This is a genomic window from Pseudomonas sp. AFG_SD02_1510_Pfu_092, from assembly GCF_003331055.1.
Taxonomy (GTDB): Bacteria; Pseudomonadota; Gammaproteobacteria; order Pseudomonadales; family Pseudomonadaceae; genus Aquipseudomonas.
On sequence record NZ_PUQD01000014.1, the window covers coordinates 1 to 91596 of the forward strand.

At 64.9% G+C, this 91596-nt stretch carries 77 protein-coding genes, 3 pseudogenes and 1 riboswitch; of the genes and pseudogenes, 51 read left to right on the forward strand and 29 right to left on the reverse strand.

Translation table 11 applies throughout. The annotated features are described in order from the left end of the window. The 3 genes and pseudogenes from C6A77_RS08870 to C6A77_RS08880 form a co-directional block, all read left to right on the forward strand. Positions 1–1149: pseudogene (locus tag C6A77_RS08870) on the forward strand (hypothetical protein); the annotation flags it as partial. Then, positions 1136–1954, forward strand: coding sequence for a DUF6708 domain-containing protein (locus C6A77_RS25955; protein WP_241507402.1), 819 nt, complete (start codon positions 1136–1138; stop codon positions 1952–1954). The pseudogene C6A77_RS08870 and the gene C6A77_RS25955, both read left to right, overlap by 14 nt. Next, a complete protein-coding gene (locus tag C6A77_RS08880; protein WP_114169119.1) occupies positions 1951–2208 on the forward strand; it encodes a PAAR domain-containing protein in 258 nt (85 codons plus the stop codon). The genes C6A77_RS25955 and C6A77_RS08880 overlap by 4 nt, the downstream gene beginning before the upstream one ends. A 19-nt stretch (positions 2209–2227) precedes the next feature. Here C6A77_RS08880 and C6A77_RS08885 read toward each other — a convergent pair whose 3' ends face one another. Continuing rightward, positions 2228–3076: a TIGR03915 family putative DNA repair protein gene (locus tag C6A77_RS08885; protein WP_114169120.1), complete on the reverse strand. Its 849-nt coding sequence runs from the start codon at positions 3074–3076 to the stop codon at positions 2228–2230. After that, on the reverse strand, positions 3067–4287 hold the full coding sequence (locus C6A77_RS08890) for a putative DNA modification/repair radical SAM protein (protein ID WP_114169121.1): 1221 nt from the start codon (positions 4285–4287) through the stop codon (positions 3067–3069). The genes C6A77_RS08885 and C6A77_RS08890 overlap by 10 nt, the downstream gene beginning before the upstream one ends. A gap of 164 nt (positions 4288–4451) precedes the next feature. Here C6A77_RS08890 and mqo point away from each other — a divergent pair, with 164 nt between their 5' ends. Further along, on the forward strand, positions 4452–6017 hold the full coding sequence (gene mqo, locus C6A77_RS08895; RefSeq protein ID WP_114169122.1) for a malate dehydrogenase (quinone): 1566 nt from the start codon (positions 4452–4454) through the stop codon (positions 6015–6017). Here the strand turns inward: mqo and C6A77_RS08900 are convergent. Together C6A77_RS08900 and C6A77_RS08905 are read right to left on the reverse strand one after the other, a co-directional pair. Beyond that, the gene (locus C6A77_RS08900) at positions 6014–7399 is read right to left on the reverse strand and encodes a UDP-glucose/GDP-mannose dehydrogenase family protein (protein ID WP_241507403.1); all 1386 of its coding nucleotides are present in this window, start codon (positions 7397–7399) and stop codon (positions 6014–6016) included. The two genes, mqo and C6A77_RS08900, sit on opposite strands and share 4 nt — an antisense overlap. A gap of 48 nt (positions 7400–7447) precedes the next feature. Next, positions 7448–8383, reverse strand: coding sequence for a LysR family transcriptional regulator (locus C6A77_RS08905; protein WP_114169123.1), 936 nt, complete (start codon positions 8381–8383; stop codon positions 7448–7450). A gap of 99 nt (positions 8384–8482) precedes the next feature. Between C6A77_RS08905 and C6A77_RS08910 the strand changes: the two genes are divergently transcribed. Further along, complete coding sequence (locus C6A77_RS08910; protein ID WP_114169124.1) at positions 8483–9328, forward strand: type 1 glutamine amidotransferase domain-containing protein; 846 nt, start codon at positions 8483–8485, stop codon at positions 9326–9328. Between the two features lie 155 nt (positions 9329–9483). Here the strand turns inward: C6A77_RS08910 and C6A77_RS08915 are convergent, their stop codons facing one another. The 5 genes from C6A77_RS08915 to yghU form a co-directional block, all read right to left on the reverse strand. Next, complete coding sequence (locus tag C6A77_RS08915; protein ID WP_114169125.1) at positions 9484–10728, reverse strand: saccharopine dehydrogenase family protein; 1245 nt, start codon at positions 10726–10728, stop codon at positions 9484–9486. A 31-nt stretch (positions 10729–10759) separates the two neighbouring features. Then, entirely contained in the window at positions 10760–11857 is a 1098-nt protein-coding gene (gene nspC / locus C6A77_RS08920; protein WP_114169126.1) for a carboxynorspermidine decarboxylase, read from the reverse strand. A gap of 366 nt (positions 11858–12223) precedes the next feature. Then, a complete protein-coding gene (locus tag C6A77_RS08925; RefSeq protein WP_114169127.1) occupies positions 12224–13141 on the reverse strand; it encodes a pyridoxal-phosphate dependent enzyme in 918 nt (305 codons plus the stop codon). A gap of 155 nt (positions 13142–13296) precedes the next feature. Then, positions 13297–15000: an amidase gene (locus tag C6A77_RS08930; RefSeq protein WP_114169128.1), complete on the reverse strand. Its 1704-nt coding sequence runs from the start codon at positions 14998–15000 to the stop codon at positions 13297–13299. 139 nt (positions 15001–15139) lie between these two features. Further along, positions 15140–15979: a glutathione-dependent disulfide-bond oxidoreductase gene (yghU, locus tag C6A77_RS08935; RefSeq protein WP_114169129.1), complete on the reverse strand. Its 840-nt coding sequence runs from the start codon at positions 15977–15979 to the stop codon at positions 15140–15142. A gap of 200 nt (positions 15980–16179) precedes the next feature. Between yghU and C6A77_RS08940 the strand changes: the two genes are divergently transcribed. Beyond that, positions 16180–17211, forward strand: a complete 1032-nt coding sequence (locus C6A77_RS08940) for a dienelactone hydrolase (RefSeq protein WP_114169130.1) — start codon at positions 16180–16182, stop codon at positions 17209–17211. 343 nt (positions 17212–17554) lie between these two features. On the opposite strand, the gene C6A77_RS08950 is transcribed toward C6A77_RS08940, so the two are convergent. From C6A77_RS08950 to C6A77_RS08960, 3 genes are all read right to left on the reverse strand, one after another. Continuing rightward, positions 17555–19141, reverse strand: coding sequence for an ABC-F family ATPase (locus C6A77_RS08950; protein ID WP_114169132.1), 1587 nt, complete (start codon positions 19139–19141; stop codon positions 17555–17557). Between the two features lie 239 nt (positions 19142–19380). Continuing rightward, a complete protein-coding gene (locus tag C6A77_RS08955; protein WP_346330247.1) occupies positions 19381–20520 on the reverse strand; it encodes a HAMP domain-containing sensor histidine kinase in 1140 nt (379 codons plus the stop codon). A 157-nt stretch (positions 20521–20677) separates the two neighbouring features. Continuing rightward, the gene (locus C6A77_RS08960; RefSeq protein WP_114169134.1) at positions 20678–22042 is read right to left on the reverse strand and encodes an HD domain-containing phosphohydrolase; all 1365 of its coding nucleotides are present in this window, start codon (positions 22040–22042) and stop codon (positions 20678–20680) included. A 124-nt stretch (positions 22043–22166) separates the two neighbouring features. Between C6A77_RS08960 and C6A77_RS08965 the strand changes: the two genes are divergently transcribed. The 3 genes from C6A77_RS08965 to C6A77_RS08975 all read left to right on the forward strand — a co-directional run bounded on the left by C6A77_RS08965 (position 22167) and on the right by C6A77_RS08975 (position 25746). Beyond that, the gene (locus C6A77_RS08965; RefSeq protein ID WP_114169135.1) at positions 22167–23171 is read left to right on the forward strand and encodes a cytochrome c peroxidase; all 1005 of its coding nucleotides are present in this window, start codon (positions 22167–22169) and stop codon (positions 23169–23171) included. Continuing rightward, a complete protein-coding gene (locus C6A77_RS08970; protein ID WP_114169136.1) occupies positions 23168–24979 on the forward strand; it encodes a DAHL domain-containing protein in 1812 nt (603 codons plus the stop codon). Before C6A77_RS08965 ends, C6A77_RS08970 begins: the two co-directional genes overlap by 4 nt. 329 nt (positions 24980–25308) lie before the next feature. Then, a complete protein-coding gene (locus tag C6A77_RS08975; RefSeq protein WP_114169137.1) occupies positions 25309–25746 on the forward strand; it encodes an anti-virulence regulator CigR family protein in 438 nt (145 codons plus the stop codon). An 83-nt stretch (positions 25747–25829) separates the two neighbouring features. On the opposite strand, the gene C6A77_RS08980 is transcribed toward C6A77_RS08975, so the two are convergent. Then, the gene (locus tag C6A77_RS08980; protein ID WP_114169138.1) at positions 25830–26036 is read right to left on the reverse strand and encodes a hypothetical protein; all 207 of its coding nucleotides are present in this window, start codon (positions 26034–26036) and stop codon (positions 25830–25832) included. Between the two features lie 227 nt (positions 26037–26263). Here C6A77_RS08980 and C6A77_RS08985 point away from each other — a divergent pair, with 227 nt between their 5' ends. The 7 genes from C6A77_RS08985 (at position 26264) to C6A77_RS09015 (ending at position 32640) form a co-directional block, all read left to right on the forward strand. Beyond that, positions 26264–27244: a quinone oxidoreductase gene (locus C6A77_RS08985; protein WP_114169139.1), complete on the forward strand. Its 981-nt coding sequence runs from the start codon at positions 26264–26266 to the stop codon at positions 27242–27244. A 13-nt stretch (positions 27245–27257) separates the two neighbouring features. Further along, complete coding sequence (locus C6A77_RS08990) at positions 27258–28106, forward strand: TauD/TfdA family dioxygenase (RefSeq protein WP_114169140.1); 849 nt, start codon at positions 27258–27260, stop codon at positions 28104–28106. A gap of 54 nt (positions 28107–28160) precedes the next feature. Then, positions 28161–29213, forward strand: a complete 1053-nt coding sequence (locus tag C6A77_RS08995; protein WP_114169141.1) for a 3-keto-5-aminohexanoate cleavage protein — start codon at positions 28161–28163, stop codon at positions 29211–29213. A 130-nt stretch (positions 29214–29343) separates the two neighbouring features. Further along, the gene (locus C6A77_RS09000; RefSeq protein ID WP_114169142.1) at positions 29344–30651 is read left to right on the forward strand and encodes an MFS transporter; all 1308 of its coding nucleotides are present in this window, start codon (positions 29344–29346) and stop codon (positions 30649–30651) included. A 5-nt stretch (positions 30652–30656) separates the two neighbouring features. Continuing rightward, positions 30657–31310 (forward strand): DsbA family protein, encoded by a 654-nt coding sequence (locus tag C6A77_RS09005; protein ID WP_114169143.1) that lies wholly within the window; start codon positions 30657–30659, stop codon positions 31308–31310. Further along, complete coding sequence (locus tag C6A77_RS09010; RefSeq protein ID WP_114169144.1) at positions 31307–31633, forward strand: Rieske 2Fe-2S domain-containing protein; 327 nt, start codon at positions 31307–31309, stop codon at positions 31631–31633. Before C6A77_RS09005 ends, C6A77_RS09010 begins: the two co-directional genes overlap by 4 nt. Further along, on the forward strand, positions 31630–32640 hold the full coding sequence (locus C6A77_RS09015) for a putative sulfate exporter family transporter (RefSeq protein ID WP_114169145.1): 1011 nt from the start codon (positions 31630–31632) through the stop codon (positions 32638–32640). The genes C6A77_RS09010 and C6A77_RS09015 overlap by 4 nt, the downstream gene beginning before the upstream one ends. Positions 32641–32790: 150 nt before the next feature. On the opposite strand, the gene C6A77_RS09020 is transcribed toward C6A77_RS09015, so the two are convergent. Further along, positions 32791–33807 (reverse strand): AraC family transcriptional regulator, encoded by a 1017-nt coding sequence (locus C6A77_RS09020; RefSeq protein ID WP_114169146.1) that lies wholly within the window; start codon positions 33805–33807, stop codon positions 32791–32793. 214 nt (positions 33808–34021) lie between these two features. Between C6A77_RS09020 and C6A77_RS09025 the strand changes: the two genes are divergently transcribed. From C6A77_RS09025 to C6A77_RS09045, 5 genes and pseudogenes are all read left to right on the forward strand, one after another. Continuing rightward, the gene (locus C6A77_RS09025) at positions 34022–34600 is read left to right on the forward strand and encodes an alpha/beta hydrolase (protein ID WP_114169147.1); all 579 of its coding nucleotides are present in this window, start codon (positions 34022–34024) and stop codon (positions 34598–34600) included. Positions 34601–34674: 74 nt separating this feature from the next. Beyond that, positions 34675–36630 (forward strand): DUF1302 domain-containing protein, encoded by a 1956-nt coding sequence (locus tag C6A77_RS09030; RefSeq protein WP_114169148.1) that lies wholly within the window; start codon positions 34675–34677, stop codon positions 36628–36630. 38 nt (positions 36631–36668) lie between these two features. After that, a complete protein-coding gene (locus tag C6A77_RS09035; protein ID WP_114169149.1) occupies positions 36669–38027 on the forward strand; it encodes a DUF1329 domain-containing protein in 1359 nt (452 codons plus the stop codon). A 21-nt stretch (positions 38028–38048) separates the two neighbouring features. Beyond that, positions 38049–39043 (forward strand): annotated as a pseudogene (locus C6A77_RS09040) (YCF48-related protein). Positions 39044–39058: 15 nt separating this feature from the next. Beyond that, entirely contained in the window at positions 39059–41539 is a 2481-nt protein-coding gene (locus C6A77_RS09045; protein ID WP_114169150.1) for an MMPL family transporter, read from the forward strand. A 556-nt stretch (positions 41540–42095) separates the two neighbouring features. Here the strand turns inward: C6A77_RS09045 and C6A77_RS09060 are convergent. After that, positions 42096–42230, reverse strand: a pseudogene (locus C6A77_RS09060) (GNAT family N-acetyltransferase); the annotation flags it as partial. Positions 42231–42275: 45 nt separating this feature from the next. Next, positions 42276–42680, reverse strand: coding sequence for a MerR family transcriptional regulator (locus C6A77_RS09065; protein ID WP_114169152.1), 405 nt, complete (start codon positions 42678–42680; stop codon positions 42276–42278). Between the two features lie 74 nt (positions 42681–42754). On the opposite strand from C6A77_RS09065, the gene C6A77_RS09070 reads away from it, so the two are divergent. The 3 genes from C6A77_RS09070 (at position 42755) to C6A77_RS09080 (ending at position 46433) form a co-directional block, all read left to right on the forward strand. Then, the gene (locus tag C6A77_RS09070; RefSeq protein WP_114169153.1) at positions 42755–43816 is read left to right on the forward strand and encodes an SDR family oxidoreductase; all 1062 of its coding nucleotides are present in this window, start codon (positions 42755–42757) and stop codon (positions 43814–43816) included. A gap of 139 nt (positions 43817–43955) precedes the next feature. Next, complete coding sequence (locus C6A77_RS09075; protein WP_114169154.1) at positions 43956–45467, forward strand: sensor domain-containing diguanylate cyclase; 1512 nt, start codon at positions 43956–43958, stop codon at positions 45465–45467. Positions 45468–45533: 66 nt separating this feature from the next. Beyond that, positions 45534–46433, forward strand: coding sequence for a DMT family transporter (locus tag C6A77_RS09080; protein WP_114169155.1), 900 nt, complete (start codon positions 45534–45536; stop codon positions 46431–46433). A gap of 45 nt (positions 46434–46478) precedes the next feature. Here the strand turns inward: C6A77_RS09080 and C6A77_RS09085 are convergent, their stop codons facing one another. The 4 genes from C6A77_RS09085 to C6A77_RS09100 form a co-directional block, all read right to left on the reverse strand. Beyond that, positions 46479–47732, reverse strand: coding sequence for an OprD family porin (locus C6A77_RS09085; RefSeq protein ID WP_114169156.1), 1254 nt, complete (start codon positions 47730–47732; stop codon positions 46479–46481). Between the two features lie 70 nt (positions 47733–47802). Continuing rightward, positions 47803–49107, reverse strand: coding sequence for a citrate:proton symporter (locus C6A77_RS09090; protein WP_114169157.1), 1305 nt, complete (start codon positions 49105–49107; stop codon positions 47803–47805). Positions 49108–49230: 123 nt separating this feature from the next. Continuing rightward, positions 49231–50544, reverse strand: a complete 1314-nt coding sequence (gene dctA, locus C6A77_RS09095; RefSeq protein ID WP_114169158.1) for a C4-dicarboxylate transporter DctA — start codon at positions 50542–50544, stop codon at positions 49231–49233. Positions 50545–50615: 71 nt separating this feature from the next. Then, positions 50616–51695: a 4-oxalomesaconate tautomerase gene (locus C6A77_RS09100; protein WP_114169159.1), complete on the reverse strand. Its 1080-nt coding sequence runs from the start codon at positions 51693–51695 to the stop codon at positions 50616–50618. Between the two features lie 147 nt (positions 51696–51842). On the opposite strand from C6A77_RS09100, the gene C6A77_RS09105 reads away from it, so the two are divergent. The 14 genes from C6A77_RS09105 to C6A77_RS09170 all read left to right on the forward strand — a co-directional run bounded on the left by C6A77_RS09105 (position 51843) and on the right by C6A77_RS09170 (position 69535). Next, positions 51843–52736, forward strand: coding sequence for a LysR family transcriptional regulator (locus tag C6A77_RS09105; RefSeq protein WP_114169160.1), 894 nt, complete (start codon positions 51843–51845; stop codon positions 52734–52736). 122 nt (positions 52737–52858) lie between these two features. Beyond that, entirely contained in the window at positions 52859–53515 is a 657-nt protein-coding gene (locus C6A77_RS09110; protein WP_114169161.1) for an HAD family phosphatase, read from the forward strand. Between the two features lie 76 nt (positions 53516–53591). Then, positions 53592–56108 (forward strand): excinuclease ABC subunit UvrA, encoded by a 2517-nt coding sequence (locus C6A77_RS09115; protein ID WP_114169162.1) that lies wholly within the window; start codon positions 53592–53594, stop codon positions 56106–56108. A gap of 4 nt (positions 56109–56112) precedes the next feature. Continuing rightward, positions 56113–57762, forward strand: coding sequence for an MFS transporter (locus tag C6A77_RS09120; RefSeq protein WP_114169163.1), 1650 nt, complete (start codon positions 56113–56115; stop codon positions 57760–57762). Further along, complete coding sequence (locus tag C6A77_RS09125; protein WP_114169164.1) at positions 57759–58892, forward strand: HlyD family secretion protein; 1134 nt, start codon at positions 57759–57761, stop codon at positions 58890–58892. Before C6A77_RS09120 ends, C6A77_RS09125 begins: the two co-directional genes overlap by 4 nt. 467 nt (positions 58893–59359) lie before the next feature. Continuing rightward, positions 59360–59953 carry a hypothetical protein gene (locus C6A77_RS09130; RefSeq protein WP_114169165.1) on the forward strand — a complete coding sequence of 198 codons (594 nt, stop codon included), beginning with the start codon at positions 59360–59362 and terminating at the stop codon, positions 59951–59953. 367 nt (positions 59954–60320) lie between these two features. Beyond that, positions 60321–61625: an MFS transporter gene (locus C6A77_RS09135; RefSeq protein WP_114169166.1), complete on the forward strand. Its 1305-nt coding sequence runs from the start codon at positions 60321–60323 to the stop codon at positions 61623–61625. Between the two features lie 348 nt (positions 61626–61973). Further along, positions 61974–63302 carry a hypothetical protein gene (locus tag C6A77_RS09140; protein WP_114169167.1) on the forward strand — a complete coding sequence of 443 codons (1329 nt, stop codon included), beginning with the start codon at positions 61974–61976 and terminating at the stop codon, positions 63300–63302. 32 nt (positions 63303–63334) lie between these two features. Beyond that, positions 63335–65572: an Ig-like domain-containing protein gene (locus C6A77_RS09145; RefSeq protein ID WP_114169168.1), complete on the forward strand. Its 2238-nt coding sequence runs from the start codon at positions 63335–63337 to the stop codon at positions 65570–65572. Between the two features lie 15 nt (positions 65573–65587). Beyond that, a complete protein-coding gene (locus C6A77_RS09150) occupies positions 65588–66061 on the forward strand; it encodes a curlin (RefSeq protein ID WP_114169169.1) in 474 nt (157 codons plus the stop codon). Positions 66062–66077: 16 nt separating this feature from the next. Then, positions 66078–67523 (forward strand): curlin, encoded by a 1446-nt coding sequence (locus tag C6A77_RS09155; RefSeq protein WP_114169170.1) that lies wholly within the window; start codon positions 66078–66080, stop codon positions 67521–67523. A 216-nt stretch (positions 67524–67739) separates the two neighbouring features. After that, positions 67740–68387 (forward strand): DNA oxidative demethylase AlkB, encoded by a 648-nt coding sequence (alkB, locus tag C6A77_RS09160; protein WP_114169171.1) that lies wholly within the window; start codon positions 67740–67742, stop codon positions 68385–68387. Positions 68388–68548: 161 nt separating this feature from the next. Then, positions 68549–68836: a hypothetical protein gene (locus tag C6A77_RS09165; protein ID WP_114169172.1), complete on the forward strand. Its 288-nt coding sequence runs from the start codon at positions 68549–68551 to the stop codon at positions 68834–68836. An 84-nt stretch (positions 68837–68920) separates the two neighbouring features. Next, positions 68921–69535, forward strand: coding sequence for a Yip1 family protein (locus C6A77_RS09170; protein WP_114169173.1), 615 nt, complete (start codon positions 68921–68923; stop codon positions 69533–69535). A 20-nt stretch (positions 69536–69555) separates the two neighbouring features. Here C6A77_RS09170 and C6A77_RS09175 read toward each other — a convergent pair whose 3' ends face one another. The 4 genes from C6A77_RS09175 to C6A77_RS09190 all read right to left on the reverse strand — a co-directional run bounded on the left by C6A77_RS09175 (position 69556) and on the right by C6A77_RS09190 (position 72604). Then, positions 69556–69816 carry a DUF1652 domain-containing protein gene (locus C6A77_RS09175; protein ID WP_114169174.1) on the reverse strand — a complete coding sequence of 87 codons (261 nt, stop codon included), beginning with the start codon at positions 69814–69816 and terminating at the stop codon, positions 69556–69558. Positions 69817–70044: 228 nt separating this feature from the next. After that, entirely contained in the window at positions 70045–70932 is an 888-nt protein-coding gene (locus C6A77_RS09180; protein ID WP_114169175.1) for a pirin family protein, read from the reverse strand. 136 nt (positions 70933–71068) lie between these two features. Then, entirely contained in the window at positions 71069–71953 is an 885-nt protein-coding gene (locus C6A77_RS09185; RefSeq protein WP_114169176.1) for an alpha/beta hydrolase, read from the reverse strand. 21 nt (positions 71954–71974) lie between these two features. Next, positions 71975–72604, reverse strand: coding sequence for a LysE family translocator (locus C6A77_RS09190; protein WP_178082382.1), 630 nt, complete (start codon positions 72602–72604; stop codon positions 71975–71977). Positions 72605–72731: 127 nt separating this feature from the next. Here C6A77_RS09190 and C6A77_RS09195 point away from each other — a divergent pair, with 127 nt between their 5' ends. From C6A77_RS09195 to C6A77_RS09230, 8 genes are all read left to right on the forward strand, one after another. Continuing rightward, positions 72732–73211: a GNAT family N-acetyltransferase gene (locus C6A77_RS09195; protein ID WP_114169177.1), complete on the forward strand. Its 480-nt coding sequence runs from the start codon at positions 72732–72734 to the stop codon at positions 73209–73211. Between the two features lie 75 nt (positions 73212–73286). Continuing rightward, positions 73287–73511: riboswitch (cobalamin riboswitch) on the forward strand. A 93-nt stretch (positions 73512–73604) separates the two neighbouring features. Beyond that, entirely contained in the window at positions 73605–73793 is a 189-nt protein-coding gene (locus tag C6A77_RS09200) for a CbtB domain-containing protein (RefSeq protein ID WP_016486728.1), read from the forward strand. 9 nt (positions 73794–73802) lie between these two features. Further along, positions 73803–74489 carry a CbtA family protein gene (locus C6A77_RS09205; protein ID WP_114169178.1) on the forward strand — a complete coding sequence of 229 codons (687 nt, stop codon included), beginning with the start codon at positions 73803–73805 and terminating at the stop codon, positions 74487–74489. Beyond that, the gene (locus tag C6A77_RS09210) at positions 74489–74875 is read left to right on the forward strand and encodes a cobalamin biosynthesis protein (RefSeq protein WP_114169196.1); all 387 of its coding nucleotides are present in this window, start codon (positions 74489–74491) and stop codon (positions 74873–74875) included. The genes C6A77_RS09205 and C6A77_RS09210 overlap by 1 nt, the downstream gene beginning before the upstream one ends. A gap of 31 nt (positions 74876–74906) precedes the next feature. After that, the gene (cobM, locus tag C6A77_RS09215) at positions 74907–75659 is read left to right on the forward strand and encodes a precorrin-4 C(11)-methyltransferase (RefSeq protein ID WP_114169179.1); all 753 of its coding nucleotides are present in this window, start codon (positions 74907–74909) and stop codon (positions 75657–75659) included. 66 nt (positions 75660–75725) lie between these two features. Beyond that, positions 75726–75968 carry a DUF1272 domain-containing protein gene (locus C6A77_RS09220; protein ID WP_114169180.1) on the forward strand — a complete coding sequence of 81 codons (243 nt, stop codon included), beginning with the start codon at positions 75726–75728 and terminating at the stop codon, positions 75966–75968. A gap of 219 nt (positions 75969–76187) precedes the next feature. Then, positions 76188–76802, forward strand: coding sequence for a response regulator transcription factor (locus C6A77_RS09225; RefSeq protein WP_114169181.1), 615 nt, complete (start codon positions 76188–76190; stop codon positions 76800–76802). Between the two features lie 13 nt (positions 76803–76815). Then, entirely contained in the window at positions 76816–80088 is a 3273-nt protein-coding gene (locus C6A77_RS09230) for a transporter substrate-binding domain-containing protein (protein WP_114169182.1), read from the forward strand. A 16-nt stretch (positions 80089–80104) separates the two neighbouring features. Here the strand turns inward: C6A77_RS09230 and C6A77_RS09235 are convergent, their stop codons facing one another. After that, positions 80105–81124, reverse strand: a complete 1020-nt coding sequence (locus C6A77_RS09235) for a LacI family DNA-binding transcriptional regulator (RefSeq protein ID WP_114169183.1) — start codon at positions 81122–81124, stop codon at positions 80105–80107. A gap of 205 nt (positions 81125–81329) precedes the next feature. Here C6A77_RS09235 and C6A77_RS09240 point away from each other — a divergent pair, with 205 nt between their 5' ends. The 3 genes from C6A77_RS09240 (at position 81330) to C6A77_RS09250 (ending at position 83722) form a co-directional block, all read left to right on the forward strand. Beyond that, complete coding sequence (locus C6A77_RS09240) at positions 81330–81869, forward strand: gluconokinase (RefSeq protein WP_114169184.1); 540 nt, start codon at positions 81330–81332, stop codon at positions 81867–81869. Between the two features lie 113 nt (positions 81870–81982). Next, positions 81983–83335, forward strand: a complete 1353-nt coding sequence (locus C6A77_RS09245; protein ID WP_114169185.1) for a GntP family permease — start codon at positions 81983–81985, stop codon at positions 83333–83335. An 84-nt stretch (positions 83336–83419) separates the two neighbouring features. Beyond that, complete coding sequence (locus C6A77_RS09250; RefSeq protein ID WP_114169186.1) at positions 83420–83722, forward strand: hypothetical protein; 303 nt, start codon at positions 83420–83422, stop codon at positions 83720–83722. A gap of 329 nt (positions 83723–84051) precedes the next feature. Here C6A77_RS09250 and C6A77_RS09260 read toward each other — a convergent pair whose 3' ends face one another. The 4 genes from C6A77_RS09260 to C6A77_RS09275 form a co-directional block, all read right to left on the reverse strand. Beyond that, positions 84052–85479, reverse strand: a complete 1428-nt coding sequence (locus C6A77_RS09260; protein WP_114169187.1) for a sigma-54 dependent transcriptional regulator — start codon at positions 85477–85479, stop codon at positions 84052–84054. After that, positions 85448–86941 (reverse strand): HAMP domain-containing sensor histidine kinase, encoded by a 1494-nt coding sequence (locus C6A77_RS09265; RefSeq protein WP_114169188.1) that lies wholly within the window; start codon positions 86939–86941, stop codon positions 85448–85450. The genes C6A77_RS09260 and C6A77_RS09265 overlap by 32 nt, the downstream gene beginning before the upstream one ends. Before the next feature lie 306 nt (positions 86942–87247). Beyond that, positions 87248–88708 (reverse strand): HAMP domain-containing sensor histidine kinase, encoded by a 1461-nt coding sequence (locus C6A77_RS09270; RefSeq protein WP_114169189.1) that lies wholly within the window; start codon positions 88706–88708, stop codon positions 87248–87250. 98 nt (positions 88709–88806) lie between these two features. Continuing rightward, positions 88807–89391, reverse strand: a complete 585-nt coding sequence (locus C6A77_RS09275) for a lytic transglycosylase domain-containing protein (RefSeq protein WP_114169190.1) — start codon at positions 89389–89391, stop codon at positions 88807–88809. Between the two features lie 184 nt (positions 89392–89575). On the opposite strand from C6A77_RS09275, the gene gspG reads away from it, so the two are divergent. Both gspG and C6A77_RS09285 read left to right on the forward strand, forming a co-directional pair. After that, positions 89576–90001 carry a type II secretion system major pseudopilin GspG gene (gene gspG, locus C6A77_RS09280; RefSeq protein ID WP_114169191.1) on the forward strand — a complete coding sequence of 142 codons (426 nt, stop codon included), beginning with the start codon at positions 89576–89578 and terminating at the stop codon, positions 89999–90001. Between the two features lie 11 nt (positions 90002–90012). Then, entirely contained in the window at positions 90013–91194 is a 1182-nt protein-coding gene (locus tag C6A77_RS09285) for a type II secretion system F family protein (protein ID WP_114169192.1), read from the forward strand. Positions 91195–91596 lie beyond the last annotated feature (402 nt).

Here is a 91596-nt window from a genome sequence, read left to right on the forward strand (position 1 = left end):
GTGGCTGGGAGTTGGGAAGTCCTATTGGCGATAGGTGGGTTGTATTTGCAGTCAGACAGCTTGGGCAGGAATCAGGAGAAGGCGGAAACGGAAATTGGGCCGAAGGCGCATGAGGCCAAGTTGGCGTTGCAAGGATCGTACTTGGGCGTGTTAGGAGGGCAAATCGAACTGGTGGGGCTCATGTTGCGGGCAAGTGCCTATAAGGGCATGCCATGGGCCAAAGGTGCTATTGCCACAGGCGAGACCTTGGTGAAAATCGGTGCTGTGGTAGGCGCTGTCGTCGGCTTTATTGAAGCAGCACAGGCAGTTGCTGCTGCTAAACGTGCATCGGCAGCGGGAGATAGTGCAGCAGCGATACAATACTGGGTGGCTGCGGGCTTTTACGGGGTCAGTGCCATTGCTGTCGCTGGGGCAGCATTAAGTTCCACTGTATGGGGCCCCGTCGGCCTCGCTGTAATGCTGGCATTGACTGCATACACGCTAAGCAAAAGCGCTGAAGAGAATGAGTCATCCGCTCTGGAGCGGTGGGCCCGCCGATGCTGTTTTGGAAAGGCAGATGAGACGCCTGTCATTCACTGGGATAGTCCGGACTACGCAGACATTGCATTTGCAGAACTCAACGCCGCCACGCTAGGTGTACAGGCAGAATTCCACTTCGAATCGAATCTGGTAAGCGACCCGGCCGCTCCAAAGATAGGAGGACTGATCAGCCTTGAAAGGGAGCAAAAAATAAAATTCAAGATGGTGCTACCTCAGTATAAAGACGCAGTATCGGCCTATCGGTGGTGCCTGATAGTCCATCGTCAAGGTGATGGACAGTTCCCAGACTACACGGGAGGAGAAACGCTTATTGTGGATGAGTTTCATGCACGTCGCTCAACTGGTGTTTCCAAGTCCGCCAGCTTCCCTGGCTTTTCTCCGCCTAGGCTGCCCGACTATAAAAACGATTTTAAATTTGATAAAAAGCTCTCTTCCGTTGGGCACAATGACCTGCCCCAATTGGCTATTTCTGGGATTGTAGAGCTCATGCCGACAATTGGAGCGCACTCCATCGTTGCAGCAACATTGTTGGTGATGTACTGGCCGGATCGAAAAATTGAAAGTGCGTATATTGAGTTATGTCACCGGAGGGAGAATGACGACGCTTGAGCCAAGCGCGCTAATGAGACGTGCGCCAGGCTGGCGCTACGATCTGCCGAGCGTTCACGAAGTACCCACATCTCGCTTCAGTCTGAACGACATTAATCCGCCACCAAACCATGCTGATGGTGTATACATGGAGCTGCCTCGATCTACAGTCCTTCTACATGGGGTAGTGGCCTTGCTTGGTATTCCAATGCTGCTGTTCTTGTTTTATGTCACAGTATGCGTGTATTGGAACCTCATTGATTACATCCAGGACTTCGATTGGATGATGATGCTTACTTTGATGCTCGGGCCCGTGATCTGCCTATGGGTCGTCTTTACATTTGTCAGGCTAGACTTAACACTTCCACGAGACGAGCCAATACGTTTTAATCGCTCGCGCCGGAAAATATATATATACCAATTCAGGCATCATTACCTCTACCTGTTCAGCCGAAAACACTGGGGCGTCAAACCAGTCGCCTACAACTGGGACGACGTCACCGCCGAAGTCTACCGAGTCTACGCCCCCGGCCACGGTGGGCTGATCGAGAACGTCATGTTGTCGGTGCGCAACCCGGAAACCGACGAGGTCATCGACCGCGTGTTCTTCACCCATGACCTCTACCGCGGCGAAGCCTACTGGGCCATTGCCCGTCTGTTCATGCAGCAAGGTCCCGAAGCCTTGCCGCAGTTCATCCACCCACCCCGTGACTGGAACGACGACGACGGCCTGAGCCACATGCACTGCCTGGCCCCCAAGGTTCACTGGCCAGCGGCAATCGATCGTGAATCCCGTACCGCCCCCTCAGAAGGAGAGGCGCAATGAAACCGGTCGTATTGGTAGGCCATCGACACGAATGCCCGCTGCATGGCGTCAATCAGGTAGAAAGCGGCAGTGCTACGTACACGTTCAACGGCAGAGCGGTTGCCAGGGTGGGGGACCGGACGACCTGTGGTGCTGTCATCGAAACCGGGGCTGAGTATTTCCTGATCGAGGGCGCGGCCGTAGCGCGCAAGGGCGACCGCACGGACCATGGTGGTGTGCTGGAGGAGGGCGACGCCGGGTGGCTGCTGGGGTGATTTCAGGAAGCGCCTGCAGCTAAGACAACCGCGTCGGCTTGCTGATCTGTTTGCCGGCCTGAGTAGCCACTTCCTGCGCCTGGCCGTCCCGTTGCTTGCCTTGGCGCGCCAGGCCTTCAAGTTGCGGTATCAGCATCCCTTCCGGCAGGTGCCGCCAGAAGCGTCCGGGCATATGCAGGCGCAGGGCGTCGGGGTTGAGGCGGGCGGGGTTGAAGGTGTGACGGTAGTAGGTGCGCCACAGCTCCGCGCCAGGGTCTTCGGCGTTGCGCGCCCATTGGCGCCAGGGCTCGGGGCACTGGCGTTGGTAATCGAATGCCTGGCCATCGAAGCGAATGCCGTCCTGCGGGGTGGCGATCAACCAGCGCAGACGCCCCAGGCGGTCGGCGAAATGCGCACTGGCACTGTGCAGAATGTCATGCGCAGGCTCGTGATAGGCCACCAGATCCAGCTGCAAATGCGCAACCAGCTGTTCAGGCAGCGGCACGAAGCGCACAAACGCATGCAGGTGATGGGCCTCCCGGGTGACCTGCTTGATGCGCCGTTGCAGCTCGCTGCCCAGGCGATCACCGGCCAGCATCGCCGTGCGGTCACCGTGGGCAACCCGCCACAGCACTTCGTACAGCAGGTTCCAGCGTTGCTCGCCGCGGTAGCATGCCGCCTGTTCCAGCTGGCTCAATAACGCTGCCGGGACCTTGGCGCGAAAAGGCCCCGGGCCTTGCGGGAGCGCAGCCGGTACCGCCAGCAGGTCGGCTGTCGGGCCTTGCGACCAGGTCACGTGTGCCGGGTCGATGCCATGCCCCAGTAACGCCCGCGCCTGCTCGCGCCAGGTGGCGAACAGGTTGTCGCAGTCGAGCGCGATCACCCCCACAAGCCCATCTGTAGCGGTGCCTGCGGTTCACGCAGACGGGCGCGCAACAGGCCGCTGCACAGCTCGGCCTGGGCCGGGCGGTAGTCGCTGGTGACGATGAACGGGCGCGCCTTGTCCAGCACGCAGCGCAGCTGGATCAGGTCGTCGTAGCGAATGCGCCGTTCGCGCCGCAGCGCGACCAGGCGCTGCACGCTGCGCAGGCCGATCCCGGGAATACGCGCCAGCAGCGCGGGTTCGGCGCGGTTCACATCCAGCGGGAAGACCTCGCGGTTGGCCAGCGCCCAGGCCAGTTTGGGGTCGATGTCCAGCGCCAGGTTGCCCGTTTGCCCCAGCAGTTCGCCGGCCTGGTAGCCGTAGCCGCGCAGGAGGAAGTCGGCCTGGTACAGGCGGTGTTCGCGCAGCAGCGGCGGCGCGGCCAGTGGCACGCTGCCCGGGGCGTCCGGGATCGGGCTGAAGGCGGAGTAATACACCCGTTTGAGGCCGTAGCCCTGGTACAGCGACTCGGCATTGCGCAGCAGGGTGCTGTCGTCGGTATTGTCGGCACCGACGATGACCTGGGTGCTTTGCCCGGCGGGCGTGAAGCGTGGGGCCTTGGGTTCGTTGGCCACGGCTTGCTGGCCCTGATGGATCACCCTCATCGCCTGACGAATGGCGTGGGCCTGCTTTTCCGGCGCCAGGCGCTTGAGGCTGGCGTCGGTGGGCAGTTCGATGTTGACGCTGAGGCGGTCGGCCAGGCGGCCGGCCTCTTCGATCAGCAGCGGGTCGGCATCGGGGATGGTCTTGAGGTGAATGTAGCCGCGGAAGTTGTGCGCCTCGCGCAACAGCCGGGCGACGCGGATCAGCTGCTCCATGGTGTAGTCCGCCGAGCGGATGATGCCGGAGCTGAGGAACAGGCCGCTGATGCAGTTGCGCCGGTAGAAGTCCAGGGTCAGGCGCACCACTTCTTCGGGGGTGAAACGCGCGCGGGGTACATTGCTGGAGCGGCGGTTGACGCAATACTGGCAGTCGTACAGGCAGAAGTTGGTCAGCAGCACCTTGAGCAGTGACACGCAGCGGCCATCTGGCGTGTAGCTGTGACAGATGCCCATGCCATTGGTAGCGCCCAGGCCTTCGGCGCCGCGCGAGTTACGCTTGGGCACACCGCTGCTGGCGCACGAGGCGTCGTATTTGGCGGCATCGGCCAGGATGCCAAGCTTGGCGATGAGCTGCATGGGGCTGTCTCGAAATACTGAATATTCATACAGTATTTCGAGAAGTCATGAATTGCAAGCGCCGGCGATAGCCTGTCGCTGCAGCCTGGGCGGTCATACCCGACAAAATCCCTCAGCTAAGCTTGTGACTGGAATCGGGATAGCAACCAGGCAAGGGAGCGGTTATGAAGATCACCATCAAGCCAGTACTGACGCTGACCGGGCTGGCCCTGGCACTCAGCGTGCTCGGTACCCAGGCTGCGGAAACCAGAAAAGTCGATGTGATGCTGGTGGGCGGCGGCATCATGAGTTCAACCCTGGCCGTCTGGCTCAACGAGCTGGAGCCGGGTTGGTCAATGGAAATGGTCGAGCGCCTGGACAAGGTTGCCGAAGAAAGCTCCAACGGCTGGAACAACGCCGGCACCGGCCACTCGGCCCTGGCCGAGCTCAACTACACGCCGGAAAAAGACGGCAAGATCGATATCAGCAAAGCGGTGGAAATCAACGAATCGTTCCAGGTAACCCGGCAGTTCCTTGCCTGGCAGGTCAAGCAAGGGGTGCTGAAGAACCCGCACTCGTTCATCAACACCACCCCGCACATGAGCTTCGTCTGGGGCGACGACAACATCCGCTTTCTGAAAAAGCGTTATGAGGCGCTGCAGGCCAGCCCACTGTTCAAACCCATGCAGTACTCCGAGGACCACGACCAGATCCGCAAGTGGGTGCCGTTGATGATGGAAGGCCGCGACCCCGCGCAGAAGCTGGCGGTAACCTGGACGCCGATTGGCACCGACGTCAACTTTGGCGAGATCACCCGGCAATATGTGGGCTACCTGCAGACCCGGCCGAATTTCGATTTGAAGCTATCGACCGAAGTGCAGGACATTACCCGCAACGACGATGGCTCCTGGCATGTCGAGTACAAGAACCTCAAGGACGGCAGCACGGCCGCCACCGATGCCAAATTCCTGTTCATCGGTGCTGGCGGCGCGGCGTTACCGCTGCTGCAGAAGTCGGGTATAGACGAAGCCAAGGACTACGCCGGCTTCCCGGTCGGCGGTTCGTTCCTGGTGACCGACAACCCGGCCATCGCCCAGCGCCATATGGCCAAGGCGTATGGCATCGCCGCCACCGGGGCGCCGCCGATGTCGGTGCCGCACCTGGACACCCGGGTACTCGATGGCAAGCGCATGATTCTGTTCGGCCCGTTCGCCACCTTCTCGACCAAGTTCCTCAAGCAGGGCTCGCTACTCGACCTGCTGGCCAGTACCAGCGTGCACAACGCCTGGCCGATGGTGCGGGTCGGGGTGCGCGAATTCGACCTGGTGCAGTACCTGGTCGGCCAGGTGCTGCAATCGGACGATGACCGTTTCGAAGCGTTGCGTACCTACTTCCCCGAGGCGCAGAAGCAGGACTGGCGGCTGTGGCAGGCGGGCCAGCGGGTGCAGATCATCAAGAAGGACCAAGCCCTGGGTGGCGTGCTCAAGCTCGGCACTGAAGTGGTCACCGCCAAGGACGGCAGCATCGCCGGCCTGCTGGGCGCTTCGCCTGGCGCCTCGACGGCACCGCCGATCATGCTCGATGTGTTGAGCAAGGTGTTCAAGGACAAAGTGGCGTCGCCCGAGTGGCAGGCGAAGATCAAGCAGATCATTCCAACCTATGGCCTGCGCCTGAACGACCACCCGGACGAGGTGCAGAAGGAGTGGGCCTACACCAACCAGTTGCTGCAGCTCGAGCCGCCTGCGCCTTAGTGTGCTGACGGGGTGAAACCCGCGCTGCGACCTGTCGGGGTGGCCAGGTGGGGCTGGCCTGGCAGGCGGCTACCGCGGCCGATGCCATAGTACGTCAGGCCGGCGGCGGCCATGTGCTCGGGTTCGAACAGGTTGCGCCCGTCGAACACGACCCGGTCGGCCAGCTGGGGCGGGACCTTTTCCAGGTCGAGCACGCGGTACTCCTGCCATTCGGTGACGATCACCAGGGCATCGGCACCGCGCAGCGCATCGTCCTTGCACGGCACCAGTTGCAGGTCGGTGCGCGGGCCGTAATGCCGGCGGATTTCCTCCATGGCCTGCGGGTCGTGGGCCTGCACCCGCGCACCCGCAGCCCACAATGCTTCCAGCAGCACCCGGCTGGACGCCTCGCGGATGTCGTTGGTGTTGGGCTTGAAGGATAACCCCCACAGGGCAAAGACCTTGCCGCGCAGGCCGCCCGGGTAATGGCGCTGGATCTTGCCGAACAACCGGCTCTTCTGCTGTTCGTTGACCGACTCTACCGCCCGCAGCAACTGTGGCTCGAAGCCTTCGGCCTCGGCGCTGCGGCGCAGGGCCTGCAGGTCCTTGGGAAAGCACGAACCGCCAAAGCCGCAGCCGGCGTAGATGAAGTCGTAGCCGATGCGCGGGTCCGAGCCGATGCCGCGGCGCACCATTTCGATGTCGGCGCCCAGGTGCTCGGCCAGGTTGGCGATTTCGTTGATGAAGGAAATCTTCGTCGCGAGCATGCAGTTGGCGGCGTATTTGGTCAGCTCGGCACTGCGCGCGTCCATGACCATGAGCTTTTCGCGGTTGCGGCTGAACGGCAGGTACAGCTCGCGCAGCAGCTCCACCTCGGCCGGTTCGGCGCCGCCGATGATGATGCGCTGCGGGCGCATGCAGTCCTCCACGGCCGAGCCTTCCTTGAGAAATTCCGGGTTGCTGATGACCTGGAAGCGGCTTTTGTCGGCCACGGCCTGGGCGATGCGCGCCTTGATGCGCTGCACCGTGCCGACCGGGGCGGTGGACTTGTTGACGATCAGCTTGGGGCCGTCGGCATGTTCGAGGATGCTGTCGACCACGGCGAAGACATGTTTCAGGTCGGCGCTGCCATCGGCCTGGGGCGGGGTGCCGACGGCGATGAACTGCACCCTGGCGAAGTTGGCCGCTTCGCTGGCGTCGGTGGTGAAGCGCAGGCGGGCGCAGGCCAGGTTGTTTTCCAGCATCGGGGCCAGGCCGGGCTCGAAGATCGGGCAATGGCCGGCATTGAGGCTGGCGACCCGCTCGACATCGACATCCATGCACAACACCGAGTGCCCCACCTGGGCCAGGCACACTGCCTGGGTGAGGCCGACATAGCCGGTACCGAAGACCGTGACATTCATCTGACAGCTCCTTGAGAGGCAGGCTGAAAAAAAATGTCACACCGTTGTTTAGATATTGTGACCTGAGCCAGCCGCTGCCTGCTGTGCTACGGCCTGGAGCTGTTGACGGAACCAGCGGCGCAACGGGTCGGTGTGGGTGCGTTCGTGCCAGATCTGCATGACCTCGACCGCAGGCAGCGCCAGTGGCAGGGGGTACATGCGCAAGTCATCATCACGCTCGCTGGCTTCGACGGCCAGCGAGCGCAGGCAGCACAGCAGCAGGTCGGTGCCGCGCAGCAGGCGCGTGGGGGCGATGAAACTGGACAGGCCTGCGACCACCCGCCGGCGCTTGCCGAGGTTGCGCAGAGCGCGGTCCACCAGGCCATCGAGGTCACCGCTGAGGGTGGTCAGCAGGTGGTCGCTGGCGAGGAAGGTGTCGAGCTCCAGGCCGTTTGCCAGGCCCGGATGACTGCGCGAGGCCAGCACCACGAAGTGTTCGCTGAGCAGCCGCTGCTGGTGGAAGGTGTCCGGCAGATCGTTGTAGAACCCGGCGACGGCGAGGTCACAGGTGCCTTTCTCGAGCGCTTCGCGAGGGAGCTGGCCACGGGTGTTGTGGGTGACCAGGGTCAGGTTCGGCGCCTGGCTGCGCAGGATCGGCAGTAGCCGGGGCAACAGGGTCTGTTCCAGAAAATCGGTGCTGTACAGGTGCAGGCGCGCAGGGCGGGCGAGAAAGTCTTCGCCTTCGCAACGCTCATAAAAATGCTCCAGGCCCGCCACCAGGCGTTCTACCTCAGGTGCCAGTTCGTGGGCGCGCGGAGTCGGCGTCAGGCCCCTGGGCGCGCGGACGAACAGCGGGTCGCCGAACTGATGACGCAGCTTGTTGAGCTTGTGGCTGAGGGCGGGCTGGCTCAGGGCCATGCGCTGGGCGGCGAGGGTGGCGTTGCGTTCCTGATAGAGCACATGGAACAGGTACAACAGGTTGAGGTCCTTGCTGCTGATATTCATTTTATGGATCGCAGACATGCAGGCTTTCGAATTATCGAATCATAGCCCGGCCATTAACATGCGTGCACGACCTATTCGTCTGATCAGGAGATTGTTTGCATGGCTCGAATGTCCCGGCTCGCCTTGGCTGTTGGCGCCACCCTGCTTGCCAGCGGTGCCCATGCCGCGCCCAAGGGTGAAGTACTGGTGCTGCTGTCCAGCGAGCATCAGTTGCCGCTGCAGGACGGCAAGCGCTACGCCACCGGCTACTACCTCAATGAATTCGGTGTGCCTGCCGACCAACTGCTCAAGGCTGGCTACAAGCTTGTGTTGGCCACCCCGAAGGGGAATGCGCCGCGGGTCGACCGGCGTTCGATCGACCCGCGCTACTTTGCGGGTGACGCGGCCGAGATGCGCCGGATCGAGAAGGTGGTGCGGAGCCTGCACGGCATCGACGACACCCTGTCGGTGAAGCAGGTGCTGGCGGGTGACCTGGGCCGCTATGCCGGGCTGTTCATCCCCGGCGGCCATGCGCCCTTGATCGACCTGGCCAACAACCCGGAGGTGGGCGCCTTGCTGCGGCATTTCCACCAGGCCGGCAAGCCGACGGCCGCCATCTGCCATGGCCCCATCGCCTTGCTCTCGGCTCAGCAGGACCCGGCCGGCTATCAGGCGGCGCTGGCGCGGGGTGAACAGCCGGCGGCTACTGACTGGGTGTACAAGGGCTACCGGATGACCATTTTCTCCGACCCTGAGGAACAGGTGTTCGAGGGTTCGCTCAAGGACCAGCGTTTGCTGTTCTACCCGGCCAACGCCATGGCAACCGCAGGGGGTGAGATGGGCTATGCCGAGGCCTGGCAACCCCATGTGGTGGTGGACCGCGAGCTGATTACCGGGCAGAACCCGTTCTCCGACAAGGCATTGGCCAAGGCGCTGCTGGACAAGTTGGCCGGGCCGGGTAGCTGAGCCTGCACCGGCCCCTTCGCGGGCATGCCCGCTCCCACAGGACCGGCCCAGGCCTGAAGCAGGCATGCTAGCCGTGGGGGCGGGCGCGCCCGCGAAGGGGCCGGGCCTGCAAAAACAAAAAGGGCGCCTTGTCGGCGCCCTCTCTGTGTTGCGGCTTAGGCTTCAGCGTCCCAAGGACGATCGCCTTTTTCATCCTTGACGCGGGTCGGCAGGCCCATCACGTTCAGCGCCTTGAGGAACGGCTCGGCTGGCAGCTCCTCGACGTTGACCATGCGACCGGCATCCCACTCGCCACGGGCGACCAGCAGGGCGGCAGCCACCGGCGGAACACCGGCGGTGTAGGAAATGCCCTGGCTGTCGGTCTCGGCGTAGGCTTCTTCGTGATCGGCCACGTTGTAGATGAACACTTCGCGAGGCTGGCCATCCTTGGTGCCCTTGACCAGGTCACCGATGCAGGTCTTGCCGGTGTAGCCCGGGGCCAGCGAAGCCGGGTCCGGCAGCACGGCCTTGACCACTTTCAGCGGTACCACTTCCAGGCCCTCGGCGGTTTTCACCGGTTGCTCGGAGAGCAGGCCAAGGTTCTTCAGTACCGTGAACACATTGATGTAGTGCTCGCCGAAACTCATCCAGAAACGCACGTTCGGCACGTTGAGGTTTTTCGAAATCGAGTGAACTTCGTCGTGGCCGGTCAGGTACAGGTTCTGCGAACCTACCACCGGCAGGTCGTCGGTACGCTTGACCTCGAACATGCTGTTGCTGGTCCACTGGCTGTTCTGCCAGCTCCACACTTGCCCGGTGAACTCGCGGAAATTGATTTCCGGGTCGAAGTTGGTGGCAAAGTACTTGCCATGCGAACCGGCATTGACGTCGAGGATGTCGATCGAGTCAATGCTATCGAAATACTGTTGCTGCGCCAGCTTGGCGTAGCTGTTCACCACACCCGGGTCGAAACCGACGCCGAGAATGGCGGTGATGTTCTTTGCCTGGCACTCTTCGAGGTGTTTCCACTCGTAGTTGCCGTACCACGGCGGGGTCTCGCAGATCTTGCCCGGCTCTTCGTGGATGGCGGTGTCCAGATAGGCGACGCCGGTATCGATGCAGGCACGCAGCACCGACATGTTGAGGAAGGCGGAACCCACGTTGATGACGATCTGCGATTCGGTCTCGCGGATCAGCGCCTTGGTTGCCTCGACATCGAGGGCATTGAGCGCGAAGGCCTGGATGTCGGCGGGTACCTTGAGGCTACCCTTGGCCTTGACGCTGTCGATGATGGCCTGGCATTTGGAGATGTTCCGTGACGCGATGGCGATACGACCCAGTTCGTCGTTATGCTGCGCGCACTTGTGGGCCACCACCTTGGCGACACCTCCTGCACCAATGATAAGAACGTTCTTCTTCAATTTATCCCTTGCTCCTTACTGAAAGCCGGTCTTACGACAGGCTGGAAACGTAGTCTTCGAAACCGAACTCGCGCACCACTTCGACGCTGCCGTCGAGTTGCTTGACCACGATGGATGGCATTTTCAGACCGTTGAACCAGTTTTTCTTGACCATGGTGTAACCGGCCGCGTCGACGAACGACAGGCGATCACCAATGGCCAGCGGACGATCGAATTGGTATTCGCCGAAGATGTCACCGGCCAGGCACGACTTGCCGCAGACCATGTAGGTGTGCGCGCCGTCGTTGGGGGCCATCTTGGCGTTGAGGCGGTAAATCAGCAGGTCGAGCATGTGGGCTTCGATCGAGCTGTCGACCACGGCCAGGTGCTTGCCGTTGTACAGGGTGTCGAGCACGGTCACTTCCAGCGAGGCGCTGTTGGTGATGGCCGCTTCGCCCGGCTCCAGGTACACCTGCACGCCGTACTTTTCCGAGAAGGCTTTCAGGCGCGCGCAGAAGGCGTCCAGCGCGTAGTCTTCACCGGTGAAGTGGATGCCGCCACCGAGGCTGACCCACTCGACCTTGTGCAACAGGTGGCCGAAGCGCTCTTCGATGTGCGTGAGCATCTTGTCGAACAGGCCGAAATCACCGTTCTCGCAGTTGTTGTGGAACATGAAGCCGGAGATCTGCTCGATTACCTGCTCGACCTTGGCCGGGTCCCATTCGCCCAGGCGGCTGAACGGGCGGGCCGGGTCGGCCAGCAGGTAGTCGGAGCTGCTGACCTGCGGGTTGACGCGCAGGCCACGGACTTTGCCTTCGGACTGTTCGGCGAAGCGCTGCAGCTGGCCGATCGAGTTGAAGATGATCTTGTCGCAGTTCTCGAGCATTTCCGCGACTTCGTCGTCGGCCCAGGCCACGCTGTAGGCGTGGGTTTCGCCGGCGAACTTCTGGCGGCCGAGCTTGAGCTCGTACAGCGACGAAGAGGTGGTGCCGTCCATGTACTGCTGCATCAGGTCGAATACCGACCAGGTGGCAAAGCACTTGAGGGCCAGCAGTGCCTTGGCACCGGAGTGTTCGCGCACGTAGGCGATCTTCTCCATGTTGCCCAGCAGCTTGGTTTTATCGATGAGGTAGTACGGCGTCTTGATCATTTAAAGGCCCCCGGCCAGGCCGGCCAAAAAAAGGACACGCATTGTGCCTTCACTTGCCGCAGACCGAAAGGGTGGGATACGCATTTCGTCAGGGTTGACGCCTTTGCGAGGGGTTTTTCCGGTTACGACGGGCTCAGTAGAACAGCGGCATGTGACTATCGTAATCAGCAGCCGCGTGGCGCAAGGAGAATCCGATGAGCAACGTTCTGTGCAGGATGGCACGGGCTACGCCCGTGTTCGCGGGTGAACCCGCTCCCACAGGGACTGCGTTCTCTTCGAACCTTGTGCAGTCCCGTTGGTGCTTCAATCTGTGCAGTCCATTCTGTGGGAGCGGGTTTACCCGCGAAGAGGCCGGTACAAGCAAAGTCAATCGACCTGCTGCAACCAGGCCTGAATCTGCTCCAGCGTCGCCGTAGCGCCGCCACAAACCACCACCAGCACATTCTGGTAGCTCGCCAGGGCTGCGGGTGCATGCACCAATGCCAAGGCCGCGCCACACGCCGGTTCGACCAGCAGGCGATGGTCCAGCAGGAACTGCTCGCAGGCTTGCAGCGCGGCGCGGTCGCTGACCAGGTGGCTGTGCACCGGGTGCTGCTGCGCGTACAGCAGCGCCTGCTCGGCGACACGCTTTGCACCGAGTGACGTTGCCACCGAGGCGATGCGTTCGAGCTCCACCGAATGCCCTGCCTGCAGCGCCGCATGCAGCGACGCCGCGCCTGTGGTCTCCACCGCCAGCACCGGCACGTCGGCCCAGCCGTTGCGCTGCAGCCCCTCGACCACGCCGCTGAGCAAGCCGCCACCGCCCACCGCCAACACCACGGCATCTGGCTTCACCCCCGCTGCGGCGACTTCATCCACCAGGCTGGCATGCCCGGCCCACAGCAGCGGGTCGTCGAACGGGTGAATGAATGCGTCCTGCGCACCGACCAAGGTTTGCGCCAGGGCATTGGCTTCTTGCCAGGAACTGCCATGCACCACCACCTTGGCACCTTCCTGGCTCAGCAGTTCCCTGGCCCGCGCCGTGGTGGTTTCGGGCACCACCACGGTCACTGGCACGCCCAGCTTGCGCCCGGCATAGGCCACGGCCAGGCCCGCATTACCCCCGGAGGAAGACACGAAATGCCGCGCACCGCGCGCGTGGTGCACTTCACAGGCGTGGCCGACGCCGCGCAGCTTGAACGAGCCGCAGGGCTGCAGAGCGTCGAGCTTGAGCCAGATGGTGCGGCCTGCGGCCAGCGACAGCGGGCGCGATTCGATCAGAGGGGTGTGAATGTGCAAGGTCATTGGCTGGCTCCGCGCAGTTGTTCGAGGGAGTTGTAAAGGGTGCAGCGGGTCGGTAGCGGGCTTGCCCGCTCCCACAGGCAGTGCGCTGGCTGGGCGTGCACAGGTTACCTGTGGGAGCCGGCTTGCCGGCGATGGGCTGCGAAGCAGCGCGGTTATCAGCTCAAAGGCGGTGTACGCGGCGGGACCAGGCGGCGCGAACCGGTCGACTCGAAGGCCGCCGCGAAGCTCAACAGCGCATTGTCACTGTAGGCCCGCCCGGCAAAGGTCAGCCCCACCGGCATGCCGATATCGGCCATCACGCCCATCGGCACGGTCACGGTAGGCACACCCAGGTGACGGATCGCCAGGTTGCCGTTGGCCACCCAGATACCGTTGCTCCAGGCGATGTCCGCCGACACCGGATTGACGTCGGCATCCGCCGGGCCGACATCGGCCACGGTGGGGAACAGCACGGCGTCCAGACCCAGGCCGTCCATCCAGTCTTCCAGGTCGATCTTGCGGGTCTGCTCCAGGCCGCGCAGGCCGTCGGGCAGGGTCTCGATCTGGTCCCAGGTCTTCAGGCCGCGCTTGGCCATGTTGACGTACTCGTCCATGCCGGCGGCCAGGTCGTCCTCGCGGTTGGGCAGGGTACCCGGGTCGTGGGGGAAGATCTGCGGGCCATCGACATCGGCCAGGCGGTTGAGCTTGGGGTCGTCGTTGGCGCGCAGGAAGTCGTCGAAGGCCCAGCCGGACAGCTCCCACAGTTCGTCATGCAGGAATTCCTTGCTGACGATGCCACGGTTGTACACGGTGGGTGCGCCTGGGCGATCGCCTTCGCAGTTCGACACCAACGGGAAATCCACTTCCAGCACTTCGGCGCCGGCCGCTTCCAGGGCCTGGCGCGCTTGCTGCCACAGGTCGATCACGCTGGCGCGGGTGTTGATGCGCTGGCCGGTCGGGCCGCCGATGCCGGGCTTTTCGGCAGTACCGGCCTCGGGGTCGGCGTTGATGTACATGCGCGGCACGCCAAAGCGCTTGCCCTTGAGCGTGGCGGCATCCGCTGCCAGCTCCAGGTACGAGGCAGGGCGTACCTGCGAGGCCGCCGGGATCGCTACCCAAGGTTGCAGGCGCCACAGGTCGCCGCGCTTGTCGGGGTCGTCGGCGACCACCACATCGAGGATTTCCAGCAGGTCGGCCATGGTTCGGGCATACGGCACTACCACGTCCATGGTCGGCGTCAGCGGCCAGTTGCCGCGTACCGAGATCACCCCACGCGACGGGGTGTAGGCGCACAGGCCGTTGTTGGAAGCAGGGCCACGGCCGCTGGACCAGGTCTCTTCGGCCAGGCCGAAGGCACTGAAGCTGGCGGCGGTGGCGGTGCCGGCGCCGTTGGACGAGCCCGAGGCGAACGGCGCGGTCAGGTAGTTGGCGTTGTATGGGCTTTCGGCGCGGCCATACACGCCACGCTGCATGCCACCGTTGGCCATGGGTGGCATGTTGGTCTTGCCCAGGCACACCGCGCCGGCGGCGCGCAGGCGCTCGATGGTGAAGGCGTCGCGCTGGGCGACCAGGTCCTTGAAGGCCGGGCTGCCAGAGGCTGCGGTCAGGCCTTTGACCAGGTAACTGTCCTTGGCGGTGTAGGGGATGCCGTCCAGCGGGCTCAGCAGCTGGCCTTTGGCACGGCGGGCGTCGGAAGCTTCGGCTTCTTGCAGCGCCTCGGGGTTGCGCACCACGACGGCGTTCAGGGCAGTGGCGGTGTCGGCGCCATCGTAGGCGTCGATGCGTGCCAGGTAGGCCTTGACCAGTTCGACTGCCGTCGTGCGGCCCGACTCGAGTGCGTCGCGCAGCTCGGCAATGGAAACCTCGGTTACCTCGATCATGCGTTCACCAAAAAATGTGCAAGTGGGGGCTGATGCGAGGAGTGTACAAGAAGGGCTTGGCGGACGCAGGTTTGCGCAGGGGCAAACGGTTTTTTGCAGGCGGGCATTGTCGGGGCCGCTGTGCGGCCCCGATTGCCGTTCAGTCGAGGTCTGCCGCCGCGTGCCGCTCCGGCACCTGGCTGCTTTCATCACCCCAGGTGCGGTTGACCCGGGTGCCGCGCTGCACCGCTGGACGCAGGGCAATCTCCTCGGCCCAGCGCTGCACATGGGGGTATTCTTCCACCGCCAGGAACTCCGCCGCGCCATACAGGTTGCCGCGCACCAGCTGGCCATACCACGGCCAGACGGCGATGTCGGCGATGCTGTATTCCTCACCACCCAGGTAACGGCTTTCGGCCAGGCGCCGGTCAAGTACGTCCAGCTGACGCTTGGCTTCCATGGTGAAGCGGTTGATCGCGTATTCGAACTTTTCCGGCGCATACACATAGAAATGGCCAAAGCCACCGCCCAGGTAGGGGCCCGCGCCCATCTGCCAGAACAGCCAGTTCAGGCTTTCGGTGCGTGCAGCCGGGGCCTTGGTCAGCAGGGCGCCGAACTTTTCCGCCAGGTACAGCAGGATCGAGCCCGACTCGAACACCCGCACCGGCGGCTCGACGCTGCGGTCGAGCAGGGCGGGGATCTTCGAGTTGGGGTTGACCTGGACGAAGCCGCTGGAAAACTGGTCACCCTCGCCGATGCGGATCAGCCAGGCATCGTATTCGGCGCCCAGGTGGCCCAGCGCGAGCAGCTCTTCGAGGGCGATGGTGACTTTGACGCCATTGGGCGTTGCCAGCGAGTAGAGCTGCAGCGGCTGCTTGCCCACGGGCAGGTCCTTGTCGTGAGTCGGGCCGGCAACCGGGCGGTTGATGCTGGCGAACTGGCCGCCGGAGGCCGCGTCGTTGCGCCAGACCCTGGGTGGCACGTAGGCAGGCTTGCTCATGCTTGAATCTCCTTCAATGGCGCGAAACGGTCACATAAAGAGGTGGGCCTGCATCTATGCCATGGGTTGCACCAGAAGCGCAAATGCACAAGGCGCAAGCGCGAACTGTATGACGGCGGTTTCATCCAGGTTTCATCCGCCCCAGGCCAGGCCGGTTCTATGCTGGACCCTCGCTTCGCCCTGCAAGGAATCGCTGGCCGATGACTTTTCCACGCTGCATGGTGCTGCTGGCTTTGCTCGGTGGCCTGCTGGCTCAGGCCCACGCCGCACCGTGGGTGGCTGGCCTGCACCGCATGACCCTGGCCGACCCCGTCGATGCACGGCCCATGCAGGCCCTGGCCTTTTACCCGGCCATTGGCAAAACGCGCAGCAGCCGCATGGATGGCTACCCGATCGACGTGGCAGAAGAGGCGCCGGTAGCGCTGGGCCAGTTCCCGCTGCTGGTGTTGTCCCATGGCAATACCGGCAGCCCGCTGGCCTTGCATTACCTGGCCACAGCGCTGGCGCGCCGGGGTTTTGTCGTGGTGGCGGTGGTGCACCCGGGGGACAACGCACGCGACCACAGCCGCCTGGGCAGCCTGAGCAACCTGTATGGTCGGCCGCTGCAAGTCAGCGCCGCCATCACGGCTGCGCGCAACGATGCGCTGCTGGGGCCTTACCTGAACGATGGCAAGGTGGGCGTGATCGGCTACTCGGCCGGTGGTGAAACGGCGTTGATTGTTTCAGGTGCGCGCCCGGACCTCGACCGCCTGCGCCGATATTGCCTGGAGCGCCCGAACGACGCCGACGCCTGCCGGACCCATGGCGTGCTGATTGCCGATCGCAGCGAACTGGCGCCCGAGGCCGACCCGCGGGTGGGGGCGGTGATGCTGATGGCACCGCTGAGCCTGTTGTTCGGGCGCCATGCCCTGAACGGGGTGCGGGTGCCGGCGCTGATCTACAGCGGCGACAGCGACCAGCTGGTGGCGGTGGAGCGTAACGCCGAAGCGCTGGCGCGCAAGCTGCCACTGACGCCGGACTATCGCCTGCTGGCCGGCGCCGGGCATTTCGTGTTCATGGCCCGTTGCGATGCCGAGCAGTATGCGCGGACGCCGTCACTGTGCAAGGATGCCGAAGGTGTGGATCGCCGCCATATCCACCATTCACTGCAACGTGAAACCGCAGCGTTCTTCAGCCAGGCGCTGGAGACTTCGAGGGCAAACCCGCTGCCGCAGGTACCGCACAGGCCTTGAACCCTGTCGAAATCCTGTGGGGCAAGCCCGCGAAGCAGGCGGCGCGGTGGCTGGCACCGGCTGCGCCGGTGTTCGCGGCCACGGCCGCTCCCACAGGTACTGCGTGAGCCCAAGGCCTGCGCGGGCCCTGTGGGAGCGGGCAAGCCCGCGAAGCAGGCGGCGCGGTGCATGACACCGGCTTCGCCGGTGTTCGCGGCTAAAGCCGCTCCCACAGGTACAGCGTGGGCCCAAGGCCTGCGCGAGATCCCTGTGGGAGCGGCTTTAGCCGCGAACAGGCCGGCCCAGCCACGCGAATGGCCAGACCTGAACCTTCAATCAACCCGCGTCAATCAACCCGCTTCGATCAGACCAGCACACCCTGGCTGCGCAGGTAATCGTCGTAGGTGCCGCTGAAGTCCACCACACCATCAGCCGACAGCTCGATGATGCGCGTGGCCAGCGACGACACGAACTCCCGGTCGTGGCTGACGAACAGCAGGGTGCCCGGGTAGTTTTCCAGCGCCAGGTTCAGCGCCTCGATCGATTCCATGTCCAGGTGGTTGGTCGGTTCGTCCATCACCAGCACGTTCGGCTTCTGCAAGATCAGCTTGCCGAACAGCATGCGGCCTTGCTCACCGCCGGAAATCACCTTCACCGACTTGAGAATCTCATCGTTGGAGAACAGCATGCGCCCGAGCGTGCCGCGGATCACCTGCTCGCCGGAGGTCCACTGGCCCATCCAGTCGAACAGGGTCATGTCCTCTTCGAAGTCGTGGGCGTGGTCCTGGGCGTAGTAGCCGACTTCGGCGCTGTCGGTCCACTTGATTTCGCCCTTGTCCGGGGTCATTTCACCGACCAGGGTGCGCAGCAGGGTGGTCTTGCCGATACCGTTGGGGCCGATGATCGCCACGCGTTCGCCGGCCTCGATGGTGAAGCCCAGGTCCTTGAACAGCACCTTGTCGTCGAAGGCCTTGGCCATTTTCTCGACGGTCACGGCCTGGCGGTGCAGCTTCTTGGTCTGCTCGAAGCGGATGAACGGGCTCACCCGGCTCGACGGTTTGACCTCGGCCAGCTGGATCTTGTCGATCTGCTTGGCCCGCGAAGTGGCCTGCTTGGCCTTGGAGGCGTTGGCCGAGAAGCGGCTGACGAAGGTCTGCAGCTCGGCGATCTGGGCTTTCTTCTTGGCGTTGTCCGACAGCAACTGCTCGCGGGCCTGGGTGGCCGCGGTCATGTACTCGTCGTAGTTGCCCGGGAACACGCGCAGCTCGCCGTAGTCGAGGTCGGCCATGTGGGTGCAGACACTGTTGAGGAAGTGCCGGTCGTGGGAAATGATCACCATGGTGCTGTTGCGCGCGGTGAGGATGGTTTCCAGCCAGCGGATGGTGTTGATGTCCAGGTGGTTGGTCGGTTCGTCGAGCAGCAGCACGTCCGGGTCGGAGAACAGTGCCTGGGCCAGCAGCACGCGCAGCTTCCAGCCTGGCGCCACTTCGCTCATCGGGCCGAAGTGCTGCTCCAGCGGAATGCCCAGGCCCAGCAGCAGTTCACCGGCGCGCGATTCGGCGGTGTAGCCGTCCATTTCGGCGAATTCGGTTTCCAGCTCGGCGACCGCCATGCCGTCTTCTTCGGTCATTTCCGGCAGCGAGTAGATGCGGTCGCGCTCGGCCTTGACCTTCCACAGCTGCCCGTGGCCCATGATCACCGTGTCGATCACGGTGAATTCCTCGTAGGCGAACTGGTCCTGGCGCAGTTTGCCCAGGCGGGTGTTCGGCTCGAGCATGACCTGGCCGGCGGACGGTTCGAGGTCACCGCCGAGGATTTTCATGAAGGTCGACTTGCCGCAACCGTTGGCGCCGATCAGGCCGTAGCGGTTGCCGTTGTTGAACTTGACGGAAACGTTTTCGAACAGCGGCTTGGAGCCGAACTGCATGGTGATGTTGGCGGTGGAGATCAAAGGGGTTACCTATCAATAACTTACGTGACTTCTTCGCAGCTGCGGAGCAATGTGGAGCCTGGCCGGCTCCTGCCAGTCGTCGGCTGTGTCAATCCTGCGCGCAGGGGCCGTTAAGCGCATCTGCACGCCATGCCCGAGCTGTTGGGCGGTAAATGCGGGGGTCGAGACCAGACATTGGCGCGCATTGTCGCATAGGTGGGGCGGCAGTTATACGGGGCGACAGCGAATGCTCGGTGTGCTCAGCCGGCAGCGCCTTGGCGAGGGGGGCTGGTGCCCGGGCCCGGTTCCAGCGGAAAGACGACCTTGAAGGTCGTGCCCAGGTCGGTACTGGACCGCACCTCGATCGTGCCGCCATGGCTGGTGACGATTTCGTTGGCGATGAACAGGCCGAGCCCCAATCCCTGCGGCTTCGCGTCCTCGGCAGTGCCTGCCCGGGCCAGGCGGGCTTCGGGGTTGAAAAGGTACATCTTGCGGTCTTCGGGAATAGGGTTGCCCCAGTTGTGGATATCGATGACTGCACGGTCATTCTCGGTCGCAAGCCTTACCTGGATCGGCTGCCGGGTGTCGCCATGGCGTATGGCGTTGATGATGAGGTTCGACACCACCTGAGCCATGCGTGACGGGTCGACACTGGCCTGCAACAGCGGCGGCTGTTCCAGGCGTATCTCGATCTGCGGGTGGCCCAGGCGGATTTCCTTGACGATGGCATTGCACAGCGCGCTGAGTTCATACGGTTCGCGCTGAATGGGAATGCCCAGGCTCAGGTTGCACCGGGCCAGGTCGAGCAAGTCGTTTACCAGGCCATTGGCACGTTCGACGCTGGCGTAGATCTGCGTAGCCAAGGCTTGCTCACGAGGCCCGAGCTGGGCATTCCTGGTCAGCAGGCTGGCGCCCATGGTGATTGCCGTCAGCGGCGAGCGCAGGTCGTGGCCGAGCACCCCCAGCACCATCTTGCGTGTGGTTTCAACAGCCTTGCCGTAGGAGGCGATGGATTCTGCCAGGGCCTGGTCGATGGCCTCATTGAAGCGGATGATCTCCGCAACCCGCTCGGGCTGGTCTATCGGCGTTTCCTGTGCAAGCCACAGCCTTAATACGCTGGAACGCAGCGCCCGGTATTCCGAGACCATCTGGTCCATGCTGAAGCCATCCATCAACCGCATGACCGCATGGGCTTCGGCGGCACTTTCGCTCGCGCTGACCGGTGCGAGGCCTTGGGATTTGTCGATTTGCTGCTGCACGGTCTGGCTGGTTTCCATATCCCGTGCCACGGCCCTGAGAATGAACGAGGCGTGGTTGCGCAGGCCGGATGCGCTAAGGGTCTCGCGCGGCAGGTCAACCGTGCGGGCAAAGTCTTCCCAGGCCTGCAGAATCCTTTCCATCTGTTGAACGATAAAGGTAGACAACCGCATGCAGTCATTCCTCCGCTGCTGGAACTGCGCAGTTTGCAAAAGGGGTGGGTTAAGCGTAGCGCCTCAGCTAGTGGTTTTCGAGTCAGGCGCTACCCGTCTGGCGCGTAAAACCATGCCGCCCGGCGCCTCACCCTACCGTCGAGGGCGCTGGCTGCACTTCTGCTTGTTCCGGAATTCTGACGAACACACTGTATTTGCCGGCTTCCATTTCTTCGAAGGCAATCAGTTTCTTCACCAGAAGGCCGCTGAGTACCTTGCCGGCATTCAACAGCAGCATGCCGTTATCGGCGTGAAGGTTGCGCGCCAGCACCATGCCGTCTGCCAACTCGTGCGTGGTCAATACCTTGATGGCCGGGTCAGTCAAGGTAATGTCACGCATATAATCGGCACAGACGCTGACAAAGTCCTCCACCAGGTCCGGATCGTATAACTTTCCTGCATATTTACGAATGTAAAGCAGCGCTTCATCGCTATTGAGTTGACGCTCCAGAACCAGCCCGCGCTGCAACTCGATGAAGTCGACTGCCATTTTCAGCCAGCGTGCGCCGAGGGGGATGGCAGCGCCTTTGAGGTGATCGGGAAAACCGCTACCGTCCCAGCGTTCCTGATGGTGAAGTATCAGCTGGGCAGCCTCTTTCATCGGCTCCAGGGTCATCACCAGCGCTTCGCTCTGTTTCGGGTAGGCCCGGTACAGTTCGCGCTCTGGCGGTGGGATGAGGTCGGCAGGGCAGGTGAGCATGGTGTCGGTCCAGCTCATCTTGCCGATGTTGTAGAGCGCCGCTGCCATGGTCAGGTTGCGGCAGCTCGCTTCATCGAGCCCATGGCTGGTGCAATACACCCGTATCAGTTCGATGACCTGCCGGTTGGTCTGCTTGGCCTTGGGCAGGCGCAGGTTGCCCAACTGCGAAAAGAACTCGGTGCTGGTTACGTAGCTGCGTTTGAGTTCCTCATAGGCGAGGTCGAGCATGTCGGCAGTCTGCTGCAACTCGGCCGTGCGCGCCGCCACCCGCTGTTCAAGGCTTTCATTAAGCACCTTGAGTTGCTTCAGCTGAACTTGGGCCAGCTGTTCCAGGCGCTTGCGTTCGCTTTCCGAGTGTTGGTGGGCCAGGGCCTGGCGCAGGGCGACCAACAGTTCTTCATCGTTCCAGGGTTTGCTGATGTACCGGTAGATATGCCCGTCATTGATGGCTTTGGCGATGGTGTCCGTGTCCGCATAACCCGTTAGCAGAATGCGCAAGGTGTCGGGAAAACGTTCATGCACGTGCGCCAGCAGGGTTGCACCGTCCATGCTGGGCATGCGGGCATCACTCATCACCAGGTTTATCGGGCGCTGTTGCAGCAGTTGCAGGGCATCGGCGCCGCTTTCAGCGAGCAGGACTTCATAGGGCTGGTTGCGTAGCAGACGACGAAGGCTGTTGAGAATCGACGGTTCGTCGTCAACCAGAAGTATCACTGGCTTTGTTGCTGTGCCATCGGTAACGGGTAGCTCCATGGATCGCTCCTTGCCGGTTTCAGCCAGACTGCTCCGTGACTCAAGCCTAGGTGATTTTTGCCTTGGCCGTTCGCTTTTGTCGGTTGGCCTTTCTATGCTCCAGAACGACATGCGCGGAAACAGCATGTTCGAAGAAAACGAGCATTGCGCCAGGGAGGGATGTGCTTTGCCGACCCGTCTACAGGTTCGCATCGTTGCCGCAACATTGGTGCTTTTACCGGCATTGGCATTGGCGCAGAGCATCGGCGGGCCGCTGACCCCCTTGCCACCGGTGCCTGCGCTTGACCCGGCCCAGGTGCAGCTGGGCCGCAAGCTGTTCAATGACCCGCGTCTGTCTGCCGACAACCGCCAGTCCTGCGCCGATTGCCATCGCCTGGACCGTGGCGGCGCGGACGGGCAGGCGCGCTCCCCAGGTGGCGATGGCCAACCGTTGCCGGTCAACACCCCCAGCGTGTTCAACGCGAGCCTGAACTTCCTGCAGTTCTGGGACGGCCGCGCGCAGTCGTTCGAGGGCCTGGTGCACCTGGCAAGCGCTGATGCGACCGACAAAGAAAATGCCTGGGTGGCCGTTGTGCAACGCATTGCCGACGACCCGGCCTACCGCGCGGGGTTTGCCGAAGCCTATGGCCAGCCGGTGGACGCCAACGTCATCAAGGACGCCCTGGTCACTTACCAGCGTACCCTGCTGACCCCCGATTCACGCTTCGATACCTACCTGAAGGGCGATACCAGCAGCCTTAGCCTGGAAGAAAAGCATGGCTACCAGCGCTTTCAGGAATACGGCTGCATTGCCTGCCATCAGGGCGTGAACATCGGTGGCAACATGCTGCAGAAATTCGGCGTGTTCGATGATTATTTCGCCAACCGGGGCAGTGTTGTCGAAGCGGACCGCGGGCGCTACAACGTGACCGGCGACCCGCAGGACCTGTACCTGTTCAAAGTGCCCAGCCTGCGCAACGTGGCGGTCACCGCGCCGTACTTCCATGACGGTTCGGCACCCACCCTGGAAGCCGCTGTCGATGCCATGTTCCATTATCAGCTGGGGCGTACGCCGAGCGACGATGACAAAGCGCTGATCATCAAGTTTCTCCAGACCCTCACCGGCCGCTGGGAGGGCAGACCGCTATGAAGCTCAGTGCCCGGCGCAGCCTGCTGCTGCTGGCTGCGTGCGCCATGTCGCTGGCGTCCGTGCTGGTTTACCTGTACTGGATGTCCAGGTCCGACGAGAGCGGTAGCTATGCCCAGGCGCGCGAACTGATTCGCCAGATCAAACAGTACGATGCCCAGTGGGAGGGGGCCGTGCTCAAGTCCCGCACCACCACCAACTACAACTACGACCCGCTGGTGCTGCCGTTGATGGAAATGAAGCGCCTGTGGCGAGAGTTCAGTGCGCTACAAGGGCGGCATCAGAAAACCCGAATGGCCGACTGGCAAACCGCCTCGCGCGATTACCAGCAGGCGTTTGCCGACAAGGTCCTGCTGGTGTCGCGCTTCAAGTCGCACAACGCCATCCTGCGCAACTCCCTGGTGTTTCTGCCGGCCGCTGCCGATGTGATACAGGTGCGCCTGCGCCAACTGGTCGATGCCGATACCCTGCGCCTGCGCAGAATCACCAGCGACACCTACGACCTGATGCTCAGCAGCCTGGAGTTTGCCCAGACCACCACCGACGACATCGCCGCCGACATCCTCGTCGGCCTGAACAACCTGGCGGTCAACAAGGAACGTCTGCCAGTCGATTTTCAGCTGCCCATCGATACCATCAGCAAGCACATCGAGTTGATTCTTCGCGAACAACCCAAGGTCGACCAGCTGCTGGTCGCGATCGAAGCGGTGCCGATCGCCGAGCGCCTGGACGCCATCACGCTGATGCTGGACCGCGACGAGCGCGCAGCCACGCTGACGGCGCAGCGCTACCATTTCTACCTGCTGGTGTTTTCCACCCTGTTGGTGTTGCTGTTGCTGTACATGGGCGTGTGGCTGCTGCGCAGCTACGCCGAAATAAACCGTGTCAACCGCGCGCTGGTGAGCGCCAACGACGAGCTGGAGCAGCGCGTCGAACGGCGCACCCAGGCGCTGACCCAGGCCAGCGCCGCGCTGCAACGCGAAATGGATGAGCGCCAGCTGCTCGAGAACCAGTTGGTCCAGTCGGAAAAACTCGCTTCGCTCGGCCAGCTGGCCGCCGGCGTGGCCCACGAAGTCAACAACCCGATCGGTTTCGTCTCGTCCAACCTCGGCGCGCTGGATGACTATTTCGCCCGTCTGCAGGACATGCTCAAGGCCTATGCTGACGCGGAGCACACCTTGATCCCGCCGGGGCTCGGCGCGGACCTGGCGAAACTGCGCACCGAGATCGAGCTGGACTACCTGCTGGAGGACATCCCGGCGCTGATCCGCGAATCCAAGGACGGTATCAGCCGCGTGGCGCGGATCGTCAAGGACCTCAAGGACTTTTCCCGTGTGGACAGCCGCCAGGACTGGCAGTTGGCGGACCTGCAGCAAGGCATAGAGTCGACCTTGAACATCGTCGCCAGCGAACTGCGGCACAAGGCCGACCTGGTCAAGGCGTACAGCCCGTTGCCGCAGGTCGAGTGCCTGCCGTCGCAGATCAACCAGGTGATCATGAACCTGCTGGTCAACGCCACCCAGGCGATGGGCAACGAGCGCGGCAAGATCACCCTGCGCACCGGCGCCAACGACCAGTGGGTGTGGGTCGAAGTGGCCGACAACGGCTGCGGCATCCCGGCCGAGAGCCTGCAGAAGATCTTCGATCCGTTTTACACGACCAAGCCCATCGGCCAGGGCACCGGGCTGGGCTTGTCGCTTTCGTACGGCATCATCAAGCGCCACGGCGGCGAGATCCGCGTCACCAGCGAGGTGGCTGTCGGCACCACCTTCAGGGTTGAACTGCCGATCCGTCAGGCGCGCTCGGCCTGAGCCGGCCAGCAGCGGGCAGCGATACCCGCAAGCGGGCCCATCGGCTTTGCATTTGCCTGCCCCAGCCGCAAGGCCGTTCTCGCGCTGTAGCCAGGCGTTTGGAACGGGAATTGCTGCAGCCCTGGAAACCTGTGCATGTTGGGGATACGGCAATGCTTCCAGAAGATCTCTACCTCATGTTTCTTTTCGCCGTTGCCGTGCTGGCCCTCGATGTGGCTGCCATCGTGCTCTATCGCGGGGCCAAGCCGTGACCCCGGGTTTGGGGGCTTTTACCCTGAAGCGGGGATTGGTCTACAGTGCAGGGGCGTCTCTCTGGTAAGGAAACAACTATGGCTAATTGTCGATGGGCAGTCATCGCTACTTCGATTGCGCTGGCTGCGGGGCCTGCGCTGACTTACGCCGACCCGGGTAACGGTAAAGGGCAAGGCCATGGCAAGGGGCAGCACGTTCAGGGCCAGCAAGGCCAAGGGCAGGGGCAGGGCGCCGCTCATGGCGGCCCGTCGATAAACCATGGCGCTGTGCTCGGCATCCTTGACGGCCACCGCAGCTACTGGAGCGCGGGGGCGGCGCTGCCCCCCGGCATTCAGAAAAACCTGGCCCGTGGCAAGCCGCTGCCGCCGGGTATCGCCAAGAAGCTGGACGGCAGATTGCTCGGGCAGCTTCCTCATTACGACGGGTATGAGTGGATGCAGGCCGGTGTCGACCTGATTCTGGTGGCCGTCGCCACGGGGATCATCTACGAAGTGCTGAACGGCGCGCTGGATTGACTTGGCGCTACCCTGTGGGGGCCGCGTCGCTTGCTTCGCGGGCTTGCCCGCTCCCACAGGGATCGCGCTCGCGCCTGTCGTGATCAGCCTGCATCACTGCGCTTGTTCATCTGCTCGCAGCACAGCTGCGCATCCGTCCGGCTTGGATAACTGGGTTTGAGCCGCTCCTTGGCCTGGTTGTCGTAAATGTCGAAGCCCCCACCCACGGTAGCGGCGTAATAGCGGCTACCCACGCGGAACGACTCCTTCTCGATCGGCACAGCGGGAACGATAACGAATCTTGGTTGCATGTTTCGTGCCTCCCCAGGCAGAGACTTAAGTATTAGTCCGGCTCCGGACAAGCATCAAGGCGGCTCATGAATAAAACCTTGTTCGCCGCAACATGAGCCGCCTTGCCCTGTCATGAAATGAAAACCTGCTGTCGTCCGATGCGAAGCACCCCGCGCATCAAGGGCATACAGTCCAATCACCCAGAACTGACGCCCAGGCGTCCAGATCGATGATTGGAGAGACAAGCATGTCCAAAGTCGTACGTTTCCATCACACCGGTGGCCCTGAGGTGCTGCGCTACGAGGACGCCGAGGTCGGCGAGCCCGGCCCGGGGCAGGTGCGCCTGCGCCAGGTGGCGGTCGGCCTGAACTACGCTGACACCTATTTCCGCAACGGCACCTACCCGATCCCGCTGCCCAACGGCATCGGCGTCGAGGCGGCCGGCGTGGTAGAGGCGCTGGGCGAGGGGGTGACCCAAGTGGCGGTCGGTGACCGGGTTACCTACACCGGCTTTCTCAATACCCTGGGCGCCTATTGCACCGAACGGCTGATCCCGGCCGCCGCGCTGATCAAGCTGCCGGACACCATCGCCTTCGAAACGGCCGCCGCCATGACCATGCGCGGCCTGACCTGCGCCTACCTGCTGCGCCGGCTCTACGATTTCAAACCCGGCGACAGCGTGCTGCTGCATGCCGCAGCTGGCGGGGTCGGCCTGATCGTCGCGCAGTGGGCGCAGCTGCTGGGACTGAACGTGATCGGTACCGTCTCCACCGAAGCCAAGGCCGAAGTGGCCAGGGCCCATGGCTGCAACCATGTGATCAACTACAGCGCCGATGATGTGGCCACGCGCGTGCGTGAGCTGACCGACGGGGCAGGGGTGAACGTGGTGTTCGACAGCGTCGGCAAGAACACCTTCATGGGCTCGCTCGATTCGCTCAAGCGCCGTGGCCTGATGGTCTGCGTCGGCACCGCGTCGGGCGGCATCCCGCCATTCGACCCGCAACTGCTGGCGATCAAGGGCTCGCTGCAGCTGACCCGCCCGGCACTGGCCGATTTCATCGCCGACCCGGCAGAAAAGGCCGACCTGGCCGGCGAGCTGTTCGACCATGTCAGCAGCGGGCGCATCCGTATCGAAATCAACCAGCACTATGCGCTGCAGGACGCCGTCCAGGCCCACCGCGACCTGGAAGCGCGCAAGACTACCGGCTCGTCGATCTTCATCATCTGAACAGGGCAACAGCATGCACATCGAACAACTGACCTGCGCGATCGGTGCCGAGATAACTGGGGTCAACCTGGCCGAAGCGATACACGACGACGACCTGTTCGCCCAGCTGCGCGCGCAGTTGCTCAAGCACCGTGTGCTGTTCCTGCGTGACCAGCATTTCAGCCGTGCCGAACACGTGGCCTTCGCCCGCCGCTTCGGCGACCTGGAAGACCACCCGGTGGCCGGCAGCGACCCGCAGCATCCGGGCCTGGTGCAGATCTACAAACGCCCGGACCAGCCAAACGATCGCTATGAAAACGCCTGGCACACCGACGCCACCTGGCGCGAGGCACCGCCCATGGGCTGCGTGCTGCGCTGCATCGAATGCCCGCCGGTAGGCGGCGACACGATGTGGGCGAACATGGTGCTGGCCTATGAAAACCTGCCAGCCGATGTGAAGGCGAAGATCGAAGGCCTGCGCGCGCGCCACAGCATCGAAGCCAGCTTCGGCGCTGCCATGCCGCTGGACAAGCGCCTGGCGCTCAAGGCGCAGTTTCCCGACGCCGAGCACCCGGTGGTGCGCACCCACCCGGAAACCGCCGAACAGGTGCTGTTCGTCAACGCCTTCACCACCCATTTCAGCAACTACCACACGCCGCAGCGGGTGCGCTTCGGCCAGGACGCCAACCCCGGCGCCAGCGACCTGCTGCGTTACCTGATCAGCCAGGCCTACCTGCCCGAGTACCAGGTGCGCTGGCGCTGGAAGCCCAACAGCGTGGCGATCTGGGACAACCGCAGCACCCAGCATTACGCCGTCATGGACTACCCGCCGTGCCACCGCAAGATGGAGCGCGCCGGGATCAAGGGTGGCCCCACGTTCTGAGTTCGTCGCCGTCGCAGGCGGCAACCGCACAATAACAATAGCGAGGACTACAGCATGCAATTCTTCGACGATTCGTTGCACCCGCAAAACATGGAAAAGGTGGTGATCACCGTGGCCCCCTACGGCCCGGAGTGGATGCCCGAAGATTTCCCCGAAGACATTCCGCTGACCATGGACGAGCAGGTGCAGAAGGCCGTCGATTGCTACGAGGCCGGCGCTAGCGTGTTGCACCTGCATGTGCGTGAGCTGGACGGCAAAGGCTCCAAGCGCCTGTCCAAGTTCAACGAACTGATCGCCGGCGTGCGCGAAGCGGTGCCGGACATGATCATTCAGGTAGGCGGGTCGATTTCCTTCGCCCCGGAAGGCGAAGGCGAGGCGGCCAAGTGGCTGTCGGACGACACCCGGCACATGCTCGCCGAGCTGACCCCGCGTCCTGACCAGGTGACCGTGGCCATCAACACCACGCAGATGAACATCATGGAGTTGCTGTACCCGGAATACCTGGAGGGCACCTCGCTGGCCAGCCCGGCGATCCATGCCGCCTACAGCGAAATGACCGTGCCGGCCGGCCCGTCCTGGGTCCGCGAGCACCTGCGCCGGTTGCAGGCCAGCAACATTCAGCCGCATTTCCAGCTGACCGGCATGCATGCCCTGGAAACGCTGGAGCGGATTGTCCGCCGGGGTGACTACATGGGCCCGCTGAACCTGACCTGGATCGGTATTGGCGGCGGCTTCGATGGCCCCAACCCGTTCAACTTCTTCAACTTCATCCACCGCGCGCCGGACGGCTGCACGCTGACCGCCGAATCGCTGCTGAAAAACGTGCTGCCGTTCAACACCATGGCCCTGGCCATGGGCCTGCACCCGCGCTGCGGCAACGAAGACACCATCATCGACCAGCACGGCAAGCGCTTCACCTCGGTACAGCAGATTCAGCAGACCGTGCGCGTGGCGCACGAACTGGGCCGCGAGATTGCCAGCGGCAAGGAGGCGCGCGCCATTTACCGCATTGGCCAGCAGTACCAAAGCATTGAAGAGACGCTGGTGGCCAATGGCATGGCGCCGAATCGTCAGCCGGGGGTGAAGGGCGTGCCGCAGCGTAGCTGACCAGGCAGGCCCGGCCTCGCTGCCACAGGTTCGGCGGTCGACGCGGTTCCTGTGGGAGCGGGCATGCCCGCGAAGAGGTCCCAACCAGCAACACGCATCCCGGCTGTTATTCATCTCCCAAGGAGGCAACATGGCCACCTACCTCGCCAGTGCCGCAGACTCCGGCACCGACATCGCCCACAACGTCCCGCGGCGCTATGCCTGGCTGGTCTTCGCCCTGACCTTCGGCCTGTTGATTTCCGACTACATGTCGCGCCAGGTGCTCAACGCGGTGTTCCCGCTGCTCAAGGGCGAATGGGCGCTGAGCGACAGCCAGCTCGGCCTGCTCAGCGGCATCGTCGCGCTGATGGTCGGCCTGCTGACCTTCCCCTTGTCACTGCTGGCCGACCGCTTCGGCCGGGTGCGCAGCCTGGTGCTGATGGCGGTGCTGTGGAGCCTGGCCACGCTCGGCTGCGCCCTGGCCGAGAACTACCCGCAAATGTTCATCGCGCGCTTTCTGGTCGGGGTCGGCGAGGCCGCCTATGGCAGTGTCGGCATCGCCGTGGTGGTCGCCGTGTTTCCCCGCGACATGCGCTCGACCCTGGCCGGTGCGTTCATGGCCGGCGGCATGTTCGGTTCGGTGCTGGGCATGGCCCTGGGCGGTGTGCTGGCCCAGCACCTGGGCTGGCGCTGGGCATTCGCCGGCATGGCGCTGTTCGGCCTGGTACTGGCAGCCCTGTACCCGCTGATCGTCAAGGAAGCGCGCATTGCCCCCAAGTGCGCGCAACAGATGCAGGGCAACGCCAGCCGACCATTGCGCACCCTGTACAGCAGCCGTTCGGTGATCGCGGCCTATGTCGGCAGCGGGTTGCAGCTGTTCGTCGGCGGCACCGTGATCGTCTGGATGCCCAGCTACCTGAACCGTTACTACGCCATGGGCACCGACCGCGCCGGGGCGATTGCCGCAGTCATCGTGCTGTGCAGCGGCATTGGCATGATCCTCTGCGCCATGCTCTGCGACCGCCTTGGCCGGCAACGCCCGGACCGCAAGATCAGCCTGGCCATCGGCTACTGCCTGGGCAGCTGTGCGCTGTTGTCGCTGGCGTTCGCGCTGCCAGCCGGCACCGCGCAACTGCTGCTGATCTGCCTGGGCATGATGATCGCCGCTGGCACCAACGGCCCGTCCAGCGCCATGGTCGCCAACCTCACCCACGCCGCGGTACATGGCACCGCGTTCGCCACCCTGACCTTGGCCAACAACCTGCTGGGCCTGGCCACCGGGCCGTTGATCACCGGGCGGGTTTCCGACCTGATCGGCCTGCAGGCCGCGTTCCAGCTGGTGCCACTGGTGAGCATCGGCGCGGCGGCGGTGTTCTTCCTCGGCAAGCGCCATTACCACCGCGACATGGAGCGTCTGCATACCTCGGCACACCCCGCTGCCGACGCATCCCGGGAGTAGAAACCGTGAAACAGCTGTTGTCCGTCGAGGTGTTCTTCGATTTTGTCTGCCCGTGGTGCCTGATCGGCCAGCGCCACCTGCAGGCTGCCCTGTTGCTGCTGCAACGCGAACAGCCGCAGGTGCAAGTGCACCTGCAATGGCGCGGTGTGCAGTTGTTGCCAGGCCTGCCTGCCGAGGGTGTGCCGTTCCATACCTTCTACCTGCAGCGCCTGGGCAGCGAGCAGGCAGTGCGCGAGCGCCAGGCCCAGGTGCGCGCGGCCGCCTCTGTGGTGGGCGAGGACATCGATTTCTCGCGTATCCGCCGCATGCCCAACACTGGCAATGCCCACCGGCTGCTGCAACGGGCCAGCCGGCTGCTCGATGCGGCGCAGCTGGAGGCCCTGCTGGCACAGCTGTTCGTTGCCTATTTCCACCAAGGCCGTGACCTCGGCGACAGCCGCGTGCTGCTTGGCATCGCCCAGCGTTGCGGGTTACAGGCCGCGCAGATAGCCGACTGCCTGCGTGACGACGGCAGCCCGTTCCTTGCTGGGGCAGGGCGCGCAGGCAGTGCGGTGCCGCGTTTTCGCTTCAATCAGGGGCCGCTGGTGGCTGGCGCGCAGCCTGCCGAGCTGCTGTTCGCCGCCATGCGCGAAGCGCTGCAAGAGGTTGAACAGGCATGAGCCAGCGTATTGCATTGGCCCCTGAGCAGCTGCCGCAACGCAACGGCCGGGTGCTGCTGACCTGCGCCGGGCGCAGCGTGGCGCTGTTCAACGTGGCTGACACGCTCTATGCCATCGACGACAGCTGCCCGCACCAGGGCGCATCGCTGTGCGGCGGGCGTCTGGAAGGCCGTGTCATCCAGTGCTGCGCACATGGCCTGCGCTTTGACCTGGCCAGCGGCTACCTGGTCAATTCCAACGCGCTGAAGGTGGCCAGCTACCCGGTCGAGCAGCAGCATGGGCAGGTCTACATCGTGCTTGACAGCGAGGAGGCAGGGCAATGAACACACTGGTACTGAGCGCTACCCATCAGCGTATTCGCACCCTTGCGCCGGGGCTGGTGGTCAGCCTCATCGTTGGCGCGGCCGCCAGTTTCCTCAGCGAACACTATGCGGCGCCGGTCATGCTGTTTGCCCTGCTGCTGGGCATGGGGCTGAACTTCCTGGCGCTGGACGGCCCATGCAAGGCCGGCATCGAATTCACCGCGCGCACGGTGCTGCGCCTGGGCGTTGCGCTGCTTGGCATGCGCATTACCCTCGACCAGATCGCCAGCCTGGGCTGGAAGCCGGTGGCCCTGGTCGTGGCCTTGGTGGCGGTGACCATTCTGGTTTCGGTGGTGGTGGCCAGGGCGCTGGGGTTTTCCCGGCTGTTCGGCATGCTCACCGGCGGGGCCACGGCCATCTGTGGCGCCTCGGCGGCACTGGCGCTGGCGGCCGCCTTGCCCCAGCACCCGCGCAAGGAGCACGCAACGCTGTTTACCGTGATCGGCGTGTCGGCTCTGTCGACCCTGGCGATGATCCTTTACCCGATGATCGCCCAGTGGCTGCACCTGTCGCCGGCGCAGGCCGGGGTCTTCCTCGGCGCGACCATCCATGACGTGGCGCAGGTGGTGGGGGCCGGCTACAGCATGTCCAGCGAGACCGGTGACATCGCCACGGTGGTCAAGCTGATGCGGGTGGCCATGCTGCTGCCGGTGATCGTCTGCGCGGCGATGATCGCCCGGCGCCAGGGCCTGGAGGCCGGCGGCCAGCGGCCGCCCTTGCTGCCGTGGTTCGCGGTCGGCTTCCTGTTGCTGGCCTGTGTCAACAGCACAGGCTGGGTGCCGATGGCGGTGCAGGGCGGCCTCAATGAGCTGTCGCGCATTTGCCTGGTGGTGGCAATCAGCGCCCTGGGCATGAAGACCCAGCTCAAGGCGCTGGTCTCGGTGGGGTTCAAACCCATTGCGCTGATGGTGGGGGAGAGTGTGTTTCTGGTGATTCTGGTGCTGGCGTTGATGCACTGGGGCCTTTAACTGACCGTGGGTTGCAACACTGCGCGGCGCCTGCTTCGCGGGCTTGCCCGCCCCCACATGAAATCGCGCATTCTTATGGCTCGCGCAATACCTGTGGGAGCTGGCTTGCCGGCGATGGGCTGCATGGCAGCCCCAATAGGCCAGAATGATTCAAAGCTGAAGCCCTTGACCATCCCGCTGCGCCCGCCAGCTGGCCGGCGGCATGCCGAACTGGGCGATGAACCAGCGGGTGAACGAGCTGGGCATCGAGTAACCCAGCATGTCGGCGATACGCCCCAGCGAATAGCCGGGGTTCTCCAGGTAGCGCATCACCAGGTCACGGCGCACGCTGTTGATCAGGTCCTTAAAGGTCAGCCCGCTTTCCTCCAGGCGCCGCTGCAGGGTCCGCACGTTCATGCCCTGGGTCTGCGCCACCTGCTCGATGGTGGCGCGGCCCATGGGCAACAGCAGGTAGATGGTCTTGCGCAATTCCAGCTCCAGCGACGGCGTGCCGCCCGCCGGCAAACTGTCCAGGTAACGCTGCGCCAGGCGCGCCATGGCTTCGTTGGCCTGCGGGCTGGCGCTGTCAAGGTCGGCGGCCGGGCAGACGATGCCGTTGAATTCGCTGCCGAACACCAGCGTGCAGCCGAAAATCCGCCGGTGGGTGGCCAGGTCGGCAGGCGGCGCGTGGGTGAAGTTGGCGCTGATCGGGTGCCAGTGCGCACCCAGCAGTGCCGCACACAGGCGCATCATCACGCCGATCGCCAGCTCGGTGGCCTGGCGGCTGCACGGCGCGCGCTCGTTGATCACCTCTTCGCGAATCACCACCGTCTTGGCGGCTTCCTCGATATGAATGGCCAGGGCGTCATTGAGCAGGTGGCGGTACTGCACGATCACTTGCAGGGCATCGCGCAGGGTGCGCTGGTGGCTGAGCAGCAGGCTGATTTCGCCGAAATCCGACAGTTGGCGCAATTCGGCCATACGCAGGCCGAAGCTTTCGCAGCGCGTGGCAGTGGCCGAGGCCTCGAGCAGGGCGATGACGCTGGCCACCGGGATGCGCCGGTTGGGGTCGTCGAGCAACGCGGCGTTGAGGCCAACCTGTGCCAACAGCGCATGGGGGTTGAGGCCCAGGTGGCGGGAAACCTCGAGGTAATTGGTCAAACTGGCGGCACGGACGAGCGCAGGCATTTTTATTGTTATCCCTATTTTCCAGGCCGCCGCGGGCTTTTTGCCGGCGCCGGCGGCTCACTGTTTTTATAGCCTGCGTGTCATCAATTGAAAAGCAAAGCCCGGTTCAGGCCGTTGTCATCAAATGAAAAGCCCTTGACGCGCAATGTGAAGCAGCTGGCGGGTGGCCTGTTTACTGTGAACCTCAAGCGCTACACCGCACACGAGGTTCACCGTGGAAAAACTGCAAACCACAGCCACCGTGCTGATCATCCCCGGCCTGCGCGAGCATGTCGCCGAACATTGGCAAACCGTACTCGCCGGCCGCCTGGCCAAGGTACGCAGCGTCGCGCCGCTGCAAGCCGACGGCCTGCATTGCGCCGCCCGGGTCGAGGCGATCCAGCGCGAGCTGGAGCAAATCGATGGCGAGGTGATTCTGGTGGCGCACAGTGCAGGGGTATTGATGGTCGCCCACTGGGCGGCGCGTTATCAGCGCCCCATCAAAGGCGCCTTGCTGGCCGCGCCACCGGACCTGGCCGCGCAATGGCCGGCCCACTACCCAAGCCCGGCCACCCTGGCCGAGAACGGCTGGTCGCCATTGCCTGAAAAGCCGCTGCCGTTCCCCAGCATCGTCGCTGCCAGCAGCGATGACCACCTGGCCAGCCAGGCCGCCGCCGAACAGCTGGCGCGTGGCTGGGGCAGCGAACTGATCAGCCTGGGCGCCGTCGGCCACCTCAACCCGGCTTCCGGTTTCGGCCCCTGGCCACTGGCCGAAGCCCTGGTCCACCGACTGGACAACCCGCACCTGCAGTAACGCATGGACGCCCCAGCCACGCCCGCACAAGACGGGCGGCGTAAAGAACAATAACAATACGTGGAGCCATCGTAATGCCAGAACACCGCATTCACCGTGCTGTGAAGCCACAGCGCTGCCTGCTCGCCTGCGCCATCGGCCTGCTCACGCTGCCCGCCGCCCAGGCCTTCGAAGTCGATACCGGCAATGAAGACTGGGCCGTGCGCTTCGACAACACCATCAAGTACAACTACGGCGTGCGCACCGAAAGCGCCGACAAGCGCATGCTGGGCACGCCCAATAGCAACGACGGCGACTACAACTTCCGCAAGGCCGGCACCAACATCACCAACCGGGTCGACCTGCTGACCGAGCTGGATGTGGTCTACCAGGGCAACAGCGGTTTCCGTGTCAGCACTGCCAGCTGGTACGACAAGGCTTACGACAACGCCGGTTCCAACAGCAACCCGTTCGTCAACGGCAACGGTGAGCAGTCCGGCATCAACCCCAGCCTCAATGGCCTGCCGGGTACCGGCGTGCCGCTGGGGAGCCCGCACCTGAGCAACTACGCCCAGCGTTATTACAGCGGCCCGTCCGGTGAAGTGCTGGACGCCTTCGTGTTCTTCAGCCGTGAAGTTGGCGAGGCCTCGCAGGTCAGTGCCAAGCTCGGCCAGCACAACCTGTTCTGGGGTGAGACGCTGCTCAACCCGGTGCACTCGCTGAGCTACGGCCAGTCGGGCCTTGACCTGGCCAAGCTGGCGGCCTCGCCAGGCACCGAGGCCAAGGAACTGTTCGTGCCGCGCAACCAGCTGTCGACCGCGTTGCTGGTCAATTCCGAACTGACCGTGGGCGCCCAGTACTTCTTCGACTGGGATGCCGCCCGCCTGCCGGAAGCCGGCACCTACTATGGCGGCTCGGATGTGGTGGGCGAGGGCGCGCAGAGCTTTTTGCTCGGTCACACCGGCACCCCGGGGCTGATCCCGGTGCGCGGCGCGCTGACCAGCATCCGCCGTGGCCACGACCTGACGCCGGGCAAGCGCGGTGACTGGGGCATCATGGCCAAGTGGTCGCCCGAGTGGCTGGGCGGCACCCTCGGCTTCTATTACCGCAAGACCTCCGAGATTCTCCCGCAGGCCTGGCTCGACGCGCGCGGCATGACCGTGGCCAACGGCCCGTTCGGCAACCCGCCGGGCAGCCGCCAGGGCGCGGTCGGCAACCTGTACAACTCGCTGCAGAGCACCACCTACCAGTTTGCCTACGCCGACAATATCGACATTTATGGCCTGAGCCTGTCCAAGGATGTCGGTGGCATCAGCGTCGGTAGCGACCTGAACATCCGCCACAACATGCCCCTGGCGAGCATCCCGGCCATCGTCAGCGCCCCCGGCCAGGGCGGCCTGGGCGGCGGCTTCGGCCTGCTGCCGGCCCGCCTGCCCAGTAGCGGGGTGATCTACGACGTGCCCAAGGATGGCGACAGCCTGAGCGCCACCGGTGACACCCTGCACTGGACCTTGAACGGCCTGATGACCCTCGGCGACACGCCGCTGTTCGATTCGGCGACCCTGCTCGGCGAGCTGTTCTACAGCAACCTGCTCAAGCTCGATAGCCACAACGCGGCCTTGTACAAGGGCAACAGCAGCTACCGCGGCATCGACAAGGCCACCCGCGACAACTGGGGCATCGCCGTCAACTTCACCCCCACCTGGTACCAGCTGCTGCCGGGCATGGACCTGAGCATGCCGCTGTCGGTCAACGTCGGCCTCGACGGCGTCTCGCCGGTGCAGGGCGGTGGCGCCGAACACACCGGCAACTACGCGGTGGGCCTGAGCGCGGCGATCTACAACCAGTACTTCGTCGACCTCAAGTACGTCGACAGTTTCGGTGAGACCAAGGCCTGCAAGGACGGCCAGACCGACGGCAGCACCCCCAACGCCCTGGACGGCGAACAGGATTACACCTGCTACGGCGGCGGCTACGCCTCCTTCTCCGGCGGTGGTGCCACCACCGAAGACCGTGGCGCCCTGTACCTGACCGTCAAGACGACCTTCTGAGTCATGTTTCCTACCGCCTACACAGGAAGACAACCATCATGAATTTCGTACCTGCACTGCTGGCTTCGTGCCTGTCGCTGGCCGCGCTGAACGCCGCCCAGGCCGCCGTCTCCTCTGACCAGGCCGCGCGCCTGGGCACCAGCCTGACCGCCATCGGCGCGGAAAAGGCTGGCAATGCCGATGGCTCGATCCCGGCCTACCAGGGCGGCCTGCTGACGCCGCCAGCCAGCTACCAGAGCGGCGCCAGCATGCGCCCCGACCCGTTCGCCAGTGACAAACCGCTGCTGGTCATCGATGGCAAGAACGCCGGGCAGTACCAGGGCCAGCTGACCGCCACCACCCTGGAACTGCTCAAGCGCTACCCCAGCTACCGCGTCGATGTGTACCCGACCCACCGCAGTGTGGCCTTGCCACAAGCGGTGCTCGACAACACCCGCAAGAACGCCACCGGCGCCAACAGCAAGGAGGGCGGTACTGCGCTAGACAACGTGCTGCCGGGCATCCCGTTCCCCATTCCGCAGAACGGTGCCGAGGCCATGTGGAACTTCCTGCTGCGCTATCAGGGCGTAAGCATGACCGCCAAGTACGACTCGTGGAACGTCGACGCCGCCGGCAAGCCATCGCTGTCGACCACCGGCCAGGCCAACATCAGCTACCCGATCTACGAGGACATGGCCAGGCCGATCGGCGCCAAGGACACCTACTACCAGATGAAGCTGGTGTACACCGGGCCTGCCCGCCGTGCCGGCGAAGCGATGATGTTGCGCGATGCCGCCAACCCGCTGGTGCAGCCGCGCAGCGCCTGGCAGTACCTGCCCGGCCAGCGCCGGGTCAAGCTGGCACCCAACCTGGCCTACGACACGCCCAACCCCGGCACCTCGGGCTCGGGCACCTACGACGACGTGTTCGTCTTCAACGGGGCGCTGGACCGCTACGACTGGACGCTGGTCGGCAAGCAGGAAATGTACGTGCCGTACAACACCTACCAGCTGACCTACAACACCGACGTCAAGCAACTGATCACCGCCAACCACCTGGCGCCGCAGTTCGTGCGCTGGGAGAAGCACCGGGTGTGGGTGGTGGAGGGCAAGCTCAAGGACGGCGCACGCCACATCTACCACAAGCGCCGCTTCTACCTCGATGAAGACAGCTGGATCGCCCTGGCCTCGGACCAGTACGACGCGCGTGGCCAGTTGTACCGTGGCTCGTTCGCCTTCCTCACCCAGAGCTACGACAAGCAGACCCCGGACGCCACGCCGTTCATGATCTACGACCTGATTGGCGGCACTTACAACCTCAATGGCGTGGTCGGTGCCTACGGCGGCATCCGCTACATCGACCCGCTGTCGAAAACCCAATGGTCGCCCGAGTCGCTGGCCGGCAACGGCATTCGCTGAACGCACCGAGCAGAGGTGGCAATGTCTGTCTTGAAACGATGCAGCGTGGTGCTGGTGGCCCTGGCCGCGCTGCAGGGCGCGGCCCAGGCGGCGCCTTTCACCGATGTGCTGGACCTGCCGGCCATGCCCAGCGCCCTGGCCGCCAGCAGCGCGCTGCGCGATGTACCGTGGCCGGGCAGCGCCTGGTCGCGGTGGGCCCGCGCGGGCACATCGTGTACTCCGATGACCACGGCGCGCACTGGCAGCAGGCCCAGGTGCCGGTCAGCGCCGACCTGAATGCGGTGAGTTTCGCCACCGCCGAACTGGGCTGGGCAGTCGGCCACGACGGCGTGGTGCTGCATAGCCGCGACGGCGGCGAACACTGGCACACGCAGCTCGATGGCCGGGCGTTGGCCGCACAACTGCCAGGCACCGGTAACGACAATGCCTTGCTCGATGTGTGGTTCAGCGATGCCCGCACCGGCTATGCGGTGGGCGTGTTCAACCTGCTGTTGCGCACCGTCGATGGTGGCGAGCACTGGCAGCCCTGGCTCGAGCACAGCGACAACCCGCAAGGCTTGCACCTGACCAGCCTGGCGGCGGTGGCTGACACGCTGTACATCACCGGCGAGCAAGGCCTGCTGCTGAGGCTGGACGGCGAGCGTTTCAACCGTGTCGAGACACCTTACACCGGCACCCTGTTCGGCGCGGTCGGCAAGCCCGGCGTGCTGCTGGTGTACGGCCTGCGCGGGCATGCCTACCGCAGCACCGATGGTGGCCGGCAATGGCAGCCGGTCGCCACCGGCGTGAACACCAGCCTCAGCGCTGCGGGCGTCGACCGAGACGGCCAGCTGTGGCTGGCCAGCCAGGCCGGCGACCTGCTGCTCAGCCGGGACGACGGCGCCAGCTTCGCCGCAGTGGCGCAAGGCGCCCGCGGCCCGGTGACCGCACTGGCCACCGATACCGGCAACGGCCTGGTGCTGGTGGGCGAGCGGGGCGTGCGCAACCTGGCCGGCAACCCCACGCTGCACCCATAACAAGAGAAGACCCTGATGGCCGCTACCCGCCAAGACACCCTGCCGGTAATCCGCAACCTCGACGCTTTCGACCCACGCTCGGGCAACGCCCTGGAGCGGCTGGTGTTCAACCACCGCCTGGCGTTTCTGCTGTGCATGCTGCTGGCGACCGTGGTGCTGGGCTACATGGCCCTGACCCGCCTGGAGTTGCGCCCCAGCTTCGACAAGATGCTGCCGCAGAGCCACCCGTACATCCACAACTACCTGGAAAACCGCGCGTCACTGCGTGGCCTGGGCAACGCGGTGCGGGTGGTGGTGGAGAACACCCAGGGCGACATCTTCGACCCCGACTACCTGCAGACGCTGCGCCAGATCAACGACGAGCTGTTCCTCAGCCAGGGCGTGGACCGCGCCTGGGTGAAGTCGCTGTGGAGCCCGGCAGTGCGCTGGACCGAGGTGACCGAGGAGGGCTTCCAGGGCGGCCCGGTGATGCCCGACGGCTACCAGGGCGCTGCGGGCGACATCGAGCAACTGCGGCAGAACATCGAGCGCGCCAACATCGTCGGCAGCCTGGTGGCGCGCGACTTCCGCTCGAGCATGCTGATCGTGCCGCTGCTCGACCAGGACTCGGCCACCGGCAAGGGCCTGGACTACCACGCCTTCTCGCAGAAGCTCGAACAGCTGCGCAGCCAGTACCAGGCCAGCGGCCAGTACCGCGTGCATGTGATCGGCTTCGCCAAGCTGATGGGCGACCTGATCGACGGCCTGATCCAGGTAATGGCGTTCTTCGCCCTGGCGGTGCTGACCAGCCTGCTGATCATCTACTGCTATACCCGCTGTTTGCGCAGTACCTTGCTGGTGGTGCTGTGTTCGCTGGCGGCGGTGGTGTGGCAGCTGGGCATCGTCGCCTGGCTGGGCTACGCCATCGACCCGTATTCGATCCTGGTGCCGTTTTTGATCTTCGCCATCGGCGTATCGCATGCGGCGCAGAAGATGAACGGCATTCTCCAGGACATCGGCCGTGGCACCCACCGCCAGGTGGCGGCACGCTATACCTTCCGCCGCCTGTTCGTCGCCGGGGTGACCGCCTTGCTGGCCGATGCGGTGGGCTTTGCCGTGCTGATGTTGATCGACATCCCGGTGATCCAGGACCTCGCCATCACCGCCAGCATTGGCGTGGCAGTGCTGATCTTCACCTCGCTGCTGCTGATGCCGGTGGCGCTGTCTTATGTCGGCGTCGGCCGCAAGGCTGCCGAGCGCGCCCTGGCTCTCGATGCGCGCCGGGCCGGCGTTACACCTGTGGGCGCGGGCGCGCCCGCGAAGGGCTGCAAAGCCGCCTCAATCGACCCATGGGCCTTGCTCGACCGCTTCACCGAACGCCAATGGGCCAGCGCCGCACTGCTGCTGGCCCTGGCCCTGGCCGGCCTGGGCATCTGGGGCAGCCTGCAGCTGAAAATCGGTGACCTCGACAGCGGCGCCCCCGAGTTGCGCGCGGATTCCCGCTACAACTTCGACAACGCCTACATCACCGCGCACTACGCGCTGTCCAGCGATACCTTCGCGGTGATGGTCAAGACCGCCCCGGAAGGTTGCCTGCAGTACCAGACACTGGTGCTCGCCGACCGCCTGGCCTGGCAACTGCAGCAATTGCCGGGCGTGCAGACCACCGTGTCGCTGGCCAACGCGGTGCGCCAGATCACCGCCGGCACCTACGAAGGCAACCCGCGCCTGAACAGCCTGCAGCGTAATCAGGACGTGCTTAACTACGCCGCCCAGCAGGCCTCGGTCAACGCCCCCGAGCTGTTCAACAACGACTGCTCGCTGATGCCGGTGATCGCCTACCTAAAGGACCACCGCGCCGACACCCTGGCCCAGGTCAGCGCCGTGGCCGAGCGCTTCGCCCAGGCCAACAGCAACGCCGACCACCAGTTCCTGCTGGCTGCCGGCAGCGCCGGTATCGAAGCCGCGACCAACGTGGTGGTGCGTGAGGCCAACCACCGCATGCTGTTGCTGGTGTACCTGGCGGTCACGCTGTTCTGCCTGATCACCTTCCGTAGCTGGCGCGCCACACTGGTGGCGATTCTGCCGCTGATGCTGACCTCGGTGCTGTGCGAGGCGCTGATGGTGGCCATGGGCATTGGCGTCAAGGTCGCCACCTTGCCGGTGATCGCCCTGGGCGTGGGCATTGGCGTGGATTACGCGCTGTACCTGCTGAGCGTGCAGTTGCAGCACCAGCGCGCCGGGCTGAGCCTGGCCCAGGCCTACCACCAGGCGGTGGCCTTCACCGGCCGGGTGGTGGGGCTGGTCGGCATCACCCTGGCCGCCGGCGTGGTCGGCTGGGCCTGGTCACCGATCAAGTTCCAGGCCGACATGGGCCTGCTGCTGACCTTCATGTTCCTGTGGAACATGCTCGGCGCGCTGGTGCTGATCCCTGCGCTGTCGCACTTCCTGCTGCGTGGCCAGGCCGCCCCGGCGTCTGCCGAGGCCCAGGCCGCGCCGTTGCCACGGTCGCGGTGATCGGTATTCCGGCCCCGCAGTGGGGTGAGCAACCGCCCTGTGGGAGCGGGTTCACCCGCGAAGCAGGCGACGCGGTGCATGGCACCGGCTACGCCGGTGTTCGCGGCCACGGCCGCTCCCACAAGCACAGCGTGAGCCCGGCCCTGCGCCGTCCCTGTGGGAGCGGGCAAGCCCGCGAAGCAGGCGACGCGGTGGATGGCACCGGCTGCGCCGGTGTTCGCGGCTAAAGCCGCTCCCACAGGTGCAGCGTGAGCCCAAGGCCTGCGCGGTATCTGTGGGAGCGGGCAAGCCCGCGAAGCAGGCGACGCGGTGCATGGCACCGGCTGCGCCGGTGTTCGCGGCTAAAGCCGCTCCCACAGGTGCAGCGTGAGTCCAAGGCCTGCGCGGTACCTGTGGGAGCGGGTTCACCCGCGAAGCAGGCGCCGCGGTAGATGGCACCGGCTGTGCCGGTGTTCGCGGGTAAACCCGCTCCCACAAAGTCCGCTGTCAGACGCAACGGCAGCAATCGAATTTCAGAATCACACTAGAGCAAAGCGCCCAGGCCGCAAGCGGCCCTTCAAATGCTCAGGCGTTTTTCCATCGGCTGGTAGATCAGCCCGGCAAACTCGCCCACGTCCCCTGCCAGGGCAAAACCGTACCGTTCATAGGCTGCCACGGAAGACAACGACACTCTGACCGTTACCACCTCGGCCCTGCCTGCTCCCAGTCGGGGTTTTCCATAGGCCTTACCGGGCAGTCACGACCCCGTGGCCGGCGAATGATCCGGCCATGGGAGTACAGTCAGGCCGTTGGCCAGGGCACTGGCTTCAAGTTTTACCCGCTCGGCGTCGAGAAAAACATAGGCCGCTTGCAGCGTGGTGATCTTCGCCTGGATTTCGGCCATCTTGCTCGCGACCAATGCCGCGCCTTGCGCGCAATCGATGGTATTGCCGCGCCAGGCGGCAAGAATCTCGCCGATCTCGGCCAGCGAAAAACCACCGCTCTGGGCACTTTGAATGAACGCCAGATCAGCAACGGTCTGTTCGCTGTAGTTGCGATAGTTGTTGGCCTGTCGATGGGCCACGATCAGCCCAAGTTGCTCGTAATAACGCAACGTATGACGGCTGACGCCACTGCGGCGCTCCAACGCTCCGATGTTCACCGCAATAAAGCCCTTGACTGTAGAGTAGGCTCTACACCTTAGCCTGCGCAGAACCTCCAGACAAGGACTCAAACATGAGCGTGGAATGCTTCGTTACAGGCGGCAGTGGATTTGTCGGGCAACACTTATTGGCCCGTCTTACAGCGACCGGGCACAAAACCTGGGTACTGATGCGCAACCCTGAAAACCTCGAGCGCCTCCGGCAGCAAGTAAGCCAGTTAGGCGGTAACCCTGAGCATGTTCAAGCCGTGCAGGGCGATATCAGCCGAGACGGGCTCGGGCTCGACGAGGCTGGCATGCGCAGCGTGTCTTCGGCTGCCGTGGCGTTCCACCTGGCGGCGGAGTTCACCTGGGGGCTGACCATCGAGCGTGCCCGTGCGGTCAACGTGCAGGGGGCGCTGCGCGTCGCCGAACTGGCGGCGAGCCAGCGTATGCGCTTGCTGATGGTGGGCGGCTTCATGCTGCAGAACCTTGGCCACCTGGCCAGCATCGGCGTGGATCACCAGCACCCGGAAAACACCGACTGGCCCGCCGTCTACCGCCGCGCAGGTGGCTACGAAGGCAGCAAGATCGAAGCCCATTTCGCCGTCATCCGCTGCCTGCAGCAAGCCGGCGCGGACTACACGATCGTGCACCCTGCCACGGTATGTGGCCACAGTGAAAGCGGCCACATCGTGCAAGGCCAACCACTGGCCGAACTCATTCGCAACCTGGCACAAGGCCGGTTCAAGGCCATTCCCGGCTCCCCCCAACACTGGTTGCCCTTGGTCAGCGTCGACTACCTGGTGGCGCTGATGACCTGCGTGGCGTTCGATCCGGCGATGGCCAACCGACAAGTCCTGGCACTTTATGAACACACACCGAACTTGCACGGCATGCTTGCGCAGATCGCCGCTACGCTGGCGGTAAAGGCGCCCCGTCACCATGTAAGGATCGGATTGCTCAAGTGGCTATTGGCGATTCCCGGGCTGGCACAGCAATTATCGATCAGCGCCGAATCGTTGAACTTCATCCAGACCCAGCGCTTCGACATGCGTGCCAGCGAGCAACTGGAACGCAAGTATCAGTTGGCACATCCCGATATGGCCAGCGCGCTGGAAAACACCGTGCGTTATGTCAAGGGTTACTTGAGCTGAGTGCTTGCGAAAATTTGTCGTACATCTCTACAATTCTGATGCTTTATATTATGCAGTAGACCAGATCGTTACTTCCTGACCGTTTGGTTAGTTAATAGCTGTCGTCGCCTGGCTACCGGAATCTCCATCAGGAATTGACGTGAAGCGTGACATCCAGCTCGTTGTTCTACTGCTATCGATCATCGGTTGTTCTCTCGCCTCGTTAACGCTGTGGAAGGTCATGGCTTCTCGCGAGCGCGCCCTGGAAGATATCAACGTCCATGGCCTGAACCTGACCCAGGCACTGTCCACCTATTCCGAAGGTATCGTCCGCCAGAGCTCACAGCTGTTGCTCGGCCTGGTCGAGCGCCTGGAAACCGAGGGCACCGGGCCTGCACAGATCGACCGCCTGGCGCAGCTGGTCAAGCGTCAGTCGCCACTGATGCCGCCCATGAGCGGCATCACCATCTATGCCAAGGACGGGCGCTGGCTGATGTCTTCCAACCGCCCCACCCCGGCCGGCGCCAACAGCAGCGACCGGGCGTTTTTCATCCACCATCGCGATGACCCGTCCCGTGCGCCCTTCATCGGCCTGCCGATCCGCAGCCGCGTCACCCAGGAATGGGTGATCACCATCAGCCGGCGCTTCAACGACCAGCGCGGCGAGTTCGCCGGGGTGGTTGCCATGACCCTTGGCGTGGAGAACTTCCTGCAACTGTTCGGCAAGCTGGACGTCGGCCACGACGGTGCCATCGGCTTGTCCTTTGCCGACGGCGCCATGCTGGTGCGCTACCCGTTCCGGGAACAGGACATGGGCCGCAACTTCTCCAAGTCGCCCATCTATGCCAAGTACCTGGTCGACCAGTCGGTAGGCACCGCGTCGTTCACCTCCAGCCTGGACGGCGTGGAGCGCCTCTATGCGTTTCGCAAGAGTGACAAGCTGCCGCTGGTGACCACGGTCGCCCTGGGCAAGAACGAAGCCCTCGCCGCCTGGCGCTTCGAGGCGCTGCTGTCGTTGCTGGTGGTGGCTGCGTTGCTGGCACTCACCGGCACCATCGGCTGGCTGCTGATTCGTGCCATGAGCCGGCGCGACGCGGTGGAAAGCGAACTTCGCCTGACCCAACAGCAATTGCTCGACAGCAACCAGCAGCTCGAACGCCAGGCAATGCACGATGCGCTAACCGGGCTGGCCAACCGGCGCTGCTTTGACGAAGCGCTGGCCCAGGAGATCCGCCGGGCCCAGCGCAACGGCACCTCGCTGGGGTTGCTGATGATCGATATCGACCATTTCAAGCGCTACAACGACACCTATGGTCATCCCGCCGGTGACACCTGCCTGCAGCAGATAGCCGCCCTGCTCGGCGCCTGTATCCGCCGCCCCAGCGACCTGCTGGCACGCTACGGCGGTGAAGAACTGGCGGTGATCCTGCCCGACACCGACCACGACGGCGCAGCGGTGGTCGCCACGCTGATGCTCGAGCGCCTGGCCCTGCAACCCATCCCTCATCAAGGCAGCCCGTTCGGGCATGTGACCGCCAGTATCGGCATCGCCTGCGCCGCTGGCACCGCGCTCGACAGCCCTTCATCGCTACTGCAACGCGCCGACCAGGCGCTGTACGTCGCCAAGCAGACGGGCCGCTATCGCCTGCATGTCGACCTGGCACCGACATAACTGCAAACACGCCCGCCCCGGGCGTGCTCCCGTGAAACCCGAAGCCCCATTACAAGGAAAGTACTGATGCAATCTCATTTCGGCAAAGGTGTGCTCTTTGCCCTCTGCGCCGCTGCACTGAATGCAACCATCGGCGTCCTTAGCAAAGTGTTGATGAACAGTGGTTTCAGCTCCAGCAGCATCGCCCTGATAAAGACCGTACTCGGCTGCCTGCTGCTGTCGCTGCTGTTGCCGTTACTCAAGCGCCCTGCGCAACCGGCCAAGTGGTTTCAGGCGGCCATTTGCGCCTTTCTCGGCATTTTCGTGCTGTTCCACTTTGAAACCTCGGCCTACCGGCACTATGCGGCGGCAGGGGTCGTGGTGATGTTGATGGCCAGCGCCTCGATAGCCTCGATCGTGCTGGGCCGAATCGTTCTGAAAGAGCCGATCAGCGCCAACGTGACGGTCGGTGCCGGGTTGACCATTGCCGGCATCGCGGTCATTTTCGGCGCCGACCTGGAACAGGGCTTCACCCTGCAAGGCGCACTGCTCGCGGCGATTGGCGGGTGCGGTTACGGCGCTTTTTCGGTGGCCATGAAGCGCATGGGCGTATCCGGCGGCCTGCACTTTACCCGGCAACTGTTGCTGTTCGGCAGCCTTTACCTGCTGATGCCGGCGGCAACCGATGGCTTCGGCATCGGCGAGCTGTCGCTGGTGGCGGTGTCGGCTTTGCTGGCGCTGGCGGCGTTGCCGACCATCCTCGGCTTCTTCTGCACCACCAAGGCCATCGAGTACCTGAAGCCGTCGCAAGTCCAGGCACTGGAGCTGACCGAGCCGCTGTTTGCCGCGCTGCTGGCGTTAGTGGTCCTCAACGAAGTGCCGCGCGACACGTTGTATATGGGCGCCGCGTTGATCCTGTGCGGCTTGTGTTTCTCCAACGAGCTGATCCGCCTGGGCAAGAAAGCGCCACAACCGTCCGCCACCTGAGGCAGCGGGCACGCGCACCGGGGCGCGCAGGCCCGCGCCGGTGCGTTACCAGATCGCGATATCGTAGGTCAGGTAGACGCGGTTGCTGTCCCGCCCGCGGGAAAAGTCGGAGCGGTACACGTAGTTGCGCAGTTTCACGCCCAGCCCCTTGATCGGCCCGGATTGCACCACGTAGGCCAGTTCCATGTCCCGCTCCCACTCGCTGAGCCCGGCTTCAGCAGAGCGGCCGTTGTCGCCGCTCAGGTAACGCGCCATGAAGGTCAGCCCGGGGACACCGGCCACGGCAAAATTGTAGGCATAGCTCGCCATCCAGGTTTGCTCTTCCTCCTCGATGAACTTGCCGATGCCGACGTTACTGAACGAATAAACCGTCGCGCCGCTGATGTACGGCAGCCCGGCCGTGCCGTCGAGCACCTGGTAACCCGCACCGACGGTGTGCCCGGAATGGCTGTAAGCCAGCTGCCCGCTGAACATGTCGTTGTCGATTTCGCCGCCATGCGCGGCGCCGCTGTCGCGGCTCTTGAAGTAACGCAGGTCGGTGGTGAGCACCCCGCCGGCCAACGGCAGGTCGTGCACCAGGCCGGCATAGTCCTGGCGGTAGAAGTGCTCGAGCTGGCCATGAAAATAGCTCAGGCGCAGCTGCTTGCTGACGGCGTAGTCGGCACCGGCAAAATTGAAGTCGCCCGACTCGCCGCCGCCATAACCATCCAGGTACAGGCCGGTGCTGTCGGAGGAATCACGCTGCTTGAAACGCTCCAGACGCCCGGCCGTAAGCGTCAGGCCGTCGACATCGGTACTGGTCAGTTGCGTACCCTGGTAGGTCTGCGGCAGCAACCGCGCATCGTTGTACACCAGCACTGGCGTCTTCGGCAGCAAGGTGCCGTGCTTGAGCACGGTCTGCCCCAGCCGCGCCTTGGCGGTCGCCCCGGCACTGGCGAACTGGTCTGCGGCGCGGCCGTCGTCATGCACCGGCAACAGCCCGGTACCGCTGCGGCCGCGGCCCGAATCGAGCTTCACGCCTACCAGCCCCATGGCATCCAGGCCCAGCCCCAACGGGCCTTGGGTAAAGCCGGACTGGTAGTCGAGCAGAAAGCCCTGCGCCCACTCCACCCGTTCACTTTTGGCGGTTGCGGCGGCGCGGGCGCTCATGCCGTGTTCGTCACGGAAGTTTTCGTTGAAGTAGACGTTGCGCAGCTGCAGCTTGAGCTTGCCGTCGTCGATGAATCCGGCAGCGCCGGCCACAGGCAGCCAGCCGCAGAGCAGGCCACAGGTGGCCCCACGGAAAACAGCTCGGGACATGATGGTTACTCTATTGTTGTTCTTGGAGGGGGGGTCGGCTGGTACTGGGCGCCGGGGCGCCCGACGCAGGTCAGACGAAGAAGGACAACGCCCCGGTCAGCAGGGCCAGCGCGGTGATCACCAGCGAGGTGAGCACTGCCCATTTCACCGTGGCCTTCTGGAAGTCGCCGATATCGCGATCGACCATGCCCACCAGCAGCAAGGTCGAGGCCACCAGCGGGCTCATCAGGTGCACAGGCTGGCCCAGCACCGAGGCGCGGGCGATTTCCACCGGGTCGATGCCGTAGGCAGCAGCCGCGTTGGCCAGGATCGGCACCACGCCGAAGTAGTAGGCGTCGTTGGACAGCACGAAGGTCAGCGGCATGCTGGTCAGCGCCACCACCAGCGGGAACCAGTGGCTCCAGGCTTGGGGAATCCAGTCGACCAGGGTCTGCGCCAGCGCATCGACCATCTTGGTCCCCGAGAAGATCCCGGCGAAGATGCCGGCGGCAAATACCAGCAGCACCACGGTCATGGCGTTGCCCGAATGGGCGAGGATACGCGCCTTCTGCAGCTCCAGCTGCGGGTAGTTGATCATCAGCGCCGCGACGAAACCGATCATGAACAGCAGCGCCGAATGCATCACGCCCAGCACCAGGGCGGTCATTACCGCGATCACCAGCACCAGGTTGACATATGCCAGGCGTGGCCGCTTGTGCGGGTTGTCGCCGAGGATTTCCTTGATGTAGCAGCTGCCGCCACCCGATTCCAGGGCGATGTTGCCGATGCGTTTACGCTCGGCGCGGCCCAGCAGGTAGGCGGTGAACACCACCCAGGCCGCCCCGCCGATCACCGTCGGCAGCATCGGGATGAAGTACTCGGTGGCATCCAGCCCGAGCGCGGCGATGGCCCGGGTGGCCGGCCCGCCCCAGGGGCTCATGCCGCTCATGATGCTCAGCGACAGCATCGACACCGTGGCCAGGATCATCGGGTTCATGCCAATGCGCTTGTACAGCGGCAGCATCGCCGCGCAGGTGATCATGTAGGTGGTGGTGCCATCACCGTCGAGCGCCACCAGCAATGACAGCAGCGCGGTACCGATGGCGATCTTGATCGGGTCGCCATTGACGCGTCTGAGGATCTTGCGGATCAGCGGGTCGAACAGGCCGGCATCGATCATCAGGCCGAAGAACAGGATGGCGAACAGCAACAGCGCCGCCGACGGCGCGACCATCTTCAGGCCATCGAGCATCATCTTGCCCAGCTCGGGGGCGAAGCCACCGATTACGGCGAAGACGATGGGTACCACGGTGAGCGCGACGATTGGCGACAGGCGTTTACTCATGATCAGGTAGGTGAAGGTCACCACCATGATCAGGCCCAGGAGTGCGAGCATGGTTTTTTCTCTTGTTTTTATGCTGTTGCGGCCATCGGCAAGGCAGACGGCCCCCTACCCCACTCGGCATCGCCAGGATGCTGAGTGGGATTTTAAGTCAACGATGGGAGGAAGAAGTGCCTTTCAGCCGTGGTGGCGCGGCTCGGCGGACCAGTCGGCCGGCGCAGCGCCCGCCTCGGCCGGCAGCGCCGGGGTACGGTTCAGGCGGCGCAGCAAGGTTTCCCGGTCACAGGCGTTCTCCGACAGCGAGATCACCACCGTGGCCACGGCGTTGCTGGCCAGGCTGGTCAGCGCGCGCGCTTCGGACATGAAGCGGTCGATGCCGATCAGCAAGGCCAGCCCCGCCAATGGGATGTCGTGAATGACCGTGAGGGTCGAGGCCAGCGCCACGAAACCGCTGCCGGTCACACCCGCAGCGCCCTTGGACGACAACAGCATGATCGCCAGCATGGTCACCGTCTGGCCCAGGGTCAGGTCGATGTTGCAGGCCTGCGCGATGAACACCGCCGCCAGCGACAGGTAGATGGCGGTACCGTCCAGGTTGAAGGAATAGCCGGTAGGCAGCACCAGCCCGACCACGCCTTTCTTGCAGCCGAGCTTTTCGAGTTTTTCCAGCATGCGCGGCAGCACTGGCTCGGTGGACGATGTGCCGAGCACCACCAGGAATTCCTCGCGGAAATAGCGCAGCAGCTTCCACAGGCTGAAACCATGCGCCCGGCAGATACCGCCGAGCACCACCAGCACGAAGAACGCGCAGGCGATGTACAACGTCCCCACCAGCTTGGCCAGTGCGCCGAGCGAGGTCACGCCATACTGGCCGACGGTGAACGCCAGTGCACCGAAGGCGCCGACCGGGGCGAAGCGCATCAGGTAACCGAAGATGCGAAACACCATGGTCGAAGCCGATTCCAGCACATCCAGTACCGGCTTGCCCTTCTCGCCCATGGACGACAGGGCAAAACCGCTGAGCACCGCGATGAACAGCACCGGCAGCACTTCACCCTTGTTGAAGGCACCGATGAAGGTGTCCGGGATGATGTGCATGAAGAAGTCGACCACGCTGAGCTTCGCCGCAGACGCCGCGTACTGGCCGAGCCCTGCGGTGCTGAGGGTGGCCGGGTCGATGTTCATGCCGACCCCGGGGCGCAACAGGTACACCGCGGCGAGGCCGATCATCAGGCTGACCACGGTGAGTAGCAGAAACAACAGCAAGGTCTTGCTCATCAAGCGCCCCAGCGAGCGCTTGTCGGTCATGCCGGCGATACCGGTGACGATGGTGCAAAACACCACCGGGGCGATCATCATCTTGATCAGCTTGATGAACGCATCACCCAGCGGCTTGAGCGCAACGGCCTGTTGCGCCCAGAAGTGGCCGACCACCACGCCCAGCAGGACGGCGCAGAGGATCTGGAAGTACAGCGATTTGGCGAGTCTCATGAGGCATCACCCATTGTTGAAATTGTGCGGATGCGCTTGTGCGAAGGTGCAGGCCAGGGTTGGCGCCGGGGCTACCCGGCCAGCCTGCGCAAGGTAGGGGCGTAGACGAAGCCTGAGAACAGCCGCCGGGCGGTGCGCACGACCGAGGCCTGGATGGTCTTGCCATCGGCACCGCCGCGCGACAGCGCCACATCGATGCCGCCACTGGGGTGTTCCAGGCGTACCTCGGCCAGTTGCTCGGCACCCTCGCCCAGCAGTTCGCCGATGACCGTGCCGGGGCTGACGCAGGCCGTGGCCAGGCCGATCGCGCCGGTGATGGCCAGCGCGCGGTGGCAGTTGTGCGGCATGAAGTAGCGCACCTGCAAGGTGCCATCGTAGCGGGGCCTGGACACCAGCACCGGCTTGGGGATGACCATGCCACTGACATCGCCCAGGCCCATGGCCTTGCCGGCCTTCAGGCGCAACGCCTCGAGGCGCTCGAGCAGTGTGCCGTTGGCGTCGAGTTCGGCCGGGGTTTCCGAACCGGTGACGCCCAGCTGGCTGGCCTCCACCACCATCATCGGCATGGCCATGTCGATGCAGGTGACGGCGACACCATCGAGCACATCCCTGGCCTGGCCGGTCGGGAACAGCTTGCCGGTCTTGCTGCCGACCGCATCGAGGAAGGTCAGCTGCACCGGCGCGGCAGTGCCCGGTACGCCATCGATCGCCGTGCGGCCTTCGTAGCGCACGATGCCGCCCGGGGTTTCCACCAGCGAGTTGACGAAGGTCCCGGTGTTGAGGTTGCGGATGCGCACCAAGGTCTTGCCCTCCTGGCCTTTGACCAGGCCTTGCTCGATGGCGAACGGGCCAACGGCGCACAGCATGTTGCCGCAGTTGGGCGCCGTATCGACCCGGCGTTGGGCGACCATGACCTGGACGAACAGGTAGTCGACGTCGGCGTCGGCATGCAGCGAAGGGCTGACAATCGCCACCTTGCTGGTCTGCGGGCTACCGCCACCGATGCCGTCGATTTCCAGTTCATGCCCGGAACCCATCAGGTTGATCAGCAATTCGTCGCGTTCGACCACATTGGCAGGCAGGTCCCAGGCGTGGAAAAACGGCCCCTTCGAGGTGCCGCCGCGCATGAGTACGCAAGGAATTCGTTGCATGATTTCGCACTCTTGTTGATCAATGGACATCATTGATGTTGTGGACACAAGATTGACAGGGACGGATAAATCAATCCAATGCAAATATCGTAGGTATTATTCCGATCCAAGCATCAATAACAGGCCTGGGCCAGAGAGCGATTCGAGATGGAATATGAGCTGCAAGACATACGATCTTTCGTGAAAATCGCCGAACTGGGGAGTTTTCACGAAGCCGCAGAAGCGCTGCACCTGTCGCAGCCCGCCCTCAGTCGGCGGATCAAGAAGCTGGAAGAAGGTTTGGGCACTTCGCTGCTCGAACGCACCACCCGCCGCGTCAGCCTCACCAGCGTCGGGCGTGACTTTTTGCCCAAGGCCAGGCGCCTGCTGGACGACTTCGAGGACTCGATCCTGAGCATTCGCGAATTGGCCGAACGCCAGACCGGCCAGGTAACCCTTGCCTGTATCCCGACCGCAGCGTTCTATTTCCTGCCGTCGGTGATCCGCGACTACAACCAGCAGTACCCGAAGATCCGCATTCGGCTGCTGGACCTCAGCGCCAACGAAGGGCTCGAAGCCGTGCTGCGCGGTGAAGCCGATTTCGGCATCAACATGATGAGCGGCCAACACCCGGACATCGAGTTCGTCTCCCTGGTGCAGGAGCATTTCGTCCTGGCCTGCCGTCGCGACCACAAGCTGGCCGACCGCGACGCCGTGACCTGGACGGAACTGGCCGACTACCGGCTGATCGGCGTGGGCCGCCTGAGCGGCAACCGCATGTTGCTCGACCATGCCCTGTCCGGGCTCAACCTGCGGCCCAAGTGGTTTTATGAAGTTCAGCACCTGTCCACCTCGCTGGGCATGGTCGAGGCCGGGCTGGGTGTGTCGGCCATGCCCAGCCTGGCCATGCCCAGCGCCGACCACCCGACCCTGGTCAGCGTGCCGCTGATCGAACCCCAGGTCACCCGCACCCTTGGCCTGGTCTATCGACGCGGGGCGTCGCTGTCGCCAGCGGCGGAGAAGTTCGTGTCGATCCTGCTGGACAAGTGGTCCAACCGTTGAGCGACCTGCCTGGCTGCAGGCCCAGCGCAACCGGCGGCGGGAATCGGGTGTTGCCAGCGGCCCCTCGGAAGGCAAAGAATCACCCCTCTGGCTTGCCCCTGTTTCGCTGATCTGGATACCCGATGCTGACTGCCCTGTTGTTCGACCTCGATGGAACTCTCACCGACACCGACACTCTGCACTTGCAGGCGTTTCGCCAACTGCTGCGCGAGCATGATGGCCGCGAACTGAGCCAGGCGCAGTTCGAAGCCCAGGTCAGCGGCCGCGCCAATGGCGAGTTGTTCGCCGAGCTGTTTGCCGGCGCCAGTGCCGAACAGCGCCAGGCCCTGGCTGAGCGCAAGGAAGCGCTGTTCCGCAGCCTGTCACCCTGCCTGGAACCGCTGCCGGGCCTGTTGCACCTGCTGGAGCATGCCCAGGCCCACGCACTCGGTGTGTGCGTGGTGACCAACGCGCCGCGGCTGAACGCCGAGCACATGCTGAACGCCATGGGCCTGGGCCAGCGTTTCGAGCATGTGCTGGTGGCCGACGAGCTGGCACGGCCCAAGCCGGACCCGCTGCCGTACCTGACCGGGTTGCAGCGCCTGGGTGCCGAGGCCGCGCAGGCGCTGGCCTTCGAGGACTCGCTGCCGGGGGTGACTGCGGCCCATGGCGCGGGGATTTTCACCGTGGGTGTGGCGACCACGCAGACGCCGGCGCGGTTGCGCGCGGCCGGGGCCGGGCTGGAAATCGAAGACTTCAATGACCCGGCGCTGTGGGCCCTGATCGGCGCCAGGCAATGAACGGCCCCGGCCTTACCCTTGCCGACGCCCCCTGATGGATTGCTACCTTCACCCTTCCCCAGCCAAGGACCGCCCCATGCCCCCACGCCAAACGCCCCCCACCGGTTTCATCCGCGTCCGTGGCGCACGTGAGCACAACCTCAAGAACATCGATGTCGATATCCCCCGCGATGCGCTGGTGGTGTTTACCGGCGTATCCGGTTCGGGCAAGTCCTCGCTGGCGTTTTCCACCCTGTACGCCGAAGCCCAGCGCCGCTACTTCGAGTCGGTGGCGCCGTATGCCCGGCGCCTGATCGACCAGGTCGGTGTGCCCGATGTAGATGCCATCGAAGGCCTGCCACCGGCGGTGGCCCTGCAACAGCAACGCGGCACGCCGAGCGCACGGTCTTCGGTGGGCAGCGTGACCACCTTGTCCAGCTCGATCCGCATGCTCTACTCGCGCGCCGGCCGTTACCCGGCCGGGCAGGCGATGCTGTATGCCGAGGACTTTTCGCCGAACACGCCGCAAGGGGCCTGCCCGCAATGCCACGGCATGGGCCGGGTGTACGAGGTGACCGAAGCGACCCTGGTCCCCGACCCGTCACTGACCATCCGCGAACGCGCGGTGGCGGCGTGGCCGCAGGCCTGGCAGGGGCAAAACCTGCGCGATATCCTGGTAACGCTGGGCTATGACGTCGACATCCCCTGGCGCGACCTGCCCCAGGCGCAGCGCGACTGGATCCTGTTCACCGAAGAAACCCCCACCGCGCCGGTGTATGCCGGGCTGACCCCGGCGCAGACCCGCGCCGCCCTCAAGCGCAAGCTGGAGCCCAGCTACCAGGGCACTTTCATGGGTGCCCGGCGTTACGTGCTGCATACCTTCATGCATTCGCAAAGCGCGCAGATGCGCAAGCGCGTGGCCCGCTTCATGCACCCCAGCCCCTGCCCGCTGTGCCAGGGCAAGCGCCTGAAACGCGAGGCGCTGGGCGTGACCTTCGCCGGCCTGGACATCGCCGAGCTGTCACACCTGCCGCTGCAGGCGCTGGCCGAGGTGTTGCGCAAGGTGGCGGCAGCCGGTTACCTGGCCCAGCAGCAGGATGAGCTGACCCTGGAAAAGCGCCTGGCTGCGCAACGCATCGCCCATGAACTGCTCGAACGCATCGACACCCTGCTCGACCTTGGCCTGGGCTACCTGGCCCTGGAGCGCAGCACGCCGACCCTGTCCTCCGGCGAGCTGCAACGCCTGCGCCTGGCCACCCAGCTGAATTCGCAGCTGTTCGGCGTCGTCTACGTGCTCGACGAGCCCTCGGCCGGGCTGCACCCGGCCGACAGCGAGGCCCTGTTCGCCGCCTTGCAGCGGCTGAAGGATGCCGGCAACTCGGTGTATGTGGTCGAGCACGACCTCGACACCATGCGCCGCGCCGACTGGCTGGTCGATGTCGGGCCGGCCGCCGGCGAGCATGGCGGCACCATTCTGTACAGCGGCCCGCCCGCCGGCCTGGCCAAGGTCGAGCCGTCATGCACCCGGGCCTACCTGTTCAGCAGCGCGGTCCAGGCCGCCCGCACAGTGCGCCCGGCGCAGGGCTGGCTGAAGCTCGAAGGCATAACCCGCAACAACCTGCACGACCTCAGTGCCGAATTCCCGCTGGGCTGTTTTACCGCCGTTACCGGTATTTCCGGCTCGGGCAAGTCGAGCCTGGTCAGCCAGGCCCTGCTGGAACTGGTCGGGGCCCACCTGGGCCATGCCGAACCGCGCAGCGAGCCCGAAGAACAAAGCCTGGAAGACGAACCCGAGCAGGCCAGTAGCGGGCATGTGAGTGCGGGCCTTGGCAGCATCAAACGGCTGGTCCAGGTGGACCAGAAGCCGATCGGCCGCACGCCGCGCTCCAACCTGGCCACCTACACCGGCCTGTTCGATCACGTGCGCAAGCTGTTCGCCGCCACTGAACAGGCCAAGGCCCAAGGCTTCGATGCCGGACGCTTTTCCTTCAACGTGGCCAAGGGCCGCTGTGAACATTGCGAGGGCGAAGGCTTCGTCAGCGTCGAGCTGCTGTTCATGCCCAGCGTCTATGCCCCCTGCCCGACCTGCCATGGCGCGCGTTACAACCCGCAGACCCTGGCGGTGCACTGGCAAGGCATGAACATCGCCCAGGTGTTGCAACTGACCGTCGACCAGGCCCTGGCGGTGTTCGCCGAACAGCCCGCCGTGCGGCGCTGCCTGCAGGTGCTGCAGGACATCGGCCTGGGCTACCTGCGCCTGGGCCAGCCGGCCACCGAGCTGTCCGGTGGCGAGGCGCAGCGCATCAAGCTGGCCACCGAGCTGCAGCGCCTGGCCCGTGGCGCGACGTTGTACGTGCTGGACGAGCCTACCAACGGCCTGCACCCGCAGGACATCGACCGGCTGCTGCTGCAACTCAACCGCCTGGTCGATGCCGGGCACAGTGTGGTGGTGGTCGAGCATGACATGCGCGTGGTCGCGCAGTGCGACTGGGTCATCGACATCGGGCCGGGCGCCGGCGATGCCGGGGGCCGGGTGGTAGTCAGCGGCACGCCGCAGGCGGTGGCTGGGTGCGCTGAAAGCCGCACTGCGCCGTTCCTGGCCAAAGCTTTGTAGCGCCATGGACAAATACGCCCCGCGCCAGTGGCTGCCCCACGAAAAGCCCAGCCTGCCAGGCTCGCCCTCGACGCCGCTGCACACCCCGGCCAAGCGCCTGGCCTACGGCGCGGTCGGCCTGCTGGTGGCCATTACCGGCGGCCTGGGCAACGCGCTGGTCACCGCCAACCTGGTTTTCCTGCAAGGCGCGCTGGGCGCGACCACGGCGGAAATGGCCTGGCTGCCAGCCGCCTATGTCATGACCAATGTGTCGATCAACCTGTTGCTGGTGAAGTTTCGCCAGCAGTTCGGCCTGCGCGCCTTCACCGAGGTGTTCCTGGTGCTGTATGCCCTGGTTACCTTCGCCCACCTGCTGGTCAACGACCTCAACTCGGCCATCGCCGTGCGTGCGGCGCACGGCATGGTCGGCGCCGCACTCAGCTCGCTGGGGCTGTACTACATGATCCAGGCGTTTCCGGCAAAATGGCGGCTGAAAGCGATGGTGCTGGGGCTCGGCGCCTCGCAGCTGGCATTGCCGCTGGCGCGGATCTTTTCCGAAGACCTGCTGCAGATCGCCGAGTGGCGCGGGCTGTACCTGTTCGAACTGGGCCTGGCGTTGGCCGCGCTGGGTTGCGTGCTGCTGCTCAAGCTGCCGCCCGGTGACCGCTTCAAGACCTTCGAACCGCTGGACTTTCTCACCTTCTCGCTGATGGCCAGCGGCACCGCCCTGCTCTGCGCGGTGCTCTCGCTCGGGCGCATCGACTGGTGGCTGGAGGCGCCATGGATCGGCGTGGCCCTGGCCGCCTCGATCGGCCTGATCCTCACCGGCCTGGCGATCGAGCACAACCGCCAGAACCCGTTGCTGATGACCCGCTGGCTCGGCAGTGGGGCGATCATCCGCCTGGCCTTGTGCGTGGTGCTGATCCGCATGGTCACCTCGGAGCAGTCCACCGGTGCGGTCGGTTTTCTGCAGGCGCTGAACCTGGGCAGCGAGCAGATGCGCACGCTGTATGCGGTCATGCTGCTGGGCGCGGTGGCCGGCCTGGCCAGCAGCGCCCTCACCATCAACCCCGGCCACCTGGTGATGCCGCTGCTCATCGCGTTGCTGGCGATGGCCACCGGGGCGTTCATGGACAGCAGCTCGAGCAACCTCACCCGCCCCGCGCAGATGTACCTCAGCCAGTTCCTGCTGGCGTTCGGCAGTACCTTCTTCCTCGGCCCGTCCATGGCCCTGGGCATCAGCCATGTGCGCGCCAACCCGCGCAACCTGGTGAGCTTCTCGGTGCTGTTCGGCATCTGCAACAACCTCGGCGGCCTGCTTGGCGCGGCGCTGCTGGGCACCTTCCAGACCTGGCGGGAGAAATTTCACTCCAGCCACCTGATGGACCGCATCAGCTACCTGGAACCCCTGGTCACGGCGCGCGTGCAAAGCGGCGGCGCCGGCTACGGCGCGATCATCGCCGACCCGGCGCTGCGCAGCGAGGCCGGTATGCGCCTGCTGGCCAGTGCCGCCACGCGCGAAGCCAACATCATGGCCTACAACGATGTGTTCGCGCTGATCGGCAGCATCGCTATTCTGACCATGATCTGGATCTGCATCCGTAGCACCTGGCTCTGGCACAGCAAACGCCAGGCCGGCTCTTCCGACTCCACCCCCGGCGCGCCCACCCGATGACCGACGACACCCGCAGCAGCACCACCACCGCCATCGCCGAAACCCCGGAAGGCGCCACGCCGCCCAGCGAACCGAGCAGCCCGGCCCGTTCGCGGCGGGTGCGCATCCTCTCGTCGATCAGCTTCGCCGGCGTGGCCCTGGCCGGCATCCTGCTGGTGCTGTATGCCTGGCGCCTGCCGCCCTTCAGCAGCGCCATCGAAAGCACCGAGAACGCCCTGGTGCGCGGCCAGGTGACCATCATCGGGCCGCAGCTGAGCGGCTATGTCGTTGATGTGCCCGTGCATGATTTCCAGTTCGTCAAGGCCGGCGACCTGCTGGTGCAACTGGACGACCGCATCTACCGGCAACGCCTGGCGCAGGCCATCGCCCAGCTGCAACAGCAACAGGCGGCGCTGGCCAACAACCTGCAGCAGCGCAACAGTGCCGAGGCGGGCATTGCCCAGCGCCGGGCGGCCATCGACGATGCCGCCGCCCAAGCCGCCAAGGCCAAGGCCGATTTGGCGCGCAACCAGTTGCTGGTTGGCGACGGCTCGGTGTCGCGCCGCGACCTGGACCTGGCCCGGGCCAGCCACGCCGCGGCGGTGGCCAGCCTGGCTCAGGCCAAAGCGGCGCTGGAGATTGCCCGCCAGGACCGGGAAACCGTGGTGGTCAACCGCGCCGCGCTGGAAGCTGCGGTGGAAAACGCCAAGGCCGCCGTGGAACTGGCGCGCATCGACCTCGACAACACCCGCGTCACCGCCCCGCGTGATGGCCAGCTGGGGCAGATCGGCACGCGCCTGGGGGCTTATGTGAATTCCGGCGCGCAGCTGATGGCACTGGTACCCGATACCCTCTGGGTGATCGCCAACATGAAGGAAACCCAGATGGCCAATGTGCGCATCGGCCAGCCGGCAAGCTTTACCGTGGATGCGCTGAACCATTTGAAGCTGCACGGGCACGTGCAACAGATTTCACCCGCCACCGGCTCCGAGTTCGCCTTGCTGCAGGCCGACAATGCCACTGGCAATTTCGTCAAGATCGCCCAGCGCATACCGGTGCGCATCACCGTGGATGCCGGCCAGCCACAAGCCCGGCAACTGCGCCCGGGGATGTCGGTGGTGGTGAGTATCGATACCCGTCGCGAACCGTGATGTCGCGCGTACCGACCTGGCGCGGGCAAGGCAGCGCTCACGGACCTGCAGATAACCATTCACCGCGTCGCCTGCTTCGCGGGTGAACCCGCTCCCACAGGGATCCACGCAGACCTCGGGCTGACGCTGTGCCTGTGGGAGCGGCCGTGGCCGCGAACACCGGCGCAGCCGGTGCTATCCACCGCGTCGTCTGCTTCGCGGGCTTGCCCGCTTCCACAGGAACCCGCGCAGGCCTCGGGCTCACGCTGTGCCTGTGGGAGCGGCCATGGCCGCGAACACCGGCGCAGCCGGTGCCATCCACCGCGTCGTCTGCTTCGCGGGCTTGCCCGCTCCCACAGGATAGGCGGATCGCCTGCGAATCCAGTTCCCTTGGCGACCGCACAGCCAAGATGCCGTCGTGCCACGATTGCGCCGCTCTAACCCGTGGGTTCTAATCGCGCACGATCCATTTCCAAGGAAGTTCCACCATGTACAGGAAGATCGTGCCGCTGGCGCTGCTGGCAACCCTGGGCGGTTGCTCCGAGCGCCAGGATGCCCCCGAGGCCAGTTTTCACAAGGCCGCCCAGGCCTACCTCGACACCCAGTACCCGCACTGCTTCGTCATCAGTTCATTCCCCACCAGAACCCGCGACTTCGATGTGCACGGCACCAACAAGGCCTTGCATGCCCTGGCCCAGGTGGGTGTGGTCAGCGAGAAGGAAATCTCGCGCACCGAAGTGCCTGCGCGGCTGTGGTCGCCGGCGCGCACGGATATCTACTACGCCTACGACCTCACCGACGAAGGCCGCAAGTACTACAAGGCGCAACAAGGCCTGTGCTTCGGCAAGGCCCAGGTGACCGCCATCGAGCAGTTCAGCAAGCCGAGCGAGGCCAACGGGCAGAAGCGCTCGAAGGTGACCTACGCCTACAAAGTCACCGGGTTGCCGGCCTGGGCTGCCGATGAACAGGTCAAGGCCAACGTTGCCGAGCTGGGCGAGGCCCTGGCCAGCCACGACAGGCCGCTCAAGGACACCCGCGAGATGGTGCTGACCCGCCAGGGCTGGCAATTGCTCGAGCAGTAACAGCGGGGCCGGTTTGTCTGCCACGGACAGGTTCATGTCGCGCGCAGACTGCGGCGTCTCGTCGCACACCCAAGCCCCTTGGGCAAAACCGCTCAAGCCCGTAGAATCGCGCTTCCTTTTCGCCCGTCGCCTTGAACGGTGGCAACCGGCAGCAATGACAGAGTCCGTGCCTGAACACATGACCGCACATGTGAAATAGGCTCAACCCTCCCCGCCAGGCCCACTCCCACAGGGCCCAGCGGTTGAGTCTTGCCCAGGTCGCATCCAGCCCAGGCACATCCGTGCAACCACTCGGCCCCGTTTTCGGGCCGAGCCGGTGTGCGCGTTCGAAAAGGCGCTTGTTCTGCTCATCCAACCAGAGGTACCTATGTCTCCGCGTTTGCTGGCCATGGCGCTGGCGCCCCTGCTCGGGCTGTTCATCATTGCCCTGGGCAACGGCTTCATGTCTTCCCTTACCACCTTGCGCCTCGGCGCTGCCGGCGAGTCGGCCACCACCATCGGTGTCGTCTCCTCGACCTACTTCATCGGCCTCACCCTCGGCGCCATCTTCAACGACCGGTTGATCCTGCGCATCGGGCACATCCGCGCCTACACCAGCTTTGCCTCGCTGATCGCCGTGACCATCCTGCTGCAGGGCCTGTTCTACGACGTCACCTGGTGGTCGGTGCTGCGCCTGATCAACGGCTGGGCGGCGGTGGGCGTGTTCCTGGTGATCGAAAGCTGGCTGCTGCTGGCCGGCGACGCCAAGATCCGCGGCCGCCTGCTGGCGCTGTACATGATCGCCTTCTACGGCGCCGGGGTCATCGCCCAGGCCGGCCTCGGCGAAATCACCCACATGGGCGACACCGCGCCGTTCATGCTGGCCGGTGTGCTCGCCGCGCTGTCGGTACTGCCCATCGTCATCCTGCCACGGGTGTCGCCGCTGCTCGACCAGGTCGAGCCGCTCAAGCCGCGGCAGTTGCTCGGCGTGGCACCGTCGGGGCTGGTCGGCTGCTTCGGTTCCGGTGTGGCGATTGCCGGTATCTATGCGCTGTTGCCGCTGTACCTGCAGCGCATCGGCCTGGATGTGGGTGAAGTCGGCAACATGATGGCCTGGGTGATTCTGGGCGCCATGCTGCTGCAGTACCCGGTCGGGCGTTGGTCCGACCGCAAGGACCGCCAGGATGTGCTGATCGCCCTGGCCGCGTTGTGCGTGGTGCTGTCGCTGGTGACGGTGTTCCTGCCGTCGGACTCGGTGCTGCTGCCGGCCATGCTGTTCCTGCTTGGCGGTGGGGTGTTCACCCTGTACCCGGTGGCGGTCAGCCATGCGGCCGACCGCGCGCCGTCCGATGCGCTGGTGCCGATGATCCAGGGCCTGCTGCTGATCAACTCGCTGGGCTCGGCGATGGCACCGCTGGCGATGTCGCCGATGATGACCGAATTTGGCGAGGCCGGGCTGTTCTGGGCCTTTGCCGTGGTCAACCTGGGCATGGTGTGCTTCTTCATCTGGCGCCGTGGCAAGCGCCCGGCGGCGGAGCACCCGGCGCCGTTCACCGCCTCGACCACCTTTTCGCCGACCGGTGCCGAGCTGCGGGTGACCGAAGACCTGATGCACGCCGCGCAGGAGCACCCGCCGCTGGAGCCGGTGGCCAACGCTGCGCCCGCAGCGGCGCAGCGCTCGGAATCGCACTGACGCCGGGGGCGCGCCGCTAGCGCAATGCTGGTCACTGTGGGAGCGGGCGCGCCCGCGAACACCGGCGAAGCCGGTGCCATTCACCGCGTCGCCTGCTTCGCGGGCGCGCCCGCTCCCACATGATCGGCGTGCGCCTGGCAGTTGGTGAATACGGGCGTAACACGCCAACCGCCCCCCAATACTGGGGGACCGCGGCCCACCGATCGAGCCCCTGAAAACGCCCTGACGGCGAAGTGGATCCCTTGTTACACAAGGCCTGCAGCTGGTTTTTCCGGCTTTGGCACAGCTATTGCCGATCTCCTGCCAGACGCCCAAACCCATGGGCCCGTTTGCAGGAGGAACAGACTCATGCACCGACCGATACCTCACCCGCTGGCACTGGCGATACTCGCCGGTATGCTCCAGCTTCCGGCACAGGCTGCCTTGAATGCTGTCGACCCCGGCGCCTATGTCCCCGCCAACGGCGGCTTCCCCGCCTGGTACCAGGACAGCCACGGCCGCACCCTCGACCTGTGCCTGACCAAGGCCGTCAGTTCACGCGTCGCTGGCGCCCCCGGCGCGCCGTCGTACATGTGCACGCTGCTGCCCACGCCCGGCGTGTTCGACGATACCCAACCCATCGTCTTCCCCGGCAACTTCCCTGACGAAGCGTTCTGGTTCACCGCCGACGCCGCCATCGTCGACGCCGCGCGCGGCATCGACCTGGGCTACGGCGCGGCGGTCGAAGCGGCATTCGCCGCCGATGAGCCGGTCGACGGTGACCAGGTCAGCTTTGCCCGGGTGCGTATCCGCGTCGATGTGCCCAGCGCCGGCACCTACGTCATCACCCACCCCTACGGCGTCGAAGTGTTCGACGTACCGGCAGGCGGGCGCCGGGCGATCAACATGACCCGCGACATCGGCATTGCCGGCGCCGGCGACTTCAGCGGTGCCCTCAAAGGCGATGTCGGGCCGTTCCTGCGCAGCGTCAACGGCCCTTACACCGAAGGCAGCGAGCGTTTCATCGGCGACCCGAACCTGGAAGAACGGGTCACCGGCAGCCCGTTCAACACCAACTTCGTACGCATCGAAGGCCCCGGTGGCCTGGACCTGCGCACCGAGCTGTTCGCGGTCTCGGGCAAGCTGTCCGAGGTGGCGCTGGCAACCCCGCTGATGCCGCAACGCAGCACCTACTCGCGGCATACAGAGAACGGCGACCTGCGCGCCCAGCAGGACATCTTCGTCATGGCCCCGCCGCCACCGGCCAGCGTCACCCTGACCAGCCAGACCCCGAACCTGAACCTCAGCGAAGCCAACGGCACGGGCGCCTGGTACGGCCAGTCGGTGCTCGACCCGGCCGCCGGGACGGTGCTGACGCTGAGCGCCGACAACAGCGTGGCGATACCCAGCAGCAGCCTGACCAGCACCAACGTGGCGCTGACCGACCTGGTCACCATCACCCAGGCGCAGTACCGCCTGTCCACCGGCGAACTGACCCTGGTGGCCAGCAGCAGCGACGAAACCACACCGCCCGTGCTCACCGCGCGTACCGGCAACGGCACGCTGATCGGCAACCTCAGCGGCAACGGCGCCGTGAAGACCTTGAGCACCAGCCTGTCGCCCATCCCGCCGGCCAAGGTGCAGGTCACCAGTGCCAATGGCGGTAGCGACAGCGAAGACGTGGTGCTGGTGCCATGAACAGACAAAGGCTCAGCCTTCAAGGAGGCAGCATGAACACTTGGTCGCGCCGTGCGCTGTTGGCCGCAGGTTTCTCCCTTAGCGTTACCAGCGCCGCCTTCGCCGCGCTGTCCGATGTCGACCCGGGGCCCTACACCTTCGCCACAGGTGGCTACCCGATGTGGTACAAGGACAGCCTCGAGCAGTCGCTGGAGCTGTGCCAGTCGCGTGCCACCAGTACGCGGGCGCCCGGCGCGCCGGGGGCACCGGCCTACATGTGCACCTTGCTGCCCGAGCCCGGCATCTACGACGATGCCTTGCCGCTGGTGTTCCCGGACAACTGGCCGCCCGAGATGTTCTGGTTCCTGGCCGAAACCTCGATACCGCAGGTGGGCAACAGCGGTTACGAACTGGAAGTGTATGTGGCCGGGGTGGAAGCCGCCTTCGCCGCCGAAAACCCGGTCGATGGCGACCAGCAAAGCTTCGCCCGCATCCGTATTCGCGCTTCGGTGCCGCGTACCGGTACCTACACCATCACCCACCCGTACGGGGTGGAGACGGTCAACGTCACCACGGCGGGCCGCCGGGCGATCAACATCACCCGGGACATCGGCATTGGCGCACCCGGCAACTTCCGTGGGGCACTGGCCGGCGCGATCGGCCCTTGGCTGAAAGGGGTTGGCGGGCCGTACACCGAGGTCAACCCCGATACCGGCGCCAGCGAAACCTACATCGGCGACCCGAACATCACCGAAGCGGTGACCGGCAGCCCGTTCAACACCAACTTCGTGCGCATCGAAGGCCCGGCAGGCACCCTCCAGACCAATGCCTTCGCGGTGTCCGGCAAGGTCCTCGACCCACGCGCGCAGACCCCGGTCAGCCTCGAGCGCGCCACCTATTCGCGCAACGCCAGCGGCACCCGTACGGAAGTGTTCGCCAAGGCCCCCAGCGCCGCCAGCCTGTGCATGCGCAATGGCATCGCCCTGGTCGGTACCCCGCCTTCGCCCTGCCAGTACACCCTCGCCGCCGACAACAACGGGCTGTTCTTCCATCAGCAGTTCAGCCAGGAGCCACCGCCGCCGGTGGTGGTGGTCACCGCCAGCAACGAGCTCGGCGGCACCCGGCCGACTGCGCTGTCGAGCAAGCTCACCGACGTGGTCAAGGTCAACACCGCACGCTACGACTGGGCCAACAAGCGCCTGCTGATCGAAGCCAGCTCCAGTGACGAGGTGGCGATCCCTGACCTGCTCGCCCAGGGTTACGGTCGCCTGTCCAAGGCGGGTACCTTGCAGAGCCTGACCGTCAACGACCTGCCGCAGCCACCAGCGAGCGTCACGGTCAAGTCGGCGCGTGGCGGCAGCGATGTCGAACCGGTGGTGGTGGTCGGCAATGCGCCGGTCGAGGCGGCCAACCAGCCACCGCTGGCCCAGGCCGATGTCGCCAGCACCAGCGTCGGCATCCCGATCACCCTCAACCTGCTGCAGAACGACAGCGACCCGGACGCCAATGTGCCGCTGACCATCAGCGACCTGACCCAACCGGGTACCGGCCTTGGCGGGGTGGTAATGAACGGGACCACCTCGGTGACCTACACCCCGCCAGCCGGGGCCACGCAACCGCTGGTGGCCAGCTTCAGCTACCGGGCGGTGGATGCCAAGGGCCTGAAATCGACCCCGGCCACGGTGACCATCAACGTCGCGCCCAACCGCGCCCCTACCGCCAACCCGGAAACCGTTGCCACCCTGGGCGTACCGTTGACCATCAACGTGCTGGCCAACGACACCGATCCGGAGGGCAACCTGCCGCTGAGCGTCGTCGCCACCGCGTTGACTCAGCCGGCTACCGGCCGCGGCAGCGTCAGCAGCGACGGCACGACGGTGACCTACACCCCGCCGGCGACGATACCGGCGCCGTTCACCACCAGCTTCACCTACCAGGTGCGTGACTCGCTGGGGGCGCTGTCCAACGCCGCCACCGTCACCGTCAACGTGTCGCCAAAACCCGCGGCAGAGACCTTCGCGGTCACCGCAGCCACGGTCACGGCGCGCTCCAACAATCGCTACAACTGGGACCTCAGCGGCACCTCGTCGGTGACCACTGGCAACACCGTCACCGTGCGGGTGACCACCACCACCGGCGTGCAAACCCTCGGCACTGCCACGGTAGCGCTCACCGGCCGCTGGCGCCTGGCGGTCAGCAACAGCACCACGATCATCCCGACGGCGGCACCGACGGCGACGATCACCACCAGCCAGGGCACTACCCGCACGGTCAACGTCGTCGTGCAGTGACGGCCGGAGGTTGCCATGAAACGCCTGTACCCCCTGCTGCTCGGCCTGGCCCTGACGGGCCAGGCCAGTTGGGCCGAGGACTTGCTCGACAATGCCGACCTCGCGCCCGGCAATGACCTCGGCGAACCGCTGATCATCCGCCTGCTGCCGGCCGCTGCCGGGCAGGCGGCGCTGATCGAGCAGCAAGGCGCGGGCAACCGCGCCGCCCTCGACCAGAACGGCCAGGCCCTGCTCGGCCGTATCGTTCAGGCCGGAGGCGCGCAGGAAGCGTACATCCTGCAGGAAGGCAGCGACCTGATGGCCGTCATCAGCCAGCAGGGCTACGGCAACAGCGCGTCGATCCGCCAGAGCGGCAGCGGCAACCGTGCGGCCATCGAGCAGATCGGCAACGACAACAGCGCCAGCATCGTGCAGGCCGGCACAGGGCTGAACAGCTCCGTGACCCAGGCCGGCAATGGCCAGCATGTGCAGATCACCCAATACCGATAGACCTGGAGGCACCACCATGTACAAGCTCGCTCCGTTAAGCGCCGCTATCGTCCTGGCCCTTGCAGGCCAGGCCATGGCTGCTGACAGCAGTTCGTCGCAGACCCAGAACGGCCAGGAAAACATCGCCGAAGTCAGCCAGGCCCTGGCACCCTTCGCCTCGGCCAGCCAGACCCAGACCGGCAAGGGCAACAATCACCTGGCCGTGCAGGCCGAGAGCACCAGCGACATCCAGGAGAGCGCCAACGGCCAGTACAACGCCGGCTACGCCGAGCAGCTGTTCGAGAATGCCAGCCAGATTACCCAGCACGCCGCAGGCAGCTACAACGATGCCTTCGCCAGCCAGTCGCTGGGCCAGGGCAACCAAGCGCTGCAGACCCAGCAAGGCAGCGGCAATACCTCGACCGTGTGGCAGGACAGCCAGCAAGGCAGCCAGGCCACCACCTGGCAGTCGGGCCAGCGCAACGAAGCCTTCATCGAGCAGACCTTCTCCGGCAGCAACAACCGCAGCACCGTCAACCAGACCGGCCAGGACAACTATGCCGCTGCCGAGCACCTGGGCCACCTCGATGGCAACATCCAGATCTACCAGGACGGCAAGGGCAACTGGGCGTATGGCGACCAGCGGGACGGCAACGGCGGCACCATCGGCATCGGCCAGTACGGCGGCGGCAACTCGGTCGAGGTGTGGCAGGACAGCCAGACCGGCAGCCAGGCCGCCGTGACCCAGTCCGGGCAGCTGAACGAGGGCTATATCGACCAGAGCTTCGGCACCGACAACACCGTCAGCCTGGCGCAACAGGGCACCGCCAACGCCAGCTGGTCCGACCAGTTCGAGACCAGCAACGCGATCACCACCATTACCCAGACCGGCAGCAACAACCTGCACTTCACCTACCAGAACGGTGAAAACCTCAACCTGACCATCAACACCAAAGGCAACGGCAACAGCATCACCGCCAGCAACTGGAAAGGCGCCAAGATGGGCGGCCAGTTCGGTACCAACCAGAACGCTACCATCAACCAGAACGGCAACGGCAACGGCGTGAACCTGACCCAGAACGGCGACAACCAGCTGGCCACACTGAGCCAGAAAGGCACCGGCAACCAGATGCAGACCAAACAGGCCGAGACGAACAACGAGCTGTACTTCGAACAGAACGGCACGGACAACCTGCTGATCGCCGACCAGCGTGGCAGCGACAACTACGCCTACGGCAACAGCCAGGGCACTGGCAACGTCATCAACCTCGACCAGTCCGGTTACAGCAACCAGAGCTACACCCACCAGCTGTACGGTGGCGGCAACGAAGCCACCATCAAGCAGACCGACAGCATCAACGTCGCCTATGTGACCCAGGGCGGCCAGGGCAACAAGGCCTTCGTCGACCAGAGCGGGGTCGCGCAAACCGCCACCATCAGCCAGTTGGGCAGCGGCAACCTGGCCACTGTGACCCAGCAGTAGATCGCTCCCCCTTTGGACCGCGGTGCTTCTCTCCCTGGTGCTGCGGTTCCTTTTTTCCTGTAGATGTTTTTTCCGGCCTGTTCGCGGGCGCGCCCGCTCCCACAGGTGCCGCGCTGCCCTCAAGGCCTGTTACTCCCGTGGGAGCCGGCAAGCCCGCGAATAGGCCAAGCCTGCCAAGCGCATTACAATGGTCCACACCCAAACCGATAGCCAACCATGATCCAGTCCGACCTCGACCTGTTCGGCCACCAGCCGCAACGCCTGGCCAGCCACACCGTGCTGCTGCCCGGCTTCGCCCTGGGCGAAATCGAGCCACTGCTCGACGCCCTGCGCCCGGTGCTGCGCGCCGCGCCGTTCCGGCACATGCACACCCCCGGCGGCCTGCGCATGGCGGTAGGCCTGACCAACTGCGGCACGCTGGGCTGGGTCAGTGATGAACACGGCTACCGCTACAGCCCCAATGACCCCCTCAGCGGCAAGCCCTGGCCCGCCCTGCCCCCGCTGTTGCTGGCCCTGGCCGCCCGCGCCGCTGCCATGGCCGGGTTCGACGGTTTCGTGCCGGATGCCTGCCTGATCAACCACTACCTGCCCGGCACCCGCCTGAGCCTGCACCAGGACCGCGACGAGCAGGACTTCGGCCAGCCGATCGTGTCGCTGTCGCTGGGCTTGCCAGCGGTGTTCCTGTTCGGTGGCCTGCAACGCGCCGACAAGGCCCGACGCATCCCGCTCAGCCACGGCGATGTGCTGGTGTGGGGTGGCGAAGACCGCTTGCGCTTCCACGGTGTATTGCCCATCAAGCCCGGCGTGCATCCGCGCCTGGGGGAACGACGGATCAACCTGACCCTGCGCAAGGCCGGCGGCTGAACCGGAGCCAGGGTCGGCGCCAGCGGATGAACGTGCATGAAACAATTTGAACATCCGCGCCGGGCAAGCTTCAAAAGAGTGGCCACGCCCTGTTCAGCCTGGAGCCCCGCCATGCCCTACCTGTTGTTTGCCCTCAGCCTTCACACCGGAGCAGCGCGCCCATGAAAATGCCCTGCCGCGCCCCCAACGCCTCCCTGCAACTCGATTACGTACGTGACACCTTGTTCGGCCCGGTCGCGCAGAGCGTGGAATGCCAGTGCCAGATCGCCGCCCTCAACCTGCAAGGCCGCCCCGGCTTGCGCCTGCACATCTGCCCGCCGCTACCCGACAAGGTAGACCGTGCCCACAGCGTGGCCTTCGTCTGGGACGGGCGCAGCTATCACGGCGTGGTGCGTGACCAGGGCAAGTGTGGCGATGGCGGCCTGAACCTGCTGCTGGAGCTGCAGTAACCGATCAACGGCGGCCAACCCGGCTGAACCCGCCGGGCGCGGCACCTCTCCATAGCAAAAGGACCCCGTCTGCCGGAGAACGCCATGAACAGTCCGCTGCTCAAGCTATTCACCCACCCCGCCGACGCCTGGCTGGACATCCGCCGCGCCGAGGAAGACCACCCGCAGCAATACCTGCCGCGCCTGCTGGCCTTGGCCCTGATCCCCGCCGTGTGCCTGTTCATCGGTACCACCACGTTTGGCTGGAGCCTGGCCGCCGAGGAGCGGGTGCGCCTGAGCCTGGGCAGTGCCGCGCAACTGGCAGGCTTGCTGTACGCCACCGTCGTCGCCGGGGTGATGCTGATGGGCGTGATGATCCGCTGGATGTCACGCGGTTTCGACGCGCAGCCCAGCCTCAACCAGTGCATCGGCTTTGCCGCCTACTGCGCCACGCCGTGGTTCTTTGCCGGGGTGGTCGGCTTGCTGCCGATCCGCTGGCTGGCTGTGGTGGCGCTGCTGGCCGCCTCGGCGTATGCCAGTGTGTTGCTGTATGGCGGGTTGCAGACCTTCCTGCGGCTGAAGAAGGAACAGGCGATGCTGTTCGCGACCTGCGTGTGGGGGGTGGGGTTGTTGCTGCTGGTGACCATCCTGGTGGCGATGATCCTGTTCTGGTTCAACGGCCTGATGCCAGAATATGTGCGCCCGGCCAGCCTGGGCTGACCGGGACGCGGCGGGCGCACTCAGGCGATGGCCTTGAGTGGCGCCGGTTGGCTGTCACGCAGCGCGTGCAGCTGCCCGACCAGGTTGACCAGGTCACGGCAACTGTTGAGGCTTTGCAGCGAGACCCCGCTCAGGGTCACGCCCTCATCGAGACTCTGGCCCTGACCCAGGCGGATGGTCAGGTTGGCGCCGTCCGGGCAGCTGACTTCACAACGGTCGGGCAGGCAGGCCTGCTCGATCATCTGCCGCATTTCTAGCAACGAAACTCCTATCAACGACATGGTACGACCCTCTCTTTGGGATGGCCTGTTGTGTGAGTACGCCGTTATCGGGCGAGGCGCCAATTGATATTGCGCATGCCCGGGCAGGCATCCATGGGCCGGGGCAATGATCATGCAGAGAATCCTCTAGCACCTTAGTGGAAGATTGCCAGCATGGTCCGGGCGTTCGAGCGCGATGGCAGACTTGACGACGAGCGGTCCCTCACCAAACCACTCGATGAGTCACGCTCAATGTGCCGCGCCGTCCTGCGCATCCTGCATCTGCCCGAACCGGCCGGCGTGGAAGTCGTCGAACGACTCGGCGATCTCCGCCTGGCTGTTCATCACGAAAGGGCCGTAACCGACGATCGGCTCGTTGATCGGCTCACCGCTGAGCAGCAGCACGCTGGCCCCTTCCAGGGCTTCGACAGCGATATCCGCACCGCCCTGGTCGAACAGCACCAGGCTGGATGGGCCGGCTTCGCGCTCGCCGTTGATCCGCACGTTGCCGCGCAGTACCACCAGCGCCGCATTGCGCCCGGCAGCCACCGGCAACTGCAAGGTGGCACCGGCATTCACGCGCAGGTCCCAGACATCCATGGCGGTAAAGGTTCGCGCTGGCCCGGCATGCCCGCGATAGTCACCGGCAATCACCCGCAGGCTGCCGCCCTCGCCCTCCAGCGCGACGACCGGGATATCCCCGGCCAGCAGGGTCTGGTAACCGGCCGCTGCACGCTTGTCCCGCGCCGGCAGGTTGACCCACAGCTGCACCATCTCCAGCGTACCGCCACTGCGGGCAAAGCCTGGGGAATGGAACTCTTCGTGGATGATGCCGTTGGCAGCGGTCATCCACTGCACATCACCCGGGCCGATCAAGCCGCCCGCGCCGGTGGAGTCACGGTGCTCCAGTTCGCCCTGGTAGACGATGGTCACGGTCTCGAAACCACGGTGCGGATGCTGCCCCACGCCACGCCGCGCAGTGGTCGGCGTGAAGTCATGAGGGCCGGCATAGTCCAGCAGCAGGAACGGGCTGACCTTGCTGGCCAGGTTGTCGTAGGTGAACAGGCTGCGCACCGGGAAACCGTCCCCCACCCAATGGGCGTGAGGGCTGCGGTGAATACCCAGAATCGTTTTCATGAGAAGGCTCCTCTCTTGGTTGAGATAACCTTACCAGTGATACCAATCAGGCAATAGTTGGCGAAAATGGCATTGATCGTCTCATTTAAAGGACAATCCACAGGCGTGACGTAGCGAATGCCCGCCGCGGGAAAAACTACCCTGCAACGCCCTGCAGCAGGAAGGCCTGCACCAGTTCGGCACAGCTTTGCGGATGCTCCTGCATGAAGCAGTGCCCGCCGGCAACCTGCTGCGCGGTCACGTTGCGGTTGAGCGTTGCCAGGCGGTTCACCGAATGCGGCACGAAGGGGTAGGTGTGCTCGCCATACAACACGCGCGTGGGGGTGCGGATCGCTGCCAGGCTCGCCCACATGCGTTTGGGGAAGGAACTGAAGATTTCCACTTCGCGGCTGGGCCGGCATTTGAGCACCACCGCTTCGCCACAGTCGCCGATGGCATGCTCGACGTAGGCCTGCAGCGCCGCGTCGGTCCAGCCCTTGAAGATCCCCCGCCCCTGCAACGAAGCCAGGGCTGCCTCGCGGTCGGGCCAGTGGCTGCGACGGCTGGCCGCCTTGCGCGCCAGGGCGTGCCGCTGGTGCAAGCCGACCAGGGCCGCAGCCCCCATCACGCCGAGCATGCGCCGGCTGAACAGCACCGGGTCAAGCAGCACCGCACGGCTGAACAGGTGCGGCTCACTGGCCAGGATCAGGCCGGTGAGCACACCACCGAAGCTGTGCCCCACGGCATAGCGCGGCACCTCGCCATACTCGCCGCGCCCGGCTGCGAAAGCGTCCACGGCCAGCGCAGCGGTACGGTTCCAGCCGCGGAACACGCCGCCGTGGTCACTGTCGCCGTGGCCCTGGACATCGCTCAGCCACAGGTCGAAATGCTCGCCCAGGCGCATCAGCAATGGCTGGTAGGCCAGGCAGCAGAAGCCGTTGCCATGCAGAAAATGCAGCAGCGGCTTGCCGCTGGCCGGGGTTCGCCAGCCACGCAGGGTGAAACCTTCGGCGCTTTCGTGGGACCAGGGGATCAACTGCATCGGCTTGCTGTACTCGCGGGGTCAGGAAAACGCCGATTCTACAAACAGCAGCGGATACAGGGAAATCACCAGCAACAAGGCCATCAGGACATTGAACAGCATCAGCCAGCGGGGGTTTTGCAACAGGTTGCGCAAGGCGCTGCCGAACATCACCCACACGCCCACGCTGGGCAGGTTGACCAGGGCGAACAAGGCGGCGATCACGATCACATTGGTCACATAGCCTTGCGCGGGCGTGTAGGTGGTGATGGCCCCCACCGCCATGACCCAGGCCTTGGGGTTGACCCACTGGAATGCCGCTGCGCCCCAGAAGCCCAGCGGTTTGCGCGCACTGGACGAGGCTGTGCCAACCGGCCCGGAGGTGGCGATCTTCCAGGCCAGGTACAACAGGTAGGCGGCGCCGGTGTAGCGCAGCACCGTGTACAGCGCCGGCCACGCTTTGAACACCTCGCCCAGGCCCAGGCCGACGGCCAGCACCATCACCATGAAACCGACGCTGATGCCCATGGCGTGCGGGATCGAGCGACGCACACCGAAATTCACCCCCGAGGCCAGCAGCATGGTGTTGTTGGGGCCGGGCGTGATGGACGATACGAAGGCAAACAGCACGAAGGCGGTCAGCAGGTCGGCAGAGGCAAGCATGGCAGGCATTTCCACTTTCGTTATGAGTGCTGTCACACTAACGGAGTCGCCCGCCTCTGCGACCGATACAGTCTTGCAAAATTACACAGATACACATCACTGTACCAATCACCGCTGATCAAGGAAGCCGTCACCCATGAGCCTCACCATCCGCCCCGCCGTACGCGCCGATGCCGAGCAGATTCTGGCCTTCATCACCGAATTGGCCGAGTACGAGCGCGCCCGTCACGAGGTGATCGCGAGCGTGGCCGACATCGAGCACAGCCTGTTTGACGAAGGCAGCACCGTGCACAGCCTGATGTGCGAGCGTGATGGCCGGGCAATCGGCTTTGCCGTGTACTTCTACAGCTACTCGACCTGGCTCGGGCGCAACGGCATTTATCTGGAAGACCTGTATGTCACCCCCGAACAACGCGGCGATGGCGCCGGCCGGCAACTGCTGCGGCACATTGCCCGCGAGGCGGTGGCGAACCATTGCGGGCGGCTGGAATGGAGCGTACTGGACTGGAATGAGCCGGCAATCGGCTTCTATCAGAAGCTGGGGGCCGAGGCGCAGGACGAGTGGGTGCGCTACCGCCTGGATGGCGACAAGCTGGCCGCCTTCGCCCGCGGCTGACCAGGCACGCCGGCAACGCCGGCGCCAGGCAGCGCGTCGCATCTGGCAATTGACGGCAGCCCCGCCCCATGCTCTCCTTATGCCTCGCGTTCAGGTGCCCCCACTGGGGGTGAAACGGGAAACCGGTGCGTTACAGGCCCTGCTCCAGGGCCGGACAAACCCGGTGCTGCCCCCGCAACGGTAAGCGAGCGAAGCGTCTGTACCACTGTGCCCGGTCAACCGGCATGGGAAGGTGACGCTTTCCAGGAGCCCGGCTCCTCCTCGCAAGCCCGGAGACCGGCCTGGCGTTCATGAACACCCCGCGGTGGGCGGGCGCTGTTGCATCCCCCTGGGCGACCCTGCTCGGGGCTGCCGCGCTTGCCCGTTGCCCACAAAAAAGCAGAGGAACGCGTCATGCCCGTCACCAGCGCCAAGCCACACAGCCTTGCCACCCCCGTCACCCTCAGCCAGCGTATCGTCATCGCTGTCGGCGCCAGCCTGCTCGGCCTGTGCCTGGTGTACTTCGCCGGTTTCTCGCACATCGAGGCCGTGCACAACGCCGCCCACGACACCCGCCACAGCGCTGCCTTCCCCTGCCACTGAGTACGCCCGATGATCATGCGCATTGCCCGTACCGCGGGCTTCAGCGGGCTGCTTGCGGCCCTGCTGCTGAGCCTGTTGCAGAGCTTCTGGGTCGCCCCGCTGATTCTCGAAGCGGAAACCTACGAATCGCCCGAACCGGCCGCCCACCACGAACATGCCGGCGCAGTGGCCGCCCATGAGCACAGCGCCGAGGCCTGGGCGCCGGAAGACGGCTGGCAGCGGGTACTGTCCACCACCGGTGGCAACCTGGTGGTCGCGGTCGGCTTCGCCCTGATCCTCTGCGCCCTGTACAGCCTGCGCGAACCCAGGCGCGCCGGCAGCGGTGCGCTGTGGGGCCTGGCTGGCTTCGCCGTGTTCTGCCTGGCGCCTACCCTGGGCCTGCCACCGGAGCTGCCCGGCACCGCTGCCGCCGACCTGGGGCAACGCCAGGCCTGGTGGGTCGGCACGGCCAGCGCCACCGCCGTCGGCCTGGCGCTGCTGGTGTTCGCCCGCCACGGGCTGCTGAAGGCGCTGGGCGCCGTGCTGCTGGTGGTCCCGCATGTAATCGGCGCACCGCAACCGCCTGTGCACGAAAGCCTGGCTCCCGAAGCACTGGAAACCCAGTTCAAGGTCGCTTCCTGGCTGACCAATGCGGCGTTCTGGCTGGCCCTTGGCCTGCTCAGCGCATGGTTGTTCCGCCGTTCCAGCCAGGCCTGATGCCGACCTTTTACGCCGGCTTCGGCTGCCGCCGGGGGTGCCCGGCGGATGCGCTGGAATCCTTGCTGCGCCAGGCCCTGAATAACCAGGGCCTGGCGTTGGCCGACCTGCACGGCATCGCCAGTATCAGCGGCAAGGCCGACGAACCGGGCTTGCTGCAGCTGGGCGAACGCCTCGGCCTGCCCTTGGTGTTGTACGATACCGCGCAATTGCAACCCTACGAACCCCAGCTCAGCCACCGTTCCGCTGCAGCCCATGCCCACTGCGGCTGCTGGGGCGTGGCAGAGAGTTCGGCACTGGCCCTGGCCGATCAGCGCCAGGGCACGGCCAGGTTGCTGCTGACCCGCCAGGTCCTGGGCCCGGCCACGCTCGCCCTGGCCTGCTGAACGTTCCCCCTCTTTCTCCCAAGGATTTTGCATGACCGTCTACTTCATCGGCGCCGGCCCCGGCGACCCGGAACTGATCACGGTCAAGGGCCAGCGGCTGATTCGCCAGTGCCCGGTGATCATCTATGCCGGCTCGCTGGTGCCCGCTGCGGTGCTCGAAGGCCACCAGGCCGAGACCGTCATCAACAGCGCCGAACTGCACCTGGAGCAGATCATCGCGGCCATGCGCAGCGCGCACCAACACGGCCAGGATGTGGCCCGGGTGCACAGCGGCGATCCCAGCCTGTATGGCGCCATCGGTGAGCAGATCCGCCACCTGCAGGCGCTGGGCATCGATTACCAGATCATCCCCGGGGTCACCGCCACGGCTGCCAGCGCCGCCCTGCTCGGCTGCGAACTGACCCTGCCAGAGGTCGCCCAGACCGTGATCCTCACCCGCTACGGCGACAGCTCGCCCATGCCGCCCGGCGAGCAACTGGGCGACCTGGCGCGCCACGGCAGCACCCTGGCGATTCACCTGGGGGTCAGGCACCTGTCGCGCATCGTCGATGAATTGCTGCCGCACTACGGCGCGCACTGCCCGGTGGCGGTGGTGCACCGCGCCACCTGGCCGGATCAGGACTGGGTACGGGGCAGCCTCGGCGATATCGTCGAGCGTGTGGCCGCCAAGGGTTTCCGCCGTACCGCGCTGATCCTGGTGGGGCATGTGCTGGGCGACGCACCGTTTGCCGAATCGGCCCTGTACCGCGCAGGGCATGCGCACCTGTACCGCCCTGGCGACTGACCATTGCCAGGCGCGGCGCAGGCGTAGCAGACTCCAGCTTCCCGCTTGCGAACAGGAGTCATGCCAATGCTGGACCTACGCCCCAACTGCGAATGCTGCGATACCGACCTGCCCGGTGACAGCCCCGATGCGCTGATCTGCTCCTTCGAATGCACCTTCTGCCGCAGCTGCGCCGAAACCCGCTTCCACGGCCGCTGCCCGAACTGCACCGGCCAGTTGCTGGCCCGCCCGACCCGGGTCGGCCAGGCACTGGCCAACAACCCCGCCTCCAGCCAACGCGTGAACAAAACCCACGCCGCCTGCGCCTGACCGAACTGAACGAGAAGACATCAGCGCTTTGCCAGGGTGATGTCTTCCCCGTTTTTGTAGGACTTTTCAACAACAAGCGCATGGACTTTCAACACTTCTATACTCGGCATTACCAAACTTCGGGAATGGTCGTATCGTGCAGCGCTTCCGACAACCCCACTTGCAGACGTATTCCTGAGTGATCCAGGAAGCGGACCACATCCCTACAGGAGTTTTCCCATGACAACCGTGCTGATCGTCGACGACCACCCCATCGTCCGGCTGTCCTTGCGCCTACTGCTCGAGCGCGAGCGCTTTCACGTCGCCGGCGAAGTCGGCAATGGCAGTGAAGTGGCACAGGTGGCCCGCGCACTGCGCCCGGACATCGTCATTCTCGATATCGGCCTGCCCGGCCTGGATGGCATGGAAGTGATCAAGCGCCTGCAGTGCCTGGATCCGGTACCCAAGATCATGGTGCTGACCGGCCAGGCCACCGACTTGTATGTGCGGCGCTGCCTGGATGCCGGCATCGGCGCCTTCGTCACCAAGGAAGAAGACCACGAGGCCTTGCTGTTCGCCCTCAAGGCGCTGGTCAAGGGTTACTCGACCTTCCCGCAGATGTCGGTCAACAGCAACTCGCTGGAAAGCGAGCCGGTGCGCCTGGCCAGCCTGTCCAACCGGGAAATGGAAGTGCTGCGACGCCTGGCGCGCGGTGAGAACAACAAGAATATCGGCACCTGCATGAACCTCAGTGCCAAGACCATCAGCACCTACCGGGGCCGCATCATGGAAAAGCTCAAGACCGAATCGCTGGTCGAAATGGTCGACCTGGCCAAGCGCAACAGCGTCTACTGAGGGCATGGCGGCGATGAAGCGCCTGCTGGCAAGCGCCTTGCTGGCCATCGGCCTGACCGCTTCCGGCGCGCCGCTGGCGGGCAGCGAACCGCGCCAGCTGCTGGCCCGCTCGGTCAGTGCCGCCGCCCCGCTGGTGCTCTCCAGTGAAGATCGGCAATGGCTGCAGCAACGCCAGCACCTGGTGCTGGGCAGTTCGCGACCCGACTACCCACCGCTTGAAATCAACGTCAGCCAACACGATTTCGAAGGCCTCAGCGCCGATTACGCGGGCATCATCGCCGAGCAGCTGGGCATCAGCATCGAAGTACGCCGCTATGACAGCCGTCACGAAGCCATTGCTGCATTACGCGAAGGCCGTATCGACCTGTTGGGCAGCTCCAACGCCTTCGAGGCGGCAGATGCCCAGCTCAGCCTCAGTAGCCCCTACGCCGACGACCTGCTGGTCATCGTCACCCGCGAAGGGCGCAGCCTGAAGAACACGCCCGACCTCGCCGGCCTGCGCCTGGCAATGGTCGATCACTACTTGCCGGCCAGCAGCGTTCGCGCACTCTACCCGAAGGCCCAGTTGAGCCTGTATCGCTCGACCCTGGCCGGGCTGGCCGCCGTCGAACTGGGCGAGGCCGATGTCTACCTGGGCGATGCCATCAGTACCGACTTCGCGATCGGCAAGAGTTACCAGGGCACGCTGAAGATCGACCACTTCTGCCAGGTCGCCCCCGGGGCGTTCGCCTTTGCCCTGGACAATGACAACCAGCGCCTGCACCGGCTGGTCGACCAGGCGCTGGCGCGCATCAGCGAAAGCGAACGGCTGAACATTCTGCGCCGCTGGAGCAGCGGCAACACCAGCCTGCTGCTGCAGCGCCACCTCACCGCCCTGACCGCCGAGGAAGAAGCCTGGATCGCCGCCAACCCAAGCGTCAGCGTGCTGGTCAACACCTCACTGGCGCCGCTCACCTTCAACGACGACCAGCAGCGGCCCAGCGGCATCACCCTCGACCTGCTCAAGCAGATCTCGCTGCGCACGGGGCTGCATTTCAAGGCCAGCGAAAGCCCTTCGGCGCAGGCGATGGTCGAGCGCCTGGCGCGCGGTGATGCACACATGATCGGCGCCTTGGGCTATGGCGCCGACCGCTTGAAACAACTGCGCTATACCCGCCCCTACCTGGTCAGCCCGCGCGTGCTGGTTACCCGCGGCGACCACGCATCGCCTGAGCAGGCTGCGACACTGGACGGGCAGCGTATCGCCCTGGTGCGCGGTTCGCCGCAAGGCGCCGTGCTGCAACAGCGCTACCCACAGGCCAGGGTGGTCGAAGTGGACAACCCGCTCGAGCAGATGGAAGCGGTGGCCAACGGGGTGGCCGACGTCGCCATGAGCAGCCACATCAACGCCACCTATTACATCAGCCATGTGTTCAAGGACCGCTTGCGCATCGCCAGCGTGCTCGACGACGATCCGGCCGTTGCCGCCTTCGCCGTGGCCGCCGACCAGCCGCAGTTGCAGGCGATCCTCGACAAGGCGCTGCTGAGCATCCCGCCGGAAGAACTGGACCAACTGATCAACCGCTGGCGGACCAGCACCCTGGTCAGCGACAGCCCCTGGCGCGACTACCGCACCCTGGCCTTGCAGGTATTGGTGCTGTCGGCCTTGCTGCTGGCCGGGGTGGTGTTCTGGAACAGCTACCTGCGCAAGCTGATCAACCAGCGCACCGAGGCCCAGCATGCCCTGCAGGCGCAACTGGCGCTGAGCCGCGGCCTGCTCGAACAGCTGCGCCAGGCCAAGGACGACGCCGAACAGGCCAGCCAGACCAAAAGTACCTTTCTGGCCACCATGAGCCATGAAATCCGCACCCCGATGAATGCCGTGATCGGCCTGCTGGAACTGGCCCTGGAAGACAGCCGCAGCGGCCGTTGCGACACCCAGACCCTGCAGACCGCCCATGATTCAGCTATCGGCCTGCTCGAGCTGATTGGCGACATTCTCGACATTTCCCGGATCGAATCCGGGCACATCACCCTGCAGCCGGTGCCCACCAATGTGGTCGAACTGGTACGCGCCACCGTGCGCGTGTTCGAAGGCAATGCCCGGGCCAAAGGCCTGCATCTGCACAGCGAACTGCCCGCTGCGCCGGTCTGGGTGCTGGCTGACCCGCTGCGGCTCAAGCAGGTGCTGTCCAACCTGATCAGCAACGCCATCAAGTTCACCGACCGCGGCGAAGTCCAGGCCAGCCTGTCGCTGCGCTCGCCCGCCGACAGCGAGCAACTGGCGCTGGAGCTGAATGTGCGCGACACCGGCATCGGCATCAGCCCCGCCGACCAGGCCCGGCTGTTCAATGCCTTCGTCCAGGCCGACGGCCCCCGGGCACGCCAGGGCGCAGGCCTGGGGCTGGTAATCAGCCGCACCTTGGCCGAGCGGATGGGCGGCGCCTTGAACCTGCAGAGCGTCGAAGGCATCGGCACCAAGGTGCAAGTCAGCCTGCAACTGCCGGCCTGCGCAGCACCGCTAGCGGCCGAACAGCACGCCCCGGCGCAGGACAACCGCAGCGAACCGCTGAACATCCTGGTGGTCGACGACTACCCCGCCAACCTCTTGTTGCTGGAGCGCCAGCTGCATACCTTGGGGCATCGCGTGACGCTGGCGGAAAACGGCGAAGTCGCCCTGGCACACTGGCAGGCAGCACATTATGACCTGGTGATCACCGATTGCAGCATGCCGGTCATGGACGGCCACCAGCTGACCCGCAGCATCCGCAGCCTGGAAAGCCAACGCGGCCTGGCGGCCTGCCGGATCCTCGGCGTCACCGCCAACGCCCAGGCCGAGGAACGTGCCCGTTGCCTGGCCAGCGGCATGGACGAATGCCTGTTCAAACCGATCGGCCTGCGCACCCTCAAGACCCATCTGCCCCAGGTTCAGCCTCGGCAGCAGCAACCGGCGCGGCCCGCCAGCGGGTTCAACCTCGGCGAACTGCGCCACCTGACCCAGGATGACGAACAACTGACGCGGCATCTGCTGGAACAGCTGTCACAAAGCGTCAGCGAAGACCTGGCCGCCTTGCGCGCGCTGGCGGCGGACGCCCCCGGCGAGGCTGTGCGCGCCCTGGCTCACCGGATCAAAGGAGGGGCGAAGATGCTCAAGGTGCGCACGCTGGTCAAGGCGTGCGAGGCCATCGAACAGGCCCACGAGCAAGGCTTGCCAACGGTTGACCTGCGCCTGCAACTGCAAGCCAGCCTGGAGACCCTGCTCGACGAGCTGGGCGTTGCGCTCAGTGCAGTTGCAGCGTCGAGCTGATCTGGCGAGAGGCCGATCAGGAACTCTCGCGCACCATCAACTCGAAGCCCAGGTCCTGCTGCGCGTTGCTCACCCGCTTGCCATCGAGCAGTGTCAGCAGCGCCTGCGCCGCGCCGCGGCCCACCGCAGCCCGGGGTGTGCGAATCGAGGTCAGCCGCGGCACCATGTGCGCCGACGCCGGCAGGTCGTTGAAACCGACCATCGCCACTTGCCGTGGCACCTCCACCCCCTGGCGCAACGCCTGCAGCACTGCGCCCTGCGCCAGGTCGTCGTTGCAGAAAAAGATGCCGTCGACATCCGGTGCCTGCGCCAGCAGCTGGCTGAACAATGCGCTGCCCAGGGCAATCGAGGAAGGCTGCGCCGTCAGCACCTCCAGCTCGGCCGCCTGCAAGCCGGCCTCGGCCAATGCCTGGCGGAAGCCTTCGGCGCGCTGCATCACCCGCGGGTCGAGCTGCGCGGCAATGAATGCCAGGCGCTTGCGCCCGCGCTCGATCAGGTGACGGGCCGCCGCGCGCCCGGCCTGCTGCTGCGAGAAGCCGACCGACAATGCCCCGGGTTCGCCATTCAGTTCCATCATGTGCACGCAGGGCACGCCGCTGGCCGCCAGCATCTGCCGCGACGCCTCGCTGCGCTCGAAGCCGGTCAGCAGCATGCCGCAGGGCTGGTAGGCCAGGTAATTGCGGATCAGGTTCTCTTCTTCGGCCAGGTCGTAGTGATAGTTGCCGATCAGCACCTCGAGCCCGCGCGGGCGCATGACCTCGTGAATGGCTTCGAGGGTATCGATGAACAGCTGGTTGGACAGCGACGGGATCAGCACCACCACCGACTGGCTGCGCGCCGAGGCCAGCGCCCGGGCCGCCGGGTTGGCCACATAGCCCAGGCTGGCCGCCGCCGCCACGACCTTTTCCACCAGCGTCGGGGCAACCGTGCTGACCCCGCGCAATGCGCGCGAAGCGGTGATCGGGGAAACCCCGGAAAGCCTGGCGACTTCTGCCAGGGTGGGACGACCTGTGGTACGGGAGCCGGTGCGGGACATGGATGTTGTAATTTTACTACTTGCAAGGAAAGGGAACGGCCACTAAGGTAGCGCTGTCTCAGGACGCAGGCAATGTAATCTTTGGTGACTGCCCCAACTGTTCACCGCCAAGCGTCCATACTGCGTAAGGACAAGATCAATAACACCGGGGAGGTGGCTGTTCGTCGATGACGAGACAGCGCTATCTCACCCGCAGGAGGTACTGATGAATTCTCCCCTGTCCGCCATCGTGGTGATGGGCGTGGCCGGATGCGGCAAAAGCTGCATCGGCGCTGCCATTGCCGCCCGCAGCGGCGGTCGCCTGATCGAAGGCGACGCTTTCCACCCTGCCGAAAACATCCGCAAGATGAGCGCTGGCATCCCCCTGGACGACAGCGACCGTGCCGGCTGGCTGGTGCGCCTCGGTCAGGAGCTGCAAGCCACGACCCAGGCCGGGGAGCGTCCGATCCTGACCTGCTCGGCGCTCAAGCGCCGCTACCGCGAGCGCCTGCGCGAGGCCATGCCCGGGCTGGTGTTCGTGTTCCTCGAACTGTCGCCCGCCGAAGCAGAAAAACGCGTGCTGGCCCGCCCCGGGCATTTCATGCCGGCGAGCCTCATCGACAGCCAGTTCGCCGCCCTGGAATCGCCACGCGGCGAACCCCTGACCCTGGCGCTGGATGCCACGCAACCCATCGAAGCGCTTGCCGAAGCGGTGGACAGCTGGCTAAAGGGCCGTGGTGAGCGGGGCCTGGCACAGACCGCCTGACCCTGGGGGCTTTTCCGGCTCACCGAAGACAGCGCTACCCCGTGATGCAAACGCGGGCAGACATGCAAAAAAAAGCTCCGCCAAAACAACGATAAGACCGAGGCCTTCAAACCATGTTCGGACTGGCTACTGATACCTTCCTGCTGCTCGACGCGCTGGTTACCATCGTCGGGCTGATCCTGCTGATCACCCACTTCAAGGTTCACCCCTTCGTCGCCCTCACCCTTGCGGCCGGCTTCCTTGGCCTGACCTCCGGCATGCCGGTGGCCAAGGTGATGAAATCGTTTCAGGACGGTTTCGGCGGCGTGTTGGGCTTCGTCGGCATCGTCCTCGCCCTGGGCACCATGCTCGGCAAGCTGATGGCCGACTCAGGGGGCGCCGACCAGATCGCGCAAACCCTGATCCGCGCCTTCGGCAAGAAGAACGTGCACTGGGCCATGATGTTCGCCGCCTTCCTGGTGGGCATTCCGTTGTTCTTCGAAATCGGCTTCGTGCTGCTGATCCCGCTGGTGTTCATCGTCGCCCGGCGCTCCGGCGTGTCGCTGATCAAGATCGGCATTCCGTTGCTGGCCGGCCTGTCGGTGGTGCATGGCCTGGTGCCGCCGCACCCGGGCCCGCTGCTGGCGATCGGCATCTTCCATGCCGATATCGGCAAGACCATCTTCTATGGCCTGCTCGTGGCGCTGCCTACCGCGATCATCGCCGGCCCGCTGTTCGGCAACTTCATTTCCCGTCATATCCCGGGCAACCCGTCGCAGGAGCTGATGGACCAGATCGCCAAGGAGTCCGACCAGGGCAACCTGCCGAGCTTCACCATCACCCTGGTCACCGTGTTGCTGCCCGTGGTGCTGATGCTGCTGAAGACCTTCGCCGACGTGGTGCTGCCCGCCGAGCACATCGTGCGCCAGTGGATGGACCTGATCGGCCACCCCATCACCGCCCTGCTCGCCGCGCTGCTGTTGGCGTTCTACACCTTCGGCTCGGCCCGTGGGTTCAACCGCCAGCAGATCATGAAGATGCTCGACCAGAGCCTGGCACCGACCGCAGCGATCGTACTGATCGTGGGTGCCGGTGGCGGCTTCAAGCAGATGCTGGTGGATACCGGCGTTGGCAACGTGATCGGGCAGATGGCCGTGCAGGCGGAAATTTCGCCGATCATGCTGGCCTGGCTGGTCGCGGCGGTGATCCGCATCGCCACCGGTTCGGCCACGGTCGCCACCATTACCGGTGCGGGCATCGTCGCGCCGGTGATCGACCTGGTGCCGGGGGTGAACCGTGAGTTGCTGGTGCTGGCCACCGGTGCCGGTTCGTTGATCCTGTCGCATGTGAACGACGCTGGTTTCTGGCTGGTCAAGCAGTACTTCAACATGACCGTGGCGGAAACTTTCAAGACCTGGAGCATGATGGAGACGATCCTGTCGATCATCGGCATCATCTTCATCATGCTGCTTTCGCTGGTGGTGTAACCGTTGATCGGGGTAATGGCACCTTGAAGCTTCGGTGAGGGCCGAAGGGAAGTATCAGCCCTCGCCGAAGCAAAGGAGTCTGCCATGCCCCGCTCAAGCATCCTGCTGCTTGCCCTGCTCGCCGCCCCGCTGGCGCTCGCCGCCGGCACCGGCCCCACCTACCCCGACGACCCGCACAACCCGGCGCCCAAGCCGGGCGTGGACAGCACCCTCAACCCGATCGAAAAGCCCATGCCTCGGGATACAGACCCGCGCATCAAGGGCAACGACCCGGACAGCCCGCCGGCGCAACAGAATGACAACCGCGACCTACCGGGGTCGGAGGGCAGTGGCTCGGAGGGCATCGGGGGGCAAGGGGGAAGCGGGACTGGCGGTAGTCAGCGCTAAGACTTGGCGGCGCGTTGCGCCCCATCGCCGGCAAGCCAGCTCCCACAGGTTTCAGCGCAAGCCCGAGGCATACGCAGCCCCATGTGGGAGCGGGTTCACCCGCGAAGCAGGCGACGCGAGGGATGGCACCGGCTGCGCCGGTGTTCGCGGCCACGGCCGCTCCCACAGGGATCGCGCCAGTTTTTGGAAATTGATCAAGACAGTTGCTCCCACATCGACCGCATCGACTTCAAGCCTTGTGCGATGCCTGTTAAGCATTCCGTGAGGCTATCGCGGTCGGTGTGGGAGCTGGCTTGCCGGCGATGGGGCTGCATAGCAGCCCCCAGGCCCTACCATTGCCGCTTGTCCGGTCGGGTCAGCCCGAGCTTTTCGATCCGGTAGCGCAGCATGTCGCGCGACAGCCCGAGCATCCGCGCCGACTTGGTGACGTTCCAGTCCGTGCGGTCCAGGGTCCGGCACACCAGGTCGCGCTCCATGTCCGGCAGGCTGGTGCCCGGCTCCGCTTCATGACGGGGCATTTCGAACAGCGCCGGCGCGGCCTGCTGCACCAGCGGCTCGTCGATCAGGGTCATGCACAGGTTCAACTGATGCGCCTGCACCACCTCGTTCGGCGCCAGCAGCACCGTCTGTTCCAGCATGTTGCGCAGCTCGCGCACATTGCCCGGCCAGCTATAACCCAGCATCAGGCTTTCCGCCTCGGCAGAAAAGCGCAGGTTGGGCTTGCCGTAACGCCGACCATGGTGGGCCAGGAAGTGCCGTGCCAGCAGCAGCACATCCTGCCCGCGTGCATACAGGCGCGGCACCTTCAGGGCAATGATGCGCAGGCGGAAGAACAGGTCGCGACGGAACTTGCCCTGCTGCACCATCTGCTCCAGGTTGCAGTTGGTGGCACTGATCACCCGCAGGTCGACCTTGCGCTCCTTCACCGCACCAATCCGGCGAATGCTGCGGTCTTCCAGCAGCTTGAGCAGCTTGGCCTGCAGCACCAGGTCCATTTCGCCGATCTCGTCGAGGAACAAGGTGCCGCCGTCGGCTGCCTCCACCAGGCCCACCCGGCGCTCCTTGGCATCGGTGAAGGCCCCCTTCTCATGACCGAACAGCTCGGCCTCCAGCAGGTTGGCCGGGATCGAGGCGCAATTGAACTCGATGAACGGCCCCTTGCTGCGCGAACCATCGAAATGCAGGGCGCGGGCCACCAGCTCCTTGCCGGTACCGGTTTCGCCTTCGATCAGCACCGGCGGCAGGTCGTCGCTGGCCATGCGCCGCTCGGCATCCAGCACCTGGCGCAGGGTGTGCTTGAGGGTGAGCATCGCCGGTGATTCACCGATCAACGCCTGCAACCCGGACTTCTGCGCCTCGCGCTCCTGATAGAACGACAAGGTGCGTTCCATGCGCTCGGCGGCCAAGGCCTTGTCCAGGGTCAGCTTGAGCTCGGCCAGCACCACCGGCTTGGTCAGGTAGTGGAAGGCACCTTCCTTCATCGCCTGCACCGCATCTTCGACATTGCCGTAGCCGGTCATCATGATCACTTTCAGGCTCGGCGCCTGCGCCACCAGGGTGCGCAGCAGGTCGTGGCCGCTCATGCCCGGCAGCGAGTTGTCGGTCAGTACCGCGTCGGGCTGGGCCCGCTTGATCTGCTCCAGCGCCAGTTCCGCGCTTTGGCACACGGTGACCTCGAACCCCTTGAGGCCGAGGTAGGTGCGAATGTTGTCGGCAAGGATGTCATCATCCTCGACCACCAGGATGCTGTGCTCCATGGTCCCCTCCCGCTGCGATATTGAATGTGAGGCTGACGCGGGTTCCTTCCTCTTCGCGGCTGCTCAGGCTGACCGAACCGCCAAAACGTTCCATGATGCGTTTGACCAGGGCCAGGCCGACGCCGAGGCCGCCCTGCTTGGTGGTGTAGAACGGCTTGAACACCATCCGTTCCTGCTGCTGGCTCATGCCCTTGCCGGTATCGCTGAGGACGAACTCGGCGCGCTGGCCATCCTGCACGTTGACTTGGGCGCCCAGCAGGCCGCCGCTGGGCATGGCTTCCAGGGCATTGGAGAACAGCGTATTGAGAATCTGCGTGAGCTGCAGCGGCTGGCTGGTCACCCACTGCGCGGCAGGGCCTTCATAGCAGAAGCGCACACCGCTGCGTTCGATCTGCTGGACGAACGCCAGGCGGGTGTCCTCGATGGCCGCCACCAGGTCCACGGCCTCGGCCTCGTCGCTGGTCGGGCGCAACGACACCAGCAAATCACGCACCCAACGCGACATGCGGTCAACCTGGCTGATGATGTCGGTGATGTTCTTCTGCGCCGCGGGGTTGGCGATTTCCTGGGCCAGTTCGGCGCTGGAGCGGATGTTGGCCAGCGGGTTGCGCAAGCTGTGCGCCACCGCCGAGGACATCTCGCCCAGGGCCACGTAGGTTTCACTGGCCACCAGCCGGTCCTGCTGCAGGTTCAACAAGTGCGCGGCGCGGCGCACGATCCAGAACAGGCCGAAATAGATCAGCGCCCCGCCCACCAGGGTCGAGGCCCAGATCAGCACATAGCCGCGCTGGATGCGCCGTACCAGGTCCTGCGGCTCCTTGTAGATTTCCACCATGGCCATGACCTGCTCGCCCTGGCTGTCGAACAGCGGGATGTAGTTCTCGATGAACAGGTAGCGCGGCTCACGCAGGAATTTCTGCTCTTCGCGGTCATCCTCGGCCTGGTGATAGCTGGCCGACACCGCCTTGCGCGAGCGGAAGGCGCGGTCGAGGTCGCCATCGGCCTCGATGCGCTGGCCGATCAGCGCTGGGTTGGTCGACCAGACGATGGTGCGGTCGCGGGCGTAGACGTTGGCCAGCAGGGTGTCCGGCAGATGCTCGACATGGTCGAGAAACTCGACCCGGGTCGACTCGGCCAGCGCCGGGGTGAACTGCAGGTGCTGCTGGTCCAGGCGTGGGTCGAGCAACTCGCCCATGGTGGTGCCAGGCGGCAACTGCGAATGGCGCACCTCGGCCTGGGCCATGGCCTGGATGAACTGGGCGGTCAGCATGGCATCGCGCTCTACGCTGTCGCGCACCACGAACCGCGTCGACACGTAACCCAGCCCGCCCGCCACCGAGGCGATGATCAACAGGCTGATGATCGAGAACCAGCGCAGCAGGTTGAATTCACGCAAGGGCACGGCGACGCCATTGGTCGTCGCACGGGCCTTGTCGGAAGCTTGGTTCTCCAGCATCTGCATCGCGTGATTCCCGCGCTGGGCGTCCGTTGCGAAATGCCTCAAGGCGACGAACAGTAGCCAATTGATAGCATTTCACCTGAGCAGCCGCAGCTGCCATTTGTCGTGCGTTGCATCGTGCTTGTCTCGCTGCAAGCACTTTGCAAGAACTTGGCCAACCAATTCAGAACATTTTTATTCGTTGAATTTCATAGGGTTAGCAGAACATCTTGAATTTAATTTGAGGAAATACCCCCAGAGTTGGGGAATCAGCCCCAACAACGCAATTTACCTGTAAATCAATAGGTTGGAACACATAGTTAACCCCAATCATGAGCCAGTGAACAAGCGAAAATTCAAAGAAACCCGGGTACCATGGCCCTCACTACTGCTCAGCCGGACAGTGCCGCCGTAGCGTTCCATGATGCGTTTCACCAGCAACAGGCCCACACCCAAGCCACCCTGCTTGGTGGTGAAGAACGGCCGGAAAGCCATGCGCTGCAGCGCTTCGTTCATGCCCTTGCCGGTGTCCGACAGGCGCACGGTCAGGTTCCGCCGGTCATGGCGCACCACCTCGACCCGTAATCGCCCGCCCTGCTCCATCGACTCCAGGGCATTGGCGATCAGGCTGCTGAAGATCTGCCGCAGCAACGCCGGATGCCCCAACACCTGCACCGCCGGCAAGGGTTGCAGGTCCAGGCTCACGCCACCGCGCGCCAGCGGTACCGCATAGGTGTGCAGGCTGTCCTGCAAGGCCAGCGGCAAGTCCACCGCCACCGCTTCATCGTTGAGCGGGCGCAGCGACTGCAACATCTGGCGGATCCACTGCGACATGCGGTCGACCTGGCTGATGATGTCGTTGACATTGCGCTGTGCCGGGCCATCGTCGAAGGCCTGGGCCAGTTCGGCACTGGAACGGATGCTGGCCAAGGGGTTGCGCAAGCTGTGGGCCACCGCCGAGGACACCTCGCCCAGGGCCACATAGGTCTCGTTGTTGATCAGCCGCTTCTGCTGCCCGGTCAGCAGCCGCGCGGCGCGGTGCATGATGCCGTACAGGCCGACATAGACCAGGCCGGCACCGACGGTGATGGCCAGCCAGATCATGATCAACCCATGCTCGATGCGCACGATCAGGTCGCGCGGTTCCTTGTAGATCTCGACCATCGCCGTGACCTGCTCGCCATCGGCATCGAACAGCGGAATGTAGTTTTCGATGAACAATTGCTCGGGCGGGGTGACGAACTTCTGCTCGGCACGGGCCTGTTCGAAGTTGTGGTAGCTGGCCGAGACGCGCATCTTGTATTCGAAGGCCTTTTCGAGGTCATCGTCGCCTTCGATCAGCTTGCCGACCAGCGCCGGGTTGCTGGACCAGATCACCGTACGGTCAGGCGCATAGATGTTGGCCAGCAGCATGTCGGGCAGGTGCGCGATGTGGTCGAGGAACTCGCCGCGCGCCCTGCGCCGGGCGTCCGGGTCGACCCCGGGCAGGTTGCTGTGGTCGGTACGCGGGTCTAGCAGTTCGCCCATGGTGCGCACGTTGGGGATCGATACATGGCGCACCTCGGCATCGGCTATGGAGGTAATGAACTGGGCAGTCAGCAAGGCATCGCGCTCGATGCTCTCGTCGATGATGAAACGGCTGGAAATCAGGCCCAGGCCGACCGCCACCGAGAGGATGATCGCCAGGCTGACCCAGGCATACCAGCGCAGCAGGTTGAACGGCTTGCGTGGGGCGGCCAGCTCGCTACCGGCAGGTACTTCGAAAACCTCGGGACGCGGGGCCATGTCCATGTCGGACTCCACAACTGCACCTTCACAAGGTTATAGCCCAGAGTTGGGGAAACCATCGGGTCGGCCTGGCAGCATCCGCCGAAGGGTAGCGTTGAAGGTCATTCACCGGTCAGCCCCTGGAGCTTGCGGTACTCGCGCAGCACATTGGGCACATAGCGCCGGGTCTCGGCGAACGGCGGTACCGCACCGCGGCGCAGCACCGCCTCGGGGCCGGCGTTGTAGGCTGCCACAGCCAGCGTGACGTCGTTGTCGAACAGGTCGAGCATACGCTTGAGGTAACGGGCGCCGCCCTGCACGTTGTCTTCCGGGTCCAGGCGGTTTTCCACGCCCATTTCGCGGGCGGTGCCCGGCATCAGTTGCATCAGCCCCACCGCGCCAGCCGGTGAGCGGGCCTTGGCGTTGTAGCCGGATTCCGCCTTGATTACCGCATGCAGCAGCGCTGGCGGGACGTCATGGGTGCGCGCCGCGGCGGCGACCAGCTTGGCGTAGGGGCGGCCAGTGATCAACTGCGCGTTGGCCGGGCCGGCCTGGGCCTGCGGCTCGCTGATCACCGTTTCGTAGAAGCGCCCGGGCCGGTGGACGTTGGTCAGTATGTAGCTGCCTTTGGCATCGATGGAAACGTACACATCGGCCTGGGCAGCACCTGCCACCAGCCAGAACAAACCGAGAATGAGTCCACGCATGTCGGTCGCCTCTTAGTGGTACCCCGAAGTTGGGGGATATGCCCCGGAAAACCCGAGCCTGAAGAGCACGACGCAAGCACTGTGCCGCTTTGCGTGCCGCATGCCGCAAGGCGCCGAGGCAGGCGTGCACGGCTGTTGCATGGAGCCTGCAAAAGCTTGTCCCCTTGCAGCGGAGGGCTTCACCATGCAGCGCAGAACCAACCCGCAACGTGGCTTCACCCTGCTCGAACTCCTGGTCGTGCTGGTGGTACTCGGGCTGTTGGCCGGGATCGTCGCGCCCAAGTACTTCAGCCAGCTCGGTCGCTCCGAAGCCAAGGTGGCGCGCGCGCAGATAGAGGGGCTGAGCAAGGCCCTGGACCTTTACCGCCTGGAAGTCGGCCACTACCCCAACAGCGAGCAAGGCCTGCAGGCCCTGGTGGTCGCCCCCAGCGGCGAAACGCGCTGGACCGGCCCGTACCTGCAGAAGGCCGTGCCGCAAGACCCGTGGGGCCGTCCGTACATCTACCGGCAACCGGGCGAGCACGGCGGTGAATACGACCTGTTGTCGATGGGCAAGGACGGCCAGCCCGGCGGCGACGGGGAAAACGCCGAAATCACCAGCTGGCAATAGGAGCAGCGAGCATGCGCTACAGCCTCAAGGCACTGGGCAGACAGGGCGTGGTGCAGTTGCAGATCGACGCCGAAGACGCCGACCACGCTCGCCGCCTGGCCGAAGACCAGGGCCTGCGCGTGCTCAGCCTGCGCGGCCAGCGCGGCGCCTTGGCCTGGCGCCGCGAGGCAGGCTTTGATCTGGTGCTGTTCAGCCAGGAACTTTCGACCTTGCTCAACGCTGGCCTGCCGCTGATCGACGCGCTGGAGAGCCTGGCGGAGAAGGCCCCGGCAAGCGCAACGCGCAAGGTACTGGCCGAGCTGGTCCGCCAGCTGTACGAAGGTCGTTCGCTGTCCCAGGCCCTTGCCCAGCAACCACGGGTATTCCCGCCGCTGTACGTGGCGCTGGTGCAATCCAGCGAGCGCACCGGTGCGTTGGGCGATGCCCTGGCCCGCTACATCAGCTACCGCCAGCGCCTGGACCTGGTACGGCAGAAGCTGGTGGGGGCCTCGGTCTACCCGTTGCTGCTGTTGCTGGTGGGCGGTGGCGTGGTGCTGTTCCTGCTCGGCTACGTGGTACCGCGTTTCAGCCAGGTGTTCGAGGGCATGGGCACCGAGTTGCCTTGGCTGTCGCGGGTACTGATGCAGATCGGTCTGTTCCTGCATGCCCAGCAATTGCCGCTGGCGCTGGGCTGCCTTGGCGCGATCAGCGCGCTGTGGCTGCTGCGCCGCCAACCGCGGGTGCGGCGCTGGGTATCCTGCCAGCTGCGGCGCCTGCCGGCCCTGCACCAGCGCCTGATGATGTACGAGCTGGCGCGCTTCTACCGCTCGCTGGGCATCCTGCTGCAAGGCGGCATCCCCATTCTCACCGCCATGGGCATGGCCCGCGGCCTGCTCGGCAGCGCGGCGGCGCAGGGCCTGGCGCAGGCCTGCCAGCGCGTTGGCGAGGGGCTGCCGCTGTCCGACGCGCTGGAGGCCGGGCAACTGGTCACCCCGGTATCGCTGCGCCTGCTGCGGGCCGGCGAGCAGTCCGGCAACCTGGGCGAGATGCTGGAGCGCTGCGCCGACTTCCATGACCAGGAAATCGGCCGCTGGGTGGAATGGTTCGTCAAGCTGTTCGAACCGCTGCTGATGACCTTCATCGGCCTGCTGATCGGCCTGATCGTGATCCTGATGTACATGCCGATCTTCGAACTGGCTTCGAGCATTCACTGAATGCGCCAGTGCTATTCACCGCGTCGCCTGCTTCGCGGGTGAACCCGCTCCCACAGGGAATCGCGCGGGCCCCGGGCTCACGCCAAAACTGTGGGAGCGGCTTTAGCCGCGAACACCGGCGCAGCCGGTGCCATCCACCGCTCCGCCTGCTTCGCGGGCTTGCCCGCTCCCACATGGAATCGCGCGGGCCTATGGCTCATGCAGCACCCTGTGGGAGCGGCCATGGCCGCGAACACCGGCGCAGCCGGTGCCATCCACCGCGTCGCCTGCTTCGCGGGCTTGCCCGCTCCCACATGGAATCGCGCAGGCCTATGGCTCACGCGGTACCTGTGGGAGCGGCCGTGGCCGCGAACACCGGCGCAGCCGGTGCCATCCATCGCGTCGCCTGCATCGCGGGCTTGC

Bases quoted from the DNA above. Each gene is read 5' to 3' on its own strand.
- C6A77_RS25955 (WP_241507402.1), top strand. From the start codon at position 1,136: ATGACGACGCTTGAGCCAAGCGCGCTAATGAGACGTGCGCCAGGCTGG.
- C6A77_RS08880 (WP_114169119.1), top strand. From the start codon at position 1,951: ATGAAACCGGTCGTATTGGTAGGCCATCGACACGAATGCCCGCTGCAT.
- C6A77_RS08890 (WP_114169121.1), bottom strand. From the start codon at position 4,287: ATGCAGCTCATCGCCAAGCTTGGCATCCTGGCCGATGCCGCCAAATAC.
- mqo (WP_114169122.1), top strand. From the start codon at position 4,452: ATGAAGATCACCATCAAGCCAGTACTGACGCTGACCGGGCTGGCCCTG.
- C6A77_RS08900 (WP_241507403.1), bottom strand. From the start codon at position 7,399: ATGAATGTCACGGTCTTCGGTACCGGCTATGTCGGCCTCACCCAGGCA.
- C6A77_RS08905 (WP_114169123.1), bottom strand. From the start codon at position 8,383: ATGAATATCAGCAGCAAGGACCTCAACCTGTTGTACCTGTTCCATGTG.
- C6A77_RS08910 (WP_114169124.1), top strand. From the start codon at position 8,483: ATGGCTCGAATGTCCCGGCTCGCCTTGGCTGTTGGCGCCACCCTGCTT.
- nspC (WP_114169126.1), bottom strand. From the start codon at position 11,857: ATGATCAAGACGCCGTACTACCTCATCGATAAAACCAAGCTGCTGGGC.
- C6A77_RS08925 (WP_114169127.1), bottom strand. From the start codon at position 13,141: ATGACCTTGCACATTCACACCCCTCTGATCGAATCGCGCCCGCTGTCG.
- C6A77_RS08930 (WP_114169128.1), bottom strand. From the start codon at position 15,000: ATGATCGAGGTAACCGAGGTTTCCATTGCCGAGCTGCGCGACGCACTC.
- yghU (WP_114169129.1), bottom strand. From the start codon at position 15,979: ATGAGCAAGCCTGCCTACGTGCCACCCAGGGTCTGGCGCAACGACGCG.
- C6A77_RS08940 (WP_114169130.1), top strand. From the start codon at position 16,180: ATGACTTTTCCACGCTGCATGGTGCTGCTGGCTTTGCTCGGTGGCCTG.
- C6A77_RS08955 (WP_346330247.1), bottom strand. From the start codon at position 20,520: ATGGAAAGGATTCTGCAGGCCTGGGAAGACTTTGCCCGCACGGTTGAC.
- C6A77_RS08960 (WP_114169134.1), bottom strand. From the start codon at position 22,042: ATGGAGCTACCCGTTACCGATGGCACAGCAACAAAGCCAGTGATACTT.
- C6A77_RS08965 (WP_114169135.1), top strand. From the start codon at position 22,167: ATGTTCGAAGAAAACGAGCATTGCGCCAGGGAGGGATGTGCTTTGCCG.
- C6A77_RS08970 (WP_114169136.1), top strand. From the start codon at position 23,168: ATGAAGCTCAGTGCCCGGCGCAGCCTGCTGCTGCTGGCTGCGTGCGCC.
- C6A77_RS08975 (WP_114169137.1), top strand. From the start codon at position 25,309: ATGGCTAATTGTCGATGGGCAGTCATCGCTACTTCGATTGCGCTGGCT.
- C6A77_RS08980 (WP_114169138.1), bottom strand. From the start codon at position 26,036: ATGCAACCAAGATTCGTTATCGTTCCCGCTGTGCCGATCGAGAAGGAG.
- C6A77_RS08985 (WP_114169139.1), top strand. From the start codon at position 26,264: ATGTCCAAAGTCGTACGTTTCCATCACACCGGTGGCCCTGAGGTGCTG.
- C6A77_RS08990 (WP_114169140.1), top strand. From the start codon at position 27,258: ATGCACATCGAACAACTGACCTGCGCGATCGGTGCCGAGATAACTGGG.
- C6A77_RS08995 (WP_114169141.1), top strand. From the start codon at position 28,161: ATGCAATTCTTCGACGATTCGTTGCACCCGCAAAACATGGAAAAGGTG.
- C6A77_RS09000 (WP_114169142.1), top strand. From the start codon at position 29,344: ATGGCCACCTACCTCGCCAGTGCCGCAGACTCCGGCACCGACATCGCC.
- C6A77_RS09010 (WP_114169144.1), top strand. From the start codon at position 31,307: ATGAGCCAGCGTATTGCATTGGCCCCTGAGCAGCTGCCGCAACGCAAC.
- C6A77_RS09015 (WP_114169145.1), top strand. From the start codon at position 31,630: ATGAACACACTGGTACTGAGCGCTACCCATCAGCGTATTCGCACCCTT.
- C6A77_RS09020 (WP_114169146.1), bottom strand. From the start codon at position 33,807: ATGCCTGCGCTCGTCCGTGCCGCCAGTTTGACCAATTACCTCGAGGTT.
- C6A77_RS09030 (WP_114169148.1), top strand. From the start codon at position 34,675: ATGCCAGAACACCGCATTCACCGTGCTGTGAAGCCACAGCGCTGCCTG.
- C6A77_RS09035 (WP_114169149.1), top strand. From the start codon at position 36,669: ATGAATTTCGTACCTGCACTGCTGGCTTCGTGCCTGTCGCTGGCCGCG.
- C6A77_RS09045 (WP_114169150.1), top strand. From the start codon at position 39,059: ATGGCCGCTACCCGCCAAGACACCCTGCCGGTAATCCGCAACCTCGAC.
- C6A77_RS09070 (WP_114169153.1), top strand. From the start codon at position 42,755: ATGAGCGTGGAATGCTTCGTTACAGGCGGCAGTGGATTTGTCGGGCAA.
- C6A77_RS09080 (WP_114169155.1), top strand. From the start codon at position 45,534: ATGCAATCTCATTTCGGCAAAGGTGTGCTCTTTGCCCTCTGCGCCGCT.
- C6A77_RS09085 (WP_114169156.1), bottom strand. From the start codon at position 47,732: ATGTCCCGAGCTGTTTTCCGTGGGGCCACCTGTGGCCTGCTCTGCGGC.
- C6A77_RS09090 (WP_114169157.1), bottom strand. From the start codon at position 49,107: ATGCTCGCACTCCTGGGCCTGATCATGGTGGTGACCTTCACCTACCTG.
- dctA (WP_114169158.1), bottom strand. From the start codon at position 50,544: ATGAGACTCGCCAAATCGCTGTACTTCCAGATCCTCTGCGCCGTCCTG.
- C6A77_RS09100 (WP_114169159.1), bottom strand. From the start codon at position 51,695: ATGCAACGAATTCCTTGCGTACTCATGCGCGGCGGCACCTCGAAGGGG.
- C6A77_RS09105 (WP_114169160.1), top strand. From the start codon at position 51,843: ATGGAATATGAGCTGCAAGACATACGATCTTTCGTGAAAATCGCCGAA.
- C6A77_RS09110 (WP_114169161.1), top strand. From the start codon at position 52,859: ATGCTGACTGCCCTGTTGTTCGACCTCGATGGAACTCTCACCGACACC.
- C6A77_RS09115 (WP_114169162.1), top strand. From the start codon at position 53,592: ATGCCCCCACGCCAAACGCCCCCCACCGGTTTCATCCGCGTCCGTGGC.
- C6A77_RS09120 (WP_114169163.1), top strand. From the start codon at position 56,113: ATGGACAAATACGCCCCGCGCCAGTGGCTGCCCCACGAAAAGCCCAGC.
- C6A77_RS09125 (WP_114169164.1), top strand. From the start codon at position 57,759: ATGACCGACGACACCCGCAGCAGCACCACCACCGCCATCGCCGAAACC.
- C6A77_RS09130 (WP_114169165.1), top strand. From the start codon at position 59,360: ATGTACAGGAAGATCGTGCCGCTGGCGCTGCTGGCAACCCTGGGCGGT.
- C6A77_RS09135 (WP_114169166.1), top strand. From the start codon at position 60,321: ATGTCTCCGCGTTTGCTGGCCATGGCGCTGGCGCCCCTGCTCGGGCTG.
- C6A77_RS09140 (WP_114169167.1), top strand. From the start codon at position 61,974: ATGCACCGACCGATACCTCACCCGCTGGCACTGGCGATACTCGCCGGT.
- C6A77_RS09145 (WP_114169168.1), top strand. From the start codon at position 63,335: ATGAACACTTGGTCGCGCCGTGCGCTGTTGGCCGCAGGTTTCTCCCTT.
- C6A77_RS09150 (WP_114169169.1), top strand. From the start codon at position 65,588: ATGAAACGCCTGTACCCCCTGCTGCTCGGCCTGGCCCTGACGGGCCAG.
- C6A77_RS09155 (WP_114169170.1), top strand. From the start codon at position 66,078: ATGTACAAGCTCGCTCCGTTAAGCGCCGCTATCGTCCTGGCCCTTGCA.
- alkB (WP_114169171.1), top strand. From the start codon at position 67,740: ATGATCCAGTCCGACCTCGACCTGTTCGGCCACCAGCCGCAACGCCTG.
- C6A77_RS09165 (WP_114169172.1), top strand. From the start codon at position 68,549: ATGAAAATGCCCTGCCGCGCCCCCAACGCCTCCCTGCAACTCGATTAC.
- C6A77_RS09170 (WP_114169173.1), top strand. From the start codon at position 68,921: ATGAACAGTCCGCTGCTCAAGCTATTCACCCACCCCGCCGACGCCTGG.
- C6A77_RS09175 (WP_114169174.1), bottom strand. From the start codon at position 69,816: ATGTCGTTGATAGGAGTTTCGTTGCTAGAAATGCGGCAGATGATCGAG.
- C6A77_RS09180 (WP_114169175.1), bottom strand. From the start codon at position 70,932: ATGAAAACGATTCTGGGTATTCACCGCAGCCCTCACGCCCATTGGGTG.
- C6A77_RS09185 (WP_114169176.1), bottom strand. From the start codon at position 71,953: ATGCAGTTGATCCCCTGGTCCCACGAAAGCGCCGAAGGTTTCACCCTG.
- C6A77_RS09190 (WP_178082382.1), bottom strand. From the start codon at position 72,604: ATGCCTGCCATGCTTGCCTCTGCCGACCTGCTGACCGCCTTCGTGCTG.
- C6A77_RS09195 (WP_114169177.1), top strand. From the start codon at position 72,732: ATGAGCCTCACCATCCGCCCCGCCGTACGCGCCGATGCCGAGCAGATT.
- C6A77_RS09200 (WP_016486728.1), top strand. From the start codon at position 73,605: ATGCCCGTCACCAGCGCCAAGCCACACAGCCTTGCCACCCCCGTCACC.
- C6A77_RS09205 (WP_114169178.1), top strand. From the start codon at position 73,803: ATGATCATGCGCATTGCCCGTACCGCGGGCTTCAGCGGGCTGCTTGCG.
- C6A77_RS09210 (WP_114169196.1), top strand. From the start codon at position 74,489: ATGCCGACCTTTTACGCCGGCTTCGGCTGCCGCCGGGGGTGCCCGGCG.
- cobM (WP_114169179.1), top strand. From the start codon at position 74,907: ATGACCGTCTACTTCATCGGCGCCGGCCCCGGCGACCCGGAACTGATC.
- C6A77_RS09220 (WP_114169180.1), top strand. From the start codon at position 75,726: ATGCTGGACCTACGCCCCAACTGCGAATGCTGCGATACCGACCTGCCC.
- C6A77_RS09225 (WP_114169181.1), top strand. From the start codon at position 76,188: ATGACAACCGTGCTGATCGTCGACGACCACCCCATCGTCCGGCTGTCC.
- C6A77_RS09230 (WP_114169182.1), top strand. From the start codon at position 76,816: ATGAAGCGCCTGCTGGCAAGCGCCTTGCTGGCCATCGGCCTGACCGCT.
- C6A77_RS09235 (WP_114169183.1), bottom strand. From the start codon at position 81,124: ATGTCCCGCACCGGCTCCCGTACCACAGGTCGTCCCACCCTGGCAGAA.
- C6A77_RS09240 (WP_114169184.1), top strand. From the start codon at position 81,330: ATGAATTCTCCCCTGTCCGCCATCGTGGTGATGGGCGTGGCCGGATGC.
- C6A77_RS09245 (WP_114169185.1), top strand. From the start codon at position 81,983: ATGTTCGGACTGGCTACTGATACCTTCCTGCTGCTCGACGCGCTGGTT.
- C6A77_RS09250 (WP_114169186.1), top strand. From the start codon at position 83,420: ATGCCCCGCTCAAGCATCCTGCTGCTTGCCCTGCTCGCCGCCCCGCTG.
- C6A77_RS09260 (WP_114169187.1), bottom strand. From the start codon at position 85,479: ATGGAGCACAGCATCCTGGTGGTCGAGGATGATGACATCCTTGCCGAC.
- C6A77_RS09265 (WP_114169188.1), bottom strand. From the start codon at position 86,941: ATGCAGATGCTGGAGAACCAAGCTTCCGACAAGGCCCGTGCGACGACC.
- C6A77_RS09270 (WP_114169189.1), bottom strand. From the start codon at position 88,708: ATGGACATGGCCCCGCGTCCCGAGGTTTTCGAAGTACCTGCCGGTAGC.
- C6A77_RS09275 (WP_114169190.1), bottom strand. From the start codon at position 89,391: ATGCGTGGACTCATTCTCGGTTTGTTCTGGCTGGTGGCAGGTGCTGCC.
- gspG (WP_114169191.1), top strand. From the start codon at position 89,576: ATGCAGCGCAGAACCAACCCGCAACGTGGCTTCACCCTGCTCGAACTC.
- C6A77_RS09285 (WP_114169192.1), top strand. From the start codon at position 90,013: ATGCGCTACAGCCTCAAGGCACTGGGCAGACAGGGCGTGGTGCAGTTG.